The following is a 115343-nucleotide window of genomic DNA, read 5'->3' as shown; positions in this document are numbered from 1 at the left end:
TCTGGACTGGTCGATGATACGGTCAATGCAGACAACCTGTATTCAAAGTATCCGCTTTCCAACTATCAGCTTGATTTCTATGTGGACAATAGCTGGTCTTGGCTACCGTGGAACTGGCTGGACGGCATTGGAAAATCAGTGCAGTACGGGCTTTACTGTATCACAAATTTTGTCTGGACAATCAGCCTGTATCTTAGCAATGCCACAGGATATGTGGTGCAACAGGCGTATAAGCTGGACTTCATCAATGACATGGCAGACAGTATCGGGAAAAGTATCCAGACACTTGCCGGAGTGACCGAAAACGGATTTTCCAGCAGTGGATTCTATGTGGGATTCCTGCTCATTATCATTCTGATTGTAGGTGTTTATACCGCCTATACAGGGCTTCTCAAAAGGGAAACCAGCAAGGCACTTCACGCTGTTATCAACTTTGTGGTGGTGTTCATTGTGTCTGCGTCCTTTATTGCTTATGCTCCCAATTATATCCAGAAAATCAATGATTTCAGTTCGGACATCAGCACCGCTTCTCTGGACTTGGGGACAAAAATCATGCTCCCCGATTCACAAAGCAAAGGCAAGGACAGCGTAGACCTTATCCGTGACAGCCTTTTTGCGATACAGGTAGAAAAACCGTGGCTGTTGTTGCAGTTCGGGAACAGCGATACCGAAGAAATCGGGACTGACCGTGTGGAAGCTCTGGTATCTGCCAGTCCGTCAGACGAAGATGGGGAAACAAGGGAAAAGGTTGTCAAAACAGAGATTGAGGATAACGACAATGACAATCTTACCATTCCACAGGTCGTAAACCGTCTTGGCATGGTGTTCTTCCTGCTCATTTTCAATCTCGGTATCACAATCTTTATCTTCCTGCTTACTGGCATGATGTTGTTTTCCCAGATACTCTTTATCATATATGCCATATTTTTACCTGTCAGTTTTTTACTGTCCATGATACCGACCTATGAGAACATGGCGAAACAGGCAGTTGTCCGTGTGTTCAATGCCATTATGACAAGAGCCGGAATCACACTGATTGTGACCGTGGCATTTTCAATTTCCAGTATGTTTTACAACATTTCCACAGACTATCCGTTCTTCATGGTGGCATTTTTGCAGATAATCTGTTTTGCCGGAATCTACATGAAGCTCGGAGAACTAATGAGTATGTTCAGCCTGAATGCTAATGACAGTCAGCAGATAGGTCGCCGGATTTTCCGTAGACCGATGGTGTTCATGCGACACAGGGCAAGACGTATGGAACGCCGAATTGCAAGGGCTGTCGGTGCTGGAAGTGTTGCAGGTGCGGTGGCTGGTGCAAGTGTTGCCAGAGCCGGAAAGCCAGCAACGAACCAACCGCCAAAGAAACGGGAAAATACTTCTGCCAGCATGGGAAGCCGTGTCGGTTCTGCTGTCGGTGCTGTGATGGATACGAAAAATAAAGTCCGTGACAGTGCTTCTTCTCTGAAAGAAAATGTGAAAGACTTGCCGACACAGGCTGGTTATGCTGTCCACTCTGCCAAACAAAAAGCAAAGGATAACGTATCTGACTTTAAGCGTGGCGTTGTGGAAGAACGGGAAAACCGACAGGAACAGCGTACACAGAAACGTAACCTGCACAGGGAAAATATCTCACAGAAAAAGCAGGAATTACAGAAAGCACAGGAAGCAAGGCAGACAGTTCATGCGAATGGATCAGCGACAGCCGGAGCTACCAGAAGCCATAAACGCCCTGTTGCCACACCTGTTCCAAAAACAGCACAGACCGATACGGTCATAAAGCCGGATATGAAGCGTCCTGCTACTTCCCCTGTGATAAAAAATGCAGAAATCAAGGCTGGAAAAGAAACTGTCCGAACCAACATCAGACAGGAACAGCAGGTCAAATCGGTTGCCAAAACGAACCAGCCAAACGTAGCGGAAACTATCAGTAATCATAAGAAATCTACGGTACAGAAAACACAGGTCAATGGGAAATCTGCCCGTAAAACTGTTACGAAACATTCAGAGAAAGGACGGAAAAAATGAGATTAAAGCGTATCCTTATCATAGGTACGATATTTCCTGTCCTTTTCTCCATCGTTCTCTTTTTCGGGATATTGATTTCCGGCGAAGATGACGACAATTCAAACAGCTATTCGCCTGTTTATTCTGGCATGAACCTGTCAGCCGATGTCCTCAAACATCAGCCGATGGTAGAAAAATACGCCAGAGAAAACGGTATTTCGGAGTATGTAAACGTCCTGCTTGCCATCATACAGGTGGAAAGTGGCGGTACGGCTACCGATGTCATGCAGTCCAGTGAAAGTCTGGGGTTACCGCCGAACTCATTAAGTACAGAGGAATCTATCAAGCAGGGGTGTAAATATTTTGCGTCCCTGCTTTCTTCCTGTAAAGGGAAAGGTATGACAGACATTAACGTGGTCATTCAGTCTTATAACTATGGCGGTGGCTATGCTGACTATGTGGCGAAGAATGGGAAAAAGCACAGTTTCAATCTTGCAGAGAATTTCGCAAGAAACAAATCTGGCGGTACAAAAGTGACCTATACCAATCCGATAGCTGTCAGTAAAAATGGTGGCTGGCGTTATAACTACGGAAATATGTTTTATGTGGAGCTGGTCAACCAATATCTGACCGTGAAGCAGTTCAGCAACGAAACGGTACAGGCGGTTATGAATGAAGCATTGAAATATCAAGGCTGGAAATATGTCTATGGTGGCAGTAATCCGAACACCTCTTTTGACTGTTCTGGTCTTACCCAGTGGTGCTACGGAAAAGCCGGAATCAGCCTGCCACGAACTGCACAGGCACAGTATGACGCAACCCAGCATATCCCATTGTCACAGGCACAGGCTGGCGATTTGGTCTTTTTCCATTCCACTTATAATACCAGTGACTATGTTACCCATGTAGGAATCTATGTGGGAAACAATCAGATGTATCATGCCGGAAATCCAATCGGCTATACCGATTTGACCTCTGCCTACTGGCAACAGCACATCATTTGTGCCGGAAGAATCAAACAATAGAAAGGACTTGAAATATGTTTAAGAAAAAAGAAAAAACAGAGAAAGCACCTAAGAATAAGAAAGTGCGTACCATGAAAGTCGGGACACATAAGAAATCTGTCCTGCTGTTGTGGGCGGTGCTTCTGGCAAGCACCAGCTTTGGTGTGTATAAGAACTTTACCGCCATTGACACCCACACGGTACATGAAAAAGAAATCATTCAGCTAAGATTGAACGATACCAACGGTATTGAGAATTTCGTCAAGAACTTTGCGAAAGCCTACTACTCATGGGATACCAGCAAGGAAGCCATTGAAGCAAGGACAACAGAAATCAGTAAATACCTTACCAAAGAATTACAGGACTTGAACGCTGATACCATCAGAACGGACATACCAACCAGTGTTACGGTTACAAATGTGCTGGTCTGGAATGTGGAACAGTCTGGAATGAACGATTTTACCGTTGCCTACGAAGTAGATCAGCAGGTAAAAGAGGGAGAACAGACACAGGCAGTCACAGAAAACTACACCGTGACCGTTCATGTGGATAAGGACGGTGCAATGGTCATTACCCAGAATCCAACCCTTGCTCCGGCGGTACAGAAATCAAAGTATGAACCGAAAGTACAGGAAGCAGATGTCAGTGTCAGTTCCGACACAGTCAAGGACGCTACCGCTTTCTTGGAAACATTCTTTAAGCTGTATCCGACAGCTACGGAAAAAGAACTTGCCTATTACGTCAAAGACGGTGTGCTTGCTCCTGTTTCCGGCGACTATGTATTTTCGGAACTGGTAAACCCTGTCTTTACCAAAGACGGCGATAACCTCAAGGTCAGTGTGTCTGTGAAGTATCTGGATAACAAGTCGAAAATGACACAAATCTCACAGTATGAGCTTATGCTTCATAAGGACGATAACTGGAAGATTGTAGAATAAATAATCAAGGCTTGCGTCATAAACTGTATAGTATGCTCCGCAAGCCTTATTTCCATTCCGGATTAGTATTTACAAAATTTGCAAAATAAGATGCGAATAGGAGTTAAAAGATATGATAGGGCTAAAAAAGAGAAATATTAAAAAAATGTTGAAACTTGGTGCTAAGGCTGGTGGAGTATCGTTTGCTGATGTTCAGACTGATATAGAAGCTACTATTGATGAAGCAATGACCAGTACAGACCCACAAGTACAGGAAAATTTCAAAAAGTTGTTTGGAAGTAAGCGTCCCACGTCAGAAGAATATATCTATAAAATTGCAAAGAAAACAAAACTTTAATTGGCTAAAGTAAAATTTGGGTATTTTAAATGCTGTTAAGGGTATTTGAACTTAAAGTGCTTGCGATTGTTTTGGAGAAATATTAAACTTCTATTAAAGTACATGGAGGAAAGCATATTGAAACTGCAACTATTGGAAAAAAAAGATTTGGCTGAACCGGAAATAGATATACGATATTCAAGTATGACCCAACCTTTAAATCGGATTGTTCAATATATCCGTCAACAAGAATATCTTATACAAGGAATTTTTGAAAAAAAGCTGTATCAGATACCATTAAATGAAGTCTTGTATTTTGAAACTGTTGATAAAAAAACATTTATGTACACTCAACAAAAAATATTTGAATGTAAAAAGACACTTTCTGCTATTGAACAAGATTTAATAAGGTCAAATGTTGTAAGGATAAGCAAAACAGTCTTATTGAATATTTCTTGTCTGGTCTGTGTTAAACCTTACCCTAACCACAGATTATTGGCAGAACTTAACAATGAAGAAAATCTAATTGTTTCAAGAAAATATATTCCTATTCTAAGAGATAAGATAAGGAGTGGCTATTATGAATAAATTTTTAAGGACATATCTTCCTGCATTTTCTATGGCATTTACATTTATTATTTTGTATGCAACGATAAGCAATATTATAGCAGGATATTCTAAAGACAGATTTTGTTTCTTTATTTTGCAGGTGTTTGTTTATCTTATGGTGTCAGTGATTGTCGATTGGCTTCTATCATTTATAGATTTTAGCAAATATATATATCACTTTATTGCTGAAATGATTATATTATATCCAATAACCATTGGTGTGGCATTTATAGGTAAATGGTTTGCGTTTAGTGCAATTAACATTACATGGTATTCATGTGTCTATATTTTAATTATGATAGCTATTCATTGCTATTTTTATCATATTTCCAAAAGACAAGCTGATGAAATAAACAATTTTTTAAAATTAAGGAATAAGAGGTAATAGTAATGGGCGATATGACAAAATTTAATAGTGCTATTGAATATTATATATTTAATGTGTTGCTAATGTGTTTACTTATTTCCGAAATATTTATTTTCTTTTATACACGTTCAAAGCAAAATAGAACTGAAAAAATTGACACTAGAGATTTAGGAACGAAATGGTTGTTATATTTAAATTTTGTATTTTGTTTGATAATTAGTTTTCTATGTATCAGTCAAAAAGCTCCATTTTGCATAAGAGAATTGACGTTGCCTGCTTACTTTGCAAAAATTGGTATGTTAATTACAGCAGTCGGGATTTGTATTCGTATAAAAGCTGTTTTAACTTTAAAAAAGGCATTTACATTAAATGTTCAGATTAGTAAAGAACAACAGCTAATAACAAATGGTATGTATAAATTTGTCCGCCACCCTGCCTACACTGGAAGTATTCTGTCATTATTGGGCGTGAGTATTGCGTTAAAGAATATCCCTGCTATATTGATAGTTGCTATTTGTAGCTTTGTTTGCTATCAAATAAGAATAAATGTTGAAGAAGCAGTTTTACAAAAATATTTCAAAGAATATAACTTATATAAAGAAAAAACATATAAACTTTTTCCGTATATATATTAAAATTGCTGATGTCTTGGAGATAACTTTAGTAATGGTATTGACTAGTTATTTTTTATGAAAAAATAAAATTTGTAGAATAAATTTGTAAGATTAAGCGAATATGAGAGGAGCTTTTATGAGTAATCAATCATGGGTGTTTTGCCCTATTTGTAACAATAAGACACGAACCAAAATACGGAACGATACAGAACTGATAAATTTTCCGTTATTCTGTCCGAAGTGCAAACAAGAAACTATAATCAATATGAAACGTGGAAATATAATTATCAGAGAGCCAGACGCTAAGACGCAGAGCCGATAATTTGTAAGTTATTGTAACTTATAGATTGTCGGCTCATTTTTTGAAACAAAAAAGTGGAGATTTTATTTTTTCTCCACTTCCTTTGACTTAATAATTCCATCATCAACACTTTCAATAATAATTAAGTCTTCGGTATGATTTGCAAGCTGATTAATATAGTTGTTACATTTCGTTTAAGAGATTATAATAATTAAAATAGCTAAAATCTATCAATTTTTAACAGTAGTATGTGGACATAGTTGATAAAAAATTGCTTTTTCAATGATAAGATATATTTCTAAGGAGGAACGAGATATGGCACAGAGCATTTTGATTGTAGACGACGAAAGAGATATTGTATCAATGCTAAATCAATATTTTTGCAAAATTGGTTATGTAGTATACACAGCAATTAACGGAAAAGAAGCACTGAATGCAATCACAAAACATCCAGATATTATTTTATTAGATATAAATATGCCAGATATGAATGGTTTTACAATTTGTGAAAAAATCAGGAATTTTGTGTCCTGTCCTATTATTTTTTTAACAGCTCGGATTGAGGACTGTGATAAAATCAAAGGATTTGCTGTCGGTGGTGACGACTATGTTGTAAAGCCTTTCTCCGTTGATGAATTAGAAGCCAGAGTTGCTGCACATTTGCGGAGAGAAAAAAGACATGGTTCGTCCGCAATAGTTCAGTTCGATAATAATATAGTAATTGATTATTCATCACGAGTTGTTTTTTATAGAAATGCTGAAATAAATTTTACGAAGAAAGAGTTTGATATTATTGAATTTCTTTCACAAAACAAGGGGATTATTTTTGATCGTGAGACAATTTATGAAAAAGTATGGGGCTTAGATGGTTCTGGCGACAATTCTGTTATTACAGAACATATACGCCGGATAAGAACAAAATTCCTTTCTATAGGCGACAATCCTTATATAGAAACTGTCTGGGGGTGCGGATATAAATGGAAAAAGTAAGGCGAAAAAATTCAAGGCATTATATTGACAACATGAGTATTAAAAATTCGTTTGTTTTTTATGCTCTTATTTCCTTAGTGATTGGTATTGTAATAGGTGTTATATCTATTACTCTTGTAGATGATTACAGAATAAACCTTAACTATAAATATGAGGACATGACAACAAGGTATGATATACCTGAAAATGGTTCATTTACAGCGAAATATAACAAAGACCAAACAGAATACACAATATATAATGCAAGTGAAAAGGAAGTATGTAATTTTGTTGTAGACTATCAAAAGGAACGTCCAGTACAAGAATATATTTATCCTAATCATGTTTCTTACATTGAAGTTTCACCAAAGTTTACTAAACATGATAGAATTGTGGATTCTGCTCTAGGTGTGGTTAATATTGTCACCATTCCTATTGTTCTTTCAATTAGCATGATTCTTTGTGTGACTATCTTTGTAAACCGAAAATTAGTAAGACCCATAAAGTTACTGACGAATGCATACAGAAAAGTCGAAAACAACGAACTGGATTTTACGTTGCCTTACCCTTATAAAGACGAGATGGGGAGGCTGTGTCTTGCATTTGAGAAGATGAAAAATTGTTTATATCAAAACAACCAAAAAATGATACGGCAATTTACTGAACAAAGGAGATTAAATGCTGCTTTTTCACATGATTTACGCACGCCTTTAACAATACTAAAAGGACATACCACAATGTTGTTATCATTTATTCCCAAAGGATTAGTTTCTCAACAGGAGGTACTCGACGAATTATCAACAGTACGCAACAATGTGGAACGGCTTGAAAAATACGTTAGTGCTATGACAAACTTATACCGTTTAGAAGATATAGAAATCGAAAAAGAAAACATAAACTTTGACTTCTTATTAAAAACCTTATCAAATACAACGGAAATGCTCTGTTCTGATATAGAATATACGATTAAAACAAATTGTAATAAACAGCAAACTCTATTTATCAATCTTGAAATTATCATACAAATTTATGAAAACCTGTTGTCTAATAGCATTAGATATGCTAAGTCGATGATAGCTATTGATGTAAATAAACAGGAGGAATTTTTATTGATTACGGTCTCTGACGATGGCTGTGGTTTCAAAAGTACGGATATAGAACGTGTAACATTACCATTTTATAAACCATCGCAAGATACTACGTCTGAACATCTAGGTCTGGGATTAAACATTTGTAAAATATTATGTGAAAGGCATGGAGGTACAATAAAAATTTCAAATAATCATAAGGGGGGAGCCTGTGTTACAGCTTGTATAAAAATTGCATATGTTGATGAAAAATAGACATTTTCCCCATATAATTGCATTAAGCACTTATAAAGGAGGTTTCGATTATGAAAAAAATTATCTGTATTATTTTAATAACTGTCACAAGCATTTTGTCCGGGTGCAATTCAACATCAGATGAAGAAATAATATCATCACAGGATTTCAAAGAGAATTATGAGGTTTCGTCCTATGGAACTGAGGAAAAAATTAATACTTTATCAGATGTTGAGCTTACATCAAGTGAAAAAGAGTATTCTGACTTAGAAAACGCAAAATTTTTTTTAGAAAATAACTCCAACAAAGAGTATCATTATTCTAAAGCCTATTTTGAAATTGAAGCGGAGCAATCAGAAACATGGTATCAATTAACTCAACTTTATGACCCATCAAAAGATAACGAAGATGATGCAGTTATAAATCCCACCGAAAGATTAAGTTTACCATTTGATATTTCCTCGGTTTATGGCGAACTCCCATCAGGGCACTATAGAATAATAGTAAGTATTTCTTATTTCGAATCCCCTAAAGATTGGGATTATGACACTTATTATTTGGCATGTGAATTTACATTAAAATAGTATATCAGAAAGGAAACAAATGGGAACAGCAAAATGGATATACTGTCCTATATGCAAGAATAAAACAAGAACAAAAATCAGAACGGATACTAAGTTGATAAATTTTCCACTGTATTGTCCAAAATGCAAACAGGAAAACCTAATTAATGCCAGCAAATTAAAAATAACAGTAATCAAAGAGCCAGACACTTAGATGCAGAGCCGATAATTCAGAGGATTTCATATCTCATAGATTATCGGCTCATTTTTATTACCTATCACCATATCCCGTATGATTGGCAGGCAAATAAAAATGGAGGAACTAATCTTCCCCCACTTCCTTTGATTTGATGATACCAGCAGCGACGCTCTCCATGACAACCATATCTTTGTCGTCGAAAGTATCAAGCTGTTGTTCCAACTGTCTGCGGCGAGTGCTTTTTACTTTGTCACTGGTCGGCAGGAAAATTTCATCAACAGACACATTAAGTAGAGTTACAAGGTCATAAAACACCTGTAAACTTGGGTGCTGCCCTTTATTCTCAATATTCGTCAGATAGCGTGGGTCAATTTCAATTTTTGCTCCCACCTGTTCACGGGTCAGACCTTGTTTCATCCTTGCCGCTTTGATGGCAAGACCAAAGGCTCTGAAATCGTATTTATCTTCTGTTTTACGCATAATTAATCACCTCACTACATTTTACTGTTCCTAAAGAATTTGTAACAGGTACAGTAAAACGTATTGCAAGGTTTATCAGTTCCTATGAACAGGTAAATAACAATATATGCTGCTTGGCGGTAAAAAAAAAACCGTTGTCAGCAGTAATGCTTTTATACGTCCTTTTAGATAGAACGACGGTTCATACAGCCGCCGTTTTATTTTTGTCCAACGGTGGACAAACTACTGGTTGGTTTTGTTTTAGCGGCTTCAGGAGGTAGCCGCATGGAATGCCTATACATTCAACAACATTCGACCATTGGTAGCTTGTTAAAAAAAACCGTTTAACTTTTGCGGATTATATCGCTCTTGTATATGGTTTTTCACATCACATAGCAGGAACAATTTATAAGGCACAAGAACAGCACGTCAGTATTGCTCTTGTGCTTTTTTGCTACTTTAAAAAATTTTTTGATTTTTTTCTGATTCGGGTTACAAATCACCCCTCCGTGTTGAGTGTTAGTGCGGAAAGAGGTAAAAAGCCTTTTCGCTTTAGCAACTTCAACTTGAAAGGAGGTGAGATTATGAAACCTTCTTCATTTGAGAACGCTATAAGACTTCAATTTGACTGTCTGGCTCGTAAGGTGATTGGCAGAACTGTAAAGAACTACAACAAAGAACTTGCCAGACGTGCAAAGCATGAAATATCTTTCTGTGAAATACCAGAGCTGGAATTAAACCAGTTGGGTGTATCGGACGAATACTCGCTTGAATTTACTTCCTTTGATGTGTTCGGTACAGAAGTTCGTGTCTATGATGAGAAATTATGTGAAGCAATCAAAAAATTAAGTGAAAGACGACGCAATGTTGTGTTGATGTTCTACTTTCTGGAATTACCAGACGCAGAAATCGCAGAGATTTTGGATATTTCCAGAAACTCTGTTTATAGAAACAGAATGTGTTCACTAAAGCTCATTAGAGATATGTACGAGGAGGAATTATAACATGATGAAGTCTACAAAAAAGTGTCCTCTATTCTCCACAATCAGTTTAGCTGCTGATGGCGACGAAGTGGCAATAGAGAAAATTTTAAATCACTATGACGCTTACATATCAAAAGCAAGTTTACGCCCGTTCTATGATGAACACGGAAATATGTATATTGTGGTCGATATGGAACTGAAAGGCAGAATTAGAGCTGCCCTTATTAAAGCAATTCTAGGTTTTGAAGTCAGAGTGAAATAAGCGAATATATACGGAGTGTGATACCACCTCATTCCAGCTCCGTTTTACAAGTGTTCTTTGAAAATTGAATAAAGTAATCAGATACGTTTGATATGCGGTGAGCCGACGGACTGGAACGCCATGACCCATGAAAAGGAGGGATAAAGAAGCGAGCGACCACGCCAGTGATCCGTAAGCGACTGTTGGAAAAGTTGCTGCCATGACCCGTATATCAGAATAATGATACACTCGCATGGTGCGGTTCACCCATCAGAATGGGAATGGTGAAATTCCAGTGGAGCTTTCCAAAGCCATCTGATTACTTCTTACTTTATAGACAAATTCTTTCATAATGTACAAGCATTTTTGCATACTTTGTAAATATATTGTAGTGAGGTGGTTCAATGGCAAATGACGCAAAGGTAGTTTGCAAGAATGTTTTTAAAAATTGTGATAAAGCGGCGTTTACAAAAGCATTTACTCTAAAATGGATAGAGTTGATAAATCAATATGAAAAAAATAAAGGAAGGGCAACTCCTGCCAGATGATAGACAAACTATCCTACAAGATGTTATAATAACATTATGTAGAGATAGTTTGTTTCGTCTTCTCAAAAAGGAGAACGAAGCATGATAGAATCAAAATCAAGAGTTGCTATTTATTGCCGCTTATCAGAGGAAGATAGAAACAAACAATCAGAAACAGACGACAGTAACAGTATTCAGAATCAAAAGTCAATGTTACTTCAATACTCATTAGAGCATGGTTGGGAAGTCTACAACATATACAGTGATGATGATTACACTGGTTCTGACAGACGACGACCAGAATTTAACAGGTTGTTGGAGGACGCAAAGAATCGTAAATTTGATATTGTCCTTTGTAAGACACAATCCAGATTTACCAGAGAACTAGAATTAGTGGAAAAATATATCCACGGTCTTTTTCCTATTTGGGGTATTCGCTTCATCAGCATTGTTGATAATGCAGATACCGCTAATAAAGGAAATAAGAAATCAAGACAGATTAACGGTCTGGTGAATGAGTGGTACTTGGAGGATATGTCAGAGAACATTAAAAGCGTTCTCACTGACAGAAGAAAGAACGGACACCATATCGGTGCTTTTGCTCTGTATGGTTACAAAAAAGACCCTGACGTAAAAGGACATTTGATTATTGATGAAGAAGCTGCGGAAGTTGTCAGAGAAGTTTTTACACTGTTTTCACAGGGATATGGAAAGACCGCCATTGCCCGTATGCTGAATGACAGAGGAATACCAAACCCTACGGAATACAAACGACTTCATGGTTTGCGTTACAAGCAGCCTAAAACGAAAAACAGTACCCTATGGAAATATTTTGCCATATCAGATATGTTGGTGAATGAAATCTATATCGGGAATATGGTTCAAGGGAAATATGGCAGCGTTTCTTATAAGACAAAGCAAAACAAACCCAGACCCAAAGACGAGTGGTACAGAGTTGAGGGTACACATGAGCCGATTATTGACCGTGAGTTATGGGATAGGGTTCAAGCATTGGTAGCTCAAAAGGCAAAACCTTTCACAGTTGGCACAATCGGTTTATTTGCCAGAAAAGCTCGCTGTATGAATTGTGGTTATACAATGCGTTCGTCAAAGAATCATGGTAAGCATTATTTACAATGCTCTAACCGCCATGTAGCAAAGGACGCTTGTATAGGTTCTTTCATTTCAGTAGACAAATTAGAAAAAGCTGTGATTGATGAACTTAATAAGTTATCCGCAGAATATCTTGACAAAGATGAGCTTGAACAAAATGTGCAATTCAACAATGACTTGCGAGGTCAAAAAGAAGCTCTGGAAACGGAGATTGCTGCTTATCAAAAAAAGATTGCGGAATATACAAAAGGAATCCGAGAATTATATTTAGATAAGGTAAAGGGTATTCTTTCCGAACTTGATTACTTGGATTTATCCAAAGACTTCTCAACACAAAAAGAAAGGCTCGAAAAACTGATGATTGATACGCAGAAACAGCTTGATGTTATTGAAAGAAAAATGCTGATTGGCGACAACAGACGACAGTTAATCGAGCAATATACAAATCTTGAACACTTAGACAGGGAAACGGTTGAAAAGCTGATTGATTATGTATTGGTTGGCAAAAAAGACCCTGTAACTAAGGAAGTACCTATTGAAATACATTGGAATTTCTAGGGTTCTCATATCTGGCAGCTAGTATGCCAGATTATCGGGAACTTTCTTTTAAAACCTCAATGTTGTCTTTATACAATCGCACCCTCTGCTGCCAGATCTTCAAACAGATCCGTGATCGGATCACCCTTACTCTGGAATTCGCAGGCATTAAAGGGCACTCCACCTGCAGCCTGCGGCCAGATTCCCACCGTGTGGTCAATATAATACGGCCCAAGTCCGCTGTTCTCGATTTCTTCCATAGAAAGATCCTTTGTCAGCTGATGGACAATGGTGGACACGATTTCCAAATGTGCCAGTTCTTCTGTTCCCACATCATTGAGCACTGCCGCGACCATCCGGTTCGGTGCGGTAAAACGCTGGGAAAGATACCGCATGGAAGCTCCTATTTCTCCGTCCGGCCCGCCATACTGGCTGGATATAAACTGTGCCAGCTTTGCGTTAGACGTCTTGATATTTACAGGATACTGGAGTCTTTTTTCATAATTCCACATACCTTATCTGCACCCTCCTTCCTGTTCCCATGGAAACGGCTGTTCCATCCACTGCCATGACTTAAGATTGCTGTCGTTTCCGGTATCAATGGTCAGCGGTCCATAAAATTTTGCATATTTTTCCAGGAGCTCATTTCTTCTGGCTGAAAGCTCACTGTAATATTCAAGAGCTCTTTTTTCTTTTGGATGCGTATCCAGAAAAAGGAGAAGATCGTCAATGGCAAAGCTTACCTGGTCAATAAACTGCAGCAGTTCTTTTTTGGAAGTACAATTTCCGGACATCATCGACTTCCTCCTCTCCTGCCGCAGAACGGCTTGCAAAGCTCAGGAAAGATAGTTCCGACCTGAAGAGCTTTTTTCAACTCAAAGGTAGGCGCAAATTCCTGGTATGGCACATACGCCATTGCAGGAACCTGTTTTGCCATATCAGAAAATGATCGATCCGTCCGGCCTGCCATCCCGCTATTCATCCCACAGGTATACTGATATGGCCGGCAGCCCGAACGATTCATCTGAAATCGGTCCATAATCGAAATCCTTTCATTCATGATCACGCTATATTTTATGACGGTTTTTTAAACTTGTGAAAACAGGAATGTTCACTTTCCTTCACATATATCTATCTTTCTGCCATTTTTTTCTATATATACAGGAAAATATTACTGTTTAAAAATCAGATATACAGTGCTATAATATCCTTGCCTATCTTTACACGGATGGGCGCTTTTACTTATGATTTGTAGCCCTGACCGGCTATTGAAGGAGGAAATTATGCAGGTAATTATTGTAGGCTGCGGAAAAGTCGGTAGAAATCTTGCAGAGCAGCTTCAGGCAGAGGATATTGATATCACTCTTGTCGACGTTATTGCCGACAAGATCAATGATCTCTGCGAAAATATCGACGCTATGGGAATCGTCGGTAATGGTGCCAGCATCAATACTTTAATGGAGGCAGGTGTTGATACTGCAGATATCCTGATCGCAGTTACCGCTTCTGACGAGCTGAACCTTCTCTGCTGTCTGATCGCGCAGAAGGCCAACCACTGCCAGACTATCGCCCGCGTCCGTAACCCCATTTATGAAAAAGAAATCGGATTCATCAAAGAACGTCTTGGTGTTACCATGATCATTAACCCGGAGTTTGCCGCTGCCCAGGAAATTTCACGGCTTCTCCGTTTTCCATCTGCGATCAAGATTGACACCTTTGCACGTGGTCGTGTAGAACTTCTCAAGTTTAAAGTTCTCCCGGAATTCAAGCTGGACGGAATGAGCGTTTCCCAGATCTCAGATGCTTTCCGAAGTGATATTCTGGTCTGCGCGATCGAGAGCCGTGACAATGTATCCATTCCTGGTGGTGATCACATTATACACGACGGAGATATGGTTTCCATTCTGGCTTCTCCGCTTAATGCAGCGGCATTTTTCCGTAAGATCGGTCTCAAGACCAATCAGGTCAAAAACTGTATCATCGTAGGTGGCGGAACCATTTCCTATTATCTTGCCCATGCACTTCTGGGTATGAAGATCAGTGTCAAGATCATCGAGCAGAACAAAAACCGCTGTGAGCACTTAAGCGAACTGCTTCCAGATGCGACTATCATCAATGGTGACGGAACGAACCGTTCTCTTCTGCTAGAAGAAGGACTTTCCGAGTCCGAATCCTTTGTCACTCTGACAAATCTGGATGAGGAGAATGTATTTCTTGCTCTCTTTGCCAAAAGCATCTCCGATGCCAAGCTGGTTGCCAAGGTCAACCGTCTGGAATTTGATGATGTCATCGACTCCCTGGATATCGGAAGTGTCATCTACCCGAAAAATATCACTGCTGATTATATCCTGCAGTATGTCCGTGCCACTCAGAACAGCATCGGCAGCAATGTAGAAACCCTTTATCATATTCTGGATGGCAATGCAGAAGCACTGGAATTTGCGATCCGTGAGGAATCTGCCGTAACTTATATCCCTCTTGCAGAGCTGAATCTCCGCAAGAATCTTCTGGTGGGATGCCTGAACCGCAACGGCCGCATCCGCATTCCCCGTGGTCAGGATATGATCCAGGTGGGAGATACCGTGATCATCGTAACCACTCACAAGGGGCTTCGCGACATCACAGATATACTTGAAAAATAGAGGTACTGCCAAATGAATTATTCGATTATTATTTATATCCTGGGATGGATCATGAATGTGGAGGCTGTCTGTATGCTGGTTCCCGGCATCACTGCCCTTATCTACCGCGAAAAATCCGGTATTGCCTTCCTGATCACGATTCTGGCATGTCTGGCCATCGGTGTTCCACTGGTCAGCCGCAAACCGTCCAAGAAAGCGTTTTACGCCCGTGAAGGCCTTGTGACTACTGCTTTAAGCTGGATCGTCCTCAGTATTGTCGGTGCTGTGCCGTTTGTGCTCAGCGGGGCTATCCCGAATCCCATTGATGCTTTTTTTGAGATTGTTTCCGGTTTCACTACAACCGGTTCCAGTATTCTCTCCGATCCATCACAGATGCCTTACAGCATCAATATCTGGAGATGTTTTTCCCACTGGATCGGTGGTATGGGTGTTCTGGTATTTATCCTGACACTGCTTCCGCTTGCAGGTGGCTATCATATGAACCTTATGAAGGCAGAAAGCCCCGGTCCTTCCGTAGGAAAGCTTCTTCCAAAAGTCCAGTCAACTGCCAAGATCCTGTACAAGATCTACATTGCACTCACTGTTGCACTGATCATCCTCTTGCTTCTTGGGGGGATGCCTCTTTACGACAGTCTCTGTGCAGCATTTGGAACTGCCGGAACCGGTGGGTTCGGAATCAAATCCGACAGTATGGGAAGCTACAGCTTATATATTCAGATCGTCATCACCATCTTTATGATCCTGTTTGGCGTAAACTTCAATGTCTATTTTCTTCTTCTCACCAGGAAGTTTTCTCAAGCATTGAAATCTGAAGAGGTCCGCTGCTACTTCTTTGTGATCATCGCTTCTGCCCTGATGATCACATTCAATGTCCGACATCTGTTTGACAATGTGTGGGAAGCACTTCAACAGGCATTTTTCCAGGTTGGTTCTATTATCACCACCACCGGTTATGCCACTACGGATTTTAACCAGTGGCCTGCGGTATCCAGAACGATCCTGGTACTGCTTACCTTCTGTGGTGCCTGTGCCGGCAGTACAGGCGGCGGAATCAAGATTTCCCGTCTTCTGCTTCTTGCAAAATCCGTCCGCAAGGAACTGCATCTTTATCTGCATCCCAATGCAGTAAAAAAGATCAAAATGGACGGAAAAGCGGTGTCTCACGAAGTTATGCGTGCCACCAATATTTATATGATCGTTTATCTGATGATCGTGGCTACATCTATCTTTATCATCAGTTTTGATGAATTTGATCTTGTAACAAATTTCACAGCCGTAGTCACCACTTTAAACAATGTGGGTCCCGGTCTTTCCCTGATCGGTCCTACCGGAAACTTCGGGATCTTTTCTCCGCTGTCCAAGCTGGTCCTTTCTTTCGATATGCTGGCCGGCCGACTGGAGCTATTTCCGATCCTGATCCTTTTCCTTCGTGAAACCTGGAAGAAATTCTGATAAATATTCGTCATATTTTGCTATGTTTGTGGCATAAATTGTTCTTTTCACATTTATTTCAAATGTTAGACACACTTTCTTCACATTTTTACTGTATATTATAAACCATAGAAGGTGATGAACTTTCTATAATATTTTTCTTTTTCATACGCGCCGGTACGAAAGTACCGGCCTCCTTCCATTTATGGAGTATTTTTTTCCACTCCCTCATAATCGAAATCCGGAATAAAGCTTTCTGAAGCAGTTTCTCCTTCCTGTATAAATCCATTCTGAATCCCCATATCCACAGCAGCATCCAGAACTTTTTCATACTCTCTTTTTGTAACTTTCCGGTTTAATTCCTTAAATTCCACAAATTTTCTCACCGGCGTATACTGATTCATAATACTGATATAAATATCTTCCCCATAGGTTTCATGAAGATACCTCAGAGCCTTTATGGAATTTCCTGTATGTCCCGGCAGGATCAGATGACGGACAATAGTTCCTTTCCGGATGTATCCATCCTCTCCAAACTCACATTTCCCGGTCTGACGCACCATCTCTCCAATTGCAGCCTTTGCAGCCTGCACATAATCCGGCGCATAAGAAAATTTCTGTGCAAGCTCCGGATCCAGATATTTCAGATCCGGAAGATAAATGTCCACATATCCTTCCAGAAGCTTCAGGGTTTCTGTTTTTTCATACCCGCTGGAATTATACACCACCGGAATATCCAGACCATTCCTTCGGGCCATATCCAGTGCCTCTATGATCTGTGGTACATAGTGTGCACCTGTTACCAGATTGATGTTTGCAGCTCCTTTTTCCTTCAGTTCCAGAAAAATCTCTCCAAGCCGTTCCACACTTACAGCCCGTCCCCTGCTCCCGATGGCAATATCATGATTCTGGCAGAAACAGCAGCGCAGCCCGCACCCGGAAAAGAACACTGCCCCGGAGCCTTTTGTTCCGGAGATACAGGGTTCCTCCCACATATGAAGTGCAGCCCTTGCCAGATAAATTCTCTCATCCATGCCACAGAAGCCTTTTTTCCCTGCACTCCGGTCTGCCAGGCATTCTCTTGGACAAAGAGCACAAGCTGACATAATTTCTTCCGTACAGTGCGCGCTCCCTGCCATACTGCTGATTTTATTTTCATTCTCCACTTTCACTTTTCTCCTGATCTTTCTTCCAATATCGTTATTTTCTGTTATCTAGTACTAGTTTAGCACATCACGTCTGCTGCCAACAAGGCTTTCTCTGTTTACACTATATACTTAATATAGTACAATGGATTTCATGGAATCTTAAGAATTTACCCCTTTCGTCTTAATTTCCGGCTGCTATTCTAATAACATCAGGGAGGTACAAAAAAGTGGCTAACATACTTGTTTGCGATGACGACAAAGACATCGTGGAAGCTATCGAAATCTATCTTACGCAGGAAGGCTATCACATTCTGAAAGCCTATGACGGACAGGAAGCACTGGATATCCTGAACAGCGAAACTGTAGATCTGCTGATCATCGATGTGATGATGCCCCGTCTCGACGGGATCCGGGCAACAGTCAAGATCCGGGAAAGCAATCCTCTGCCCATCATCATCCTGTCCGCAAAATCTGAAGACACGGACAAAATCCTAGGCCTTAACATCGGTGCAGATGACTATATCACCAAACCTTTCAATCCTCTGGAGCTGATCGCCAGGGTAAAATCCCAGCTGCGCCGGTACACACAGCTTGGCTCCGCTGCACCGGTAGCATCAGAACACATCTACACAACCGGAGGTCTTACGGTAAACGATGACAAAAAAGAGGTGCTGGTAGATGGAGAAGCGGTACGGATGACGCCCATCGAATATAATATCCTGCTTCTTCTCATGAAAAATCCCGGACGTGTTTTTTCCACCACACAGATCTACGAGAGCATCTGGAATGAAGATGCTCTGGCCGCGGATAACACGGTAGCCGTCCACGTCCGTCACATTCGCGAAAAGATTGAGATCAACCCCAGGGATCCCCGCTATCTGAAAGTTGTCTGGGGCCTGGGTTATAAAATCGAAAAACTGAGCCGGTGAGCCAGCCGGCCATGAAGTATCTGTACTTCAGAAAGGGGTATTATGAATAAAAATAAACATACGGAAAAAAACCGTTCATTTATGCGCATTCCTGCTCTTGTCCTTGCCCTTATCCTGCCTCTGATCATGGTCTTTTCAGCGGCACTGGTGATCCAGGCAGGTATCCGGATGGACTCTGCCGAGGATCTTAAAACAAAGGATTATTTCCAGACCTCTGCTTTTGCTGACAGCTTTTACTCAAAAGCTTCCGCGATCCTGTCCGGAATCTCAGCCAGAGAAATCCTAGATAAAACAAACGAAGATGCATACATTGATCTCGGAGAGCTTTATAACGGAGATTCTCTCTCCTTCAAAAACACCTCCGGACTAGCCTATTCCTTCAATGATCTTAAGGAATGGAGCTCACAGACGATCCATTCCAATGATGACTGGATCGTCCTGGGCCTTACCACCCCGGAGGGTGAAACAAAATATATGTACTATTCCGATTTCAAAAAAGCTCTGGAAGACGGAACCCTGCAGCTAAATGCCAACTCCGGTGCCCTGAAACACGAGGGAATTTCCCAGAAAGACTGGATTGAGAGGATTCTTTCCGCTCTGAGCGCCGAATATGCAGACGGCGGCATCCAGTCACAGGAACCTTTGAAAAACATCACAGACAAAAACGGAAACGTGGTTTACACAGATGTGGCAGATATGCTCACTCCGATCTTTGAAATCCCCTGTGCACCGGAAGGTTACGACAGTCTCCTGGATTACATGAATTCCACCTCATCCAAAACCAGGAATTTCAAGGGGAACCTGAACGATGCCTTTGAGCAGCTGGATAATACCCGGGATCTTTTTTCCAGCTGGACAGAAGCTGCTCAGACACTGGATGAGTACAGCAATGATAATTCCAATCTCCATTATGCCTATACGGATAACACCTCACAGAAAATCTTCACAAATACAGATGCAGCCTATACTTCCGACCTGACTGATATTTCCGGTTTTTCAGACAAAAAGCCTTACGTGTTCCTAAGTGTCAACGAAGCTGCCACAGATGAGAAAAATGCCCGGAATGGTCTTATGAATCTGAACCTTTCCGCTGCTGCAAACCATTCTGTAGGAAACTGGATCGATCTCCTTCGAAATTCCACATACGATGAAAACTGCAGTTTTCTTGCCTGGATCGATGATACCAACCTTCCTGTACAGGATTCCATTAAAACTGACAGACAGCATTTCCTGACTTACCGTACTTTATTTATCCCGGCTACTGTGATCACCATGATCAGTTTTCTGCTCTTTATCATAGATTTTATCTGGCTTACTGTCCACACCGGAAGAAGAAATTCCGATAGCGGTAATGCAGACACGGCTCAGCCAGAACTGAACTTTTTTGACAGGATCTATACGGAAGCAGCAGCCGGACTCGTGTGTATCCCGGCACTTGGTGTATTGACCGCAGGACTGAGCATGCAAGCTTGCACCTATAACCTTGTCTCCTCCCTGATCATCCTGGGTATCACGATTTTCCTGATCACGTGCCTGTTCTGGATCGGCTATTTAAGCCTGATCCGCAGGATCAAAGCTCGCACCCTGTGGAAAAACAGCCTGCTTCGCAAATGCCTGAAGCTTCCCCGTCTGTGTCTTTGTAAAGCCGGTAAGCTGATCGATTTTTTCTCCAGGAATACCATCAGCAGAATACGTATGGTAGTGGGACTTGGCGTATTTCTATTCCTTGAATTTTTCTTCAGTGCCCTGCTCGCGGCATCTGATGGATGGTTCCTGATGTTTTTGCTTCTATTCCTTCTGGATCTGGGTGCGCTTTTCTGCGTCTACAAAATTGCTCTTGGACGGGAACTCCTCCTTGATGGCCTAAAACGGATCACCGATGGAGAGCTCACTTACAAGATCCCGGAAAAGGAACTCCGTGGTGATCAGAAAGCAATGGCACAGTATATCAACCGCATTGGTGACGGGCTGGACGCTGCCGTGGAAAAAAGCCTCAAAGATGAGCGTATGAAAACCGAATTGATCACTAATGTCTCCCATGATCTGAAAACGCCACTGACTTCCATCATCAATTACATTGATCTGCTGAAAAGGCTGAACCTCAAAGATCCGGAAGCACTGAAATATCTTGAGATCCTGGACTCAAAGGCACATCGTCTGAAAAGTCTGACCGAAGATGTAGTGGAAGCTTCCAAAGCCAGTACCGGAAATCTTTCTCTGGAAATGACGGAACTGAACTTTGTGGAAATGCTTTACCAGGTGATGGGTGAATTCGAAGAACGGATGGAAAACAGACATCTGACCCTAATGACACATCTGCCGGATTCTCCTGCCATGATCTATGCCGATGGCAGACGGATGTGGCGTATCCTTGAAAATCTTTTCGGCAATATTCTGAAATATGCCATGGAGAACACAAGGGTCTATGCAGAAGTTCTTCTGGAAAAAGATCAAGTCATCTTTACCCTGAAAAATATTTCCGCACAGCCTCTGAACATTCCGGCTGAAGAACTGACCGAACGTTTCATCCGCGGCGATGTTGCCAGAAATACAGAAGGCAGCGGACTTGGATTATCCATCGCACAGAGCCTTACCCAGCTTCAAGGTGGCACCTTTAAACTTTATCTGGACGGTGACCTTTTCAAAGTCTGCTTAAGTTTTCCACAGAAGATCTCTCCCACAGCCTTATCCGCACCGGAAGATCCTCATTCCGAAGCACATTCTTAACCATTCATAAAAAACAGCAGCGGAAGCCCTGATGATATGATGGATCAGGAGCCAGGCTGCTGTTTTTCTCTTATTTTTGTTCTCTTTTACACTTTAATGGTGATCTCACGGTCTGTCCGGTTATATTTATAATACCGGACTCCGGCTGCATCCAGCATTTTTTTGGATGCGATCACCGACGGAGTATCTGCATATTTATCACAGTCGTATACGATAGTCCTGATCCCTGCCTGGATAATAGCCTTGGCACATTCGTTGCAGGGAAACAGGGACACATAAAGCTTGGCACCTTCCAGACTTCCTCCTCGGTAGTTCAGGATGGCATTGAGCTCACTGTGTGTCACATAAAGATATTTGGTATCCAGCGGATCTCCTTCTCTTCCCCAGGGAAACTCATCATCGGAGCATCCCTTTGGAAATCCATTGTACCCCATTGACAGGATCTTGTTATCTTCACTTACGATACAGGCACCAACCTGTGAATGCGGGTCCTTGGAACGCATGCCGGAAAGCATGGCAACACCCATAAAATACTCATCCCAGGAAAGATATCCCTGTCGTTTCTGTCCTTTTTTATCCATACAGAATCCTCTTTTTCTATTGGTTTCTTACTGATCGATCAATCCTCGATCATGTTGATTCTTCTGATATGACGCTCATCCCCGGAAAATGGTGTATCCAGGAATGTATCCACGATCTTCAGAGCAAGTCCCGGTCCTACTACACGACCGCCCATGGCCAGAATGTTGGCATCGTTATGAAGTCTTGTTGCTTCTGCAGTAAAGCAATCTGTACAAAGTGCAGCACGGATTCCCTTGAATTTATTAGCAGTGATGGAAATTCCGATACCTGTTCCGCAGATCAGGATTCCTTTCTCACACTCACCGTCCACGATCGCCTGCGCTACTTTCTTTCCATAAACAGGATAGTCTACAGATTCCGGACCATTGCATCCAAAATCTTTGTACTCCAGTCCTCTCTCTTCCAGATGCTTCTTTACCTCCTGCATCAGCTCATAGCCGCCATGATCACATCCCAGTGCTATCATTTTCTTTCTCCTCCTCAACGTTGATAATTTTATGACCAGCCGCTTTCAGTAAGCGGTTCATGATCGCCTGTCCCATTCTTGGTGTAAAAAATGCCTCTGAATAAATGGCACTTACATTACAGCTGTCAAAATCACGCAGGACCTCGTACAGATGATGCGCGATGGTTTCTTCCTGCTCCCGGCTTCCGATACTCTTTACGATTCCATGTGAATATCGGCCTTTTGTTTCATCTGTTGCGATGATCCCCACAGTCAGTCCCTTCTCCTCAGCCTCTCCGGCTCTTTTTTCGATCTCCGCGATCACACCCTCTGTGGACCCCTCCACAATGGCAAGATCTGCCTTTGGTGCATAATGACGGTATTTCATTCCCGGTGCTTTTGGATGGACCTTGCTGTCCGGTTTGATCAGCCCCTTATCCATCCTTACATCTCCAAGTGTTTCCCGGAGCATTTCCAGGGAAATATATCCCGGCCGCAGGACTACCGGTATGTCTTCTGTAAAATCTACGATCGTAGATTCCAGACCGATATTTACCTGGCCTCCATCAATGATCATATCAATGGCTTCTCCCAGATCCTCTGCCACATGTCCCGCTGTCGTAGGACTTGGTCTTCCGGAAGTATTGGCACTTGGCGCTGCCACATATCCGCCAGCCGCAAGGATCAGCTCCTGTGCGATAGGATCACTTGGAAAACGTACTGCCACACTGTCCAATCCTCCGGTTGTTTCCTTTGGCACGATATCTGCCTTGGGAAGGATCATTGTCAGCGGACCCGGCCAGTATTTCTCAGCCAGTACTCTGGCTTTTTCAGGAACCTCTGTAACGATCTTATCCAGGTCACGGATATCTGCGATATGTACGATCAGCGGATTGTCCGAAGGTCTTCCCTTGGCTGCATAGATCTTCATCGATGCTTTCGGATCCAGGGCATTTCCTCCAAGGCCGTATACAGTCTCTGTGGGAAATGCCACAAGCCCGCCGTTTTTCAGGATCTCGCCACCTCTGGCAATTGCCTTTCTGTCTATATTCTCCGCTGTCATAACTGCTATTTCTGCTTTCATTTTACGCTCCATTTACTGTCTGATATAAATCCCCTGCTCTTCAATAAAATCTTCCAGGTCCTGAAGGGCATCCTGTGCCCAGGTTTCGGATTTCTGAAAAATCTCCGGGAAAAACATGTCTTTTACTATTTTTTTACCTGTTTCTGTTTTAAAGATCTTCTCTACACTTTTCTTTATATGTTCTTTATCCAGTCCATCTTCAAAATAATTAACCAGAAAATCAGCTTCCACAAGAATCTGATAATCCAGCCCGTCAATATCCTTATAGGTATGATGATGTCCTACCAGATATTCCACTCTGCGGATCACCCTCTCCTGAAAGCCCAGTGCGGTAAGCATCTCTCTGGCAGCTGCCGGACCTTCTGCTTCCTGCGTCTTTCCATCAGAGCGTCCGTATTTTTCCATACCGACTTTGATCCCGATATCATGAACGAGAGCCGCAGCTTCCAGAACATACATCGTATCTTCGTCCAGACCCTCACCCTGGCCGATCAGCCTTGAAAGATCATGCACCTTCACAAAATGCTGGATATGCTTCGGATCCCCCTGATAATAATGGATCATTTCCATATAAAGTCTGTCGATTCTGTTCATAATATCCTCCTCTCTGCTGCCATCCTGCAACTGTCACTTTTTTCTGTATACTGCCAGCAGAAATCTCCTGCTGAGCATATCCGTTAACAGATAGCTACATAATAGTTACATTATAGCGTTATTATGGAAAAAATGTCAATCCTGCTCCACTTTCACAATGTAGGTTCCTGACATATCATCTTCAAAGACAATGCTTCCCAGACTCTGAAGAACACTGTCATTAAGCTCTGTTCCGTATTTTTCTTTTTCCTGTCCTCCTACAAAGATATAGGAAATATCATAACGGCTGATCAGTTTTTTTACCGTCTCTGCATTTGTAGATGTATAAATAGTCTGGATGTCCGCACTTTTTTCATTGAGGTCAGGTACATTATTTCTCCAGAGCCATTCATGCACATACCATCCCAGTACGGTCGGAAGCCCCGTAGATGCAGAAACTCTCTCATATCCGGTATAGCTGTCCCCGTTAGCCTCGAGCACCACAGGAGAGCCCTTGATATTCTGCTTCAGCCAGCGGATCGCCGACGCATCCTGAGGAAAATCCTGCTCAAGAAATGTAGTTGCATCCAGTCCCTGATACTCCGAAACCTTCCAGACATCCCCAAACCAGGAATGCACGGCATTTCCGAAATAGCCCACGGTCCAGAGCAGTACAAAAAGCCCCACACCTGAAAGGATCCGGATGATCTTCTGTCTGGATATCACCAGCATACGATAAATCCCATATCCCATTGTCATTCCGAAAAGGATATATGCCTGATACGTCAGCTTAAACATAGTATTGGCTCTGGCATTTCCATTTTCATAAATATCCCGCACATATACAAGCTCCGGGATCAAAACCAGTCCGATAGCACATAAGCCCATGATCACTGCAAAAAGATCCGGAACTGTGATCGCCTCCAGCAGCCTGTAAAGACTTTTATGCTTCAGTCCCTTCATTTTTTCTGTGATGACAGACAGGATCAGCAAAACAGTAAGGAGCACCGGAAGTCCCCAGAGGATCAGAAGCTGATACCACAGTGAATGATGCTGTGCCAGTGCCACCCCCTGTACCATCGTATCAAATTTCAATGTAAAGGGCAGGATCACCAGATAAGAGAGACCTATGATCTCCACTGCCTGTACGATCGTCACTGCCAGGATCCTGATTATCTTTCCCTCAAATCGTATGATATTTGCGATCAGGACAACTCCACCGGTCACTACAAAATAGATCACAAAATCCCAGTAATTGGTCCACTGGAACATGCCAAGAAAAACGGACGCCAAAAGGATATGCGGCATCAGAAGCTGTCTCAGCCAGAAAACACTGCGTTCCTGTTTTTCAGGCTCAGGCCCTCTTTTTCGGATCATTTTCAGCCATGCATAGAGCATTCCCACCAGAAATGTCACAAACATCACATTTACCACATGGGCATGAAGATCTCCCAGAACAAAGGAATAGCATGGGAATTCATGTATGGTCTTATCACTGTCATTCACCGGATTATACCCTATGTAACGAGTTGCATCCGGGAACCAGTAGCTGGCTGTTTCTGCCACTCCCTGTATCTTCCGGATCAGCGGCAGTACACAACGGTAGACGATATAATGTACATTTCCCGCGATAGATACTGCAATACCTGCAGTAACTCCTGCTAGTGAAGGAATATATTTCTTCTTTCCATCCAGTCGTCCATACAGCCTGTCCTTCGTCATCTGACGGACCAGGGAAAACGGATACACAAAGGCAAACGCTGCCACAAAGGTACGCATCAGATTATAAGTCACTTCCACTCTGCTTCCTGTAAGCTTCGTAAGAAATACTGCAAAATACTGCCCGCCATAGTAATAATTGATAGTTCCCTGAGAATACCAGAGATCACGTGCAGGAAGAGTTTTGCTCCGCATCATGGCCTCCATGAAGCCATAATCCATAAATTTCTCTGTTCCATATGCCTGTGGCCGGAATCCTGCCAGATAAGTCCACAGCAGAAAGATCCCAAAAAACAGAAGCTCCTCCCGAAAGATCAGCTGCATCTTTCCTGACGGATAACATTCAATGCCATGCTTCAGCTGAACATGAAAAAGTACAGCACATAAAATGCCAACAGCCACAGATACCCCTACACACACTACTGCTGTAAAAGAAAGGATTTCCACCGCTACCAGAAGCCAGGTGAGAAATCCGGTAACTGCAATGGCAAGTACCTTTGAAAAAAGCCATCCCCGGTCTTCAAAACTACCAAAAAGCCTTCCTGTGACCGGCATTGCCACCATTCCCATGAACAGTGCAAGCAGCCACCAGGTCCAGAATGTCCATACATCTCCTCCCAGGAGATACGCAGAAAGTACTGTCAGGAGCACTGCTGCAGTCAGCTCCGGAAATAATTCTCTGATCTTTTTTTTCATCCTTCTGTTCCTCCTGTATCAGATCCTGCCCCGCAGACGGTAAAAGTCCGCAAATGCCTGTCTTCCGATCTTTATGATCCGTTTCATGTTGATAGAATTTTTTCCGGCCTGTCTCGGTCGGAATGTGATGGGGATATATTCCACATAAAGATGATGTTTTTCATAGATCACGGTCATCAGCACATTGGAAAGGAAAAATCCGCCTGGGATACGCTTCAGTACTTTGGCGAGCTGTTTTCCCTCCATCAGCCGATATGGCGTATTTGCATCTTTTACCCAGGTTCCAAAAATAAGGAAAAGCACAAGCCGCAGTATTCTTGTCACAAAAATCCTGGAAAGCCCATCTTCTCTCTTCTGCCGGTAGCCGATAAGAAGCCCGCACTTTTGACGTTTTTCCCAAAACTGCCAGAATTCCTCCGGAAGTGTCTGGCCGTCTGAATCCGTCTGAAAAATATAATCGGCACCTTTTTCTACTGCGTAACGATATCCCCTGAGTATTGTTCCTCCATGTCCTTCATTCGGTTTATCGATTCCGATAAGACGGTCATAATTTTTCTGATAATTCTGTATTTTTTTGTAGGTAGCATCTTTGCTGCCATCATTCAGGATCACCAGGCGGCTGTCCCCGCCGATCCTCTCCACTACCGGATACCATTGCTCGATCACGGTCCCGATATTTTTTTCTTCATTATATGCCGGCATAATGATATATAAGCTGTCATGTTTCATAGATTCTTATTCTCCCATCCTCTGAGGTATACACCAGTGGATATGTCTCCCTGATGATATCCTCACGACATTCCTGCTGTTCAAATTCCATATCCTCCTCAAACAGGATATATGTGATCTTTTCCTGTTTTACGGCAGCTTTCAGTAGCTCCGGATCATCCGTGGTATACATGAGCACTGCCTGGCCGGCACGATAGCCCGTATCGTACCCTGCAGACCATGCATAATAAGGCCATCCGCAATACAGCATGGCACCGGACATAGTGACCTCGTTCATGGTATATTCCGGTGTCAGCAGAAGATCATTTTTCTTAAGATTTGCACTGAGCCAGTCCGTCAGGCTGCTTTCCATATTTACAGTCATCCTGTGTGCGGAATCATTGTCTCTTAAGATGATCACGTAATCATAGATCCCCGTTGCACTAAGGCAGATACAAAGGACCGCTGCCGCTGCGCGACCGGCCCATTTCTTCCAGCTGTTTTTCCCTGCAAGGAAAACACATCTTACGATCCATCCCCAGAAAACTGTCACAAAGGCATAGGAAATCATCACATATTTATGATTGACATTGATGTCCGGAGTCAGAGATACCAGAAATGCAAATGCCATTGGAAGCAAACAGCCCATCAGCACTACCCTCTGACCTCTCTTCAGAAATACTGCTGCCACGATCATTCCCACAAAGAAAAATCCACTGATCTCCACCAGATACCAGAGTACACCGGAAATGCTTTTATTGTCTGCCAGAAAGCCCCAGTAAAAGGATGGACTCATAACACTTCCCGACACAAAGATCTTCGACTGCAGTTCCGAAAAAAGCACTGCCAGTCCGGCACAGATCACATAATCCAGCTTACCGTCAGAAAACACTGCCAGTCCGGCAAGGATCAGAAGGCCGCCGATCAGCGCAGCTCCGTTCCAGAAAGCAGTTAATCCCAGAAACAGTCCCAGAAGGATCGCCGTATCCACATTTCTGCAGATCCAGGCTTCTTTTGTAAAAAAACGATTACGGACCCACAAAAAGCCCTGCTCCTTGTGACTGCATCCGGCTTCCACCCAATCCATAAAGGTCCATACCGCTACAGCTGCCATCAGAAGGCCGAAAGCCAGATGACGCTGGTTCAGATATACATTGAAATTCCATAATCCCCAGTTTTCATTGGTAGTATAACCGATAAACGCCGTATTTTCTTCCAGAGTCCGTACAAGGTCCCCCGCCTGAAGATGTTCCCACAGATAACGCCAGAACGCTGTTCCGCTGCGAAAAAAAAAGAAAACAATGGCAGCTGCCCCTGCCCAGAAGCTTTTGAACATCCGGTAGCTGATCCCGTAAAGCACCATAAGAAATCCCGCCAGAGACAGGATGCTTACCAGATTATATCCCAGATCAAGACGAAGGCCCAGATACTCCAGATTTCCCACAAGGAACTGGAACATAAAATGATATTTCACATCCTGCCCGCCGTAATGCGGATACTGGGTAGGAAAATTATTTCCCCGTGAAAAAGATCGCATCATTGCCGTGTGGGGTGCATAATCTCCGTATACCGAAAAGCCGGAGTACAGAATGCCGTCTTTCATATGAAAAACGTAAAACATCATCCAAGTCACAAAAACCGTCAAAATGCCAAAAAGCAGAAGCTCTTTTTTCAGGATCCATTTTCTGCTGATCATCCGTTCGGATATCACAAACATTTTTTGCTGTTTTTTCTTTTTCCACCGGAAGATTCCCGAAAGCAGCAGGATATCTACCAGAAATACGATCAGATTTCCATAAAAAAGAGGATGCTCTGACCCCGCGCATATGCTGAACATCCAGGAAAGAATATAGACTGCCCAGGTCAGCATCAGGATTCCCATCCCAAACGCTGCCGGCAGGACCACCCATATCCTGTTTCCTCTTTCAGTTGTTTGACGCGGAAACAGACATCCTGCCATTTCCATTCCTGTTAACATACATAATATAAGATAAATGATTCCAAGCATAGGATTCTCCTTAATTCACGTAAAGTATAGCAGAATCACCTTCCTATGAAAAGGCTATTCACATTTTTTTCAATTATTTTCGTTTTCCTTCTGTTTTTTCAGATATGTAACGATTCCATCAGCCACAGCCTCTGCTACCTTTCTCTGATACTTCTCTGTCTGAAGCAGGGCGGCTTCCTCCGGATTTGTAAGAAATCCACATTCTACGATATTGATCACACCCGGACTTCTCTTCAGAAGATAATAGGTTCTGTTTTCTTTTGCCACCCGCGGCCGTGCAATGGAAAGCTTCCGGTTCATGTTTTCCTGGATCGCAAGTGCCAGTTCTTTTCCACCTTCCGAATCCTCATAATAAAATACCTGCGGACCTTTTACTCCGGGATCACTGTAGCTGTTCTGGTGGATACTCACAGAAAGCACCGGTTCATATTTCCGGATCTGTTCAATACGATTCTGCAGATCCTGTGCTTTCATATTTTTTGTACCATTTTCATAAAGACCTTTATCTTCTTCCCGGGTCATTACTACGGCAAGGCCTTTTTTTTCCAGGATCGTTTTTAGCTTCATGGCAATATCCAGATTGATTCCTTTTTCCTTCAGTCCACCGATTCCCACCATTCCGGAATCCACACCCCCATGACCGGCATCCACCAGGATCACCTGATCTGCTTTTATATTTCCGGATACATCTATAAGTCTGCCTGCAGTTTCTGCCGCTTCCCATGACAGAATATAAAAACAGACCAGCATAAGAACTGCCATTGCCAATTCTATGAAATGTTTTTTCAACGCAAAACACCCCCGGCATATTTATTTTAATATATGTTGCCGGGAGTGTTTTTAGCATTGTGAAGATCACAATGTTTTCTTCTGTTTATGACAGGTTTTCTGTGATTACGCTCCAGATCCCGCTGTTCTCGAATCCAAGCTTCCACTCTGCCACACCTGCCAGTTTGTATTTTTTGATCAGTTTAACCTTTTCCGCAATAGACTTAGAGTCCTCCAACCAGATCTGGTATGTGGCACCGTCCCCTTCATAGGTTCCGTAATTCTGACTTGTCTTCTTGTCCCAGTATGTTTCTGCTCCGTTATCACTGATCGTCTGCTGTGCCTGATCCATACCGATGGCCTCACTTGTCAGTGCACCGCCATCTGTAGTCTTCCAGAGCCTTGTGTAGAACGGAATCGCAAGGATCGTCCGTTGAGCCGCTACTTCTGAAAGCGTATCCTTAACCCCCTGTTCTACCCATGGCAGAGATGCCACAGAACCGGCATCGGAGCCTACGTAATGCTCATCATAGCCCATAATGATCACATAATCCACAACCTTGCCCTGCTCCGCACGGTCATAATGACTGGTAAAATCTTCCGGAACCGGATTATCTACAGACAGTACCAAATTATTGGCGTGACACTGGATAGAAAGCTCTCTTAAAAACTGAAGGAAATGGATTCCTACTCCTTCGCTCAAAGATTCAAAATCAACATTGATTCCATCCATTCCTACTTTCAGTGCATAAGTGATCAGCCGATTCTCCAGATTCTGCCTTGAACTGGTTTTTGAAAGAACTTCTTTGGTATTCATGTTCTCATTAAAATTATCCACCAGTCCCCATACCTTCAGTCCTTTTTCATGTGCCTGCATCACATACTCCCCAGATGCAAGACTTGAAATATTTCCGGAGTTATCTGTTACAGAAAACCAGGTTGGAGAGATCACATTCACGCCTGTCATATTCTGTACCGCATCTGCGAAATAGCTGTTTGCATCTGTGCTGGTAACCTGGTGCCATGCCAGGTTCACTGGTTCATCCATGGTAAGATATGTATAGGACTCTGTTTTAAAATCCCTTTCATAATCCGTTGTATCCACAGCACTTACTTTTTTCTTCTGAACATAACCGATGTAACCGTCATCGGTTGCCACCTGATCCCAGTCCTCTCCTTCATTCATCAGCCGGAGAACTGTATTCTTCGCCAGTTTGGAAAGGATCGGCGCCTTGATCCCGCCCCGGTAACGGATCACGGTATCTTTCTTCGTGGTCACGGTCTCCACATTGGTAAATTTGTACTGTATCGCAATCCTTGCAGGATCCTGCTCTATATAAGAATCGATATCTGTATACTTTTTTACATAATCCAGTTTCAGATAAACCGTGTCATCCTTCAGCCACACGTTTCCGTCTGCCTTATCTGAAGCCGGTTCCTCTGTGAGACTGGATGGTGTTGCATACAGTATCTTCTTGTTTTCGCTATCCCAGTAATATCTCTGATTCAAATATCCGTTCACTACATCCAGCGGAAGATATACATCTTCTCCTGAGATAAGTGCCTTCTCTTCCAGTTTCTCAGTTCCAAGTATCAACGCAGCCTCACCGTCTGCATTCTGGCCGTAGTATTCTGTCAGATCCATTTGTTTCCTGCTTGGTATAAGCTTATTGATCCCGTAAACAGTCCCTCCGGCAAGAGCGACCAGAACGATCAGCAGACCTACCACAAGGACCGGTATGTGTTTTTTTATCATGTTTTTTTCCTTTCGGTATAAAATGTCATAATTTGCTTTATTATAACATATCTTGTCTACATTTCGTTATAAAAATCGACTTTTAATAATTTTTCACAATTTCTTTAGAATTTCGGTTCCCCGCATGGTATGCATGAGTGCAGGGGATGATCGTTATCCGGGGAACCGTTTTTTCTTATGTACGGTCATTCTTTGCGAATAAGATCAAAGCTTACACAGGCGATATGGCCGTCTTCATCTTCCGTATAATCCCGCATATAGACCCCGTTTTCCGCAATCTGACAGGCTTTTGCGATTTTTTTCGGAGTGCTTGGTGCTCCATTGAGATAAAGAGAAACTCCGTTCTCACGATAAAGCTCCAGTTCCCTTCGAAGGGGTTTTGCGGATTTCTTTTTTTCCTGTGATATATTTGGCGTATCCCGACCTCCTTTCCTGGTTAGATTTTCAGAAAACACCAGCAATGGTTCTCGAAAAGCTGCACCTTCCCTGTTAGGATGATACTTGTAATAAAATATAAATAATAAAATGGGGGGAAATTTCTCTGTGTACCGACAGACTCGCCGATGAATTTCACACAGAATCCTTATCTTCAGAAAAATATGACTTTAAGTTATCGTTACTGTCTTCTTGCTTCCGGGAGGAGACAGCTTTTCTGCTTTTCATTATACCTGATTTCTCTTCAGATGCAAGTCTTTTATAAAAGAATCAGAAATTTTCTTTTTTCTCCGGTTTCTACATCTTTACATCTTGTGTATAACTGTTATATAATACAGTATGTAAAAGATTAAATTTATTTACCTATAGGATGTGATCATATGAAAATAGAAAAAATCAATGAAAATCAGATCCGCTGTACCCTGACGAAAGAAGATCTGGACAGTCATCAGATCCGTATCAGCGAACTTGCATACGGTACCGAAAAAGCCAAACGTCTCTTTCGTGATATGATGCAGCAGGCACAGATACAATTTGGTTTTGAAGCAGATAATATTCCTCTGATGATCGAGGCTATTCCTGTCAATGCCGAAAGTATTATCCTCATTATCACTAAAGTGGAAGATCCTGAAGAACTGGATACACGTTTTTCCAAATTTGCACCCTTCAAGGGCAACAAACCTTCCGATACCGTAGAGATCGATGGCGCTGACAATATCATCGATATCTTCCAGAAGCTCTGTGAATCCAAGCTTAAGGATCTTTCACAGAAACCGGAAGAAAAAAGGGCGGAAACTTCCGCCTCTCAGGCAACAGAAACTCCGGATGCATCACAGCAGCCGGCTGAGAGTTCTGTAAAGCTTATACGCCTGTACTCTTTCCCGGGGCTGGATGATGTTATTGCCGCATCTCATGGTATGAATGGTTTCTTTACCGGTGATAATACTCTCTATCGTGAAGGAGAAGACGGTGTCTATCAGCTGGTACTTCATCAGTCAGACTGTACACCTGAAGAATTTAACAAGGTCTGCAATATCCTTTCCGAGTATGGCATCGGCCGCGCATTCACACCAGCCGGTGAAGCCTACCTCAGAGAGCACTGTGCACTGATTGCTGATCATGCACTTCAGAAGCTTCTGAATATCTGACAAACCAAATATCCTACAGACAAACAAACCGCTGTCGGAATGCGATCCATATGATCTGCATTTCCCGACAGCGGTCCTTTTGTTTCAGCAAAAAAGCTTCTGTTTATTACTCACCAAGAAAATCATTGATCTGAGCTACGAGGACATCTGCGTCCAGGCCATGGACCATTGCTGCTTCTTCCAGAGATTCCATCTGTGAAGACGGGCAGCCAAGACAATGCATTCCTGCTCTCATCAGGATCGGTGCGATATTCGGGTCTACAGTGAGCAGTTCTCCGATCAGCATGCTCTTTGTAACTTTTGCCATGATTGTATTCTCCTTTACTGTTTTATCGAAATATTTCATTCCGTTCTGCTATTATAATACGAATCCGGAATGGAATCAACGGGTTACGAATTTTCAGTTTTGTTTATAAATTTATACTTGTATTCTTTATGCAGATATATTAGAATGGGAATAGAATCCCTGGTAGGGGATACATACAATACACAATTTAAAAGGAGGATATCAATTATGGCATATGTAATTTCTGACGAGTGCGTTAGCTGTGGAACATGTGAGGGTGAGTGCCCGAACGAGGCTATTTCTCAGGGAGACGAGCATTATGTAATCGACGCAGACGCTTGTGTTGACTGCGGAACATGCGCTGAGGCCTGTCCAGTTGGTGCTATCTCTGCTGAGTAATGCATCATTAGCTTGATAAGCTGCTATAATGAGTGAGGCTGCCGGTTTACCGGCAGCCTTTTCTGTTTTTTTTATTCTTTTTTCCCTCACAGGAAGCTGCCGCTTCTCTTCTTGCCTGCTGCTGCCTGCGGATCGCTTCATCCAGAGAACGACACCGGTACTCTCCTTCTTTCTTTCTCTGCATTTCCTCACGGATCAGGCGTTCCATGATTTCCTGAAACTCCAGTATCTTATCGTTATCTGCCTCGCACTTCTCTGTATTCCCAGATTCCGTTTTTTCCATGAACTCCTTTTCAGATCCCGTTTTTTTCATTGGGATATCTTCAAGCTCAACAGCTTCTCCATCCAGGATCCTGATACCAGATTCTGAAAAATCCGGTGTATCTGCCTTTCTTACCTCCGGTGGAATCAGTGTACGGATTGCTTTCAACTGAAGTCCTTTACTTTTCAGCTCATTTATTTTAAGAAAAAGCTGGATATCAAACGGTGTATAATAGCGATGTCCCAGTTCATTGCGTCCGATCCGAAGCTCCAGTTCTTCCTCCCAGTAACGCAGGACATAAGATTTCACTCCGGTCAGTGTTACGGCCTGTCTGACTGTATATCTTTTTTCCATTGTGAACGCCCCCTTATATAGAGATTCACTGCTGCTGTCTACAGTATAACCCCTGAGATCAGGAAATAGCAAGAATAATCGGTTGACATAATTTTACAAAATATGACTCTTTGCCTATATCCATAGCATCCCGAACTCCACGATCACACAGACAAAAATACAAAAGGCCATCAGGATAACTATAAGCTTTCATCCTGACAGCCTTTCATTTACCGTCTGCACGGCTCTATTTTTTCATATTTACAAACTGGGTATATCTCGGCAGCCATACCAGCTCCACAGTTCCGATAGGACCGTTTCTCTGCTTGGCTATGATAATTTCCGCAATGTCTTTCTTCTCGGTATCTTTGTGATAATAATCATCTCGATAGATAAACATGACCACATCCGCATCCTGCTCAATAGCTCCGGACTCTCGAAGATCCGAAAGCATCGGCCTGTGATCCGGTCTCTGTTCCACTGCACGGCTAAGCTGTGATAACGCAATTACCGGTACATCGATCTCTCTTGCCAACGCTTTCAGCGATCGTGAAATATCTGAAATTTCCTGCTGTCTGGAATCCGATTTTCCACTTCCGCTCATCAGCTGAAGATAATCGATCATGATGATCCCCAGATTATGCTCAAGCTTATATTTTCTGCATTTGGAACGAAGCTCCGCAATGGAGATTCCAGGTGTATCATCAATAATAAGATTGGAGCCACCGATAATATCCGCTCCTTCTACCAGCTTCGTCCAGTCCTCGTCTTTCAGATTTCCGGTACGGAGATTCTGGGAATCCACGTGAGATTCCATAGCAAGAAGACGGTTTACCAGCTGCTCCTTGGACATCTCCAGACTGAAAATAGCCACGGTCACATCTTTACGAAACGCCATATACTGGGCAATATTCAATACAAAGGCAGTTTTTCCCATGGAAGGTCGAGCTGCGATCAGTACAAGATCGGACGCGTGCATACCGGAAGTCTTATAATCCAGATCCACAAATCCGGTCGGAATCCCGGTAACGGAGCCCTTCAGCTTGGAAGCCTTCTCAATATTGCTGACTGCATTCAACACAACCTGCTGGATCGGCACATAATCGCTACCATTTGTTCTCTGCAAAATATTAAACAGCTTTTTCTCGGATTCCTCAAGTATGGTTTCCGTACTGTCCTTTTCCAGATAACAGGCATTGGCAACTTCTTCCGTAGTCCGTATCAGCCGACGGAGAACTGCCTTTTCGCTTACGATATTGGCATAGTATTTCACATTGGCTGATGTAGGAACTGCTGCGATCAGATCACGGACATATTCCATACTGCTGATGTCCGGCGGAAGCTCTTTCTCCTTGAGACGATTCTGCAGAGTGATCAAATCTACCGGCTGTCCTTCATTACAGAGCTCCACCATAGCATCAAAAATGATGCCGTATTGTTTTTGATAAAAATCATCACTGGTCAGGATCTCGGAAGCCACCAGGATCGCATCACGATCCAGGATCATGGATCCGATCACTGACTGCTCTGCCTCAATACTGTGAGGCAGAATCCTCTTGATCAGTGCTTCTTCCATTGATTACGCCTCTTTTACCCAGACTTTGAGACTTCCGGTTACCTTCGGATGAAGTCGTACCGGAACATTGGTAACACCCAGGTTACGGATCGGATTCTCCAGCTGGAGCTTTTTCTTATCGATATCAAGATTCAGCTGTTTTTTGGCTGCCTCTGAGATTTCTTTTGAGGATACAGAACCGAATGTTCTTCCGCCTTCACCTACCTTCAGAGTAAGGATAACCTCCTTTGTGGAAAGCTCCTCTGCAAATGCCTTGGCAGCGTCCAGGTTTTCCTGTGCAACCTTTTCTTCATTTGCCTTACGGAGTTTCAGGTCATTGAGATTCTTGGATGTAGCTTCAACACCAAGCTTTTTTGGCAGGATCATGTTTCTTGCATATCCGTCACTTACATTTACGATCTGTCCCTTTTTACCCAGGGATTTAACATCTTCCAGAAGAATTACTTTCATTTCTATTTGTCCCCTTCCTGATATAACTGGTCTATAATTTCTTTCAGCATTCTTTCGGTCTCATCCATGGTGTCTTTCACCTGTGCACCGGCAATATTCAGATGTCCGCCGCCGCCCATCCGCTCCATCATGACCTGTACATTCACTTCATCAATGGCTCTGGCACTGATGTAAACCTCATTATTATAGCTGGTAAGAACAAAAGATGCCTTGACTCCTGCGATATTGAGCAGCTCATTGGCCGCCTGTGCTCCTACAACGGTAGGACTTTCCAGACCTTCACTCGGACATCTTGCAATGGCAAAATAATCTCTGTAGATCTCCGCAGTACGAACTGCCTCCGCTCTCGCCTTATAGGAATCAATATTATCCCGGAGCATCTTACGTACACGTGTCACATCTGCTCCGCATCTGCGCAGGAATGCTGCTGCCTCAAAGGTACGCACACCCGCTCTTGTTGTAAAGTTGTTGGTATCGATCATGATACCCGCATAAATACAGTCCGCCTCAATACTGCGAAGCTTCAGCCCGTCTGCAAAATACTGCAGGATCTCTGCGATCATCTCGCAGCTTGAGGATGCATATGGCTCCACATAGGACAGAACTGCATTCTGGATCACCTCGCTGCCGCGGCGGTGATGATCCAATACCACAATGGTCTTTGTCATATAGAGAAGATCCTGGCATTCGGTATAGCTTGGCTTGTTAGTATCCACCACAATTACTACCGTATTGTTATCCACCAGCTCTTTGGCCTGATTACTGTCCACAAACATGGACGGCTCATAATCCGGATTCTCCATAAATCCACTCATCAGCGGCCGAATGGATGTGGTCGGATCATTGATTACAATATGCACCGGCTTACCAAGAGTCTTACCGGCACGGTAAATACCGATCCCAGCTCCCAGAGCATCCACATCTGTGATCTTGTGTCCCATAACCACCACTCGATCCTTGGTGCTCATAAATTCCTTCAGAGCCTGAGCCTTCACTCGTGCCTTCACTCGGGTTGATTTCTCCATCTGCTGTGCCTTGCCGCCAATGTAGGTAATATTATTTTCATTTTTGATCACTACCTGATCACCGCCACGGCCCAGTGCCATCTCAATGGCAATTCTGGCATATTCGTAATTCTGGATATACGTAGAAGCATTCAGACCGATTCCGATACTTAATGTCACAGCCATTTCATTTCCGATGTTAACCGTCTTAACCTCATCCAGGATATGAAAACGCTGTTCCTTCAGTGTTTCCAGTGAACTCTGGCGCATGATCAGAAGATATTTATCTTTCTCCAGTTTCTTCACAAGGCCATCAAAGTTGGAAAAATACTTAGTGATCTTTCGGTCGATCAGTGCGATAAGCAGAGATCTTCTCACATCCTCCACGCTCTCCAGTGCTTCTTCATAATTATCCAGATAAGCCAGTGCTACAACAAGCTTGTTATCCTCATTTTTCTGGATGTATTCCTTAAGCTCTGTTTCATCATAAAGATACATGGCGATCAGACTGACATTCTGGGACATATTCTCCAGAATATCCGCATGGCTGACTACTTCACCCATAGTCACCCGCTGCATGGAAACCCGATAGATCCGATCCCCGAAATGTATACTCATCTCGGAAATTTCCGGTTCATCGGCTACAGGAAGCTTGTCCGGAGTAATATCCGGGAAAACTGTGCTGATATTTTTTTTATAAAACTGATCTCTCCCCGTGATCTCTGAAAAAACACGGTTGGACCAGATCATGCGGCCTTCCATATCCATAATGGCATAAGGAAGCGCCAGTTCTTCCAGCATCCGCTTTTCTACCACATCATACTGATTGGCAAATGCGATCATATCATTGATGATCAGCGGTTTGTGATATCGAAAAAGCTGTACTGCGATAAAAATATAGATCACAGTACCTACAGACACCAGAATTCCAGCCTTTACACTTACAATAAACACCAGCAGGTCCAGCAGCACGACCAGGACCGAAAGGTACAACGGCCAGCGCATGAAGTGTTTCATAGGCCCCTTGAATTTAACTTTGTTGTTCATTGCTTTTTCCTGTTCTTAATGTAATTTAACCCATAAGTTATTTAACATTATACCAGATTCCTTATTATAATTCCATAGCAATGATAAAATCTGTTTTGCTCATAAAAAAAACAGGGCCGCTGCCTCCAGATGACTGCTCATCTGTTTCGCAACGACCCCGTATAAGATCAGAATTAGTCCTGAACGTATGGCATCAGGGACATATGACGTGCTCTCTTAACAGCAACTGTCAGTGCTCTCTGATGTTTCGCACAGTTACCTGTAATTCTTCTCGGGAGAATTTTACCTCTCTCGGAAACATACTTTCTTAACTTTGCTACATCCTTGTAATCGATCTCGTTATTCTCTTTACCGCAGAATACACAAACTTTTTTTCTTCTGCGTCCGCCTCTTCTCTTCATCGGAGAATCTGGTCTCTCGCCTCTATTGTAAGCCATGATTGTTTCCTCCTATCTTATTCGTCTCATCTGTCTTGATCAGATGTTCTAATTGAACGGCAGCTCCTCATCAATTCCATCTGGAATGTTCATGAAGCCGTCGGCGCTTGCTGCGCTCGGACTCGGCATAGACGTTGCAGGTGCTGCCTCTGTTCTCGGATGAGCTGCTGCATAGCTGTCGCTTGATGCTTTGCTCTCAGCAAATTCCTGATCCTCAACAACAACCTCTGTCGTATAAACCTTCTGTCCCTCACGGTTCGTATAGCTTCCTGTCTGGATACGTCCCGTAACTGCAATTTTCAGTCCCTGTCTGAAATACTTTTCCGCAAATTCTGCTGTACGTCCGAAAGAAACACAGCTGATAAAATCAGCACTTGCCTCTCCGTCACGACGGAATCTGCGATCAACTGCCAGTGTATATCTGGCGATTGCCAGGGCATTTTCTCCTGCGGAATATCTTACCTCAGGATCTCTTGTCAAGCGTCCCATTAATATTACTTTGTTCATCGTTCTACCTCTCTTATGATTTCACTTAACTGAACAGGTTCTTAATGGTGTTTTCAAAAATCCGCTGCAAAAATTATGCCTCTTTCTTGACAACCAGGTATCTTAATACATTGTCCATGATGCGGACATGTCTCTCGATCTCCGCCGGGCACTGAGAATCTGCTTCAAACTGAATAAAATAGTAGAAGCCTTCATGCATTTTCTGAATCTCGTAAGCTAATTTCTTCTTACCCCATTCTTCAACTTCTGTGATCACGCCGTTGTAACGTGTGATGTAGCCTTTTGCTTTCTCAACTACAGCGTCACGTGCTTCGTCCTCAAGCTTAGCGCTCACAACTAATGCTAACTCGTACTTGTTCATGCTTGTCTTAACCTCCTTATGGTCTTTTGGCCCTTTGCCTGTCAAAGAGCAAGGATATGAAATATATCACGATTGTTGATTCTAGCACATCTCTCCCGTGATGTAAAGCATAAATTTAATTTTTTTCAATTTTTTTCAAATCTCGTGTATTTTTCTCAACCAGCTTACGTGCCACCATGATCTGATGTCCGCAGCCCTTGCATTTCAGGCGGAAATCCGCTCCTACGCGAAGGATCTCCCATTCTTTACTGCCACAGGGATGAGCCTTCTTCAGTGTGACAATATCTCCAACTTCATAATTTAATCCCATTTGATACTCCTCATTTTTATTTTGCAGATCATCCCAAGTTCCCATATTTTCAGACTCTTATCTGAGAAAACACCTGCCCGATCGGTTCTTTAATAAGAAGATCCGCATATTTATCCCTCGGTGTCGGTGCCTTGTTGATCACCACCAGATGATTTCCCCGGAAATAATCGATCAGACCTGCTGCCGGATATACCGCCAGAGAAGTTCCCCCGATGATCAACACCTCCGCCTCTGAGATCACTCTTACTGATTCCTGGATCGTATAGTCATCCAGCCCTTCCTCATAAAGGACCACATCCGGCTTGATCATGCCGCCGCAGCTGCACCGCGGAACATCTTTCGATTCCTTCATATATTTAAAATCATAGAATTTCCCGCATTTCACACAATGATTTCGGTAAACGCTTCCGTGAAGCTCCAGGACCTTTTTACTTCCTGCCATCTGGTGAAGATTATCGATATTCTGAGTGATCACAGCCTTCAGCTTTCCTGTTTGCTCCATCTCCGCCAGCTTAAGATGTGCCGCATTCGGTTTTGCAGTATCACAAAGCATCTTATCTCTGTAAAATTTAAAGAATTCCTCAGGTTTTCGCATAAAAAATGTATGGCTTAAGATCGTCTCCGGCGGGTAATCATATTTCTGGTTATACAGTCCGTCCTGGCTTCGAAAATCCGGGATCCCGCTTTCTGTTGAAACACCTGCGCCGCCGAAAAATACAATATTTCTGCTTTCATCAATGATCTTTTGTAATTTTTCTATCTCATTTCCCATATCATTTCCTCCCAAACTTATCCGCAAAAGCTCTACTGTGGGTTCACCGCATTCACTCTTTTTCCCTGTACCACAAAACGTGTTGCCTGATTGCCGGTACAGGTTGATAATGTAACGATCTTATCCTTCACATTGGCTTCACTTGCAGTGGCATCTGTTCTGATCTCCGAATTCTGGAACATTTTTTTCTCATATTCCAGAAACTCTTTGCCAGGTCCTTTAAATAAGGTATACGTATCGCTGTTTACAGAAGTCGTATACGCTGCAATGATCTCATACCGGTAATCTTTTTCCGGTGTGAGGATCCAGAAATATTTGCTGGTATTATAAAGCGTCTCATCCGCTCTGTACTTTTTCAGCATTCCAAACATGGAACCATTCTTCATGTTGTGTCCGTACACCAGGGTATTACAATCGCTGAAATCTCTTTTGTTCTCATAATCAATAAAGATCGTTCCCGCAAAATTATAATTTTTCTCATATGTCTGGTGCAGATAAAAATTATTATCCTCTCCCTGTACCACCGGATAACTGATCTCAGGCAATGCTTCCATATAGATCCAGCCGATCACATCCTCATTGATACTCCTGAGAGAATCAAAATCAATGCTCACAGGTGCTACAGGCTGTTCATCCGGCTGATCTATCTCTTCCACCTGGTCAGGATCACGTTCTGTCACTGCCATTTCGGAAATGCTGTTATATTCATCGGTTCCTTTTTTATATTCTGTATAAATATGATAAAGGTTAAAAGCTGCATAACAGAAAATACAGATTGCCACGATCAGAACGATCGTCAGAATATGATCTCCAACTGTTTTTTTCTTTTTCACCTTGTTTTTCCTGCTCATAATCACACTCCTTTAAATCTGTCAGGATCATCTGGTTTCTGTATTTATTATAAATATCCCTCCGTTTTCTTGCAACCGTTTTGTTTTTGTCCTGTTTTATACAGAAAGAAGCCGCCTCGGAATGGGCATCCGAAGCGGCTTGTAAGGTATATTCTATTTCAGAGCTGCTGTTATTTTTCAGGCCAGTTCTTTTCCTGTAAGCATTTTGTATGCCTGGAGATATTTCTCAATAGTCTTGTCAACGATCTCCTGCGGAAGTGTCCAGTCGTTGTCCGGATTGGCTTTCAGCCAGTCACGTGCAAACTGTTTGTCAAAGGATGGCTGACCATGTCCTGGTTCATAGCCTTCTGCCGGCCAGAAACGGGAGCTGTCCGGTGTCAGCATCTCATCACCGATAACCATGTTTCCGTCCTCATCAAGACCAAACTCGAATTTTGTATCTGCAATGATGATTCCCTTGCTGAGTGCATACTCTGCACATTTTTTGTAAAGAGCAATGGTGTTGTCACGAAGCTTTTCTGCATACTCGCGTCCTTTTCCTGGGAAGTATTTCTCAAGATGATCGATACTCTGCTCAAAGGAAATATTCTCATCGTGATCACCGATCTCAGCCTTGGTAGATGGTGTGTAGATCGGCTCAGGCAGCTTGTCGGATTCCTTCAGTCCCTCCGGAAGCTTGATGCCGCATACAGTGCCGTTCTCCTTATAGCTTGCCCAGCCGCTTCCTGTGATATATCCACGTACGATACACTCGATCGGAAGCATGTTCAGTTTACGGCACATCATGGATTTTCCTTCGAATTTCTCCTGCTGGAAAAACTCCGGCATATCCTTGGTATCTACAGAGATCATGTGGTTCGGAAGAATGTCCTCAGTCATGTCAAACCAGAATTTGGACATCTGGGTCAGTACAGCACCTTTCTTTGTAACTTCGTTATTCAGAATTACGTCAAAGCAGCTGATACGGTCTGTTGCAACCATGATCAGACTGTCTCCATTGTCATAGATCTCACGTACTTTACCTTCTTTGATTGGTTTTAATTCCTGCATGTTCTCACACCTCATCATTCGGTTATTTGATTTTTGTTTTCGACACCGTTACCGTATCACCTCACAAGCCCTCCTGTCAAGATGTCAGGCCCCTTTCAGTCATAAGTATTCGTTAAGGGATCATTCATATTTCTAATAGTGATGCACATTCCTCCTGAAGCTTTTTCTCCTGTTTCCGGTAAAGAAGCTTCTCACTGCAGGCAAAATAAGGATCACAGCCATACTCTCGGATAAAGGCCGCCGCATGGCTGTTCCGGGTCAGTCCGGTGACAAAAAGCACCGTTTCCTGTCCGTCCCCGAAGCATTCCTTCATAAATGCAAATGCCTGTTCCAGCTCCCCGCTGATCTTTTTCGCACAGGCTTTTCTATTCTCCGCCATTTCCGTAAACAGCTGCCGGATCCGTTCAAAGCCAGCCTCTGTTTCTGTGATATGCTCCTTTCGGATAGTAAGGCTGAATTCCTCCAGAGTGCGGATCACAAGCTCTTCCGTAGTCTGCTGATCTGCGGTAAGAAGCTCCGCCTCCAGACGGACAGCCAGACTTTTCTTCTTCATATCTGTAAATTCATCCAGCGCTGTCATGTCCTTTTTATCCTGAAGAAATGCTTTCAAATGCAGAAGTTCCTGATAAACAGCACCTGTCCCACCATCCATCTTCTCATAGGTCAGAAAACTTCCGTTCAGACCGTCAAGCAGAAGCCCTGTCACAAGGAAGCGTTCCTCAAAGGAAGCTTCCTTCGCCATTTTTACCTTTTTCTGCTGTTCCTCCTCCGGCATCTCTCCGGAAAGCAGGCGTCCCAGGCCATAGTCCTCTCCGTACTTCCGATACAACTGATAGCTGGCAAAAAAGCTTCTTGCGATCTCCTCTCTGCATAAATACTCCCCGACCAGATTCTCTGTGATCTCCACGCCCAGCTCCTCATAAGCCTTCAGGATCTCAGACAGGTCTTCCCAGCCTCTTGCTGTCACGAAGAATTTCCCGTCCACTGTATTCTCCACAGAATAAAAATGATCCTTTTTCATGCCGAGATAAGCCAGGATCGATCCGTGGATCTCCTTTTTCCAGGCATACTCCATCCACACCTCAAGATCTGCCTCGATATCCATCCTCCGCACACGGTCCAGTGTTACAATATCAAACTCCCGGACCGATTTATTATATTCCGGAGGATTTCCTGCTGCCGCGATCAGCCATCCTTCCGGCACACTGTGGCTTCCGAAGGTCTTGTTCTGAAGGAACTGCAGCATGGTAGGCGCAAGTGTCTCGGAGACACAGTTGATCTCATCGATAAACAGGATTCCCTCCTTCTTTCCGGTACATTCCATACAATCATACACAGAAGCAATGATCTCGCTTAAGGTATACTCTGTGATGCTGACCTCTTTTCCGTTGTAGCACCGGGTCACGATCCTTGGCAGTCCTACCGCACTCTGTCTTGTATGGTGGGTGATGGTATAGGCTACCAGACCTACCTCGCATTCCTCTGCTACCTGCTCCATGATCGCTGTTTTCCCGATTCCGGGAGGTCCCATAAGCAGGATGGGACGCTGCCGGAGTTTGGGAAATGTGTAGCGTCCGGCTGCATCCTTCCGGTTGTAAGCCAGTAAGGTATGTTTGATCTCTTCTTTTGCCTCTTTTATGTTCATGTTCTGTAACGCACTCCTTCCTGCTCTGCCACAAGCCGGATCGCCCAGGGCGGAACAAGCTCCATTTTTTCTGTTTTATGTAAAAATACAAAGGCCGTTTCATAATCTGGTTTGCTTCCGGGATATATCCCGTCCCCGTCTGTAAAATAGATCAGAGCCTTAAGACTGCGGATTTCTTTTTTCTCCTGCTGCTCCTTCACATACCGGAACACCGGCCGGAAATCTGTTCCGCCCCGGCCCTGTATGGTGATATTTTTGCTGTATTCCTTCCATTCTTCCTCGGAATGGATCACCTTAACATCCTGGATACAGCAGTCACACTGGATCAGATACACCTTCATTTTATGGAAAAAATTCTCTTTTTCACTGAGAATGGAATACGTTTCTCCAAGGAATCTCCGCACAGTCTCTCCATCACAGGAGCCGGAAGTATCAATGGCGATCACCAGCTCCTCCAGACGGTTCACTTCCTTATATTCCAGCGGCTCGATCAGCGGAAGATTTCCATAATGCTCCATCCCGTAATTATAAAAAATATAATCAAAGCTTTCCGTATCCAACTCCACCTCTTCCCGCAGCACAGAAAACTGACGGAGAAATTTTTTGTAATCGTACCTTCCGGATCTTACCGTTCCTGCCTCTTCCTTCTGGTCCCCTTTCTGGCTTCCCCGCCGTTTCCGGTGATCCTGACGGTTTGCGGCAGTATAGGAAAGAAGCTTGTTCCATTTTTCCTTTGTTCTTTTTCCTTTTTCTCCTGTGCAGATATCCCACAGGGTGTGGTCATCAAAATGAAAGGCTTTCTCCAGTTCTTCCAGGTGAAACGGAAAAGCCTGTTCCTTCAGCTTCCGGCATATCTTTTCTGCAGAATCCGACCTGTCTCCCAGAATATGAAAAACCTTTTCACGGATTTTTTTCGCATCGCCGCCTGTCTCCAGAATCGGGATCTTTTCCCTGGAAATGATCTGTTCCACCGCAATATCACAGGCCAGGTTCCATAAGCGTCTGTCCTCCTGATCCTCCTGAAAAAGGTGCAGATACAGACAGTGCAGCAGCATATGAAGATAACCTCTTCGCACTGCCTCCGGCTTTTTTACATAAAGCTTCAGAAGATATTCCGGGGAAAAAAGAAAAAAAGCTCCATCTGTTCCAATGGTTCCAGTCTGCTCTGAGCCCTTCCCGGAAATGCAGGCAAAAGCACCGTCCAGATATGGAAAATAGTAGTACAGTTCGTTCCTTATATTTTCCAGGATATGTATTCCAAGCTCTTCCTGCCTCCGTTCCACCGAATCCGCCTCCATTCCCGCTTTCCTGAAAAAATCACAGCTCGAATTTCTTCTCTTTAAATCCATAATTTGCTTTTTTCAAATGGAGAAGTCCCATCAGCGCTGCAGGTCTCCTCCACTCTTCAGCCAGTTTCAGGAACACCTCCAGCTCCTGTTCCCCAAACCATTCGTTCTCATAAAGCTTCTCGATCTTTTCCCAGTCATCTTCCAGAATCAGGCGTTCCACAGCCGGACGGATCCTTTTCTTAAGATATGCTCCATAATGCGCGCGTTCCTCTTCCTCCACACCTTCCTCCAGAAAATATCCCCGCAGGGCAACTGCCAGCCGCAGCGGCTCCTGCTTGGTACTTCCGAATTTCCGGTAAAGATGAATGGCCTCTTCTTTGGCATCCTCATTCTCTGCCCGCATTTCAAGAGCAGTGGCAGCAACTTCCACATCTTTTTGAAAACGGCTTAATTCTGTCATAATGATCCCTCCTGTCTGCTGTCTGTTTATAGTGTTCGAGAAAATGCTTTTGTATGACATTATCATATCACGTACCGCTTTGTTTGAACATTATTTTTTGTTAAAAAAGAAACCGCCATTGCCTTTTCACGACAATGACGGTCTGAAGATTTTTCTCAGATTCCCTTTTTATAAAGAATAAATGAATAGATCATTGGCACAAGGATGACCAGCAAAATTACCGCAAAAACAATTTCCGTTTTCAGGAGCAGCGAATTCATAAGAAAAAGCAGCCCTGACAGGATCAGTATCCAGCCTGTCATACGGTTGGTACGGTTCCAGTTCTCCTCGCTGTTCAAGGTCCAGGGAAGCTTCATTCCCACTGTATAATTCTGTTTCACCTTATGAACGTAATTTCCGAGAATGATAAACATGATCCCCACCATGATATTCACGATCACACCTATATCAATGTCCATACCCAGAGCAAGACCATAGATTGACATGCAGGTGATCACAGACACCACCGGAACCAGCCACAGGATCATAGTAAAAATACGCCTGTTGATATTTTTTCGCTTTGGATCATTGGCTGTAAAAAACACGCAAAACAGATGGATCAGCAAAAGCAGAAACGGAATTCCAAAAACTGCCATCGGTTTGCTGCTCCAGCCATTAGCCAGATTGTGCTGATCAAAATGTGTTGCGATCTTCTCCGGCAGACGGTTCCACAGCAGGATCCCTGCCAGTGACGGCGAGACCGTAAGGATACTCCCGGAGATCAGAGACATTTTATATTCCTTCAGAAACTCTTTTCTTTCTTCACCTTTCATCATTCTTTCCCCCTTTCAGATCACTGAGCCACAGAAGCAGCTCCTCTACAACTGTAGTATTCAGTTCGTAATACACGAAATTCTTCACCTTCGTTTCCCACACAAGATCTGCTTTCTTCAAAATTTTCAGATGATAGGATATGGTTGCGCCTGTCATGTCAAAATGTCCTCCGATCTCACCGGCTGACATTTTCCCGTTTTTCAGAAGCTGCAGGATTTCTCTCCGCACAGGATCCGAAAGTGCCTTGAAGGTTTCCGCAAACGCCATCGTGTATGTCTTCCTCCTTTCGGATAGTATTTAGAAATATTTCTAAATAGAATATATCACTTCCGGATTCCCCGGTCAATAAGTATTTAGATTTTTTTCTAAATAGTTACATTTGTCATATATCAAAAAATGAGGATACCGATCATCGCCTCTGCGACCTTACGATATCCTCATTCACCATCGATCAACCATTATTTATTTTTTCCCCTCTTAAACCTACCTCATGCAAAAACCAAGACTGGATGTGATCTCCGGCGCAAGCTCCGGCACATGTGCACAAAAGTCCATCTCTCTGCCAAGGCCAATGGATGCAACTCCAAGAATGGATTTGCCATTTACTGTTCTGCTTCCCCTTTTCAGATCCACTGCAAACGGAAAATGCTCCGTCACATCAAGAAAACGGTTCACTTCATCCATGCTCTCAAACTGTACTTTTTTTACTGTCATCGTTTTTTTCACCTCTTTTCTCTATCTATACTACTATTTTACTATGATATAATTATTTGTATAGAGTAATTTTTTTATAAAAAAGGTGATTTTTTTAGATGTTATCTTCTCCTATTTCTGTTACAATATAAAAAAACAACACCCAGGAGGTATCAGAATGTCAAAAAAGAACCTTATCGCAGGACAGTCCGGCGGACCGACCGCAGCTATCAACAGCAGTCTTTACGGTGTGGTATCTGAAGCACTTAAACATACAGAGGAGATCGACCATGTTTATGGTATGGTCAACGGCATTGAGGGATTTTTAAACGGAACAGTCCTTGATTTCCAGGAAACACTTCCGGGAGAGCAGCTTCTCGCTCTTACCTGGACACCCGGCGCCTATCTCGGCTCCTGCCGTTACAAGCTTCCGGAATCCCTGGAGGATCCGGTTTATCCGAAGCTTTTTCAGAAATTCGAGGAGATGAATATCGGCTGGTTCTTTTATATCGGCGGCAACGATTCCATGGATACCGTCAGCAAGCTTTCCCGCTATGCTGAAAAGATCGGCAGCGACATCCGTATCCTCGGTGAGCCGAAGACCATTGATAACGACCTTGTAAACACCGACCATACTCCCGGATTCGGAAGTGCTGCCCGCTACGTAGCCTCCACCGTCCGTGAGATCACCCTGGACGCCTGTGTCTATGAGAAAAAATCCGTCACTATCATCGAGATCATGGGACGTCACGCAGGCTGGCTCACCGGAGCTGCTGCCCTTGCCCGGAAATATGTTGGAGACAATCCGCTTCTCATTTATCTTCCGGAAACCGATTTCGATGTAGAAGAATTTCTCCAGAAAGTTCATGCTGCCTTCGAGAAAAACTGCAACGTCGTAGTCTGTGTATCTGAGGGAATCCATGATAAAGACGGCACTTTCATCTGCGAATACGACAGCGCTGCCGGAACCGACGCCTTCGGTCACAAGATGCTTGCTGGCTGCGGTAAATATCTTGAGAATCTTGTACGCAGCCGTCTTGGCGTCAAAGCCCGCTCCGTAGAGCTCAATGTAAGCCAGCGCTGCTCTGCAGCTATGCTCGCCGGAACAGACCAGCAAGAAGGCATCCTCGCCGGTGAATTTGGTGTACAGGCTGCCCTGAACGGCGAAACCGGAAAGATGATCGCATTTAAACGTCAGAGTGATTCTCCGTACTCCATGAAATGTACACTGGAGGATGTCAACGTTATCTGCAACGAAGAAAAGACGGTCCCTGTGGAATGGATCACAGAAGACGGCTCCGATGTCACCGAAGACTTTATCCGCTATGCCCGCCCGCTGATCCAGGGAACTGTAAATGTTCCGGTTGGTGAGGATGGACTGCCGGCGTTCGTGTATCGGAAATAAGATTTGTGGTAATGCGGATAAAAATATCCACATTTGCTGCGTAACTCTGTCCTGAGTAACTGTTTATCCGTCATTCGATAAAAAATGCACCGGGAATTTCCTAATAGTTCCCGATGCATTTTCTTTATTTCTCTCTATATATTTTTCTTTTTTATTTCTTACTGCGATATGCTTCTGCTTCCCAGTGTGTGATAAAATATGTGATCTCATCGGTCATCTGCAGCGGGCCGCCAAAGCTCTCTGCATACACTGCAAGCTTGATCGCATCCTTTACCAGAAGCTGTGCCTTTGCAGCCTTTCCTTTGTCATCTTCCATGATAAATGCGCCAACGCCCTGTACCAGGATCAGTCTTGGCTCTTTATCATTCTCTGCCATAAATGCATCCATCGCATTTTTCGCCTCATCAATATTTTCTACAAATAACGGATAAGGTCCGCAATATACAATATGATCCGGAGTAAACGGCTTCAGAAGAGGTGCCGCAGCAGTTTTATCTTTTACAAAATTATCCGCCTCCGCAGCCGGTACGACTTCCACCGCATGTCCAAGCAGACTGGAAAGCTTCTGTGCTGCCTGCTCTTTTTCAGGTGTAACTGCATCACTTACATCCGCAGTTCTCTTTACCTGCTTTTCCAGCTTTCCGATCACACCATCGAATAAAACGCCGATCTCCTCTACAGTATCAGCCGCAACAAAAATTCCGTGATTCTGAAGCAGAAGAACCTGCACGTCTTTTCCTGTTTCTTCTTTATAGGCATTCATTTTCTCGAAGCAGATGCGGGCAAGTGTGTATCCCGGTTTGCAGATATCGATCCAGAGTACATCTTTTCCAAGAAGCTCTTCGCAAAGAGCCTTTGCGCCCTTTCCGCAGGTCAGTCCATTGATAAGTGTCGGATGAACATGCAGGACATACGTATAGGCAAACAGATTGTGGAGCAGTGCTTCCACGCTGGGACGTTTGGTTTTATCCTCATCGGTCACTGCCGCCATTACATCTGCAAGATATGCAGATTCACGCTTCACATCATCCGCCGGATATTCCGTTTTCATGATCTCATTCAGACGGGCTCTGTCCATTTTGACAAATTCCTCTGCCTTAATGGTAGCAAGCTGTGTACCGGATCCCTTTACATACAGTGTTGTATCGTCTTTTACAGAAGTATTACCGCCTCCTGCCAGAACATAGGCCGGATTGCTTCCGTAAGTGTTTGACATTTTTACCAAAGTTGAAAGCTCCATAAGTAAAATTCCTCCCTGTTGTGTCATTATATGATTTTTCCATATATTTATAGTACACGATACAAAGTGAATTATCTATATGAATATTTTTTCCAAAATTAGTACTTTCGTATCCTTTTATTATTTTTCCAAATGTAATATCTATGCATCTACTCTTTCCAAAGGAAATAATCTGTTTCTGCTTTTCATATTTTTTCCAGCTCGCATCATCTCACGTCAGCAGTTCAAAGGTATGATACAGATCCACCTTCCCATACCCCCACTCCGGGTTTGGGTACTGCATGTTTTCTTCTCTTCTTGCGCCCCTCTGCAGATAATATTTCACGCTGCTCCCAGTAAAAAACGGCTGGTTATCCCGTATGATCGCCCATTCAAACAGAAGTGCCGCGATACCGGCGGTCTGTGCGGCGGAGATACTGGTCCCGGAGCGGGTTCCAAAGCCGCCTCGTACCAGCGGCACTTTTACGTTAACGCCAGGAGCTGCCAGATGTGGAGTGATCATGCCATCTGGCGTATAGCCTCTGCCTGCTGCAATGTAGATGCTTCCGTCACGATGCTGGTAGGCAGTTGCCGTAATGCTGTTCCTGGCGTCTCCCGGCGCTGTCACCGTGGTATAGGGGGATGGTTCCAGAAAATAGGTATCCTGGGAGATCAGCCCTTCCACAGGAAGCCATATATGGAACTGTACGTTCTGTTGATTTCTTGCCTGGGTAAAAATTTTCCAGATACCGGACGCCGGATGGAAAAATCGGATATACACCAGGGAATATCCGGTCTGACGCTCGATCAGGATGTAATTCACATACACCTTTGTTTCCACAAAAACAAATGACAGCTCCTGGGTTCTGGAACCTATGGAACTGCTGACTTCCAGTATCTCACCGGTTGGTGACTGGATGGAAAGCTCATAGATTTCCGGCGGTTCTCCCCAGAATTCTATGGTAAAGCCCTGCTCTCTTTCCGCTACACGGAGTTCTGTCACGATCTGTTCCCTTCCCTGAGAAAAAATCCCCGTACTGTGGTTTCTTGTATTTCCTTCGTTTCCTGCTGCCACAGATACGGATACCTGAGAAAAATTTGCCACATAGTCCACATACTGGCTTAACGCATTTGTCCCCAGATGCGCGCCCTGGCTGCTTCCGATCCCCAGGCAGATAGAAAGTGGCATCTTCAGCTTTTTGGCCTGGGAAATCGCAAAAGCAATGGCCATCATCACATCATTTTCCTGAAAAGCTTCTGCCTCCGGAGGATAAAGATAAAAATTCCGGAGATATTGCTTTGCCGGCTTTACCTTGATGATGATCAGGGTTGCCTCCGGCGCTGCTCCGGTAAAATTTTCTCCGGGTACCATATTTCCGGCAGCAATACCCGCCAGTGCCGTGCCATGGCCGTTGGTATCTCTGGATGGCACGATGGCAAACGGCTCCTCGGAAGCCAGTGCCCGGTCGATATCCTTTTTCCGGAATAATTTGCCATATGGAACTTCTGTATCTGCTATATCATCCCCCGGCAAATTATCTGCATCTCCATTTTCAGCTTCCAACTCCCGTCCAGACTGATTTTGTTCTTCCTCTTCTATGGACTGATCCCATAAATAAGCGATTCTGGAGCCGCCTGCATTTCGAAACACTTCATTCTGATAATCAATCCCCGAATCGATCACCGCCACCGCAGTACCTTTTCCACGCAGCTTCAGATAAGGGTGATCGTGCAGCCTGTTGATCCCTGATTCCCCTGCTGCCTCCATATCCATGTAGGTATAACATTTCGGGATCGAATTATAGGAGGTTCCCGTGACCTCAATTTCTCCCATACTTTCCAGCGGAACATAAAGAACCCCGAAAATTTCATTGATCGCCCTAAAAGATGCCCCCGGAAAAAGTTCCATAGTATCCTGGACATTCTGCATATATTTCACGATAAAATCCCCGAAGCGCTGACTCTGTGCCGGATTTTCCGTCTGCGCTCCGGGGATCTTATCCTCTGTTTTCATATTTGGTTCAAAATCTTCTTTTCTGAGCATAACAGGCCTGCTTTCGCCTTTTTCATAGATGTATGCAGCGAAAACCTGTCCTTATACCACTATTGTCCAACTTTTTCCTGATACATGGGACTTCCCTGATCCATTTAAACACTGCTCTTGCTATCTCTTTTTTTCCTGATCCGTATCAGCAGCACGATCCCCGCAATCCCTGTAAAAATACTGATAAACTGGGAAGTCGACAAAATTCCCACACTTCCACGGATAATATCCCCACGGAAAAACTCGATCACAAACCGTCCAATGCTATAAAAGATCAGATAACAGGCAGTAACCTGACCATCTTCTTTTTTGTTCCGTGCGATCAGCAACAACAAAAGAAAATGCAGAAAATCCAGTCCGCTGGAATACAACTGCGTCGGGATCAGCGCCACGTGATTGGGCGCATATTCGGAATTCTGAAATATCACAGAAAAAACACTCTCTGTCTCTTTTCCATAACAGCAGCCCGCCAGGAAACATCCGATCCGTCCAAATCCCTGGGCCAGTGCCACAGATGGCAGGATCACATCCGCGTATTTAAAAAATACAAGCTTTCTGATCCTGCAATACAGAAGCCCCGTCAGTATCCCGCCGATGATACCGCCAAACACCACAAAACCGGAGCTTAAAGTTTCCATTATAAATCCCGGATCCTGAACAATTGATTTCCACTCTGTGATCCAGAAGAGAAGCTTTGCACAGAAAAATCCACCCACCAGGCACCACAGGATCATTGGAAAGATCTGTTCACTGTCAAGCTTCTGTTTTCCGGCTCTGTATTCTGCAGTCAGGCAGCCTGCCAAAATTCCAATGGCGATCATCAGACCATAACCGTATACCGTAAATGGCCCGATGGTAAGAAGTTCATTTTTCATCGGTTTCCTCCTGTTATCTCATTCTTATTTCCGTCATGATCTTCGCTCCCGTATGCGGACAGAAAACACTCCAGCAATGCAGCATTGGCCCGGTCATTCAAGGTGCTGTTTCCAGATTCTGCTACATCACATTCACCACAGATATCCACGCCCAGGATTCCCTCTGCACATATTTCTCTGACTCTCTTCAGACATTCCAGCATCGTATCCAGGCGCATATCCCCCTGGCTCCAGTTCGTGTCCGCATCATCCTTGCAGAGAACATCTTTATCCACAGAAATGTACAGCGGCAGCTTTCCCACATGCTTGCTTACAAACGCACACACCTGCGCCTCTTCCATTTCCAGAAGCTTCTCTCTGCTCAAGAATTCCACCTTTTCCTGAATCTCCGATTCCACTCTGGAAAAAGCTTCCTCATCCGGGCCGATCAGGATCACCCTTTTAAGCAATGGAAGTTCCATAACAGAATCGTAGATCCATCCTCCGCAGGAAAGCAGACCTCCGAATGCCGGCGGCTGCATATCCGTGTGATTGTCAAATACAAGAAGCGAGAAAGGCTCCGATATCTTTTCCAGCCAGATCCTTGTCATATAGTGATAGTTTCCGGAATCAATAAAATGGATTCCTCCGGAAGAATAAGGGGCAATACGGCTGCGAATGGCATTCATCGCATCCTCATCACAGTAGCAGTTGGTTCCGGGAATGTCCCTGGCCTCCACCCGGGATACTTCTTTTCCCCTCCAGAACTGCTGATCCTCATATATTCCGGAAAAATCCATCATCAGTATCTTTATATTTTTATCTGTATTTTTCATGTGCACATCTTACCACGGAATGGCAGATGATGCAAGAGAAGGGTCAGTCCTTCCACTCTTCCAGTTCTTCATCGGAACCGTCCAGAAGATCCTTCAGGCTGCCGGTTTCCGCCTGGTCTTTGCCTACAGCCCAGAGCTTCATCTCCACATTCTCCGGTTCTTTTTCCCATCGGGAATTCTTCTGCTTTTGCTCTTCTTCCGGTTCTGTGGATTCTTCTGTCTCTTTTCTGTCCGCAGAATATCCGTCTGCATCCTGCGCCGGCATAGCCGCTGTAGTCTCTGCTGTAGTTTCTGTTGGATATTCTGTTTCCTTCCCACTCTGCTGCTCACTCGGCGCGTTTTCATCCTGGGTTCTTGTATCATTTGGCACATCCATATCTGCCGTTTCATTTACAGCATCTGCACTGTCTGCACCAGAATCTTCCTTCTCTGTCTCCGCCTTTTTTGCGATCTTTCGAAGCCCCAGCTTCATAATAATATAGAATACGATATCCGCAGCTCCGTCACACACCAGCACCCAGCCGGAAAAGATCAGCAGAGTCATGATCTTCGGAAATCTTCCAAACAGCATCACGATTCCAAGTGCAATGAAAACAAGACTTCCGATCAGAAGCACGCTCCATGCGCCGTTTCCTCCTTTTTTCAGAAGGAAGGCTCCTTTAAACTTCCACAGACTGTCAACCAATACAAATGCGCTGAGCATCCACGGAAGCAATTTGATCACGATAGACGGTGTCATAAAAAGAAACACCCCCAGCACAAAAACAACCACACCACTTAGAAGATCCATGATCGTAGCTTTCGCTTTTCCACGTATGTAAATATAGATATGATAAATGCCAGCTCCGATGAGGATCAGCCCGAATACTACTTTGCAGATCACGTCCACCGTCTGCGTGGGGATCAGGATCAGGCAAAGTCCCAGCAGTATATAAAATACTGAGGAGATGATCTCACCCTTCAGAATGTTATTGATTTTTTCACCCATGTTCATACCTCCTCTGTTATTCCAACAGTATAGCTCTTTTCCACTGGTCAGTCCACCCTGAACCGTCAAAAAAATTTCTTTTTTCCAGAAAAATATTCTTATAATTCAATACAGCCCGAAGGACTTTTCCGGCGTCATTTCGCCTTGTTCCTTCAGGCTGTATTTTACTTTTTATGTTTCTTCTTTTTTGTCATAAGACCACCGATCCGTCCGGTTTCTTTTGCAGAAAGGCTTTTCCACCCGTCTTTGATCACTTTATCCAGAACTCCCATCTCATCGGCAATCTCGTATTTCAGTTTTTCCGCCTGGGAAAGCTTTCCCTCAAGATATGCTTTTACTTCTTTCTCCCTGTTCATCTTCCACACTCCTCATCTTTTTTATGGAGTATGGACAATTTCCGGATAAATTATGCATTCTGAAAAATATGTCCGTCCTTTATGGGTACTGTCATTTTTAATCCGGGATAATGATCGCCGCAATGATATACGCCAGGATTCCGGCTCCGCCCATCAGCGTGATGATCACCCATACCAGCCGGACAAGAGTCGGATCGATATTAAAGTATTCCGCAATTCCGCCGCAGACACCACATAACATACGGTTTACTGATGATTTGTATAGTTTTTTGTTACTCATAATGCTTCCTCCTTTAATCTTCTTCAAATTCAACCTGAACGTTTCCCATTCCGCAATCCAGTTTTATATTTTTCGTGGCACCTTCATTTGTGATCTGTTTATTTCCGGAAGTAATGGATGTTTCCAGAGAATCATCCACCTCCAGATTTCCAAGACCACATTTCAGCTCATAATTATACTCAGTAGCTTTTCCTGTAAGTGTAAGCTCCATATCTCCCATACCACAGCTTCCTTTTAAATTCTCCACCTGAAGTTCACTGATGTCAGCAGTTCCCACTCCGACTGTAAAATCTGCTTCCTTTATATCCAGGCTGCTGGAATTTTCAATGGTTCCGGCCCCCACATTTACTTCCATCTGCTCCGCTTTAAAATCACCATCCAGTTCGATGGTTCCGGCTCCCATCTGAAGTTTTATCTTCTGAAAGCTTAAGTTTTCCGGGCAAAAAATTTCTATGGAACGGTTTCTCACTTTTTGATTGCTTGCAATTCTCAGACTACCGTTGTTATTGCTGATCTGAATGCGATTGTGATCCTTCCCTGAAACTTTCACCTGGACTTTATCCTCATTCCATGTTTTCAAAACCAGTTCTTCGTATCTCAGATCACAGAAAAGGTCTGACACAGCCGAGGCCTCATATACTTTCGTATATGCGGAACTGTCTGCACTGTCTGCCAGAACGCCCTTTTCAGTTACCGCGCTCTCTGCATCTTCCTGAAAATCGTCCTCCTGCTCATCCATATCTTCCTCGGAATCTTCCACTTCCCAGCTGTTTTCATGATCCAGAACACGAAGCACCTGCGTGATTCCATGATCCAGAACACTCACATCTCCCATAGTCGCTCCCATGGCAGCTCCGCCGGCAGTAAGTCCCAGGCCTGCTACACCGAATACCGCTGCAAGGATCAGAATTACCTTCAGAAAACGTTTCATACTTTTTCCGCCTTTCTTCCATTCAGGAGACTGCTGCAGAATCCCGTAAATTTCCGCAGGATCGCCGGCAGTATCTTACCTGTAAACCACACCGTCAGTAACAGTAACAAAAGTCCAAGTGCCATCATCAGGCATCCGATACCGATAGTCAGTATTCCGGCCGGCGGAAGAGACACCGTCATGGCAATCCCAACAACAATGCACGCAACTGCACCGATCACAAGGATGATCGATCCCGCTCCTGCAAAAAATGTCAGCAGGAAAGGCAGCAATGCCAGTGTCACCAAAATCCCCAGTACTCCGCCAAATAATCCTTTTATCAGAGGAGCCGCAAAAACAAGAACGATCAGCGCAAGAATGATTCCTGCCTTATTCTGCTTTTTCTCTGCGTGATAGCCGCGCTGGGCACGTCTTTTCCTGCGGTCTTCGAAATTTTCTGTATTTCCCGTATCACGATGGGCCTCTCCCTGTTCATTTCCGTATACGGTTACTTCTGTATAATGGTCCGGCATTTCCCCGTTCTCTTTCACACGGGTATCCTGATATCCGTTCTCTGTGTATTCCCCGTAATCTTCACTGTTCTCCTGAAGATCTGCCTTAATGATCGCAGCAACCTTCCCCGGATTTCCCAGTTCCCGGATCACTTCTCCTTCATTCTCAGGACCTGCATCATCAAAATATCCTTCATAATATTCCAGTGCTTCCTGTCTCTCTGCCTCTGAAATATCGGAAAGCAGCCGTTCAAGCTGTTCCATAAACTGCTTTCTGTTCATAATCAAACTCCCTCCTCAAACATCCTGGTGATCTTGGATGAATAGATCTCCCATTCACTTCTGTAAAGATTCAGCTGCGCTGCGCCCTTATCTGTCAGCTTATAATATTTCCGGTTTCTGCCTGCATATTCCATATTGTAGGCTTCCAGACATTCATCCTTCTGAAGCCTGCGAAGGACCGGATACAGCGTAGATTCTGAAACCTCCAGAACACTTCGCACATCCTGGGTGATCTTGTACCCGTAGGTACCGTCCTTCTCTCTGGAAATAACAGCCAGGACGATCGCATCCAGGAGGGCTGCTCCTGTATTAAATACCATCTGCTCACCTCTCTATGACCTGTAAAACGGACCTTCACATTCCGTCTTACTACATGCTGATGAACGCGATCACTTCACGATCCAACGCTCACATGATAAGTCATGTAATATTGTTCTGTGAATAATACTATATATCGTATAATATAGTTTTGTCAATAGTATTTAGAAAAATCCCTCTATACTTTATAATATTTTTCGGAAACCACTCTTTTCACACAATATCCGAGAGAGTCAAGTTTATATTATGGAGGAAATTATGACAGATTCAGATAAAATACAGACATTACCGCTTCCTTTTCTGGAGCGTATGAAAGAAATGCTGGGAGATGATTATGATGCTTTCCTTGAAAGCTACGAAAATCCCCGCACCTACGGTCTACGTGTAAACACCGCCAAGCTCTCCTGCCAGGATTTTCAGGCGCTTTCCCCTTTCCCTATCCGGCCGATCCCGTGGATCAATACCGGATACTTCTACGAGGAGGAAAGCCGCCCTGCACGATGTCCTTACTACCAGGCGGGCCTTTATTATCTCCAGGAACCAAGTGCCATGACACCGGCTTCCAGGCTTCCCATCGAACCTGGAGATTTTGTCCTGGACCTCTGCGCAGCTCCCGGAGGAAAAGCCACTGCCCTGGGTGCAGCCTTAAATGACACCGGATTTCTCCTTGCCAACGATATCAGTACTTCCAGAGCCAGAGCCCTTCTTAGGAATCTGGAGCTTTTTGGCATGAAAAATATGCTCGTCACCGACGAAAAGCCCGCCAAACTTGCCCAGCGTTTTCCTGCTTTCTTCAATAAGATCCTTCTGGACGCTCCATGCTCCGGGGAAGGCATGTTCCGAAAAGAGGAAGCCCTTGCCCGCGACTGGACACTGGAAAAATCTGCTGAGCTTTCTGATATCCAGAAAGACCTGGTCTTAAAAGCTGCCGATATGCTCCGTCCGGGCGGAATGCTGCTTTATTCCACCTGCACTTTTTCCCCATGTGAAGACGAAGAAGTGGTAGCCTATCTTCTCAGACAACGCCCGGATATGGAACTTATGGAAATGCCAGGATATGAAGGCTTCTCCAGCGGCCGCCCGGAATATGCCGGCACAGCAGACACTTCCGATTCCGAAATCGCGTTAAGTTTAAATGCATTTAATCCGGAAGAACTTCAAAAATGCGTCCGAATCTTTCCACACAAAATGGATGGCGAAGGTCATTTTCTCGCCCTGTTCCGCAAAAAAGGTGACTCTCTTCCACCCGTTTTCCGCTTTTCCGCAAAAGGACCGGACAAAAATACCCGGAAATGGCTGGAGGAATTTTTCTCTGAGATCGGCCTGAAAACCATTGGCGGTCAGGAATTTGACTGGAACCGTGTGGAAGTCCGCAAAGATAAAGTATACTATCAGCTGCCCTTCCCTCTGGATCTCCGCGGAATCTCCTTTCTTCGAAACGGCCTCTACCTGGGTGATCTGAAGAAAAACCGTTTTGAGCCGTCTCAGCCTCTGGCGCTGGCGCTTCACAAAGGAGATGTGGAAGCAGTTATCTCCCTGCCGGTTTCTGATGAGCGGCTTACCCGTTATCTGAAAGGCGAAACTCTTATGATCGAGCCGGAAGAGGCCGCTCACAAAAAAGGCTGGCACCTTCTCTGTGTGGACGGTTATCCTCTCGGCTTCGGAAAGCTTGTAAACGGGATCCTGAAAAACAAATATCCTGCTGGCTGGAGAGTGTAATCTCTCCGCCGCAGGATATCTGCCCACATTAACATATCATTTCATTTTCAGATCAGAGACTGAACGCTTCTCCAAGAGTAAACGAATAAATATACCGTTCCTTCACCTTCCGACCTGTCATCCGTTCCAGCGCCTGGGCGTAATCCTCCAGCTGTACATGATAACGGTCGATCAGCTTCTGTTCTTCTCCACGTCTCACAAAGTCCGTTTTATAATCCACCAGAACGATTTCTTCATCCTCTATAAAATACGCATCAATGATTCCCTGTACCAGAACATTTTCCTCACACTGCCACTGCGGATCGAGCTCCGAAGCTTTTCTTGCGATCACAAAAGGCTGCTCCCGGAACAGAAGTCTCTTCTCTGAAGCTGCTTTCATCCGCTGTCCGAGAGGTGTTTCCACAAAATTCCAGATATCCTTTACCCGGACCGACTCAGCCTCTTTTCTTTCCATCTTCCTGGCGTCAACCCATTCTCTCAGCTGTCTGCGGATCTCATCCCTGTTTGCTGTATTCTGATAGTCCAGGCATTCCATTACACGATGATAAGCCGTTCCACGAAGTGCCCCTGTATCCCCTTCCTCTTTCTTCTCCTCGATAAATCGGGGAACCAGCGGCTGGATCTCTTCTTCCGTCTCATAATCCACCGTTTCTTCCAGATCCTGCTCACTGTGGTAGCTTCGCTTTTTCAGTTCTGATACACTCACCTTCACAGGAAGATCTTCCAGATAGTGATAGGGATATACAAAGGAAAAACGTCTCTGGATCTCCTCCCGGATCTCACTGTCAAAAACTCTGCCCGGATTCCAGTTCTCCAGTGTTTCCTTCTTCATTTCCCGCTCTGCCTGTTCCATAACCTCACTTTCTGTCAGTTCCCGTGCTGTGACCCGTGTAACTTTGAATTCTGCCGGATCTTTGTACAGAGGATTTGCGGTATTCATAAAAATGCCATATTCATGAAATAATGGTGCCATGCAGCGATGTCTTGCCAGTGCCGGAAGCACATAATCCCAGTAAGTCTTCCCGCCAAGCCTCCTGCCCAGAGAAAGCAATGGTTCCTCACTGTCCCTTAATGCGGACAATTCCCCCAATTCCGGATGCAGGGCTCCAATAGTTCCACTGAGGATCAGTTTTTCCTTTGCACGTGTAAGCGCTACATAAAGTACTCTCAGCTCTTCACCGAGACTTTCCATCAGAAGCGCTCTCCGTATGATCTGCTTACACAGGGATGGAGCAATGATCCTCTTCTCCGGCAGGATCGCATCCGCACCGATCCCCAGCTCCGGATGGATCAGGATACTTGTGTTCATATCCCGGAAATTAAAGCGTTTTCCCATTCCTGCTGCAAACACTACCGGAAACTCCAGTCCCTTGCTCTTATGGATCGTCATGATCTGTACTGCACTTTCCCCGGTTCCGGAAAGATTTACCTCCCCGTAATCCACCTGATACTGCTGAAGCTTCTGGATATATCTTACAAAATTAAAAAGGCCTCGATAGCTTGTCTTCTCATATTCCATTGCCTTTTCCACAAGCATGTTCAGGTTTGCATTCCTCTGTTCACCATTTGGCATTGCCTTTGCATGGTCTCCATATCCGGTACGTGCAAGTACCTCCAGGATCAGCTGATGGACCGGCGTATAAGCCGCCTTATCACGAAGTGTATTCATGGTGTCCATAAAACAGGACAGCTTCTCTCCGAGGATTTTTTTGTTTTCCTCAAAGCTCCCATGCTTTCTGTAGTCCTCCACAAACCTGCACACACATTCATAGATCATTCCTTCCGGATATGCGATCCGAAGCTCAGCCAGCTCTTCTGTGGTACATCCAACGATCGGTGAACGCAGTACGCCGGTCATGGGAATATCCTGCAGCGGATTATCCAGGATCCGGAGATAATTCAGCAGTGTCACAACCTCTGTTGCAGAAAAATATCCGGTTCTGGAGGCCGTATATACCGGTATCCCTCTTGCACTCAAAACCTCCCCGAAGGTTTCAGCCCAGCCTGAAGCAGATCGGAGCAGGATCACGATATCTCCATATTGAAGAGGTCGATACTCTCCCGTTTCCTTATCCAGCACCCGTTCATGCCCTACCATAGATTGGATCCTTCCTGCAATGGCAAGGGCCTCCAGCTCTCTCTCATTCTCCGTTACTTCTTCATCCTCCTCTTCCAGCAGCGGACTGTATTTATCCACAAGAAGGATCTCTGTTTTTACAAATTCCGGATCCTGGCCTTCCAGAAAAGAAGCTCCGGGATACAGAGCTGCCGCCTCGTCGTAAGCAATTCCTCCCAAATCTTCCCCCATGATCTGCCGGAAAATAAAGTTGACACTTTCAAGGACTTCCGGTCTGCTTCGGAAATTTTTGTGCAGGTCGATCCGCTGTTCCGGACTGTCTTCCAGTGAATAGCTCTTATATTTTTCCATGAACAGTTCCGGACGGGCCAGACGAAAACGGTAGATGCTCTGCTTTACATCTCCTACCATAAAGATATTTTTGCGTTCATTGACCCAGCCGGAAACTGTCTGCATCAGGATCTCCTGAACCAGATTACTGTCCTGATACTCATCCAACAGGACCTCATCATATTTTTCAGAAAGCTCTCTTGCCGCCTGGCTGGGCACATAGGTTTCTCCTTCCTTTTTCAGAAGGATGTCCAGGGCAAAATGTTCCATATCTGAAAAATCCAGAACATTTTTTTCACGCTTCTTTGCCTGGAAACGTTCTGCAAAATCCTTTGTCAGCTTTACCAGCATCTCCAGCGGTGGTGCAGATGCTTCTGTCAGTTCCGTCAGCTCAGCCAGATTTCCGTAAAAATATCGGATCCCCAGTTCCTTCAGATTATCTTTTGCATCTTCGCGAAGAGCTTTTACCAGATTTTTCAGCTGCTCCGATACTCCCTCCATTTTTTTTGAGGAAAGTCTTGCAAACTTCAGATTCCGGAGATTCTGCGCTATCTCATCATAATCCCTTTTAACGGACAGTTGTTTTAACTGCCGGATCAGTATCATATCTTTTTCCAGAGCCTCCAGATAAAGCTCCGGTCCATCCTGGAGCTGACAGGTCTTCATTGCGGTTTCTGTAAGCTCTTCCGCTTCTTTCAGTGCGCAGTCTGCAGCCTCCCACAGATATCGGAACCATCGCGTTCCCTCAAGACCTTTTTCCGGATCCAGATGATAATTCTCCACACAGCTGTCCAGCCATTTTTCGGGCCATGGATTACTCATCGCAGCATTATAAAGCTCCAGCACATGTTCCTTCAGTCCTTCATCCGTTTTTCCTGGCGCATAGCATTCCACAAATGCAGTAAAATCTGCCTTTCTTTCTGCATAATGATCTTCAAAAAGCTCCTTCAGCACATCTTCCTGCAAAAGCTTCAGTTCACCCTCATCTGCAGTCCGGTAACCCGGATCCAGTCCGATCAGATGAAAATAATTTCGGATCACATAGGCGCAAAAGCCGTCAATGGTAGTGATCTGTGCCGTATGGATCAACGTCATCTGTCTCTGCAGATGCTCATTATCCGGATCTTCAGCCAGTGCCTGATCCAGTCCACGTTCGATACGTTCCAGCATCTCTCCCGCTGCCGCCCTTGTAAATGTCATGATCAGAAGACGGTCAATGTCCACCGGTTTCAAAGGATCCATGATCTTACTTAAGATCCTCTGCACCAGCACTGCAGTTTTACCGGAACCGGCTGCTGCGCTGACCAGAATATTCCGGTCCCGGAGCGTGATGACCTTTTTCTGCTCTTCAGTCCATTTCACTGCCATTCTCTTCCTCTCCCTTCATGATCTTTTTCCACAGTGCATCTTCTTCTATGGACGACAGCCTGTGAAACTCATATCCCGGTATCTTCCTGTCGAAGCCGCACACAGTAAGATACGGACAATATGTGCAGGCATTCTTTTTTCCAAGTTCATAGGGTTCCACTGCCGCATTTCCATCCAGGATCGATTCCCTGATGTCACAGATCTTTTTCCGCACATACGCTCCCAGAGCATCAAACTGCTTCCTTGAGGCAACAGAAGATCTTTTGCTGAAGCTTCCGTCCCGGTTCAGGGATACCGGTATGGAGGCCATAGTGCTGTCGATTTTGGTACTCATATTATCATCTGCCTGTACAAGCCCGTTCATTTTCATTTTCTTCAGCATCTGCTCATTGATGCTTTCCATATCCGCATGGATCTTCTCCTGTATCATAGGATCCTTCACATTATAATAAAACACACCGGCCGGAACGATCTCGCGATCCGGATACTTCCGTTTTTCCACCTGTAATGCTCCATCCAGATAGACCATCAGCTGAAGCTGAAGGCCATGATACAACGCCAGCAGATCAAACGAAGTATTTCCGGTTTTATAATCGATCACCTTCACATAGACCCGGTTGTTCTCCGGTTCTTCCATGATATCCACACGGTCGATCCTTCCGCCCTGAAACCTCACCTCAAATCCTTCCGGCCGGAATGCTCCATGCTTCAGCTGTTCCTGCAAAGCCCACACGGTACGCCGCAAAATACGTCTGGTCCGTTCGATCATATATTCATTTCTCGCACTGCTTTTAAGGATCGTATTTCCGTAATCTGCGGAAACCTGATCCAGACAGCTGTCTATGATACGGTTTCGCTCTTCCTCCGTAAGCTCTGCCCAGTCCAGTCCCTCTTTTCGGACTTCCGCCGCAAATTTTTCCAGTGCCATATGCATGACATTTCCCATATCCATAGCCCGGAACTCATACTCTGCACGTTCTGTAACCTTCAGGCCATACTGCAGAAAATGTGCAAATGCACAGGCCGCAAAACGCTCCAGCCGGGTAGCACTGTACGGGGAAATTTCTCCATAGAGGATCTTTGCCACTGTTTTTCCGATCTTGTCTGACGGTCGTTCTGAAAAAGATGCCTCTGTAAGTTTTTTTACAAGGATCCGGTATTCCGGGCTCTGAAGATACCAGCTGTACAGTTCCTGGAAGACCGCATTATCCTGGTAAGCTTCTCCTGCAAGCCCTCTCAGGAAATAATCCAGGCTGATTCCCGGAAGCTCCAGTAATTCCATAGGTTCCTGCATATCTCCGCACTGCCGGATCTCCATTTCCGGAAACATCTCCCGGATATTACTGACAAGAAAGGCCGGACTCAGGGCTTTTCCCTGGCTGTCAGACTGACAGAAGGACAGACAGAGCAGTTCTCTTGGCTTGGTCATGTTCAGATACAGATAAAATCGCTGCATGTTCATCAGTTCCTTTGGCCCCGGTGCAAGCTGGATCCCCTGATCTTTAAAAAATTCTCTGTCAATCTCCGTAAGCATTCCTCCACCGGATGTATTCTTCGGAATATTCCCTTCATTTACTCCCACAAAAAACAGTGCACGGATATCCTTCAGCCTGGTTCTCTCCATATCTCCCACAAGTACCTGGTCCATACTTGGCGGGATCAGCGCCACCTTGGCCTGGTTCAGTCCTGTTTCCAGAAGCTGACGGAAATCCTGGCGGTTCACGGTTTCCTCTCCAAGGATCTCCACCATATTATCCAGAAGTTCCATAACAATTCCGTAGATCTGGGCATATTCCTTTTCCATGGCCTTGTCGCCCTGTTCCTTGAATTTCAGTTCCTGCTGCTTCAGTTTCTGCTGCACCTGGCTCCGCACTGCAAACTCGTAGAGAAAAGTACAGTATTCCCGCACCGTCTTTTTCCCACCTTTAAAGCTTAGCGCAAGCTCTCTGGTCTCATCTGCGAACCGCTGCCGGATCTCATTAAGCCTCTGAATGCTTTCCGGCGGCATTCCCCGGTAAATACGCACCCACACTTCATCCCATTTCTTAAATCCACGGATACCAAGAGCCAGCACATAATTCTCCAGAAGGTCTGCTTCCTCCCTGGTCACACAGGACATTCCGCACCGGAGATACCGGAATACACTCTCATAGGAAAAATCCTGCACTGCCATCTCAAGTGCTGCCCGGAAATATTCTACAAACGGATTCATCAGGACCGTATGCTTCTCATCAATGAAATACGGGATCCCTGCTGCTGTAAATACCTGCTTTGCAAGATTTCCATACTCCTCCAGGTTACCTGTGATCACGGCGATCTCACCGTAACGGCAGCCCTTTTCCCTTACAAGTCTGGCGATCCGGCGGGCAGCTTCTTCCATTTCCTTCTGCGGGTTCACTGCCGAAAACATGCAGATCTCATCCTGCGCTTTTTTATATATATTTTTTCGGTAACGGAAGATATTTTTTTCAAGGAAATGAAGGGCAGGTGCCTGGGAAAAGCGGGATTTTCCCACATCCTTCAAAAGAACCGGTGTCTCGATCTCCCTGGTCAGCTCCGAAAGCCCGTGGATCATCTGACGGCTCATATAAAAAAGCTGATAAGGTTTTCCTCTCATGTTCAGATTCTCATCCGCATCCATGGTCACCGTTACCATCACCTTCTCACAGACAGCAAGAAGTTCTCCCACAACACGCATCTGAATAGGCGTAAAACCGGTGTAACCATCCAGAAGGAGTACACTGTTTTTCATTTTTTCAGAAAACGGAAGAGCTTTTTCCAGCGCATCCATTACTTCTTCTCCTGTCATATAATGATCCTTCAGATATCCGGTAAATGCCTGGTAAAGAACAGCTACGTCTTTCAGCTTCATCTGAAGTAACGCTCTGTCACCGGAATCCTCGATCATCTCCTGGATCTCACTGTCCCGGATATCGTACTGCATAAACTCCGACAGGATAGACTTCACTTCATCCAGGTATCCCGCTTTACGCATCTGACCTCCCAGATAGGAAAGCTCCTTTCCATGCTGCTGTACCATCTTCTGCAGCACCATACTCTTACCAGTTTCTTCCAGAAGGATGCGGCTGTCTCCTCCAACTTCCTCCAGAACACGGTATGCAAGACGCTCAAAGCTCAGGATATCAATATTCAAGATTCCCCTGCCCGGACTCATCTCCACCAGTGTCTTCTGGGTCTGCATGGTAAACTGCTCCGGCACGATCACATAAAAAAGCTTCTCAGGATGCAGCCCCGCCTGTTCTATGATATTCTGATAAGCATAACAGGATTTTCCGCTTCCGGAACTTCCTATGATAAACTGTAATGACATCTTCATCCTCCCGATCACTTGCAGATTTTCAGTCATTCCGGCGCCATCCTGCGCCTGAAGTATTCCTATCATACCACAAATTCTACTCCTATAGAACGGTCGTTCTCTATATTCTGAAATATCTGCCTGCTCTTTTCCTTATTTTTCCAGGCACAGTATCGAATAACCTGCGCACAGCTGTGGCATAAATCCTCCCTCCCGATAATAAACTATATAAAAAGCTTTGGGAGGCGTGCGCCATGAGTTCCAAAACCAGGATCATCGTCCTACATATGAAAGAGATCATTTACACAGCTGTCTTTCTGGCTCTCGCTGTTGTTCTGGCTGTCGTTCTTTTCTTCATGTTCGGTCCCGGAAAAAATGCCAGTCATACAGCCAGCGAAAAATCCCGCTACAAGCCGGGCGTCTATACCTCTTCCATCACCCTGAACGAGAATACCTTCGATGTGGAAGTTACTGTAAATGCTGACAGGATCAAGGCCATCCGTCTGGTGAATTTAAATGAAACCACAAAAGCTTCCTATCCTCTTATGGAACCGGTTCTGGATTCTTTGGCAAGTCAGATCTATTCCAGTCAGTCCCTGGAAGACATTCAGTACGCAGGAGACCGGAAATATACCTCCCAGGTACTCCTTTCAGCTATCACGGATGCAGTAAAAAAAGCGGAGAACACTTAAGCTCTCCGCTTTGCGATCTACGTTCAGATTTCAATCTTCTCCAGCACATCCTGCCAGATCCTTGCACTTGCATCACTTGGCATTCTGAGATCTCCTCTTGGAGAAAGTGCCACACTACCTACCTTCGGGCCATCCGGCAGACAGGAACGCTTGAACTGCTGGGCAAAAAATCTCCGGTAGAAGGTTTTCAGCCATTTCAGGATCGTCTCTTTATCATAAATCCCATCAAAGGTCAGGCAGGCAAGCCTGTAGATCTTATCCGGTGTAAATCCTGCACGCAGCATGTAATACAGATAAAAATCATGAAGCTCATAAGGTCCTACCAGATCCTCCGTCTTCTGGGCGATCTTGCCATCCTTAGGAGGAAGAAGCTCCGGGCTTACCGGAGTATCCAGGATATCCAGAAGAACCTCCTTCAGTTCCTCATCTCCGCAGGTATCCGCATAATAACGTACCAGATGACGTACCAGTGTCTTCGGGACAGAAGCATTCACACCATACATGGACATGTGATCGCCATTATAGGTTGCCCAGCCAAGAGCCAGCTCGGAAAGGTCTCCGGTTCCCACAAGAACGCCGCCTTCCTTGTTTGCCGTATCCATCAGGATCTGCGTACGCTCACGTGCCTGGCTGTTCTCATACGTCACATCGTGGATCTCCGGATCATGTCCGATATCCCGGAAATGGATATTTACCGCCTCTTTGATATTTACCTCGGTAAGCCTTGCACCAAGGCAGCGGCTTAACTTGCAGGCATTCTGATAGGTTCTGTCTGTGGTTCCAAAGCATGGCATGGTCACACAGTGGATCTGTTCTCTCGGCATTCCCATCCGGTCAAAGGCACGTGCCATTACAAGAAGCGCCAGGGTAGAATCTAGTCCTCCGGAAAGTCCTACCACCGCACTCCTGCTGTGGATATGCTCCATACGTTTCTTAAGTCCCATAGCCTGGATGTTCAAGATCTCCTCGCAGCGCTCATCACGCTCTTCCTTCACAGACGGAACGAAGGGATACTGTGGATATTTTCTGGTAAGTCTTGTTTCCTCCTCTGCTACGGAAAAATCAACTCTTGTATGACTGCAGGTAGAAACTGCCGGATACGTGGACATTCTTCTTCTCTCATCAGCCAGTCTCTGCACATCGATCTCACTGTAAATGATGCCGTTCTCAAAGCGTCTGCTTTCCGCAAGCATGGAACCGTTCTCTGCGATCATATTCTGTCCGCCAAACACGAGATCCTGGGTAGACTCCCCTTCCCCTGCACTGGCATAAATATATCCGCAGATCAGTCGTGCTGACTGCCCGCTTATCAGAGTTCTCCGGTAGGAATCCTTACCTACCATCTCATCACTGGCAGAAAGATTAACGATGATATGCGCACCGTTGACGGCATGACGGATACTTGGCGGCGCAGGGACCCAGAGATCCTCACAAAGCTCTGCTGCAACGGTGAATTCCGGAAATTCCTTACATTCAAAGATCAGCTCTGTTCCAAAAGGAATTTCATCCCAGAACTCATCCTCCTCATTTTTCTCGCACTTCAGGAAGTCCACAAATTCCACATCTTCTTCCTCTGCACCTGCAAACTGTCTCTGCTCATAAAACTCATTATAATTCGGAATATGTGTCTTCGGCACAAATCCCACGATACGGCCATGATTCAGAGCTGCTGCCACATTATAGAGCTTGCCTCTGTGACGCAGCGGGAGTCCCACAAAGATCAGGGCGTCCGTCTCCCTTGTCTCCTCTGCAATATGCAGAAGCTCATCCCACGCACTGTCCAGAAGACATCTCTGGAGAAAAAGATCGTGACAGGTATATCCTGTGATACAAAATTCCGGAAATACCATCAGCTTGACATGTTCCTTTTCCATTTCATGAATGGCCTTCAGGATTTCCTCTCCGTTTGCCTTGCAGTCTGCAACGGTAACTCTCGGCGTTGCCGCTGCCACCTTGATAAAACCATGCTTCATTTTTTCTTCCTCCCGAGTTTTATCGCTTGCACTCTCTTATGATCCTCTTAAGATCTTCCACGGTAAAATTATAATTCTTATTGCAGAAATGGCAGTTCATCTCAATGTCCTTGCCTTCCTGGATCATCTCGTTAAGTTCTTTTCTTCCGATGCTGATCAGCGCTTTTTCCACACGCTCTCTGCAGCAGTTGCAATGGAACTGTGTGGGCAGTGTATCATTGATCTCTATGTCAAAGCCTTCCAGTACTTTTTCAAGAAGACTTTCCGGTGTGTGTCCCTGCTCCAGAAGATTGGTAACAGAATCGATCTTTGATACGTTTTCCTCAAGCTTTGCGATCACCTCTTCCTCTGCAAAAGGCATCAGCTGTACAATAAAGCCTCCCGCCTGACGGACTGTATTATCCTTATTCATCAGCACACCCAGTCCTACCGCAGACGGAACCTGCTCGCTGGTTGCAAAATAATAGGTGAGATCTTCTGCGATCTCGCTGGTCTGAAGAGCAACCTGTCCCACATATGGCTCTTTCAGTCCCATATCCTTGATCACATCCATAAAGCCTACACCGACAGCTCCCGCAACATCCAGCTTGCCTTTGCTGTTTGCCGGGATACATACATCCGGATTCCCCACATAGCCCTTTACATTTCCGTGAGAATCTGCAGTTACTGTGATTCCCTGCAGTGGTCCGCCTGCATGGATCCGAAGTGTAAGGAGATCCTTTTCTCCTTTCATCATAGCTCCCATCATGGCACCGCCGGTAAGGAGACGTCCCAGTGCCGCTGTTGCCACCGGACTGGTGTTATGATTCTTTCTCGCTGTCTCCACCATATCGGTTGTAACAGCCGCAAATGCACGGATCTGGCTGTTTGCCGCTGTTGCTCTTACAATATAATCACTCATATAAAAAATTTCCTCCTTTATTTCTCGTCTGACGGAATTTCCTTTCCATGTTCTCTGGCCACAAAAGTCAGTCTTCCGCTGTCCGGCTTCGGTGCATCCTTGGTGTATGCGTCATAAACCGCCAGCGGGATCAGGCCTGCCTTTTCAAGAAGTTCCCTTACTTTCTCCGGATCATAGGCCTTCTGGTAATGAATTTCCTCGTCTCTCTCATAAAGACCATCTTCTCTCGGAAGAAACAGAGTCAGATCATACACATTGATCCCGGTCTCCTCATCAAATTCATTTTCCCAGATAAAGCTTCCCTCTTCCCGATTCTCTGCAATAGTCGTATTTCCAAGCATTTCCCGGTATTTATACGGGGTGTTCATATCAAATATGAAAATTCCATCCGGATCAAGATAATTGTTCACCAGTTTAAATACAGTAAGCAGATCATCCTCCTCTGTGATGTAATTCATACAGTCACAGACGCTGACGACAGCACGTACCGTTCCATAAAGTTCAAACTCCCGCATATCCTGTTCCAGATAAAGGATCTCATGACCGGATTCTGCACGTTTTTCCATGGCTTCGCCAAGCATTTCCTCAGAGTTATCCACACCGATCATATCATAACCGGACTCAGCCAGAAGTTCTGTCATCACTCCGGTCCCACAGCCAAGTTCCAGCACGATCCCGTCTTCAATTCCGTATTCTTTAAGACTTCCTATAAGATATTCCGCCCATTTTTCATATTCCACATTGTCCATGAAAATGTCATAAACTCTGGCGAAATCACTGTATGCTTCCATAAAAACCTCCAAATATTTTCCGGGCGTTCCATCGCCCGCAGCGTTCACATTATACCATGTCTTCCTGTATAAGTATACGCCTCTGACATAATATGACACAAAAAATCCGGGACCGCAGCCACAAAAGCTGTAATCCCGGAATTCTTATCTAACCGAATCTCCTGCTGCTCCAGGCTTTACTGTACAGGCATATAGTATACGTCTGCAGCCTCACCGTGCCAGTAGAAGCTTGTTCCATCCTCTTCATATACATCACAGTCATACTGAGAAGAGAAGGTGAAACGGTTTCCTTCGTTATCCATCCATGCACCGTTTCCGTCCGGAACGATAACACGTGGTTTACCATCGGAGTTTCTGTAAATAGTTCTTGTCTCATCTGTGTTGCCAAGCTGCTCATCTGTAAATCCGCCATTTACGATAGCACCGGAGGAGCTGCTGTCAGTAGATGCAGTTCCATTGGAAGAACCATCAGATGTACTGCTTCCGTCTGTAGATGTTCCGTCAGATGCTGCACTTCCGTCTGTAGATGTGCTTCCGTCGGCAGCTGTAGTTCCATCTGCTGCTCCGTCAGAAGAAGCTGCTGCATTACCATCTGCAGATGCACTTCCGTCAGAGGAAGCTGCTGCATTACCTTTACCGGCAGTCTTGGCTGCGGAACCATTTGCCGCACTCTTCAGAGTGGAATCACCAAGGATTGCAAAGCTGTCGACAGACTCCTGAACCTTTTTCAGAGCATCCTCTTTTTTAACAGATGCCACAAGGCTGTAATACTCACTGTCATTTACAAAGTATTTATTGATAGCATATACATAACCGTCACTCTTGGTCGTATCCTTATATTTCACAGTATAGGAATAAATGTTGATTCCGTCTTTCTGATCTGCCTTGTAATCCTGGATCTCAAAATCGGTTCCATTTACCATGTTCTCTGCCTGTGTCATGGAAACTGCCATATCCTGGGAGTTCGGGATCACTGCAGATTCCAGATCTGCACCGGAGCCGTGAAGGATCAGGATCCTGCCCTGGTCCGGAGACTCGAAGCTTACCATATCTGTCTCATCGGACTTGTTGGCCCAGGTTGCATCTGGAAGCTTGATCGCTACGGATTTATCCTTGGATGTATAGGTTGTATTCTGTGCGTCTGCTGCAACAGTCGGTGTAACCTTCGCTTTTTTCGCCGGTGTCGGAGTAGGAGTAGACTCCACAACCACGCTGTCCTCTTTTCCTTCTCCGAAACTACATGCCGTCATGACACCAGAAAGAGCAACAGTCATAGCTAAAAGTGCAATAAATTTTTTATTCTTCATAGTATCCTCCTCATAATCATCATCAGTCACAAAGTGTGTCCGGAATATTCACTCCTGAACACACTCTTTGCTATAGTTTACGATTTTATTACAGCTTTGTCAATTGATTTCTCCCTGTACTTTATGAATATCCTGTAAGCAGATATCCTGCTCCGTACAGGATTTTTCTAACATTATAATTTTCCCAGATATACCTATCTTATTCTCTTCTTATGCTGATCCTGTATTTCCCGTTTTACGCCTTCATTACGAAAGTTCTGATTTATTCCCCACCAAGTAAGCCTCCTGTTTTAATGACAAATATCTCCCTGAATCTGTCCCCTCTTTTTTTTCTATAATTGTGTCTTTATTCATGTACACTCATGTTGTAAAGTATACCCAACCAAAAATATATGAAAAGAGGACATCCATACATCGATGTTTTCGGGAAAGGATCTATCATTATGGAAAAAGCAGTTCAGACATCTCAGAGAACTGACCAGGAGCTTTCATCTGTTCAGTTTCTCACCATTACAGCCGCATTTGTTGCACTGACTTATATCTTCACCGCATTTATTAATGTTAAGCTTCCGATCGCTGCCAACGGCGGACTGATCCACCTTGGAAATGTACCGTTATTCATCGGTGCCATTTTATTCGGAAAGAAAACCGGAGCCATTGCCGGTGGGATCGGAATGGGGCTCTTTGACCTTCTCTCCGGCTGGACCCTGTGGGCACCATTTACTCTTATTATTGTAGGGATCATGGGCTTCACAGTAGGTAAGCTCACAGAGAATCCCCGGCACCAGAACATGAAATGGTATGTGATTGCCATTGCCGCAGCCTGCGTGATCAAGGTTGTGGGATACTACATTGCAGAGGTTATCATCTATGGAAATCCACTGGCACCGGTATCTTCCATCCCGGGAAACCTGGTCCAGATCGGTGTTGCAGCTGTCATCGTTCTCGTAGTGATCACACCATTAAACCTTGCAGCAAGAAAAACCGGATTAAAAAAATAGCTGTAACAGCTGCCGTAATTTGCGGAAATAATATAAAGATCAAGAGGTGAGCTTATGTATAAGATCATGACACCGGGACCTACACAGGTCGCAGAGAATGTCCGTCTGGCAAGAAGCATGGAATGCACAAATCCGGATCTGGACGAAGATTTTGTCGAATTTTATAAAGAAACCTGCGAGAAGATCAGCTCTCTTCTCCATACCTCCAACGAAACTCTCATCTTAAGCGGTGAGGGTATCCTTGGACTGGAGGCTGCCATTGCTTCCATGACTGAGCCCGGAGATAAGGTTCTTGTTCTGGACAATGGTATCTACGGAAAAGGCTTTGCCGATTTTGTTTCCATGTACGGAGGCAGACCGGAGCTTTATACCAGAGATTATCAGAACACTCTCGATGTAAAGGAACTGGAAGCCTTCCTTGCGGATAACCATGACTACAAATATGCAACCGTAGTACACGGCGATACTCCAAGTGGCATGCTCAACGATGTATCTGCCATCTGCCCGCTTCTTAAAAAATACGGGATCCTTACCGTTGTAGATTCTGTCTCCGCTTCCTTCGGCGAGCCTCTGAACATTGATGCATGCCAGATCGATATCATGTGCGGCGGATCGCAGAAGGTGGTATCTGCACCTCCGGGACTTACCTTTGTTGTAGTCAGCAGCGATGCAAAGAAGGCAATGACTGAAAGAAAGACACCCATTGCTTCTTTCTACGCAAATCTCACAACCTTTGCACATTATTATGAAGAAAAATGGTTTCCATATACCATGCCGATCAGCGATATCTATGGCCTGCGGGCTGCTATTGACAACATTGCCGATGATCCCGGGATCCTTACACGCCACGCCAAAATCGCCGCAGCCTCCCGAAAGGCCATTACAGGAGCAGGCCTGAACCTTTACCTGCACAGCGGATATTCCAGTACAGTTACTGTTTTTGAAGTACCGGAGGGCACAACAGCCGAAGCGATCCTTGAGGGAGTAAAAAAAGACTACAACATTATGCTGGCAGGTTCCTTCGATGTCCTGGCTGGCAAAGTGATCCGCATCGGACATATGGGAAACAACGCTACATTCTATAATGTAAGAGAAGTTTTCGCAGCCCTAGACGGGACTTTACGCAGGCTTGGCGTTCCGCTTAAGGCTTCCATGGAGGATATCTTCTGCAAAAACATGCAGTAATTTCTGAGATTTCAATAGTAAAAAGCACTGTAAGATGAATCCAACTTTTCATCTCGCAGTGCTTTTTTATAATTCTTATAATATTTTTCTTTATTCTTTTACCGCACCGGATGTCATACCACCTACGATGTATTTCTGGCCGATCATGTAAACAATAATAACCGGGATACAGGTAAGTACGATATCAGCAAAAATATAGTTCCAGTAACTCTTGTTCTTTCCGAAGAACTGATATACAGCCATTGTCATCGGGAAGAGACGGCTCTTGCTTGACAGATACAAAGGTGTGAGGAAATCACTCCATACTGTCATGAACTGAAGGATAAAACATGTTACCATAGTTGGTTTCAGAAGCGGCATGATGATCTTGAAGAACAGGCTTAACGGGCCTGCGCCGTCGATAACAGCAGCCTCGTCCAGCTCAACCGGGACAGAGATTACGAAGTTACGGATGGTAAATACACAGAACGGAATCATTGCACTGGTAAATACCATGATAATGCCAACTCTTGTATCGTTCAGGTGCAGTGTACTGAGTACACGTACCAATGTTACATAGTTGACAGGGAAGAACAGTCCGCAAAGTACAAAGTAGTACAGGAATACATTCAATTTTGTTCTCTTACGGCACATAACAAATGCAGCCATGGAGCAAAGTACAACGCCAAGTGTTGTAGCGATCAGCGCATATGCAAAACTGTTCAGGAATCCCTGGATCAGGCTTCCTTTTTCAATAACCTCAGAGTAGTTGGAAAATACCCACTCTGTAGGAAGTGCCAGACTCATTCTGGCTGCCTCTGCTTTTGTCTTAAAAGAGTTGATCAATACCATATAAAATGGAAGCACGACACATAAGCAAAGCAGGATACATACAACATGTTTTAATAAATTCTGAATTCTTTTTTTTGCCATTACTGCTGTACCTCCTGTTTACTCAATGTCTTAACAATAAATACACCTATGATCGCTGTAATTACAAGAAGAACAGTATTCAATGCAGAAGACATTCCATACTGGCCTCTGGAATAGAGCTGGAATGCATAAGTTGTAAGAACCTCTGTTGCATGTCCAGGGCCACCGTTTGTAAGTACATAAACAATATCGAATACTTTCAGACCATATGTAATACCAAATACAAGGTTGATCATGATAGCACCACTCAGCATCGGAAGTGTTACATACCGAAGTCTCTGCCAGAAGTTTGCACCGTCAATCTGTGCAGCCTCATAATAAGATTTCGGAATCGTATTCAGACCTGCAAGAAAGATAGTCATAACATAACCAATACCTCGCCATGCATCTACACCATAGATGGATTTCCATACAATAGCCAGATCAGACAGCCATTTCTGTTTGAAAATTCCAAGATGGAATGCATCAAGAAGTGTGTTTAAAAGTCCGTTATTATAATTCAGGATGGATTTAAATACAAGACCAATGATTACAAAAGGCAGAATAGACGGCAGGTAGAGCAATGTTCTGTAAAGCCCTTTGCCTTTAAGTCCCTCCTGAAGCATAATCGCGATCAGAAGAGCCGGGATCAGCTTAACGATGTTGGAAATGATAGTAAACTTCAATGTATTGCCAATACCGCTCAGATAAGACTTATCTGATGTAAAAATCTCAGCAAAATTCTGCAGTCCCACAAAATGAGTACCATTAAGAACACTTCTGGAGTTCCAGTCTGTAAAGGAGTAACCAACACCCATTACACTGGGAAGCAGGAAAAAAATGATATATAATGCCAACGGCAGTATCAGAAACCACTGTGGATAGATTCTCTTCTTATTCACAGAAAGCACCTCCTGTTTTAAGTTAAAACAGAGCCGGCAAATACCGGCTCTGCCTTCGGGTCAACTAGTTTTAAGTTCTGTTATTTATTTCCAGTTCTCGTCGCCTACAGTTTTTGCTGCCTCAGCACGGTTGGTATCCATGTTCTTAAGAACATCGTTTGCTTCCATCTCGCCCTGGCAGAATGCAACCATATCCTGACCAAACTGTGTCCAGTAATCGTTTGTATATTTTGTACCTGTCTGAAGTGTTACAACAGCCTTCTTGTCATCCGGAACTGTTTTAAGGAACTCCTGCTCCTCCGGCAGCCAGTGCTGCTCAAGCTTGTCATCGTTAACGTCAAGGTTTGTGTATGCCGGAGAGTTGTCAAGAATTTCCTGAAGGCTCTCTGTTGTTGTAACGAAGTTGAAAAACTCTTTTACAAGATCCTCATGCTCTGTTCCCTTGTAACCAAACATTGTCGGGCCGGAGTTGCTGCTTGGATACCAGGTATTGTCGCCAAGTGGCTCAAGGAACATTCCAAACTCATCAGATGTGCCTGTGTCTTCCTGGATCTGTTTGATGAAACTGGAATTTGCAAGTGCCATTGCACAGTTTCTGTCACCAAATTCGTTGGACATGTTTGTACTGTCTGTTCCGATCCAGTCTTCTCCGAAGTATCCTGCATCAGAGAGTTCTTTGAACTCATTCAGAACTTCAAGCATCTTCTCGTTATCTGCAAATGTTGCTTTGTTTTCATTTAATTCGTCATATAGACCAGGTGTTGCTTCTTCATAAACGCCGCCGATCTGGAAAAATGCCAGCTGATGCTGCCATCCATCTGCACCAGGCATGAACCAAGGTGTGATTCCTGCATCCTGGATCTTACCGCAGAGTTCTTTCAGCTCATCATATGTTGTCGGTACTTCCCAGCCGTTCTCTTCGAACAGTGTCTTGTTGTAAACCATTACATACTCCGGAGATGCGTTCCAAATCTGAAGTCCGTACAGTTTGTCATTGTATACGCAGGACTCTTTTCTTGTCTCCGGCATAACATTCTCCCAGGAAGCTCCTGTAAAGTCGATGCAGTATTTCTCAGGATCAACGATGGTAGATTCAATTGCAAACGGGTTGGACTGGATCCAGAAGATATCTGCACAGGAATCTGTAGCAAGTTTGGACTGAAGAAGATCTGAATACTGATCAGCCGGAATCGTCTGAAGGTCTACGGTAACATCGTAGGTATCCTCAAAACGTTTAATTGTCTCATCGTAACGATTGTCCATCCATCCTGCTGAAACCAGGATGCTGAGCTCCTCGCCTGCGAAATCGCTCTTCTCATCCGCTGCAGATACGTTCACTGCAAGTCCTGTCGTCATGGAAGCGATCATTGCTGCTGCACAGGCTACTGCCAGAAATCTCTTTCTTTTCATTAATGTTTCCTCCTTTTTTTGAACTGATTTTTCGTTCTCTCTTGATGATATTAGTTTATCATCTGATCATTTTAAAAGCCATGGATATTCCTGCCCTGTATTTGTACTTTTTTCACAGTTTATTATACTTTTTTCATATTTTCCGTAACTATACACAAGTTTCTATTGACATTTTCAAGCACTATTTCAGAATTACATTTTTACGGTTTGTACTTTTTTTACAAATGTGCTATACTTTTAGCCAATGTTTTGCACGACCATTTCACACACAGGGGGCTTACCAATATGAAAACACGCAGTCTGCAGTCCAAACTTTTTATCGCCTATCTTGGCATGGCCTGCCTGATCCTTTTTTCTTTTGCCATATTCTTTTATGTTTTTGCATCCGGGCAGCTGAAGAAAAGCCAGATCAGTGCCATGAGCACCTTAAATTCCACATTTCAGTCCCAGGTAGACTCTGCAATCCAGAATCTTGACACTGTATCTGTAAACATCAATTACAGCAACATGTCGAAATCCGTTCTCGACCAGAAATTTGACCTTAATATTTCCGATGAAATGCTTTCTGCCATGTCCGATCTTTTTATCTCCTTAAGCGGCACCGAATTGAAAGCTGATCAGGTAAATCTTTATGATTTCTCCGGATATGTGCTCCAGGCCGGCCTTTCCACCATGGTCAAAAAAAGCGACGACTCTCATAATGAATGGATCCAGAAAGCCCGTGAAGCCAACGGAAAAAAAGTCCTGACAGCTCCTTACAGCACTTACGTCTATTCCAAATCTGCCCGCTATCCCCAGTGGTTCATCTCCCTGTACCGCTCCTTCACCAACCAGTACGGCCGTGGTGTCGGCGTGATTGAAACCGCCAAACAATGTAAATCCATCTTTAAGAGCATCATTTCCTATGAGAAAAAAAATCACGGAAATGCTGCCAGTGTCTATGTTTTCAATGAGTCCGGCGATCTTATCTATCCTTATGATATCACAGCCGACGATACCAATGATATTTCAAAATATTACAAACTTACTGATTCTGACCAGGATACCCTTACCGTACAGAGTCCCGTCACAGATCAGAAAGAATACGTCTCCAGACTGAATTCCGCATATACAGGCTACACTTATCTGACTATCCAGCCGGAATCTGTGATCCTTGCCCCTGTATACAAAATGCTGAAGATCCTTCTGGCTGTTGTTGCTGCTTTTCTTGCCGCAGCAGTAATCGTTTCCTACAGGCTTTCCCGCTCTGTAGTAAAACCGGTGAAACACCTGAAGCACATTATCCAACGTATGGAACTGGACACTCTCGGCCAGGAAAAAGTCACTTCCTATCCGGTTTCCGTCAATGAACTGGAAGAACTGTATCAGGCATTCCAGCTGATGAGCGATAACCTAAAAGATTCCATGACTCAGCTTAACGAAGCCAAGGAGCAGGAAATGAAAGCACGCAGCATGGCTTTGCAGAGTCAGATTAATCCTCATTTTTATTACAACTCTCTTTCCAGCATTATGGTGCTTGCAGAAAACGGAGATACGGATACCGTGGAAAAAATGTGCCGCAATCTTTCCAGGATCATGCGTTATATTACCAATACTGCTGAAACAACTGTAACACTCCGCGAAGAGCTTGATTATGTCCAGAAATATCTCTACTGCATGAAGGTCCGCTACCAGTCCAGTCTGAATTATTCCATTGATGTGGATGAATCTCTTCTGGATCAGCCGGTTCCGAAGCTGATCATCCAGCCTATTGTGGAAAACGCTATCAAATATGGTTCTGACTGCGAACCGCCATGGACTATCACAATCAGCAGTACAATAAACCAAAACAGCTGGCAGATCGATGTTACAGACACCGGACCGGGATTCACTGAAAAAGCCAAGAAAAAAATAAATTCAGATATCATGAATGCCATTCGAAATCCCGGCATGCCTGCTTTGAAGATCAACGGTCTTGGCACTGTCAATGTATTTCTCCGCTGGAAACTCTTCTGCAAAGATGACATCATTTTCAGGTATGGAAATACAGCGGACGGCCACGGAATTGTTTCTATTGGACGGTATTTTCAGACAGATGCGGAGGAATAATACTATGAACTATACTGTTATTGTGGCAGAAGATGAAGAACTTCTTCTGAATAATCTGGTACATAAGATTGAAAAAGCAGATCCTGATTTTCAGGTGATCGGCACAGCACAGACAGGTGCACAGGCCCTCTCGCTGGTGGAACAGATGAGCCCGGATGTGGTATTTACGGATATCAAGATGCCCGTCATGGACGGAATCACCCTGCTCACCAGGATCCGTGATCAGTTTCCCTTTACGAAATTTGTGATCACCAGCGGATTTTCTGATTTTGAATACGCAAAAAAAGCCATCACGCTGAAGGTTTCTGATTACCTTCTGAAGCCTGTAGATCCGGACGAACTCCAAAATGTTCTCCTTAAGATCAAACAGGAACTTCAGATTAAACGTGATGACTACGAAACCGTATTCGCCCCAGGTGCTTCCTGCATGTCACCGGGACAGATTGCAGAGCTTCTCAAGAACTTCATGGTACAGAATTATGCAGAGGATATCAACCTGAACCTGATTGCAGGAACCATGAACTACAGTCCCAGCTACCTGACCAAAATCTTCTGTCAGGTCTATGACTGCACCCCTACCAAATATCTGATCAATCTCCGGATGAGCCATGCACAGAAGCTGCTGATCCATGAGCCTTCCCTTTCTGTAAAACAGATCGGTGAAATGTGCGGCTATCACGACCAGGGATATTTCAGCAGGATCTTTAAGAAACATACAGGGAAAAGCCCTCTGGAATATAAAGATGAGGGAGAGAGCCAGCAGATCAGTTAATAAATTTTCCAGGTATATATAAACAAAAAAGTCATTTCATGACGTCCGGTTATGCTCTGTTCCCAAAGCATCCGGCTTCTGAAATGACTTTTTATATTTTATTTCACAACTTCATACATATACAATTCATGAAGAGCTCTCGTCGCCGCAATATATCTCGCCCGCTCCACGATCGGACTTCGGTCTTCCCCAGGAAATACAGAAAATACCTGATCAAACTCCAGACCCTTTGCCATGTAGAATGTTGTGACAGTCAGGCCTTTTTGGAAGTTTGTGCTGTCTCTGTGAAGAAGGGACAAACGCTCCTTGGTATCAAAGCCTTCTGCTTCCAGCTTCTCCTTCAGAATGTAGTAAGTTTCCCTTGCTTCATCTGCAGTTCTTGCGATCACTGCTGCTGTTTCATATGAAATAATATCTTCAACACCTTCATCTGCATTCTCAGCTATGACTGCCTGCTTCTCAAGCCGCAGCTCTCTCACTACGCTCTCCAGTGCCTCCTCAAGCCCCGGAAATTCTTTTTCCACAACAGGTTTTCCATGACGTTCAAAAAGCTCCACTTCCGTAATTCCCGCCAGTTTATTGGCATAAGACGCAATCTCAACAGTATTACGGTAGCTCTTGTTCATCACGATCCTGCGTATATCTTTTCCAAAGATCTTAGGCAGAAATGTCAGCACATCCTGTTGCTCGCCGTCCATAGTCTGTTCTCTGTCCCCAAGAATAGTCATCCTGCATTTAAAGAGTCTCTGAATGATCAGATACTGGATCATGGAATAATCCTGCATCTCATCCACGATCAGATGGCGCACACCGGAATCCTCCTGCTGAGTTTCCAGCCGATATTTCAGATACAAAACCGGATACACATCCTCATAGCGCAGCTTTCTTTTTTCATACTGAACCTGTGGAAGAGAAGGAAAACCTTCCTGTCTCAGGAAACGGTTGTACAGCACATAGAGATCTCTTGTCTCATACATCCTGTAGAAACGGCTCTTCACAGCCTCCCTTTCCTCATCCGGAAGATCGAATCCCTTAAGAGTCTCCACCTCATCAATGAAATATTCTGCTACTGCATCCATTCTGGAAAGCAGCGGGATATCCATGAATTTAAAGTAAAAAAGCTCTATGATCTCCTGCTCTTTTTTGACCACGCCTCTGTGTTCCACATCACGGAAGTTCATAAGGCTGTCCTCAAGCTCCACCAGATATCCTTCCATACGATCCAGAAAATCCCGTGACAGTTTCTCTTTCAGAAGCTTTTCATCGCATAATCCTGCAATCTGACGCTCGATCAGATCATATCTGTCTTCACAGTCAGAAACAACATTTTTCAGTCTCTTGTATGCAAAAAGGTCAAAGCTCATCTCCCGGATATTCTCCTCGCCAAGCTCCGGCAGGATATGGGAAATATAGTCCGAGAACACCCCATTCGGTGAAAGCACCAGCACAGAAGAAGATTTCAGATTTTTCCTGTCATGATACAGGAGATAAGCGATCCTGTGCAGGGCAATGGAAGTCTTTCCGCTTCCTGCTGCTCCCTGGATCACCATGATACGATCCGAAGTGTTTCGGATGATCGCATTCTGCTCCTTCTGGATCGTGCGGATAATATTCTTCAGCTGTACATCACCGTTGCTTCCAAGCTCTGCCTTCAGGATCTCATCGTCGATCTTCACATCACTCTCAAACTCATAGATCATTTTTCCACCGCGGATCTTGTACTGCCACTTGGCAGCAATATCCCCGTGGATCTCGCCAAGCGGAGCCTGGTAGGAAGCCGGTCCCTTGTCAAAATCATAGAACAGTCCGGACACAGGTGCTCTCCAGTCATAGATCAACGGAAGTCCGCCGTTCTCCTCAGCCAGGTTCGCAATTCCGATATAAAATATCTCCGGCTCATCTTCTCCTTCATAGCAGAAATCCACCCTTCCGAAAAACGGTGAATCCATCATCTTCCTGAATCTCCGACGCAGTTCGATCTTCTCATTGCTGGCATTGATCTCATGGAGAAGTGCCTGCTGGTTATCAAAATTCTCATAACCGTACTGGTCCATCTCTGTATAGTTTTCCCAGTAGTACTCATGCATACCTTCGATTTCTTTCTGTCCGGCCTCTATGGATTCATCCAGCTGTGCGATCCTGTGCTTTAATGACTCTGTCACATGTGAAAGGTATTCACGTCCGTTTTTTACCGCTGCCATAAGCCTTAATCCACCACTACAGCAGTTCCGCTTGCTGTTACCATCAGCATTCCATTATCTGCACCAAGCACTTCGTAGTCAATATCCACACCGATCACTGCATTAGCTCCCATTGCACCTGCACGCTGCTCCAGCTCTGCCAGGGCTTCTCCTCTGGCTTTCTGAAGTTCTTCCTCATAACCGGCGCTTCTGCCGCCAAAGAAATTCCGAAGACCTGCTCCAAGATCTTTCATAAAATTTACTCCTGTGATCACTTCTCCGAATGCGATTCCTTTATATTCACGGATTGCTCTTCCCTCTACAGATGGCGTTGTTGTTATGATCATGGTAAAATCCTCCCGTTTCTGTTGTTTTTTCTCAGGCATAAAAATGCCTTATTACAGAATTATACCCGAAAGCCGTCACGATGTATAGAGTTAAAAAAGGCTGCCCAAAGAGATGCCAGGCACCTTTTCAGACAGTCTTTCCTTATTATCGCTTATTTATTTTACAACTTCAGTCACATAGGAAACTTCTTCCATTCCCGGATAACTTCCCTGACGCCCGCCAACAGTCAGAGTTCCTGTTTTATCATCCCAGGTAAGCTCTGTTGTTGCATAAGCACCGTTTTCAAAATTGTAGTTATTTCCCTCATCCTCATAAATAGTGAACTTGCAGTCTTCACCTGGATATACCATAAGTTTCACCGACTCCTCAGGTTTCTGGGAAGCATATACAAGTCCCTCTGCAACAGGAAGGATACTTCCTGCTTTTACAAAGATCGGCATCCGGTCGATCGGAGCATCTACGGTTACGTACTGGCCGCCTTCATACTCCTTGTTTGTCCAGTAATCGTACCATTTCGTACCTGCCGGGAGATAGCATTTCCATGTTTTCTCTCTATGGAGCTCAGTACTCTCCGGTCCGTAATACATCGGCTCTGTAACAGCACAGATCAGAAGGGACGGTCCGAACATAAACTCATTCTCAACCTTGCGTGCTTCTTTATCCTCCGGGAAGTCAAAGAGAAGGCTTCTCATAATCGTATAATCATTAAAATGTACAGCACCTGCAAGGGAATAAATATACGGCATCAGATGATAACGGAGCTTGATAAACTTCTCGATGGCATCATAGAACATGGTTCCTTTTTCACCAAAGTTCCAGATTTCTCTTGGTGTATCAGTTCCATGGGAACGGAACATCGGAAGGAAGGTTCCCATCTCCAGCCATCTTGTATACAGCTCACAGTATCCTTTATCCTTCACACCTTCGTTATATTTGCCCTGCCAGAACCATTTCGGCTCCGGATCTGTGTTGCAGCCGCATCCACGGTTCTGCCACTTATCAGCAACTGTAAAGAAAGCGCCGATATCCAGTGTCCAGTATGGATATCCACTCAGTCCCATATTCAGGCCTTCCACGATCTGTGTCTTAAGATTATCCCAGGATGCACAGGTATCGCCTGACCACAGCATTGCAGAATATTTCTGGCCGGAAGCATAGCCGGAACGTGTCAGGTTAAGAACTCGTTTCTCTTCTGTAGTTTTTCTCTGATTCTCATAAATTCCCTTTGCATGCATCAGTGCAAAAGCATTGGCAACAGCAGGATCCAGATATTTCTTGTGCTCACCGCCGACAAGCTCATATCTTTCCCATGGCTCTCTCTTTGCTGCACCACTCCAGTCAGGACCGGAAAACGGTTCTGTGGAATCGCACCACCAGGAATCAAAGCCCTGGTCAAAAAGTCCTTCCTGTGCCTGTTTCCAGTACATTTCTCTCGCTTCTTCATTAAAAGCATCATAAGTCGCATAATCATAAAGAAGATGACCAGTCTTAAAAAACTCTGTATGGTTCTTGCCGCCTGCATTCATATTCGGCCATACGGAAACCATGGTATGGGCATTCAGTTTGTGGATTTCCTCCGCACATTCTTTCATATCTCCGTAACGCTTCTGATCCAGGATCTTCTCGCCCCAGTTTCCAGGATCCCAGGTATTCCAGTCCTGTACCACACAGTCAAGCGGAACCCCGATCTTACGGTAGTGGCGAACAATCTCAAGAAGCTCTTTTGCCGTGTAATACTGCTCTCTGGACTGTACATAGCCATAAGCCCATTTCGGCAGCATCTGCGCCTTGCCTGTAAGATAACGGTAATCATGGATGATCTCATCCATAGTATGACCGCCCATAAAATAATAATCGATCTGATCTACAGTATCCAGAAACAGATAGGAATCTTTCAGATCATCATTAAAAGTCATAAGTGAACAGCAGTCAACAAGAATTCCATATCCTTCTGTGGAAACCAAAACCGGCATCGGGATACGCATGTTATGCTGATATAAGTACTGGCAGTGACCTCTGTAATTGTAAATACCTTCCTCTGCCTGGCCAAGCCCATGGATTTCCTCATCCTCTTTCCATGTGAAGAACAGTTTTCCACGATATGCTGTTCTTACTTTCTCAGCTTTCAGATTCTGGATAAAATTCCTCTCACCGTCAACTGTCTTTACACGGTTGATGATCGGCTCCTCATCGCCTGTATTATAGTGGATCACATCTGTTTCAGTCAGTTCCGGTTTCTTCTGGGAAAGCCACTTGCTTCCGTCTGCATGCTTCCAGATGATATCACCGGATGCAGTGTTGATCTCTGCACAAACTTTCACAGTTTTCACAATGATACTTCCTGCATTTTCCTCTGCTGAAAAATCAACCTCAGGATATTCTTTTTTCTCAATGATCAGGGAGTCCTGTGCCTCTTTGATCTCTTTTCCGGAAACGATCATGCGGATGATCTCCTCTGTCACCGGAACCACCCGGTATGTCAGCTTTCCTGCTTCAAACTGTACATAGCTATCTGTTTTAACCATAATTTCCCTTCTCCTTATCTGTCCGGTAAATCAGACATTAATATTCCGTTTCTGATATCGGAGCCTTTCTAATAAAAAAGCTCCGATATCAGGACAAAATTTCTTACTTTTATCCTAACATCGAAGCCTGATTTCCGTCTATGACTTATCCGCTCATGAATTTTAACTATTTTTACTGTTTCTTCTGCTTCTCATCTTTCGGCGGTTTCCCCACGTGTTTTTTGTAAAGTCTGTAAAAATTGGAAATATTATTAAATCCGCATTCCATGGCGATTTCCGTAACATTTTTATCTGTTTCCCGAAGAAACTCACGCGCATGGTTGATCCTCATCCTTGTGACATAATCGCTGAAACTGATATTTGTCACCTTACGGAAATAAGAAGAAAAATAGTTGGAACTCATATATACGGAAGAAGCAACTTCTTCCAGAGTGATCTTCTCACAGTAATGATCATCTATGTAATTAAAAGCCTGCTCAAGACGCTTCATTGCATTTTTCTTCTCACGGAGCATTTCCCCTGACTTGCTCTCATCCTGATAAGCCCGGATCAGCATGGTAAGGATGCGAAGTACATTCGCCTTGATCATCAGCGGATAGCCTTCTTTTTTCTGCTGCCATTCGTGATAAATCTCCCAGATACTGGAACGGATCTCTCCGCTTACCTCTTCTTCCCTGCCGATACGGTTCTTAAAATTACTTCCTCTCTCAACAAAAGGCTTCAGATATTCCGTATCAAAAATACTCAGCTTTTCGGCCACGAATTCCGGTGAAAAGATCATCACAAGAAGCTTCATGTCTCCACCGATCAGCTTCCATCCATGAGGCTCCACATTATTGAAGATGATGATGTCATCTTCTTCCATTGTATATTCCTGCCCGTTTACAAAATAATTTCCCTTGCCCCCCAACACACAGGTGATCTCGAAATAGCTGTGCCAGTGATAACTTCCAGGCCGACTGTTCTCCGGTGTCAGTTCCACCTCTGAAATCTGAAAAGGAAATTCTTTGTCAAGGGGTATGTTGTCTCTCTCTAATCGCAAATTCTGCCTCCTGTAAACGCAGACACTGTCATCGCATCAGCTGTTTCCGGCAGGACCGGCAGCCTTTCCAGTGTCTTCTTACGCTCACAATATTATAGCAGATATTATTTTTCCATGCAATCTGTGATAGTTCGTTCTAACTCTTCCAGCTGATCTTCGTGCTTCCCATGGACAGCAATGCGGAAATAATCATTACCCTGAATTCCTTTTATCATATAGTAATCGCTGTCAATCTTAAAAAACGGCTGTTTCAGCATATCAAGATATGTGAATCCACCCAATGGTCTCAGCTTCAGAATGAATTCCCGCTCTACCGGTTCATCCAGAAGATAATCCCAGGCAAACCAGCCGGATTCTGCACATTTTTCCCTGGAAGGCTGTTTTCCTATTATTTTCATAATCGTGTATTCCCCTTTCCTTTACAGGCAGATTTCCCGTGGATCTGCTGTCTGCCCTATATGACTGATTCCTGTGATCGTTCTTCGTAATACATCCGTATAAATTTGCTCTGTAACTTGCCTGCTAAATATTCCGTGCCACAGATGCTGCTATTTCCTTCGCAGCTCCTAAAAATTCCTTTATATCCTTCTCCTCCGTAAACCACGAAACACTTACTCTCACAGTTCCGCCCTCTTCTGTTCCCATTGCCTTATGGATCAATGGCGAACAGTGAAGCCCTGAACGGACAATGATCCCATATCCGCTTTCCAGAATATACGCGGCATCCGAAGCTTTCAGTCCCTGAAAATTCAGGCTCATCACAGGTCCTCTGCATACGTCATGGTTTCCGTAGATCCTTACACCCTCTATCTGTTCCAGACCACAATAAAGCATTTCCATCAGACGAGCTTCTTTTTCCATAATTGCCGCAAGTCCTGTCTGCTCAATAAACTCCGCCCCAGCCAGAAGTCCTGTGATTCCCGGCATGTTCTGAGTTCCTACCTCATACTCATAATCTTTGTTCTCGTAGGTAAGCTGTGCGCTGTTTCTTCCGGTTCCCCCATATTTCAGAGGCTTCAGCTCAATTCCGCTCCTGACATAAAATCCGCCGGTTCCCTGAATTCCCATCAGACTTTTGTGGCCTGTAAAAATAAGCGCATCTGCTTCCCATTTATCTGCATCAACAGGGATACAGCCAGCACTCTGCGACACATCCACAATCAGGATCAGTCCATGTCTCTTTACAAATTCCCGGATCATCTCCATATCCTGCACACAGCCTGTCACGTTGGAACAGTGGTTCACGATCAGCACACGGCTGTCCGGTCGTACTGCTGTTTCCAGGGCTTCTTCCGTCACTGTCCCGTTTATCGTACACTTCACTACCAGCACCGGATGTTCTCTCAGCTGTTCCAGATTATATACCGGACGTAGCACACTGTTATGCTCTGTCTGCGTTACCAGGATGCTACTGCCTTTTTCACCATAGTCCAGCCCCCCAAGGACTGTATTCATGCTTTCTGTTGCCCCTGATGTAAAAAATATTCTCTCTGTTTCCCTGATTCCAAGGAGCTGTCCCAGTTTTTCCCGGCAAAGTACTTCCACATCTTTTTTCATGATCGAGCTGCCGCCCCGGAACTGCGAAGCAGGCGTGCCGCTAAGGCACGCCTGCACAGCTTCCAAAACAGCAGGGGGCTTCGGCCAGGAAGTTGCCCCGTTGTTCAGATATATCATCCAATCATCCTTCCAGAATATTGAAGTTCATAATTTTTGCAATCTTCTTGATCATCTTTGTGTAATCACCGAAGATCAGCACCTGATGATGTCCGAATCCTGCAAGATTGTGCATGAATTCTCTTGCATCGTCCATCTGGATGTAGTAGAACGGACTGCAGTATGTATCTGCATATTCAGAACGGATAACCTTGCCTTTCTTGATGCACATGGTATCGCCTGCCGGATTGAAACGTCCAAGTGTGATATAATCATCATCGTTCTCTGTGAAGTCAACCTGCAGTTTTCCACCGAATCCCTGGCCTGTGAATGCCCAGAGTTTGTATGCCAGCGGTTTTGTTCCATAACCGTTCATCTGAAGAGCCGGTACTGCATGGTGGATGCGGAGAAGCTCGTCTGTCTCGTGGTTCGGGTTACCCATGAATGCCGGACGTTTTCCGGCATACTGCATGATTAGCATGGCCATCAGTGCATTAAGATCTTCCTCACATCCGCTTGGAATTCCCTCGTCTTTCATGATGGAATGGCACATACATGGTGTGAATTTACGGTTCTGCGGGATTTCTGTTGTACAGAGCTCATGACATGCGGTTGAGAAAGCGTTGCAGTCATAAATATCCATCATCTTTTTGGCAGCCAGATAATATTTCACGTCATTGATAAACCAGTCTGTGTTTACCTGTGTATCGGTAGATCCTGCAATGATCTTATCTGCAATCGGTTTTGCTTCCTCATCTGTGATCTCATCCATATATTTGAAAATGGATGTAAATGGAAGCTTCACCACTTCAACTCCGTAACGCTGACGAAGGATCTCCGGATCGCGGATCAGACTCTGAATTCCGAATGTAGGCTGAGATCCTGCTGTCAGTACAAGCGCCCTTGTATTGCGAACTGCTTTTCTTACCCAGAGAATATGCATGATCTCATTCACATCCTGAAGATCCATACATACATATGCCTCTACTCCGATGGAACGGCAGTATGCTGCAAAATCAATTCCTTCGTTTCCGTTCTGCCAGATAACGACCGGCTTTCCGAAACGCTCAAGCTTAGGAATTCTCCATCCCATGCAGAGGAAGCAATCGATCTCATCAACATCCTCTCCGATTTTTGCAAAAAGGTCTTTATCTACAACAAAAGACTCATTATAGCGGACATCCACAGGCTCCGTGAATTCTACCTCATCAATAACCCCTTGTAATCCCTTAACTGAATTTTTGAACGCCTCATCAGCTGCTTTTGTCTCAGCTTCAACAGTCATATCCTCTTTATGTCCGGCACGACATGGTCCCTCCCAGAAATGTGTATGTGTCAGACATCCAACCAACGGTTTTACTACAAGTTTCATATCCATTGCTTTCTGTTTCATAATAAAAATACCTCTCTTCTCTTTAACATTCCGCATTTTCCAGTTTGTAGTTTTTCCACACACTCGATATATCCTATTATACTGTATGAATCATGGAATTCCTCTTTATTCTTCCGAACAGACTGTACTTTCTTACGATTTTGTGCTATTTTCATATAATTTATATTATTATTCCCATCATTTTTATATGAATTATACAATATTTATTCACCACATTAACCTGAAAAAAATCCGCAAAAAAAAGCACCGGAAACGTGGCCGATCCGTTTTTCGGATGGAAGTACATTTCCGGTGCTGTAATCCTGCCCAATACTCAGGTTATCTTATGCCTGTGCCTCTTTCAGCAAAGCAGACATTCGGAATCCGCTTCGCTACTTCCTCATGAACAAAAACAGGATTATGCCTGTTTTTGTTCAAACTGACTGTTATACAGATCCGCATAGAAGCCCTTCCGTGCCAGCAGCTCTTCATGATCTCCCTGCTCAATGATATCTCCGTCCTTCATCACCAGGATCAGATCTGCATCCTTAATGGTAGAAAGTCTGTGGGCGATAACAAAGCTGGTTCTGCCCTTCATCAGGTTATCCATAGCCTTCTGGATCTGCATTTCTGTTCTTGTATCAACGGAAGATGTGGCCTCATCCAGAATCAGGATCTTATTGTCTGCCAGGATCGCTCTTGCAATGGTAAGCAACTGCTTCTGCCCCTGAGAAACATTACTGGTCTCCTCATCCAGGACCATCTGATAGCCGCCGGGCTGCTGCATGATAAAGTTGTGGATATGGGCCGCTTTTGCTGCTGCGATCACCTCTTCATCCGTTGCGTCCAGTCTTCCATAGCGGATATTTTCCATAATGGTTCCGGAAAACAGCCAAGTGTCCTGCAACACCATTCCGAACATCTCACGGAGATTGCTGCGGTTGAAGTTCCGGATATCATGTCCGTCAACCTTGATGCTTCCGCCATTTACATCATAAAAACGCATCAGCAGCTTTACGATCGTCGTTTTTCCTGCACCTGTAGGTCCTACAATGGCGATCTTCTGACCGTCATGCACATCTGCGGAAAAATCATTTACAATGATCTTATCCGGATTATAACCGAATTTCACATGCTCAAACTGTACATTTCCTTCCAGTCCCTCAATGGAATCCGGGTTCTCCGGCTGAAGTTCTTCCTCCGGCTCCTCAAGAAATTCAAATACCCGCTCAGAAGCTGCCGCCGAGGACTGCAGAAGGTTTGTAACCTGGGCGATCTGCTGGATCGGCTGTGTAAAGTTACGGATATACTGGAAGAAGGACTGGATATCTCCAACCTCGATAGTTCCTTTGATGGCAAAAATCCCTCCGAGAAGTGCCACCATCACATATCCCAGATTTCCCACAAACTGCATGATCGGCATCATCATTCCGGAAAAGAACTGTGACTTCCATGCAGACTCATAAAGCTTCTGGTTGTCATGCTCAAATTCCTTCAGCGCATCCTGCTCTTTGTTGAATACTCTTACCACATCATGGCCGCCGAAATTTTCCTCAACCTGACCATTTACTTTTCCCAGATACTCCTGCTGTGCCTGGAAATATTTCTGGGAGTGTTTCATTACTTTATTAATGATAAGCATGGAAACCGGCAGGATCAGCACTGCTGCCAGTGTCATCCACACGTTGATGGAAAGCATCATGATAAATACACCGATCAGTGTTGTTACGGATGTGATCAGCTGTGTCATGCTCTGGTTGATGCTCATCTGCAGGGTATCCACATCATTTGTCACCCTGGAAAGGATCTCACCGTTTGTTCTGCTCTCGAAATAATTCATTGGCAGACGGTTGATCTTCTTTGAAATATCCTTTCGGAGATTGTATGTAACATCATTGGAGATCCCCGTCATGACAAATCCCTGGATCAGGGAAAAGCATGCACTTGCCACATACAGTCCCAAAGTCCACAGAAGGATCATTCCGATCTTACCGAAATCAATACCGCCTGTACCGTTTACCTTAGCAACCAGACCATTGAACAGCTCTGTGGTAGCTTTTCCAAGTATCTTCGGGCCTGCAATATTAAACGCTGTACCTGCCACTGCAAAGATAAACATCAGGATAAAACGAAATTTATATCTGCCCATATAGCCAAAGAGCTTTTTCATGGAGTCTTTGAAGTCCTTGGCCTTCTCTGTTGGCTGCATTCCGTGTCCGCCCATCGGACCTCTTCTTCTCTGCTGACTCATGCCAATTCCTCCTCTGATAACTGACTCATGGCAATCTGGCGATATACCTCGCAGGACTTCATCAGCTCCTTATGGCTTCCGATCCCTGCCATATGTCCATCGTCCAGTACAAGGATCTTATCTGCATTTAAGATCGTACTGATACGCTGTGCCACGATAATGGTTGTTGCTTCTTTTGTATGTTCTTTCAGCGCTTTTCGAAGTGTGCTGTCTGTTTTGAAATCCAGTGCGGAAAAGCTGTCATCAAAGATAAAGATCTCCGGATCTTTTGCGATAGCTCTGGCAATGGAAAGCCTCTGCTTCTGTCCACCGGAAACATTGCTTCCTCCCTGTGCGATCGGAGTCTTATATCGCTCCGGCTTGGTGTCGATAAACTCCGTAGCCTGTGCAACCTCTGCTGCTTTTTTCACTGCATCTTCCGAAATCTCTGTCTTTCCGTAACGGATATTGGAATCAATGGTTCCTGAGAAAAGTACACCCTTCTGCGGAACATAACCGATCCTGTCACGGACATCCTTCTGTGTCATTTTCCGGACATCCACGCCATCCACTTTCACAGATCCTTCTGTTGCATCATAGAAACGCGGGATCAGATTGATCAGTGTACTCTTACCGCTTCCTGTACTTCCGATGATCGCTACTGTCTCACCTTTTTCTGCCTTGAAGGAAATGTCTGTGATAACATTCTCTCCTGCCTCCGGATATGCGAAGCTTACATGATCAAATTCTACAGTCCCCTTCACATCCTGGGAAGGCTGTACCGGATCCTCCGGATCCTGGACACTGACTTCTGTCTCAAGCACCTCGTTGATACGGCGTGCAGATACATTTGCTCTCGGCAGCATGATAGACATTGCTGTGATCATCAAAAATGACATGATGATCTGCATTGCATACTGGATAAACGCCATAACATCACCAACCTGCATGCTTCCGCTGTCTACTGCATAAGAACCGCTGTAGATGGTCAGTACGGAAACTGCGTTCATGATCAGCATCATCACCGGCATCATAAATGTCATACAACGGTTTACAAAGAGGTTTGTCTTCGTCAGAGTGATATTTGCATCCTCAAAACGCTCCTCCTCGTGTTTCTCCCGGCTGAATGCACGGATAACCGGAATACCGGTAAGGATTTCTCTTGTTACCAGGTTCAGCTTATCTACCATGGTCTGCAGGGCTGTAAATTTCGGCATTGCGATCCTGAACAGCATTGCCATAAATGCCATGATCAGTACAATGGCCACCCCAAGGATCCATGTCATGGAGGAATCTCTCTGAAGCACGCGGATCACACCACCGATTCCAAGGATCGGCGCGTAAAGCACGATACGGAACATCATAGCCATTACCTGCTGGATCTGCTGGATATCGTTCGTGCATCGTGTAATCAGGGATGCTGTTGAAAACTTATGGTACTCTCTGCTGGAAAAACCTATGACTTTGTTATAAACCAGCCCACGGAGATCATGTCCCATAGATGCAGCAACTCTGGATGAAAGAAATACCACACATACTGCAGCCATCATGGTGACCAGTGCCATCAGCACCATGCGGATACCTGTTGCTTTCATGTAATCCATCTGTATGGCATCCACATCTTCACCCATAGCTTCATATTCTACACGAACATAGGAAACACCTGCCTGTGTGATGATGGATTCCTGCATCTTGTCGATCTTTTCTCCGACCTGGTCCTTCATAGCAGCCAAAGCCTCTGCCGGCATCTGAGAAAGAGCCGCCAGTGGATCCGTCCCTTCCGGGATTCCCATTTTTGCAAGAGCTGCCTTTGATTCCTCACTGTCGGACGTCAGAGTAGAAACGATCACCATCGGTTTGCCGAAGATATCGTTGAGTTCTTCTCTGTCTTCTTTGGAGATTTTATCCTTTAATACCAGATCATCTCCCTCTTCCTCATAAAATCCATCCACAGTTTTCGCATCATCCTCTTCCATAAACAGCTTCAGACTGTCCATAGACGTCTTTCTGATCTTCTCAGGAACACTGTCTTCAATACCGTTCTGCTGAATTCCCACATTAATGATATTTGATGTGTAATTCGGCAGAGACAGATCACAGTATGCTTGAAGAAAAAGAAGCGCAATGATGAGTACGATGTAACCTGCAGATCGTTTCAGATATTTCATCAGTTTAATCACGTTTCTGTTCCTTCCTTTCTGTCATTTCATCCGGATGAAGCTTTTCTATGGCTTCCTCCGGCTGGATCTTTTCGATATTTACAAGGATCTGCTCCAGAAATCTCCGAAGCAGGCACTGTTCCGCCTCACTGAAGCCTTCCATCATCACAGCCTCATTTTTATGGATCCGTTCCAGTGCTTTTGCCTTGATTTCCTTTCCCTTTTCTGTCATGTAGATCCTGGTCACACGCTGGTCCTTTTCATCCGGTTTCTTATAAAGAAAGCCTGCTTTCTCCAGTCTCTGTATCGATACATTTACCGTAGGCGGCTTGATATGCAGGATCTTTGCACTTTCCCGCTGACTCAGGCCATCCCTTCCGGACACAAGCCCCAGAACCGGTATCTGTCCCGGATAAATCCCAAGCTCCTGCATCTGACCAAAGCATTTCGTCATAAAATAACGGTCTACCTTCATAAACAGAGATAAAAAGCTGCTCTGCCTTTCTTTCTCATCTTCCTCCTTACAAAACACGCTGTCACTCCTCTCTCATCCGATCAGACACCTGCTCTTTGTTAATGATATACGAAGCAGTGATCTTCTTTTTTAATTAGTCGGCTAACTATATATAATATACATCTGCACAAAAAATGCAACTGGTTTTTGTAAATTTTACACTTTTTTAAGATTTACAGCTTCTTTAATTTCCACCTGAAATCTATTAATTAATTTGTCAAGCTAATTTATTTTCTGCTGTTTTTCCTATTTTTTTCGCAAAAAAAATACCCGCTTCGTTTTTTTATTCGAAACGGGTACTTCTTTCTGTTCCTGATTTTCTTATACAAACTGATTCACAGCCGGATCATAAGCATAATCGATCATGTCAAGCTTATCCTCCAGTTCTTTCCGGTTAAGTCCTCTGTCCTCACAGAAGGCATCCAGGGATCTGTAAAAATCCCGCAGCTGTGTATTTACGTAACTTAAAAGCATTACCGGGTCCTTTGGTATCATAATCTGTTTCCATCCTTTTATCTGATATTTATCCAATATCCCAGATGCTGCTGGATAGCTGTCTGATCTGAAATATCAGATTTACTATCTTACCAATTTTATTTTTTGTCAAGAGCCAGTAAAAAAATTTTTCAGGATTTTTTATTTCTTCAGTATTTGATAAAAATATTCCATTCCTTGTCCCAAAAAAGAACTGCCTGGTTCCGATCTTCATCCTGAAATGGATTTCTATCAGAACCGACAGTTCTTTTCCTTGTCAATCTATCATAACTTTATGGAGTTATTTTTTACTTCGTGCTGACGGTAAACGCTCCGTCCTTCACATCCAGCACAATGGTATCTCCGGCATGCACATCACCGGAAAGGATCTTCTTGGCTGTCAGTGTCTCCACATAATTCTGGAGATAACGCTTCAGAGGACGTGCTCCATAAACCGGATCATAACCGTTATCCACTACCATCTGTTTGGCAGCATCTGTAAGCTCCAGAGAAAGCTCCTGGTCAGCCAGACGGTCGCTGAGCTCTTTGACCATAAGATCTACGATCTTACCTACATTATCCTTGGTCAGCGGCTTGAACATGATGATTTCATCCAGACGGTTCAGAAATTCCGGACGGAAATGACCACGAAGATCATTCATAACCTGTTCCTGTGCCTCCGGTTTGATATCTCCCTTCTCGTCGATACCGTCAAGAAGGTACGGAGAACCAATGTTGGAAGTCATGATCAGGATCGTATTCTTAAAATCAACCGTACGTCCCTGTGAATCCGTGATACGTCCATCGTCCAGTACCTGCAGAAGTACATTGAATACATCCGGGTGAGCCTTCTCGATCTCATCAAAAAGAACAACACTGTACGGTTTTCTTCGAACGGCCTCTGTCAGCTGTCCGCCTTCCTCATATCCGACATATCCTGGAGGCGCTCCGATCAGACGGGACACGGAATATTTCTCCATGTATTCGCTCATATCGATACGGACCATATTCTGCTCATCGTCAAACAGTGTGGCAGCCAGAGTCTTGGCAAGCTCTGTTTTACCAACACCGGTTGGTCCAAGGAACAAGAAGGAACCGATCGGCTTTGTGGGGTCCTTGATTCCGGCTTTGGAACGAAGGATCGCATCTGTTACAAGACGAACACCCTCATCCTGTCCTACTACACGTTTGTGCAGCTCATCCTCAAGGCCCAGCAGCTTGGTTCTCTCACCTTCTGTCAGCTTGGTTACCGGAATACCGGTCCATCTGGAAATGATACGAGCAATCTCATCATCTGTGACAGCCTCATGTACCAGGCTTCTGTCACTCTCCTTAACCTGCTTCTCCTCAACCTCCAGCTGCTGCTGAAGCTTCGGCAGCTCGCCATACTGCAGCTCTGCTGCTTTCTCCAGATCGTAATTCTGTTTTGCTTTCTGGATCTGTTTATTGATATCCTCGATCTGCTCACGCAATTTCTGAAGCTTCTCTACGGAATGCTTCTCATTATCCCACTGAGCTTTCTGGGTATTAAAAGTATCTCTCAGCTCTGCAAGTTCTTTCTGCAGATCAGCCAGACGCTCTTTACTTAAGTTATCAGTTTCTTTTTTCAGGGCAGACTCTTCAATCTCCAGCTGCATGATCTTACGTCTCTGCTCATCCAGCTCTGTCGGCATGGAATCCAGCTCCGTCTTGATCAGCGCACAGGCTTCATCAACAAGGTCGATGGCCTTATCCGGGAGAAAACGGTCTGTAATGTATCTGTGTGAAAGTGTGGCAGCTGCAACCAATGCACTGTCTGTAATCTTAACACCGTGGAATACCTCATATCTTTCCTTCAGGCCACGGAGAATGGAAATGGTATCTTCCACTGTCGGCTCATTTACCATAACCGGCTGGAAACGACGGGCAAGTGCAGCATCCTTCTCAATATACTGGCGGTATTCATCCAGAGTTGTTGCACCGATACAGTGCAGCTCACCTCTGGCAAGCATAGGCTTCAGCATGTTTCCTGCATCCATGGCGCCATCTGTCTTACCTGCACCCACGATCAGATGAAGCTCATCGATAAACAGAATGATCTGTCCTTCGCTCTTCTTCACTTCCTCAAGTACCGCTTTCAGACGTTCCTCAAACTCACCACGATACTTGGCACCTGCAACCAGCGCACCCATATCCAGGGCAAAAATCTTCTTATTCTTAAGACCTTCCGGTACATCTCCTGCCACAATACGCTGTGCCAGTCCCTCGATGGCTGCTGTTTTACCAACGCCAGGCTCACCGATGAGAACCGGGTTGTTCTTGGTCTTACGGGAAAGAATACGGATAATATTCCGGATCTCCGCATCACGGCCGATCACCGGATCAAGCTTCTGGTTCTTCGCCTTCTCCACAAGATCCTCGCCATATTTATTCAGGGTGTCATAAGTTGCCTCCGGGTTGTCACTGACAACTCTCTGATTTCCTCTGACTGTAGAAAGTGCCTGAAGAAAACGCTCTCTGGTGATTCCAAACTCATTGAAGATCTTCTTCATGCTCGGGCTTGGATTCTTCAGCATGGAAAGAAAGAGATGTTCAACCGATACATACTCATCTCCCATAGCCTTCGCTTCGTCCTCTGCACTGACCAGTGCCTTGTTCAGATACTGGCCAAAGTGAAGCTGTCCACCGGAAACCTTAACTTTGGCATCCAATGCTTTCTTTACTGTGTCAATAAAATATTCCTTCTGGATTTCCATCTTCTCGATCAGCTTGAGGATCAGGCTGTCCTCCTGTGTCAGCAAGGCATACAGAAGGTGTTCCTCTTCGATCTCCTGATTGCCATATTCATAAGCAATCTTTTCAAGATCCTGGACAGCCTGTACGGATTTCTGTGTAAATTTACTGATATTCATAGGCTTTCCTCCTATTCTATGAAAAGCATTTCCAATATTCGCATACTGGAAATGCTGTGCTTTTTTCTTGTTCTAGGAGAACTATAACACCGTTTGTTAGCACTGTCAAGAGGTGAGTGCTAATATTTTGAGATTTTTTTTGCAAACCTTGATTTTACGAGGTTTGCAACACTTTTTCTTCCTTATAATCATCACTTTTTCTTGATTTGACACCATTTTGACACCAATTTTTTTATTTTTGGTGTCAACTAATTGCTACGCTTTCCAGCCTTGTGATTTCACTCTCAATTCTGGACATCTCACTTACATGGTTATATACGTCCATTGTTACATCTATGTGGGCGTGTCCCATAATATATTGAAGAACTTTTATGTCTATCCTCTTTTCTGCCATTCTGGTACAAGCCGTATATCGCATAATGTGAGCGGATACCGTTGGTAACAATTCAGCATTTCTATGTTCAGTCTTTGCAATTTGAACTTCTTTTTTGTTATATGCGTCTACAATATTATATAAGATATTGTTTATTGCACTAGGCATGAGCGGTCTGCCGGACTTTGCCATGAAAATGAATCCTTTATAACCGTCTATCTCAACATCTTTTCCTTTTTGAAGCATAAAGTTTAATTTCTTTTGTTCTTCAAATGCTCTTTGTACATCTGATGTCATAGGGATATTTCGGATTCCAGAATCCGTCTTTGGCGTGGAAATATGGAATTTATAGCCATCTCCTAAATCTTTATAAATCAACTGATGGTCAATACTTACCGCTTTTGTTCTGACATCTACATCTTCCCAAGTCAATCCAATCAGTTCTCCGCACCTTACACCAGTTCCTAACATGATTCTGAGCATTGGATAGTAGGTGTTGTATACTTGATTATTTTTCACAAATTCCAGCATTTTTTCCTGTTGTAAAACTGTTAAGGCAATACGTTCTTCTGCCTGTCTACCATAATCACTGATAGAAAACTTTGCCGGATTCTTGCGGATAATATCATCATCAACAGACATTTCCAGTGCCGGATAAATCATATTGTTAATAAATTTTATTGTAGAATATGCGTATCCCGCTTTAGAAAGTTTTGAGTAAAACGATTTGATGTGTGATGGTAAAATCTGAACAACCTTGATGTTTCCAATTTCGTCTTTGACACGATTCTCCCATGTTTTCAGATAATTTGCTCTAGTAGATTCTTTCAGCTCCCCAGTGGACATATATCTTTCAAACAATTTATTAAGAGTAAGTTTTTTGATTGCTCCATCAGTTAAAATGTTATCTTCCAAGTCTTTTGCAATCTGCTTTTCCTTTTCCCTTAATTCCGGTAAATCCTTTGCATATACTGTCAGACGTTTTCCGCTTCTTATATCTGTATAACGGTAACTGTATCTACCATCTTTACGCCAGCTTTCGCCCTCTCTTAATTTTCTTCCTTTATGGTCTTTTCTGCTATTTGCCATGAGAAACATTCCTTTCTGTAATAGCCCCCTTTTTTGTTCTCATGACGTGGTTATGTCTATAAATATTATACCATATATCACAAGAAACATAAACGAAAAAGGGTGTTATTCTTCCAGATATGAGAGGTAATTTTTGACTTTTTCTACCGAATAAAGAACCCTACGTCCAATCACAATTTTTGCTCCTGCCTGTTCTCCAATCTTTCTTGCAGTAGCATGACCACAAGATAACATTGCAGATAATTTATCTATATTTACCGTTATCGGCTGTGAAGTTGGTCTTTCTTTTGTTTTGTTCATCTGTCAGTCCTCCTTTTACCGACCTGTATTATCGTCATTTTCTGCACACCAGTAAAAGTATCACTCTCCTTTACCATGTGCTTTTTATAAGCAGTCAGACGGCTTCGGCAAGCTCCGCTGGTATCTCAACCATTCCCATTCCTGTGGGCTGAACCGTGTCATACGGGTGTATCATTATCCTGTGTTGCAGGTCATGGCAGAACGACTTTTCCAACGGTCGCTCCCAGATCATTGCATGAATCGCTATCTCCCGATTTGAAAAGTCACGGCGTACAATCTCTGACGGCTCACTGCAAGCACAAACGTATCTGACTACTTTATTCACTTGTCAAAGAACTGTTAGGCTCTTGTCAGCCTGTATCAATTCATTTTTACAAATGGACTGATACAGAATGATAAGAAAAAGCGGAACAGGAAAGAGGGGAGTTTGTTAAATCATGCTCCGCTCAAATATTACTTAATGTTCGTCTATTTCAAATTCACATATCATTTTCAAAAGGGCTTCTCTGATACGTCCCTTTAATTCCATATCAACCACAATGTATACGTTGCCGTATTCATCGTAGAATGGGCGTAAACAGCATTTTGATATGTACGCTTCATAGAACAGCAACAGCTTCTCTATGGCGTTTTCGTTACCGTCTACGGCTGATGATATGAGGTAGAAAGATGGAAGTGTATGTTGCTTATTCTTCATCTTGTTTTTTCTCCTTTAATTGTTTTCTGATTTCTTCAAGTGAATTTCTTCTGTGCCTGTATGATGTACTTCGGTTGATGTTCAGCTTTTCGCCTATCTCCGAATCACTCATATCCAAGAAGAAAAACATCAATACAATGTTCCGGCTCTGCTCCGGCAACTGTTTCAGTGCTTCTGCAAGTTCTTCATCAAGTACACGGATTTCTATACCGCACACATCGAACGTTGTATATTCACTTTCGTAATCGTCCCATACAATCAATTTTTCAACAACAATCTCTGGAAGCTCACAAAAGGATACTTCCTTTGCCTGTCGTCTGGCTAATTCCTTGCGGTAATTACGGACAATTCCTTTCACAACTTTTTTGAGCTTACAGTCGAACTGACACTGTATCGTCTTTTGGAAGTCTGACGGTTTCACAATCACACCCCCTTTCCGCTATGAAGTGAAAAGTATGTATCCCTCTTTCCGCACCATATCTGTACAGCAGGGTGTGATTTGTTGCAGAATCAAAAAAATTCTTTATGTTATAAAAAAGACAAAATGCGTCTGCTCGCAGAACGCAAGTAAACGCATAGGAAATAAAAAAGCCAGTATATTGAATTGTCAGTTCGTATTTATAGTCGAAATTACCCGGAGAGGGAGCTACGCTTTTTTTAATTGATGTAACTCATGTACACTATGAATAACCAAAACAGACACGGTAAATCAACCTCCAATCGGCTACCGTGTCCCTGCAAGTCGTCATAGGTTTGTGTAAACGCAAAGAAACGGCGGCTCTGAAAATCAAAGTCGCCGTTTCATACGCGCATGAAAATATGTCTGCTCCACGACGGCTTTTTTTCTTTTGCCGTCGTCCGGCAGATTGCATTTTTATTCTTTACTTATATGCTATATGTTAATTTTGTGGATTTCATAAAGATTTGAAAAATAATGAGCGATACCGCAGTACCGCTCACCAAATTTCTAATATGGAATTTTGATAATAACCTGTGCGCCGCCAGTCTTTTTAGAATTGCTTAAAACAAGCTGCCCGCCATGTTGCTTGATAATGCTGCTTGTGATATAAAGTCCCATACCAAAGTGCATATTAGAAGTACGGCTTTTGTCGCCCATGAAAAACTGTTCCTGTGCATGATGTAGGGCCTCCGGTGTGAAGCCGCCTCCCTCGTCCGTTATAGATATATGTAAAAAGCAGTCCGTTTTTTGCACCGTTACATAAATTGTCCCCTGTGGTGGAGAATAGTCTAACGCATTGCTTATCACATTCATAATTGCCCGTTCCAACAGCAGCTTATCCGCCTTGAGTGTGCCCAGGTTAGCCCCCGTTTCCAGTTGCAGACAAATTCCTTTGGTAAGGCATAAAGAGCTTGCCTGCGCTTTAATCTGGCCCATGTAATCAGCTATATCAAATTTCTCCAAATGAAGCTGATACCCGGCGATTGTCCGGGAAATGTCAATTAACGCTTTAATATAAATGCCTATCTGTTCGGAGCTTTCAGTAATGTAACCCGCATATAGACGTTGTTCGTCGTCAAGCTCCGTTTCATTTATCAAATCAATATTTCCTTGAATGACGGTCAAAGGTGTTTTCAAATCGTGAGCGAGTGCTGCAATCTGTTCTCTCTGTAACTGTTCCGCGTTCCATTGCTTCTCTAAAGATATTTTCAGATTATCTTTCATATTTGCAAAAGAACAAAGTACGTCCTCAAATTCTTTGATTTTTGAATGTTCCACTTCAAAATCAAGATTTTGTTCTGCTACCTGCCTTGTCGCTTCAAAAAGCGGAGAGAGCTGCGTCCGCATATTTTTTGCAAACTTCGCTGTCAATATCACGCATACTGCAATACAGTTGATTGCTATAAAAATATAAAGCAGAATTTCCGGTGAGGGCAAATGCTCATAAAGCCATTCATTTGTAAACTGTGAACCTATGTAATATTGCAGCACTACATATTCATTTTTGCGGGTCACAAACAAATACTGTTTGTTGAGGTTTGAATTTATCTTCCCGGATATTGCGTATTCCATAGCCCGGTCCAAATCGTCGCCCTCTAAGGTCGTTTCCGTCACTTGATAGTTTTTATCCAGCACCAAATATTTACAGCCCATAGGAAGCTGCACATCTGCCAAATCCGGCGTTGCGGCAATAACAGGAGCAAGATCTTTTGTGCAGCGTTCTGAATAATCCGCATAGGTAATAAGCCCTGTACTGGTTCCAGCTAAAATAAGACTAAATGGTATTGCCACCGCACCTATTAGTCCAATCAACAGCATACATAAGAATTTCCAAAAAGACGCTTTCAGTGATGTTGTTTTTTTCATTCCCATTTATACCCAATCCCCCAGACTGTCGCTATCGGCTGAATATCCAGTTTGTTCAATTTTGACCGGATATTCTTGATATGAGTAGAAATCGTAGAATTATCACTGTCGCCCTCTAAGCTGAAAACAGCTTCGTAAATCTGTTCTTTTGAAAATACCTGTCCTTTATTCCTTGCAAGATATTCACAAATCAGATATTCGCTTTTCGTTAAGGCAACAGGCGTGTTATCTACCCGTAATTCTTTTGCAGATAAATCAATTTTTATGCGGTCAAAGGTAATTGCGGTATGTCGTTCCCTACGTTCACGCCGTAAGTGGGCGTTTACTCTCGCCCGCAATTCTGCAATACGAAATGGTTTTGTCAGATAGTCGTCTGCTCCCAGACCAAGCCCAAATGTGATGTCATGCTCCATTGTCTTTGCTGTCAGAAAAAGAATAGGACAGTCTACAAGGGAACGAATTTTATCACAATAGGAAAAGCCGTCTACATCTGGCATCATAATATCCAGTATAATCAAGTCATATCTGTTCAGCTTATCAAGCGGTACCTGCGCGGCAGAGGTATAAGCGGTCACGAAATGCCCATCCTTTCGCAGCCCGTTTTTGACAAGCTCTAAAATAGCCCGTTCATCATCAATCATAAGGATCGCCGCCATATTGTTGCCTCCTTTCGTTGTCCTTTTTAGTATAGCACAAGCTCCAAGGGCAGGAAAGTTGTCATTGTCGCTTTGCAATATAGTAGTTATCATTTACATTGACCGCAACCGCTTCCGCTTTATCGGTTCCGTAAATCTCATAGACATCTGTGTAAAACCAAGACTCTCGCCCCTGTCCGCCATTTTTCCCGTACCAGTCAATCTTGCTTAAATCTTCTTTTGACAAAGGGATTTTCGTTTCTGTATCGAATGTAACACTTTCAGCGAGAATATCAATGTAGCTGCCTAATTCATCATCTGATACCATATCAGACGTTACTTGATAAACCGTCCCGCCCCAAAGAAGCTGTGTCGCATTTTCTGGATTGACTTCAAAGCTGTCATTTATAGATTCTTCTGTTTTCTTAAAATCAAAAACAGTATCGCTATCTTTGACATTTTCACTGATAACAGCTTTATGATACCCTCCGTTTACATCTACAATAAGATAATCGTCTGCGTTAGGAGCCGCATATACATTGAGAAAAGGAATAATGTAAGCGGCTTCTGGTGCTTTCTCCGCCAAATCCGCTAAGGATTGAAAAGTTGCCGATTCAACATTTTCTTGCAGCAATATTTTTCCGTTCTCGTCTATGGCGGCAAGCTGCCGGATATATCCAATCCATTCTCCAAGCCCGCCATTTGATACGGTATCTGCCAAAATGGTGTAATTGTTACCTTTATAGGAAAAACGTGTTACATTTTCCGTATTCAAATAGCATTGTTCCTTGCCACTGGAATATTCTTCGATTCTGTCCTGTAAAGTACAGCCTGCAAGAGAAAAGCATAAAACAAAAGCAAACAGAAAGACGATAACCATTTTTCTATTTTTATTCATAATTTTTCCGTCCTTCCCAATGAGAAAACCACAATAAGGTCAGCAACAAGCCACCTGTCGTTAATGCTGCAATCCATATTTTTTCCGTTCCATAGTTGAAAATTTGTCGGCTCAAAATATCCTGTACCCAATTCATAGACCATGCAAAGGGGATATACCGGGCTAGACCTTTCAGCTCAATATTGCTATATAAGATACATTGCAGACTTTCAAACACGCCCCAAAACAGGGATAACCCTAATCCAAATTTGAAGCTAAGGAACAGGTGCAAGATGTATATTATAAAATTACAAAAGGCCATCCCGGCGGCGGCTCCAATGAGCATTCCGAGCTGCACTGTATCAGCCATTCCCAAAAGATGTATGCCAATCACAAATAACAGGAACAGAAAGAACAATGCAAATACCCCCGAACCATAAAGATAAGTTAATTTTGCAAGCATATTTTTGTGTCTGTTTGGTACAGCAAGCAGCGTTTGGAAGTGTGAAGCCTTTTCTTCCAGTGCAACGTTCAGACCAACAATAACGCTTATCAACAACGGAAAAAACGTTGTAGTAATTTCCAATATCATTTTGAGCTTTTTACTGTCTGCGGTGCTGGCATACAGGGAATAGTAAGCAAGAAATAACAATGCCCCCATAACGGGTACACAAAAATGAATAGCCCAAAACGATGTATGCTTCGTTTTTTCCTGTTCAGAACGAAGCGCATAAATAAAACCCATTTCTGTCTACCTCCCTTTGGAAAAATCCTTTGCGTCGGCATAGGATAAAATAAGAAACAAGAGTATTGACAACAAAATGGAAATCATAATGGCTATAGAAAATCCACAATTCCCCGCATAAGTTCCGTTCATTTCAATTCCCATAAGTGGCTCTGCCAGTTTTGCTGCCCAACAATACGGTACAAACCACCATGCTATTGTATTTCCTAATGCGGTAGCAGTAGATAGGACAATCCCAAGTATTGTATTTAACACAATCGGCACAAACATTCCCGTTTTGCGTGCTAAGTACAGACACAAAGGGATTTGCCAGACAGACGCAAGGATAATTCCGATACTTCCTGTAATGCTGTGTAAAAGAGAATATACTGCCGTTACCGGAGCAATGATATTACTGATAGAAATAAGCAATGCTAAAAATATCGCTGAAACAAGCAGTTTTTCGACTAAGATAATGCACTTAGCAAATTCAAATCTCGAAAGGTTTACAGGCATAGAAAATACCGAATAGTATTTTCCGGCGTTTTCTTCTTTTCCGTGTGACAAAGAACACAAAATTGCGATTGCTCCCGGAAGCAAGAACGCATACCACCAGTAAAGCGTCATGTACTGATACCCCATATATCCACCCATAATCCATGCAAAAATAGCCGTAATTAGCGGAACAATGAAAATCAGTTTGTTCGATATTGTCCTCTTGAATTTCAAATGTTCTGATTTTAGATAGTCCATGCCTTAACCCTCCCTGTGATTGCTTTTTACAACGTCCATAAAAAGCTGTTCCAAATTTTCGTTTGCATTAAGTTTCCCCTCATAGCCTAAGACACCGCCCGCAATAATGCCGATGTGGTCAGCGGTCTGTTGTACCTCGGAGAGAATATGACTTGATAAAATAACGGTAATACCCTTTGCAGGAAAGGAACGGATAAGCTCTCTAAGTTCTTCAATCCCAATCGGGTCAAGCCCGTTGGTTGGTTCATCAAGTATGAGCAGCTTCGGGTTGTTTAGTAATGCAACTGCAATTCCAAGACGCTGTTTCATACCAAGAGAAAACTGTCCTGCTCTTTTCTTGCCTGTTTCCGTCAGCCGGACGATTTGCAGCACTTCGTCAATCCGCTTATCTGTCAGTCCTAAAATAGTAGTCCTTACTTTCAGATTTTCATAGGCGGTCAAATTTTCATAAAGCGGCGGCATTTCAATTAACGCTCCAATATGGTTTAAGTCGCTGCGTTTCCATGCGTGGCCGTCAAACTCAATACTCCCAGATGTGGGTCTCAAAATACCTGTTATCATTTTGAGTGTTGTAGATTTTCCGGCTCCATTTGGTCCTAACAATCCATAGACGGAATTTCTTTCAATGTTCAGCGATATGTTATTTACGGCTGTCTGCCCGTTGAACGATTTGCAGAGATTTGTTGTTTTCAAGATTATACTCATATTTTGTACTGTCCTTTCTTTTGATTATGCTAAAAGGATAGCTACAAATTTTGAAGATTTAATAAAGAAAATAGAATTTCCCTGAATACATAATGAGAAATATTGGGGTCAATGATAGGAAATATATAGACACATCCAAGAAGAGAGGGGAACAGTAAAATGTAACTGGGTGAATGAATATGGCAAAAAGACCAAGACATAAAATAGACTTTAGCCCTTATGGGGCAGCAATCAAAACAGCGAGGACAGGACAGAAAGAGTCCCGCAATAAGGTAGGTAACGAAATTATCTTTCTCCCCGTTATCTCGCTAATATCGAGAATAACGGGCAACATCCGAGCCTTCAAATCTTTTTTGAACTTATGCTTCGTTACAATATATCCGTAGACCAGTTTCTTTTAGATACGCCCACCGGAAAAGATACAAAGTGGCGGCAGCTTGACGCTCTCCTTGATGATATACATTTCTGGAAAAACTGCTTTTTCACATCTGCTCCAAACAGCATACCGTACCCCAATTCGCTGATACGCCCAAGTCCCACACGGAAATTGAAGTTATTGCAACTATATGTCGCCAAACGAATTCGAACGAGTGTATGAAAGAACGCACACTGAGGCTGAGCTTCTGGCAGGTTAAAATGGGGAGAAATTTCTCATTTTAACTTGTACTAAATCTTGACATAGGACCATAATATATCCCCAGATCCAGAAATATTGATTTTCTTGCATATCATCAATTTCTCTTTTTGCTTTACTTCAGGCTTTTTGAATTTCCAGCTCAGCACGTTTCTTTTCGTTACAGGCTTTGGATTCTGCCTGTTCCATCTTTTTCTCTGTTTCTTTTTGTTTCTTCTGTGCTTTGTCTACTGCCTCAACAGATGATTTATTTACCTGTATCTGTAATTTAGAGTTCTGGTCCCGAACGTCTTTTATTTCTTCTTCGAGCAGCTCTTGCTCGCTTCTGCTCTTCAAACCGTTTCTGTTCCTCAAAGCCACATAATGATAGGCACACTAGCAACTTCCAGTAAACTGAATAGCTCTCATTTCTTCTATAAAGGAATCTACACTGAAATAATATCCGTCATCTTCCTGCACCAGACAAAGTGCCTGATAACCTGATATCACAATATTCAACGCAATATCCTGATTGTCCACCAGAAAAATATAGGTCTGTGCTGTCCCTTCTGGATTGGTTTCCATATAATGCTTCAAAAACTTCCTGTTCAAACTTATCACTTCCTTTCAGGCAAAGAAAAAGACGCAAGCCATATTTCTATGACTCACGCCTTTCTCTGCACTTATTTACTTTACAATGCCTATTAGTTCCAATTCGCTACGCACTGCGTATCCTTTTAGAACTTACATTTATACATAAATCAATTCCTTGAGAATAATCTCTTCCGCAATCGCTTTGTGTTGATTAGCAGCTCTTACCCATGCCATTTAATCTGCTTTTTTATCCGGCAGTGGTTCTTTTTCTTCCAACTGTTTCAGAATCATTTCTTCCCGTTCTCTGGCTGCCTTGTCCACTTCCAGAAGATGCTTTCCAATCGTATCCTGCAGAAGCATCACCTGATACGTTGAATTTCGATGGTTCTTCAGATAATCTCTGCGAAGAAAACCATACTTGCCAAGTTGCTCCATCTGCTCACCGGATTTATAGGTGAGATTCGGGATCAGATATCCATTTACATTTGTATACGTTATATAAATAGGACATTCGCAATCCGCTTTCGCTACTTGCTCATGAACGCAGTTGCTTCGCTTCCTGCATTCATTTTATTAGCACTCTCCATTTCTCATCATTTTTTGACCACAAATTTACGACATTTACGACAAATCTGACACTGCTTTACAATACCAGACAAAATGACTAATGCCCCGGAAATCCTGTAAAACAGGCACTTCCGGGATACACAAGACAGGACAAAAATCGACTTCCATTATCAAGAGGTGAGTGCTAATTTTTTTACAAAGAATTTCGCCCGTAAAATGAAAAACTAATTTTCATCTTTAGCCCTTTATGTTCTTTTGTTGGAAGGTGTTTCTTTACGAGCTCAAGTTTCAACTCCTTACTATACTGTTTCCTAGACATAAAAATATGCTCCTCATATGATAGATTTTTGGATATTTCCATTGTCTACCATATGGGGAGTATATCAATCCAACGGTTTTCAGTGCTTTTTTCATATTACTTTATTGAATATCCCTCATTCTGCCTATATAAGTGAAACTTAGCGAAACTTAAATTAAATCTCTTTCAGACAATTCAATTTGGATATTCACCAACTGTGGATTATTTCTCAGTGCACCAGTTTCCAACTTACCGCCTGCTGCCTTGCATCCACAAATCTCTTATAAATACCTTCCTGTTTCATTAATTGCTCATGTGTTCCCTGCTGTGCAATTCTTCCTTTTTCAACAACCACAATCTGGTCTGCATGTCTGACTGTTTTTAATCTGTGGGCAATCATAATAATCGTTTTTTCCTTTGTAAGTGCATCTACTGCATCCATCAGCTCCTTTTCATTCTCCGGATCAACATTGGCTGTTGCCTCATCTAATATAACGATTGGTGCGTCCTTCATGATCGCTCTGGCTATGGAAATACGCTGCTTCTCACCACCGGAAAGTGTGGCTCCTCCTTCTCCGATCACTGTGTCATATCCATTCGGAAGTTTGCTGATGAAATCATGACAACATGCTTTCTTCGCCGCTTCCACCACTTCCTCATGACTTGCATCCTGGCGTCCGAATTTAATATTATTCTCAATGGTGTCTGCAAACAAATACACCGACTGAAACACAAATGAGAAATTACGCATCAGACTGTTCATGCTGTAGTCTTTTACATTCACACCTCCAAGTGTCACTTCCCCGGAATCCACATCCCAGAACCTGGCAATCAGATTGCAAAGTGTTGATTTTCCTCCACCAGATGGTCCAACGATTGCTGTCGTCGTTTTCTGCGGAATAGAGAGCGATATATCATCAATGATCTTCCGTTTGTCATAAGAAAACGAAACATTAGAAAGTCTGATATCGTAATTTTCCGGCTGTATTTCTTTACCGTCGATATCCATGGTATCCAGCTCCAATATTGCATTTGCTTTATCTACACATACGCTTACCACATGTAAAAGAGATGAATAATTCCCTGCACATTCCAGACTGGCATAAAGCATAAATGCTGAGATTGTCATACCAATTGCATAGACCGCACTCATAGTTCCATTAATATAAAAATATGCACTGCATGCTACGATCACAGCACCTGTAATTTTAGTTATCACACTTTGCAGAAAATGATAGGGCACAAACAGCATTTCCATCTTTGTATTGATCTTTTCACATGCTTCATTTGCATCATTTAATCTTTTCGCCTGTTTCCCAAGCAAGTTATATGATTTAACTTCTGATATTCCCTGCAGATACTCCATGATCTGGTTTACAAGCTCCGTATCGCATACCACTTTTTGCTCTGAATCTTTTTTACCCGCATTCTGCATCACAGAATTGACCCCAAAGAAAATAAGTACTCCTGCTGCAGCTATCAGTCCGATTCTCCAGTCAAAAAGAAACAGCATAAGAATGATCATGGATGTTTCCAGAATTCCCTGCATGGTCAGCATAACCACTCTCGCAGCTACATCGCCAAGTGTTTCCATTGTATTCGTCGTAATAGAAGAAATTTCCCCGATGCTGTTGGCATTAAAATATCCCATCGGCAAATAACGCAGATGTTCTGCAATCTTGATTCTCATAAAAGCACTTGCATTATATCCTCCCTCTGTCTGAAGCACTGTAGAGTATCTCTTGCAGATTACGTCGACTACAATTGCAAGAACCATAATCGCAACGGAGCCTCCAATATATTTTCCTGTCGGTTTCCCACTCAGCAGACCAATCAGTATGTACATAATAGCCGGAATCTTCATTGCTGAGGCAAGAGCCTCTATGAGTCCGATCACTATCGACAGTTTAAATTTATTGCCATTTTCCCTGCCTGAAAAACGAAAGAATTTTGCCAGAATCCCAAACATATCATTCTCCCTCCTTCACCGTATCTTTTACAGAAATATGGGCATTCCACATTTCCTTATAAAGCGGGCATGACACCAGAAGTTCCTCATGTGTGCCATGTGCTGTTACATTTCCATCATTTACAACAAAAATCTGATCACTGTCCTTAATGGTAGATAGCCTGTGTGCAATTACGATCAGTGTCTTCCCTGCTACCAGTTTTGCGATAGAATTCTGCAGAATCGCCTCGTTTTCCGGATCCGTGTAAGCAGTTGCCTCATCAAGGATCACGATCGGAGCATCCTTCAGCATCGCTCTTGCAATGGAGATACGCTGTCTCTCGCCTCCTGACAGATGTCCTCCTGCACCCCCTACAACCGTATCAAATCCGTTCTCAAGCTGCATGATAAATTCATAGCATCCGCTTTTCTTTGTCACCTCGATGATCTGTTCATCTGTAGCCTCCGGATTTCCCTGCCGGATATTTTCACGGACCGTTTCATTGAACAGATAATTATCCTGTGCAACATATGCAATTTTCCGATTAAAATCTGCAAGCGACATTTCTTTGACATCAACTCCACCGATTTTAATACTTCCGGAATCCACATCCCACAAGGACGCAATCAGCTTTGCGATGGTCGACTTGCCGCTTCCGGAAGGTCCTACGATTGCATTTACCGTTCCTGCTTTCAGCTCCATAGTTACTCCATGCAGAATCTCTTTGTCGTGATAACCAAATCTGACTTTTTCAAGCGTAACGGAATTATCTTTGGGAGCTCTTTCACTTTTCTCCGGACGTTCAAGCTCCGGCTGTTCCAGAATTCCCGCCACTTCACCGACGATTACTCCAATTTTTCCAAGATCATCTGTGTAAGATCCCACTGTAATCAACGGTCCAACGATTCCAAGTGATAAAATAATACAGATGACAAAATCTGAAATCGCAAGTGTTCCATTGGCTACATAATGTGCCCCAAACGGCAATACCGTAAGAAGCGTATAAGGTGTGACCACCATCATCAGTCCATGAAAAATCGAGCACCGTTTCATCCAGGAAATAAAGGAATCCGCATATTCAAAAGCCGCCTTTGTAAATTTGGCATAAGAACTTTCTGTCTTTCCAAATGCCTTGATTACTTCAATTCCGTCAATATATTCCACTGCCGCATCATTCAGATCTTTTGTTGTCTGAACTGTTCTTTCAAAACTTGGCTTATAATCCAGCATCATTCCAAAATAAGAGAAAAGTCCAACGATAACTGGAACCAAAGACCAGAGTGCCAGTCTCCAGTCTGTCAGAAAGAAATAAATTAAAATCACAACCGGCGCCAGCAGATTTGACGTGAATTCCGGGACAATATGCGCCAGTGTTGTCTCGATACTGTCGATTCTTTCCACCATGATATTCTTAAATGTGCCGGAGGATGTATCCTTTACATAACCAAGAGGTACCCGTGCCAGTTTGTCACAGCAGAATTTTCTTATATTTGCGAGTACTGCAAACGTCGCTTTATGCGACAATGCTGTCGAGAGTGAATGAAGCAATTCTGCAATGATAAACGACAATGCGATCAGAACCGCTTTTGCAAGATATGTTTTAAACTCCTTTTCACCATTTAAAAACAGCTTTACTACATCTGCAATAATAAAATACGGCAAAATCTTAAAAATCACATTTCCTATTGCAAGTAACACACTCCATACATAGGCAATTCTTTTTTGTCCGGCCCATGTCAGGATCCAGCTGACTGCCGACTTCTTTTTTTCTTTCACATCCATTCACTCCTTACTTTCGTTTTATTGTTATTTTTGTTAGTTTAGTCTAACCTATGTATAATAAAATAGGCGGCCTATTGGCATCAGCCACCTGATATTATTATCCTGTCGGATTCTTATTCAGAAATCCAGAACCTGTAACACACATAACCTGTTCAGGATTCTTGCATCCGTTATACCGGAAACTCAATATTCCACAATCGTTCCCAGCCACCTGTATTGAATTCTTTCAGCTGATGCACATTTTTCTTTGCAGTCTCTCTATCTATATCATGCTCAATGATCTGAAATACTGATGAAAAAAATCCCGTATAGATCATATGCATAAGGCTTTCCTCTACAATCGGTATTTTCACACCGTTCTCTTTCATCTTTTCCATATAATTCAGGCTGGACTTCATTTCCCGCTCTACCATATTGTGTATGAATAGTTCAAATTTTCCACTGTCTCCGCATTTCAACAATAATCTGAAATTATCATAATGATCATAGATATAATCAACCATCTGTTCCATCCCATCACTGGATGTATCCGACATATTCCTTGTCTGATCACTGGCAGAAAGCTTTTCAAACTCCTCAACGATCTGGTCATAAATCTGATAAATATGTTCCATATAAGGATCCGTCAGTGCATCAAAAAGTGCCTCTTTCGTCGGATAATATTTGTAAAATGCGCCAGTAGTAAGCCCTGCATCTTTTACAATATTTCTTAAAGATGCTCCTGTCAAACCATCTTTCAGAAAATGTTTTCTGGCTGTATCTAATATGTTTTTCTGTGTATCTTCTGCTTTCGTCGACATTCTTTTCGTATCCTCTAAACTTCTTCCCAAAATATAGCAGTGCTATATAACACTGTTATATTTTAACTCATTACAGGAATTTGTCAAGTCTTGGTGTTTCAATTTTTTATTTTTCTCGTGTATTCAGTTTCCACTCCGCAGATGCTTTCTGCAGTTTTACAAGTCTGTTCTATTCAGACAGATTTTCTTTGCAGAAAAGTTCTATACAGTTCTCAACCATTGTCTGATCATAGTCTGTTGAAATACCTGAGCCAAGCCAGTATGCATAGTCTCCTTCATCATATTTTCCAAGTGCCTCCAAATCACTGCCGTAGCGCAATTCAATATGATAGGTTGTATCATTTGTATCTGGTGCTATGCAGAAACATGCTCAGAATTATTTTTCTTTAAATCAAATCCAGTTAATACTAATAATAGTTCCAGAATTTTCACACGAATATAACCATATCTGATTTCTTCAGGAATTTTATACAATTCCAAAAAGATATGTTCTATTGACTGATTTGCCCGTATAATAGTAAAACTATGTGTTTTTGAAATGTTACTAATCTTTTCCAGATTTACAGACAATAATTGCAGTATCCTTTTCATTTCGTCTGTAATCATGGAAAAATCAAGCGTAATGGTAATTCCATGATAACGCGATGTTGGAAACTCTGACACATGCCCAGTTTTTTTCAAAGAACAAAATGACAAGTCTCCTGCCGCTATATAACCATATTCATTTTGTTCAAACACGCATTCGCAACGGCCTTCCATGCAATAGTTTATTTCCATCACACTGGAAGCCGGCTTTTGCTCCTTGTTGCAATACTCCATATGTATATCATTATAAACCAGATCAATTCCTGGAAACACATGATACAATGTAATCATTCCTGTACCGCTCTCATTTTCCAAATGAAAACATTCACAGAATTCCGTATCCTGTACCTTTTTGCAAGCTGATGTACCATATAACTCAATACTGGCAAAAGAATCTGATGATTTTAATTCTATATTCTTATCGGGTTTGGACTTCAATATATTTTCAGCAAGCTCATAAGCATTTTTCATAACTATTTTCCTCTGTACCACATCGCAAATGCCAATTCCGGTAATCGGTCAGTCTCAATAATTGTTTCGAGCATTCTGGCAAATCCCTCCGGATTTTGAATTTGATACTGCATATGGTTGAATCCCTCAAAAACCGGAAAGTTACCGTATATATAAGTCTGCATCACTGCATTTCTGTATTTAAAATGTTCTTCTATACTTCCAAATTCCCAGAATGTATGTTTCTGCAATTCTTCTGACAATTCTGAAAATGGCTTATCTTCCAAACTGTCTGTCAGCTGTCTTCTCAGATTTCCATACGTCAAGTTCTTTCCTGCCTCTATAAAATAAGGTTTAATTTTATCATCGTCACACCACATGATTCTCTTTAGTGTCTTTCCTTTTGACCAATATAAACTTTTCATTGCTATATATAAGAACGGAACCATGATTCTGCGTGTTGCCTTTCCAATCTGTGCAAACTGCTCGCCATCAAAAAAACATGCTTTACCGGTATTTTTATCTCTGTCAGGAATGCCATGGCGAGATCTGCTCCAATCGAAGATGCAACTATAAGTTCTATTTCTTTGATTCCATGGTTCCCCAAAAATCGTACAATCTGTTGTATCTCATCTCTTTTGCTTTGATACCTCTGTCCGGAGCAATACACAGTCGATGTTGGCATAATGCAATAATAT

At 43.7% G+C, this 115343-nt stretch carries 109 protein-coding genes and 4 pseudogenes (1 of these 113 running past the window's edge); 30 read left to right on the top strand and 83 right to left on the bottom strand.

All coding sequences use genetic code 11. The annotated features are described in order from the left end of the window. The 12 genes from ABCM67_RS04780 to ABCM67_RS04725 all read left to right on the top strand — a co-directional run. Positions 1 to 2028, top strand: partial view of a hypothetical protein gene (locus tag ABCM67_RS04780; protein WP_006859645.1) — the 3' portion only. The gene continues 111 nt to the left of window position 1, outside the view; the window shows 2028 of its 2139 coding nt (coding positions 112-2139); the start codon falls outside the window, past its left edge; the stop codon is at positions 2026 to 2028. Further along, a complete protein-coding gene (locus ABCM67_RS04775) occupies positions 2025 to 3032 on the top strand; it encodes a bifunctional lysozyme/C40 family peptidase (RefSeq protein ID WP_055158653.1) in 1008 nt (335 codons plus the stop codon). The genes ABCM67_RS04780 and ABCM67_RS04775 overlap by 4 nt, the downstream gene beginning before the upstream one ends. Positions 3033 to 3046: 14 nt before the next feature. Continuing rightward, complete coding sequence (locus ABCM67_RS04770; RefSeq protein ID WP_006857581.1) at positions 3047 to 3949, top strand: conjugal transfer protein; 903 nt, start codon at positions 3047 to 3049, stop codon at positions 3947 to 3949. Positions 3950 to 4061: 112 nt separating this feature from the next. Continuing rightward, complete coding sequence (locus ABCM67_RS04765; protein WP_006857580.1) at positions 4062 to 4286, top strand: hypothetical protein; 225 nt, start codon at positions 4062 to 4064, stop codon at positions 4284 to 4286. A gap of 117 nt (positions 4287 to 4403) precedes the next feature. Beyond that, on the top strand, positions 4404 to 4853 hold the full coding sequence (locus ABCM67_RS04760; protein ID WP_044999138.1) for a LytTR family DNA-binding domain-containing protein: 450 nt from the start codon (positions 4404 to 4406) through the stop codon (positions 4851 to 4853). Beyond that, entirely contained in the window at positions 4846 to 5259 is a 414-nt protein-coding gene (locus ABCM67_RS04755) for a hypothetical protein (RefSeq protein WP_006857579.1), read from the top strand. Before ABCM67_RS04760 ends, ABCM67_RS04755 begins: the two co-directional genes overlap by 8 nt. A gap of 5 nt (positions 5260 to 5264) precedes the next feature. Beyond that, the gene (locus ABCM67_RS04750) at positions 5265 to 5876 is read left to right on the top strand and encodes an isoprenylcysteine carboxylmethyltransferase family protein (RefSeq protein WP_006857578.1); all 612 of its coding nucleotides are present in this window, start codon (positions 5265 to 5267) and stop codon (positions 5874 to 5876) included. A gap of 115 nt (positions 5877 to 5991) precedes the next feature. After that, positions 5992 to 6177 carry a cysteine-rich KTR domain-containing protein gene (locus tag ABCM67_RS04745; protein WP_081021270.1) on the top strand — a complete coding sequence of 62 codons (186 nt, stop codon included), beginning with the start codon at positions 5992 to 5994 and terminating at the stop codon, positions 6175 to 6177. A gap of 294 nt (positions 6178 to 6471) precedes the next feature. Next, positions 6472 to 7146, top strand: a complete 675-nt coding sequence (locus tag ABCM67_RS04740; RefSeq protein WP_020994080.1) for a response regulator transcription factor — start codon at positions 6472 to 6474, stop codon at positions 7144 to 7146. After that, entirely contained in the window at positions 7134 to 8468 is a 1335-nt protein-coding gene (locus tag ABCM67_RS04735) for a HAMP domain-containing sensor histidine kinase (RefSeq protein WP_006857577.1), read from the top strand. Before ABCM67_RS04740 ends, ABCM67_RS04735 begins: the two co-directional genes overlap by 13 nt. A gap of 50 nt (positions 8469 to 8518) precedes the next feature. Continuing rightward, entirely contained in the window at positions 8519 to 9031 is a 513-nt protein-coding gene (locus ABCM67_RS04730) for a membrane lipoprotein lipid attachment site-containing protein (RefSeq protein ID WP_006857576.1), read from the top strand. 19 nt (positions 9032 to 9050) lie between these two features. Continuing rightward, positions 9051 to 9224 carry a cysteine-rich KTR domain-containing protein gene (locus ABCM67_RS04725; protein ID WP_008704154.1) on the top strand — a complete coding sequence of 58 codons (174 nt, stop codon included), beginning with the start codon at positions 9051 to 9053 and terminating at the stop codon, positions 9222 to 9224. Between the two features lie 108 nt (positions 9225 to 9332). Here ABCM67_RS04725 and ABCM67_RS04720 read toward each other — a convergent pair whose 3' ends face one another. Beyond that, a complete protein-coding gene (locus ABCM67_RS04720; protein WP_006857575.1) occupies positions 9333 to 9689 on the bottom strand; it encodes a helix-turn-helix domain-containing protein in 357 nt (118 codons plus the stop codon). Positions 9690 to 10252: 563 nt separating this feature from the next. On the opposite strand from ABCM67_RS04720, the gene ABCM67_RS04715 reads away from it, so the two are divergent. The 4 genes from ABCM67_RS04715 (at position 10253) to ABCM67_RS04700 (ending at position 13090) form a co-directional block, all read left to right on the top strand. Continuing rightward, complete coding sequence (locus tag ABCM67_RS04715) at positions 10253 to 10672, top strand: sigma factor-like helix-turn-helix DNA-binding protein (RefSeq protein WP_008704153.1); 420 nt, start codon at positions 10253 to 10255, stop codon at positions 10670 to 10672. A gap of 1 nt (position 10673) precedes the next feature. Then, entirely contained in the window at positions 10674 to 10913 is a 240-nt protein-coding gene (locus ABCM67_RS04710) for a helix-turn-helix domain-containing protein (protein ID WP_006857574.1), read from the top strand. Positions 10914 to 11296: 383 nt separating this feature from the next. Continuing rightward, positions 11297 to 11440: a hypothetical protein gene (locus tag ABCM67_RS04705; RefSeq protein WP_006857573.1), complete on the top strand. Its 144-nt coding sequence runs from the start codon at positions 11297 to 11299 to the stop codon at positions 11438 to 11440. An 81-nt stretch (positions 11441 to 11521) separates the two neighbouring features. After that, positions 11522 to 13090 (top strand): recombinase family protein, encoded by a 1569-nt coding sequence (locus ABCM67_RS04700; RefSeq protein WP_006857572.1) that lies wholly within the window; start codon positions 11522 to 11524, stop codon positions 13088 to 13090. 83 nt (positions 13091 to 13173) lie between these two features. Here the strand turns inward: ABCM67_RS04700 and ABCM67_RS04695 are convergent. From ABCM67_RS04695 to ABCM67_RS04685, 3 genes and pseudogenes are all read right to left on the bottom strand, one after another. After that, a pseudogene (locus ABCM67_RS04695) lies at positions 13174 to 13581 on the bottom strand (manganese catalase family protein); the annotation flags it as partial. A 3-nt stretch (positions 13582 to 13584) separates the two neighbouring features. Beyond that, a complete protein-coding gene (locus ABCM67_RS04690) occupies positions 13585 to 13863 on the bottom strand; it encodes a spore coat protein CotJB (protein WP_110103245.1) in 279 nt (92 codons plus the stop codon). Beyond that, entirely contained in the window at positions 13863 to 14108 is a 246-nt protein-coding gene (locus ABCM67_RS04685; RefSeq protein ID WP_015527159.1) for a spore coat associated protein CotJA, read from the bottom strand. The genes ABCM67_RS04690 and ABCM67_RS04685 overlap by 1 nt, the downstream gene beginning before the upstream one ends. Positions 14109 to 14352: 244 nt before the next feature. On the opposite strand from ABCM67_RS04685, the gene trkA reads away from it, so the two are divergent. Together trkA and ABCM67_RS04675 are read left to right on the top strand one after the other, a co-directional pair. Next, a complete protein-coding gene (trkA, locus tag ABCM67_RS04680; RefSeq protein WP_015527160.1) occupies positions 14353 to 15711 on the top strand; it encodes a Trk system potassium transporter TrkA in 1359 nt (452 codons plus the stop codon). Positions 15712 to 15723: 12 nt separating this feature from the next. After that, positions 15724 to 17163, top strand: coding sequence for a TrkH family potassium uptake protein (locus tag ABCM67_RS04675; RefSeq protein ID WP_021651380.1), 1440 nt, complete (start codon positions 15724 to 15726; stop codon positions 17161 to 17163). Between the two features lie 182 nt (positions 17164 to 17345). Here ABCM67_RS04675 and ABCM67_RS04670 read toward each other — a convergent pair whose 3' ends face one another. Continuing rightward, the gene (locus tag ABCM67_RS04670) at positions 17346 to 18248 is read right to left on the bottom strand and encodes a radical SAM protein (protein ID WP_084449155.1); all 903 of its coding nucleotides are present in this window, start codon (positions 18246 to 18248) and stop codon (positions 17346 to 17348) included. Positions 18249 to 18517: 269 nt separating this feature from the next. Between ABCM67_RS04670 and ABCM67_RS04665 the strand changes: the two genes are divergently transcribed. Beyond that, complete coding sequence (locus ABCM67_RS04665) at positions 18518 to 19219, top strand: response regulator transcription factor (RefSeq protein WP_021651384.1); 702 nt, start codon at positions 18518 to 18520, stop codon at positions 19217 to 19219. Between the two features lie 42 nt (positions 19220 to 19261). After that, the gene (locus ABCM67_RS04660) at positions 19262 to 21946 is read left to right on the top strand and encodes a sensor histidine kinase (RefSeq protein WP_342992551.1); all 2685 of its coding nucleotides are present in this window, start codon (positions 19262 to 19264) and stop codon (positions 21944 to 21946) included. A gap of 86 nt (positions 21947 to 22032) precedes the next feature. Here ABCM67_RS04660 and ABCM67_RS04655 read toward each other — a convergent pair whose 3' ends face one another. The 10 genes from ABCM67_RS04655 to ABCM67_RS04610 all read right to left on the bottom strand — a co-directional run bounded on the left by ABCM67_RS04655 (position 22033) and on the right by ABCM67_RS04610 (position 32740). Next, positions 22033 to 22527, bottom strand: coding sequence for a dCMP deaminase family protein (locus ABCM67_RS04655; protein WP_015527165.1), 495 nt, complete (start codon positions 22525 to 22527; stop codon positions 22033 to 22035). A gap of 38 nt (positions 22528 to 22565) precedes the next feature. After that, complete coding sequence (rpiB, locus tag ABCM67_RS04650; RefSeq protein WP_015527166.1) at positions 22566 to 22994, bottom strand: ribose 5-phosphate isomerase B; 429 nt, start codon at positions 22992 to 22994, stop codon at positions 22566 to 22568. Beyond that, positions 22975 to 24057: an L-threonylcarbamoyladenylate synthase gene (locus tag ABCM67_RS04645; RefSeq protein WP_022426059.1), complete on the bottom strand. Its 1083-nt coding sequence runs from the start codon at positions 24055 to 24057 to the stop codon at positions 22975 to 22977. The genes rpiB and ABCM67_RS04645 overlap by 20 nt, the downstream gene beginning before the upstream one ends. 12 nt (positions 24058 to 24069) lie before the next feature. Further along, complete coding sequence (locus ABCM67_RS04640) at positions 24070 to 24651, bottom strand: HD domain-containing protein (RefSeq protein ID WP_022426060.1); 582 nt, start codon at positions 24649 to 24651, stop codon at positions 24070 to 24072. A gap of 135 nt (positions 24652 to 24786) precedes the next feature. Next, positions 24787 to 27045 carry a DUF2298 domain-containing protein gene (locus ABCM67_RS04635; protein WP_342992548.1) on the bottom strand — a complete coding sequence of 753 codons (2259 nt, stop codon included), beginning with the start codon at positions 27043 to 27045 and terminating at the stop codon, positions 24787 to 24789. Between the two features lie 18 nt (positions 27046 to 27063). Beyond that, a complete protein-coding gene (locus tag ABCM67_RS04630) occupies positions 27064 to 27774 on the bottom strand; it encodes a glycosyltransferase family 2 protein (RefSeq protein ID WP_147602960.1) in 711 nt (236 codons plus the stop codon). Next, positions 27764 to 29761: a hypothetical protein gene (locus ABCM67_RS04625; RefSeq protein WP_147602959.1), complete on the bottom strand. Its 1998-nt coding sequence runs from the start codon at positions 29759 to 29761 to the stop codon at positions 27764 to 27766. The genes ABCM67_RS04630 and ABCM67_RS04625 overlap by 11 nt, the downstream gene beginning before the upstream one ends. Before the next feature lie 69 nt (positions 29762 to 29830). After that, positions 29831 to 30550, bottom strand: a complete 720-nt coding sequence (locus ABCM67_RS04620) for an N-acetylmuramoyl-L-alanine amidase (protein ID WP_059085996.1) — start codon at positions 30548 to 30550, stop codon at positions 29831 to 29833. An 85-nt stretch (positions 30551 to 30635) separates the two neighbouring features. Further along, complete coding sequence (locus ABCM67_RS04615; protein WP_147602958.1) at positions 30636 to 32285, bottom strand: glycosyl hydrolase family 18 protein; 1650 nt, start codon at positions 32283 to 32285, stop codon at positions 30636 to 30638. A gap of 185 nt (positions 32286 to 32470) precedes the next feature. Continuing rightward, positions 32471 to 32740 (bottom strand): hypothetical protein, encoded by a 270-nt coding sequence (locus ABCM67_RS04610; protein ID WP_021651392.1) that lies wholly within the window; start codon positions 32738 to 32740, stop codon positions 32471 to 32473. 360 nt (positions 32741 to 33100) lie between these two features. On the opposite strand from ABCM67_RS04610, the gene ABCM67_RS04605 reads away from it, so the two are divergent. Beyond that, on the top strand, positions 33101 to 33868 hold the full coding sequence (locus tag ABCM67_RS04605) for an adaptor protein MecA (protein ID WP_021651393.1): 768 nt from the start codon (positions 33101 to 33103) through the stop codon (positions 33866 to 33868). 106 nt (positions 33869 to 33974) lie between these two features. Here the strand turns inward: ABCM67_RS04605 and ABCM67_RS04600 are convergent, their stop codons facing one another. Next, positions 33975 to 34175: a DUF1858 domain-containing protein gene (locus tag ABCM67_RS04600; RefSeq protein ID WP_015527179.1), complete on the bottom strand. Its 201-nt coding sequence runs from the start codon at positions 34173 to 34175 to the stop codon at positions 33975 to 33977. A 207-nt stretch (positions 34176 to 34382) separates the two neighbouring features. Here ABCM67_RS04600 and ABCM67_RS04595 point away from each other — a divergent pair, with 207 nt between their 5' ends. Next, the gene (locus tag ABCM67_RS04595) at positions 34383 to 34553 is read left to right on the top strand and encodes a 4Fe-4S binding protein (protein ID WP_015527180.1); all 171 of its coding nucleotides are present in this window, start codon (positions 34383 to 34385) and stop codon (positions 34551 to 34553) included. Between the two features lie 46 nt (positions 34554 to 34599). On the opposite strand, the gene ABCM67_RS04590 is transcribed toward ABCM67_RS04595, so the two are convergent. From ABCM67_RS04590 to ABCM67_RS04510, 17 genes are all read right to left on the bottom strand, one after another. Beyond that, entirely contained in the window at positions 34600 to 35169 is a 570-nt protein-coding gene (locus tag ABCM67_RS04590) for a MerR family transcriptional regulator (protein ID WP_147602957.1), read from the bottom strand. 226 nt (positions 35170 to 35395) lie between these two features. After that, positions 35396 to 36724 (bottom strand): replicative DNA helicase, encoded by a 1329-nt coding sequence (dnaB, locus tag ABCM67_RS04585; protein ID WP_015527183.1) that lies wholly within the window; start codon positions 36722 to 36724, stop codon positions 35396 to 35398. A gap of 3 nt (positions 36725 to 36727) precedes the next feature. Next, the gene (rplI, locus tag ABCM67_RS04580; protein WP_015527184.1) at positions 36728 to 37174 is read right to left on the bottom strand and encodes a 50S ribosomal protein L9; all 447 of its coding nucleotides are present in this window, start codon (positions 37172 to 37174) and stop codon (positions 36728 to 36730) included. 2 nt (positions 37175 to 37176) lie between these two features. After that, entirely contained in the window at positions 37177 to 39225 is a 2049-nt protein-coding gene (locus ABCM67_RS04575) for a DHH family phosphoesterase (RefSeq protein WP_092068347.1), read from the bottom strand. 173 nt (positions 39226 to 39398) lie between these two features. Then, a complete protein-coding gene (rpsR, locus tag ABCM67_RS04570) occupies positions 39399 to 39662 on the bottom strand; it encodes a 30S ribosomal protein S18 (RefSeq protein WP_021651398.1) in 264 nt (87 codons plus the stop codon). A gap of 48 nt (positions 39663 to 39710) precedes the next feature. Then, entirely contained in the window at positions 39711 to 40169 is a 459-nt protein-coding gene (locus ABCM67_RS04565; protein WP_015527188.1) for a single-stranded DNA-binding protein, read from the bottom strand. A 73-nt stretch (positions 40170 to 40242) separates the two neighbouring features. Further along, positions 40243 to 40530, bottom strand: coding sequence for a 30S ribosomal protein S6 (gene rpsF / locus ABCM67_RS04560; protein ID WP_015527189.1), 288 nt, complete (start codon positions 40528 to 40530; stop codon positions 40243 to 40245). A gap of 115 nt (positions 40531 to 40645) precedes the next feature. Further along, positions 40646 to 40840, bottom strand: coding sequence for a DUF951 domain-containing protein (locus tag ABCM67_RS04555; RefSeq protein WP_022426426.1), 195 nt, complete (start codon positions 40838 to 40840; stop codon positions 40646 to 40648). Positions 40841 to 40889: 49 nt separating this feature from the next. Further along, a complete protein-coding gene (locus ABCM67_RS04550) occupies positions 40890 to 41612 on the bottom strand; it encodes an NAD-dependent protein deacylase (RefSeq protein WP_147602956.1) in 723 nt (240 codons plus the stop codon). A gap of 32 nt (positions 41613 to 41644) precedes the next feature. Then, a complete protein-coding gene (gene srtB, locus ABCM67_RS04545) occupies positions 41645 to 42463 on the bottom strand; it encodes a class B sortase (protein WP_021651401.1) in 819 nt (272 codons plus the stop codon). A 177-nt stretch (positions 42464 to 42640) separates the two neighbouring features. Next, positions 42641 to 43513, bottom strand: coding sequence for a phosphoribosylaminoimidazolesuccinocarboxamide synthase (locus ABCM67_RS04540; RefSeq protein ID WP_015527192.1), 873 nt, complete (start codon positions 43511 to 43513; stop codon positions 42641 to 42643). Between the two features lie 124 nt (positions 43514 to 43637). Then, complete coding sequence (locus ABCM67_RS04535) at positions 43638 to 45158, bottom strand: AAA family ATPase (RefSeq protein WP_342992547.1); 1521 nt, start codon at positions 45156 to 45158, stop codon at positions 43638 to 43640. Then, positions 45155 to 46441 carry a VWA-like domain-containing protein gene (locus tag ABCM67_RS04530; protein ID WP_342992546.1) on the bottom strand — a complete coding sequence of 429 codons (1287 nt, stop codon included), beginning with the start codon at positions 46439 to 46441 and terminating at the stop codon, positions 45155 to 45157. The genes ABCM67_RS04535 and ABCM67_RS04530 overlap by 4 nt, the downstream gene beginning before the upstream one ends. Before the next feature lie 34 nt (positions 46442 to 46475). After that, positions 46476 to 46907, bottom strand: a complete 432-nt coding sequence (locus ABCM67_RS04525) for a hypothetical protein (RefSeq protein WP_092068357.1) — start codon at positions 46905 to 46907, stop codon at positions 46476 to 46478. A gap of 155 nt (positions 46908 to 47062) precedes the next feature. Further along, positions 47063 to 47722: an SdpI family protein gene (locus ABCM67_RS04520; RefSeq protein WP_330604070.1), complete on the bottom strand. Its 660-nt coding sequence runs from the start codon at positions 47720 to 47722 to the stop codon at positions 47063 to 47065. After that, positions 47709 to 47987: an autorepressor SdpR family transcription factor gene (locus tag ABCM67_RS04515; protein ID WP_015527197.1), complete on the bottom strand. Its 279-nt coding sequence runs from the start codon at positions 47985 to 47987 to the stop codon at positions 47709 to 47711. Before ABCM67_RS04515 ends, ABCM67_RS04520 begins: the two co-directional genes overlap by 14 nt. A gap of 216 nt (positions 47988 to 48203) precedes the next feature. Next, positions 48204 to 48434: an HPr family phosphocarrier protein gene (locus ABCM67_RS04510; protein WP_015527198.1), complete on the bottom strand. Its 231-nt coding sequence runs from the start codon at positions 48432 to 48434 to the stop codon at positions 48204 to 48206. A gap of 157 nt (positions 48435 to 48591) precedes the next feature. On the opposite strand from ABCM67_RS04510, the gene ABCM67_RS04505 reads away from it, so the two are divergent. Then, entirely contained in the window at positions 48592 to 49818 is a 1227-nt protein-coding gene (locus ABCM67_RS04505) for a 6-phosphofructokinase (protein WP_342992544.1), read from the top strand. A 151-nt stretch (positions 49819 to 49969) separates the two neighbouring features. On the opposite strand, the gene ABCM67_RS04500 is transcribed toward ABCM67_RS04505, so the two are convergent. The 10 genes from ABCM67_RS04500 to ABCM67_RS04455 all read right to left on the bottom strand — a co-directional run bounded on the left by ABCM67_RS04500 (position 49970) and on the right by ABCM67_RS04455 (position 58419). After that, positions 49970 to 51058, bottom strand: a complete 1089-nt coding sequence (locus ABCM67_RS04500; RefSeq protein ID WP_215638215.1) for a class II aldolase/adducin family protein — start codon at positions 51056 to 51058, stop codon at positions 49970 to 49972. A 211-nt stretch (positions 51059 to 51269) separates the two neighbouring features. Next, positions 51270 to 53081, bottom strand: coding sequence for a S8 family peptidase (locus tag ABCM67_RS04495; protein WP_118752997.1), 1812 nt, complete (start codon positions 53079 to 53081; stop codon positions 51270 to 51272). A gap of 104 nt (positions 53082 to 53185) precedes the next feature. Then, positions 53186 to 53956 carry a prolipoprotein diacylglyceryl transferase gene (locus ABCM67_RS04490; protein WP_015527202.1) on the bottom strand — a complete coding sequence of 257 codons (771 nt, stop codon included), beginning with the start codon at positions 53954 to 53956 and terminating at the stop codon, positions 53186 to 53188. Further along, complete coding sequence (locus tag ABCM67_RS04485) at positions 53953 to 54771, bottom strand: arginase family protein (RefSeq protein WP_195635057.1); 819 nt, start codon at positions 54769 to 54771, stop codon at positions 53953 to 53955. Before ABCM67_RS04485 ends, ABCM67_RS04490 begins: the two co-directional genes overlap by 4 nt. Positions 54772 to 54814: 43 nt before the next feature. Next, complete coding sequence (locus ABCM67_RS04480) at positions 54815 to 55759, bottom strand: DUF308 domain-containing protein (protein ID WP_059086005.1); 945 nt, start codon at positions 55757 to 55759, stop codon at positions 54815 to 54817. A gap of 164 nt (positions 55760 to 55923) precedes the next feature. Further along, entirely contained in the window at positions 55924 to 56115 is a 192-nt protein-coding gene (locus ABCM67_RS04475; protein ID WP_015527205.1) for a small, acid-soluble spore protein, alpha/beta type, read from the bottom strand. A 97-nt stretch (positions 56116 to 56212) separates the two neighbouring features. Beyond that, a complete protein-coding gene (locus ABCM67_RS04470) occupies positions 56213 to 56395 on the bottom strand; it encodes a PspC domain-containing protein (RefSeq protein WP_015527206.1) in 183 nt (60 codons plus the stop codon). Between the two features lie 13 nt (positions 56396 to 56408). Further along, on the bottom strand, positions 56409 to 57326 hold the full coding sequence (locus ABCM67_RS04465) for a DUF4097 family beta strand repeat-containing protein (RefSeq protein WP_342992542.1): 918 nt from the start codon (positions 57324 to 57326) through the stop codon (positions 56409 to 56411). Then, on the bottom strand, positions 57323 to 58099 hold the full coding sequence (locus tag ABCM67_RS04460) for a DUF1700 domain-containing protein (RefSeq protein ID WP_021651339.1): 777 nt from the start codon (positions 58097 to 58099) through the stop codon (positions 57323 to 57325). Before ABCM67_RS04460 ends, ABCM67_RS04465 begins: the two co-directional genes overlap by 4 nt. Positions 58100 to 58101: 2 nt before the next feature. After that, positions 58102 to 58419: a PadR family transcriptional regulator gene (locus ABCM67_RS04455; RefSeq protein WP_015527209.1), complete on the bottom strand. Its 318-nt coding sequence runs from the start codon at positions 58417 to 58419 to the stop codon at positions 58102 to 58104. 256 nt (positions 58420 to 58675) lie between these two features. Between ABCM67_RS04455 and ABCM67_RS04450 the strand changes: the two genes are divergently transcribed. After that, entirely contained in the window at positions 58676 to 60136 is a 1461-nt protein-coding gene (locus ABCM67_RS04450; protein ID WP_342992541.1) for an RsmB/NOP family class I SAM-dependent RNA methyltransferase, read from the top strand. Between the two features lie 52 nt (positions 60137 to 60188). Here the strand turns inward: ABCM67_RS04450 and addA are convergent, their stop codons facing one another. Continuing rightward, positions 60189 to 63911: a helicase-exonuclease AddAB subunit AddA gene (addA, locus tag ABCM67_RS04445; protein ID WP_342992539.1), complete on the bottom strand. Its 3723-nt coding sequence runs from the start codon at positions 63909 to 63911 to the stop codon at positions 60189 to 60191. Then, positions 63892 to 67314 carry a helicase-exonuclease AddAB subunit AddB gene (gene addB / locus ABCM67_RS04440; protein WP_342992538.1) on the bottom strand — a complete coding sequence of 1141 codons (3423 nt, stop codon included), beginning with the start codon at positions 67312 to 67314 and terminating at the stop codon, positions 63892 to 63894. Before addB ends, addA begins: the two co-directional genes overlap by 20 nt. Before the next feature lie 167 nt (positions 67315 to 67481). Here addB and ABCM67_RS04435 point away from each other — a divergent pair, with 167 nt between their 5' ends. Beyond that, positions 67482 to 67919 (top strand): hypothetical protein, encoded by a 438-nt coding sequence (locus ABCM67_RS04435; protein ID WP_015527216.1) that lies wholly within the window; start codon positions 67482 to 67484, stop codon positions 67917 to 67919. A 23-nt stretch (positions 67920 to 67942) separates the two neighbouring features. Here ABCM67_RS04435 and ABCM67_RS04430 read toward each other — a convergent pair whose 3' ends face one another. The 4 genes from ABCM67_RS04430 to ABCM67_RS04415 all read right to left on the bottom strand — a co-directional run bounded on the left by ABCM67_RS04430 (position 67943) and on the right by ABCM67_RS04415 (position 72891). Next, positions 67943 to 69892, bottom strand: a complete 1950-nt coding sequence (locus ABCM67_RS04430) for an NAD(+) synthase (protein ID WP_059086009.1) — start codon at positions 69890 to 69892, stop codon at positions 67943 to 67945. 19 nt (positions 69893 to 69911) lie between these two features. Then, on the bottom strand, positions 69912 to 70793 hold the full coding sequence (gene hslO, locus ABCM67_RS04425) for an Hsp33 family molecular chaperone HslO (protein ID WP_015527218.1): 882 nt from the start codon (positions 70791 to 70793) through the stop codon (positions 69912 to 69914). A 17-nt stretch (positions 70794 to 70810) separates the two neighbouring features. After that, the gene (locus tag ABCM67_RS04420) at positions 70811 to 71584 is read right to left on the bottom strand and encodes a class I SAM-dependent methyltransferase (protein ID WP_022426586.1); all 774 of its coding nucleotides are present in this window, start codon (positions 71582 to 71584) and stop codon (positions 70811 to 70813) included. Positions 71585 to 71760: 176 nt separating this feature from the next. Next, positions 71761 to 72891, bottom strand: a complete 1131-nt coding sequence (locus tag ABCM67_RS04415) for a hypothetical protein (protein ID WP_342992536.1) — start codon at positions 72889 to 72891, stop codon at positions 71761 to 71763. A 443-nt stretch (positions 72892 to 73334) separates the two neighbouring features. Between ABCM67_RS04415 and ABCM67_RS04410 the strand changes: the two genes are divergently transcribed. After that, complete coding sequence (locus ABCM67_RS04410) at positions 73335 to 73892, top strand: ECF transporter S component (protein WP_270438184.1); 558 nt, start codon at positions 73335 to 73337, stop codon at positions 73890 to 73892. A 54-nt stretch (positions 73893 to 73946) separates the two neighbouring features. Further along, complete coding sequence (locus ABCM67_RS04405; protein WP_342992535.1) at positions 73947 to 75077, top strand: alanine--glyoxylate aminotransferase family protein; 1131 nt, start codon at positions 73947 to 73949, stop codon at positions 75075 to 75077. Between the two features lie 90 nt (positions 75078 to 75167). Here ABCM67_RS04405 and ABCM67_RS04400 read toward each other — a convergent pair whose 3' ends face one another. The 3 genes from ABCM67_RS04400 to ABCM67_RS04390 all read right to left on the bottom strand — a co-directional run bounded on the left by ABCM67_RS04400 (position 75168) and on the right by ABCM67_RS04390 (position 78280). After that, complete coding sequence (locus tag ABCM67_RS04400) at positions 75168 to 75989, bottom strand: carbohydrate ABC transporter permease (RefSeq protein ID WP_092068387.1); 822 nt, start codon at positions 75987 to 75989, stop codon at positions 75168 to 75170. Continuing rightward, on the bottom strand, positions 75989 to 76870 hold the full coding sequence (locus tag ABCM67_RS04395; RefSeq protein ID WP_226843038.1) for a sugar ABC transporter permease: 882 nt from the start codon (positions 76868 to 76870) through the stop codon (positions 75989 to 75991). Before ABCM67_RS04395 ends, ABCM67_RS04400 begins: the two co-directional genes overlap by 1 nt. Positions 76871 to 76954: 84 nt before the next feature. Further along, positions 76955 to 78280 carry an ABC transporter substrate-binding protein gene (locus tag ABCM67_RS04390; protein ID WP_015527223.1) on the bottom strand — a complete coding sequence of 442 codons (1326 nt, stop codon included), beginning with the start codon at positions 78278 to 78280 and terminating at the stop codon, positions 76955 to 76957. A gap of 285 nt (positions 78281 to 78565) precedes the next feature. Between ABCM67_RS04390 and ABCM67_RS04385 the strand changes: the two genes are divergently transcribed. Then, positions 78566 to 80368: a histidine kinase gene (locus ABCM67_RS04385; protein ID WP_118753005.1), complete on the top strand. Its 1803-nt coding sequence runs from the start codon at positions 78566 to 78568 to the stop codon at positions 80366 to 80368. Positions 80369 to 80372: 4 nt separating this feature from the next. After that, positions 80373 to 81140, top strand: coding sequence for a response regulator (locus tag ABCM67_RS04380; RefSeq protein ID WP_256163851.1), 768 nt, complete (start codon positions 80373 to 80375; stop codon positions 81138 to 81140). Positions 81141 to 81238: 98 nt separating this feature from the next. On the opposite strand, the gene ABCM67_RS04375 is transcribed toward ABCM67_RS04380, so the two are convergent. The 22 genes from ABCM67_RS04375 to ABCM67_RS04270 all read right to left on the bottom strand — a co-directional run bounded on the left by ABCM67_RS04375 (position 81239) and on the right by ABCM67_RS04270 (position 107007). Next, positions 81239 to 83341 (bottom strand): UvrD-helicase domain-containing protein, encoded by a 2103-nt coding sequence (locus ABCM67_RS04375; protein WP_092068398.1) that lies wholly within the window; start codon positions 83339 to 83341, stop codon positions 81239 to 81241. Between the two features lie 5 nt (positions 83342 to 83346). Then, positions 83347 to 83667, bottom strand: coding sequence for a putative heavy metal-binding protein (locus ABCM67_RS04370; protein ID WP_015527228.1), 321 nt, complete (start codon positions 83665 to 83667; stop codon positions 83347 to 83349). A 156-nt stretch (positions 83668 to 83823) separates the two neighbouring features. Next, a complete protein-coding gene (locus ABCM67_RS04365; RefSeq protein WP_118753006.1) occupies positions 83824 to 86193 on the bottom strand; it encodes a TIM-barrel domain-containing protein in 2370 nt (789 codons plus the stop codon). Between the two features lie 172 nt (positions 86194 to 86365). Next, positions 86366 to 87235 carry an AraC family transcriptional regulator gene (locus ABCM67_RS04360; protein WP_342992534.1) on the bottom strand — a complete coding sequence of 290 codons (870 nt, stop codon included), beginning with the start codon at positions 87233 to 87235 and terminating at the stop codon, positions 86366 to 86368. A 104-nt stretch (positions 87236 to 87339) separates the two neighbouring features. After that, positions 87340 to 87633 carry a hypothetical protein gene (locus ABCM67_RS04355; RefSeq protein ID WP_110103239.1) on the bottom strand — a complete coding sequence of 98 codons (294 nt, stop codon included), beginning with the start codon at positions 87631 to 87633 and terminating at the stop codon, positions 87340 to 87342. Positions 87634 to 87757: 124 nt separating this feature from the next. Continuing rightward, complete coding sequence (locus ABCM67_RS04350; protein WP_110103240.1) at positions 87758 to 88909, bottom strand: aminotransferase class V-fold PLP-dependent enzyme; 1152 nt, start codon at positions 88907 to 88909, stop codon at positions 87758 to 87760. Between the two features lie 4 nt (positions 88910 to 88913). Continuing rightward, positions 88914 to 90281 (bottom strand): hypothetical protein, encoded by a 1368-nt coding sequence (locus tag ABCM67_RS04345; RefSeq protein ID WP_092068733.1) that lies wholly within the window; start codon positions 90279 to 90281, stop codon positions 88914 to 88916. Positions 90282 to 90678: 397 nt separating this feature from the next. Next, the gene (locus ABCM67_RS04340; RefSeq protein ID WP_015527233.1) at positions 90679 to 92511 is read right to left on the bottom strand and encodes an ABC transporter ATP-binding protein; all 1833 of its coding nucleotides are present in this window, start codon (positions 92509 to 92511) and stop codon (positions 90679 to 90681) included. Beyond that, on the bottom strand, positions 92508 to 94670 hold the full coding sequence (locus tag ABCM67_RS04335) for an ABC transporter ATP-binding protein (protein WP_092068410.1): 2163 nt from the start codon (positions 94668 to 94670) through the stop codon (positions 92508 to 92510). Before ABCM67_RS04335 ends, ABCM67_RS04340 begins: the two co-directional genes overlap by 4 nt. Further along, complete coding sequence (locus tag ABCM67_RS04330; RefSeq protein ID WP_342992533.1) at positions 94663 to 95181, bottom strand: MarR family transcriptional regulator; 519 nt, start codon at positions 95179 to 95181, stop codon at positions 94663 to 94665. Before ABCM67_RS04330 ends, ABCM67_RS04335 begins: the two co-directional genes overlap by 8 nt. A gap of 303 nt (positions 95182 to 95484) precedes the next feature. Then, on the bottom strand, positions 95485 to 95658 hold the full coding sequence (locus ABCM67_RS04325) for a DUF4250 domain-containing protein (protein ID WP_044961487.1): 174 nt from the start codon (positions 95656 to 95658) through the stop codon (positions 95485 to 95487). A gap of 287 nt (positions 95659 to 95945) precedes the next feature. Beyond that, positions 95946 to 98528 (bottom strand): ATP-dependent chaperone ClpB, encoded by a 2583-nt coding sequence (gene clpB, locus ABCM67_RS04320; RefSeq protein WP_342992531.1) that lies wholly within the window; start codon positions 98526 to 98528, stop codon positions 95946 to 95948. A 244-nt stretch (positions 98529 to 98772) separates the two neighbouring features. Continuing rightward, entirely contained in the window at positions 98773 to 99990 is a 1218-nt protein-coding gene (locus ABCM67_RS04315; RefSeq protein ID WP_342992530.1) for a tyrosine-type recombinase/integrase, read from the bottom strand. A 105-nt stretch (positions 99991 to 100095) separates the two neighbouring features. Next, positions 100096 to 100290 carry a hypothetical protein gene (locus ABCM67_RS04310; protein ID WP_005423220.1) on the bottom strand — a complete coding sequence of 65 codons (195 nt, stop codon included), beginning with the start codon at positions 100288 to 100290 and terminating at the stop codon, positions 100096 to 100098. 457 nt (positions 100291 to 100747) lie between these two features. Further along, positions 100748 to 100987, bottom strand: a complete 240-nt coding sequence (locus ABCM67_RS04305) for a helix-turn-helix domain-containing protein (protein ID WP_059086019.1) — start codon at positions 100985 to 100987, stop codon at positions 100748 to 100750. Next, positions 100977 to 101408, bottom strand: coding sequence for a sigma-70 family RNA polymerase sigma factor (locus ABCM67_RS04300; RefSeq protein WP_059086020.1), 432 nt, complete (start codon positions 101406 to 101408; stop codon positions 100977 to 100979). Before ABCM67_RS04300 ends, ABCM67_RS04305 begins: the two co-directional genes overlap by 11 nt. A 546-nt stretch (positions 101409 to 101954) precedes the next feature. Further along, positions 101955 to 103319: a HAMP domain-containing sensor histidine kinase gene (locus ABCM67_RS04295; protein ID WP_059086021.1), complete on the bottom strand. Its 1365-nt coding sequence runs from the start codon at positions 103317 to 103319 to the stop codon at positions 101955 to 101957. After that, on the bottom strand, positions 103310 to 103969 hold the full coding sequence (locus ABCM67_RS04290) for a response regulator transcription factor (protein WP_059086022.1): 660 nt from the start codon (positions 103967 to 103969) through the stop codon (positions 103310 to 103312). The genes ABCM67_RS04295 and ABCM67_RS04290 overlap by 10 nt, the downstream gene beginning before the upstream one ends. A gap of 61 nt (positions 103970 to 104030) precedes the next feature. Continuing rightward, positions 104031 to 104846 (bottom strand): NisI/SpaI family lantibiotic immunity lipoprotein, encoded by an 816-nt coding sequence (locus ABCM67_RS04285; RefSeq protein ID WP_059086023.1) that lies wholly within the window; start codon positions 104844 to 104846, stop codon positions 104031 to 104033. Continuing rightward, the gene (locus ABCM67_RS04280) at positions 104839 to 105570 is read right to left on the bottom strand and encodes a lantibiotic immunity ABC transporter MutG family permease subunit (protein WP_059086024.1); all 732 of its coding nucleotides are present in this window, start codon (positions 105568 to 105570) and stop codon (positions 104839 to 104841) included. Before ABCM67_RS04280 ends, ABCM67_RS04285 begins: the two co-directional genes overlap by 8 nt. 6 nt (positions 105571 to 105576) lie before the next feature. Next, a complete protein-coding gene (locus ABCM67_RS04275) occupies positions 105577 to 106302 on the bottom strand; it encodes a lantibiotic immunity ABC transporter MutE/EpiE family permease subunit (RefSeq protein WP_059086025.1) in 726 nt (241 codons plus the stop codon). A 3-nt stretch (positions 106303 to 106305) separates the two neighbouring features. Continuing rightward, a complete protein-coding gene (locus ABCM67_RS04270) occupies positions 106306 to 107007 on the bottom strand; it encodes a lantibiotic protection ABC transporter ATP-binding protein (RefSeq protein WP_026649306.1) in 702 nt (233 codons plus the stop codon). 179 nt (positions 107008 to 107186) lie between these two features. Here ABCM67_RS04270 and ABCM67_RS04265 point away from each other — a divergent pair. Next, positions 107187 to 107461: pseudogene (locus ABCM67_RS04265) on the top strand (helix-turn-helix transcriptional regulator); the annotation flags it as partial. A gap of 2 nt (positions 107462 to 107463) precedes the next feature. Here the strand turns inward: ABCM67_RS04265 and ABCM67_RS04260 are convergent. From ABCM67_RS04260 to ABCM67_RS04220, 9 genes and pseudogenes are all read right to left on the bottom strand, one after another. Then, positions 107464 to 107565, bottom strand: a pseudogene (locus ABCM67_RS04260) (cell division protein FtsK); the annotation flags it as partial. Positions 107566 to 107761: 196 nt separating this feature from the next. Beyond that, a complete protein-coding gene (locus ABCM67_RS04255; RefSeq protein ID WP_059086026.1) occupies positions 107762 to 107977 on the bottom strand; it encodes a hypothetical protein in 216 nt (71 codons plus the stop codon). A gap of 39 nt (positions 107978 to 108016) precedes the next feature. After that, positions 108017 to 108232 (bottom strand): hypothetical protein, encoded by a 216-nt coding sequence (locus ABCM67_RS04250; protein WP_059086027.1) that lies wholly within the window; start codon positions 108230 to 108232, stop codon positions 108017 to 108019. A gap of 138 nt (positions 108233 to 108370) precedes the next feature. After that, positions 108371 to 108718 (bottom strand): annotated as a pseudogene (locus ABCM67_RS04245) (TnpV protein). Positions 108719 to 109308: 590 nt separating this feature from the next. Further along, positions 109309 to 111048 (bottom strand): ABC transporter ATP-binding protein, encoded by a 1740-nt coding sequence (locus ABCM67_RS04240; RefSeq protein ID WP_147602941.1) that lies wholly within the window; start codon positions 111046 to 111048, stop codon positions 109309 to 109311. Between the two features lies 1 nt (position 111049). Continuing rightward, on the bottom strand, positions 111050 to 112804 hold the full coding sequence (locus ABCM67_RS04235; protein WP_147602940.1) for an ABC transporter ATP-binding protein: 1755 nt from the start codon (positions 112802 to 112804) through the stop codon (positions 111050 to 111052). A gap of 176 nt (positions 112805 to 112980) precedes the next feature. Beyond that, a complete protein-coding gene (locus ABCM67_RS04230) occupies positions 112981 to 113610 on the bottom strand; it encodes a TetR/AcrR family transcriptional regulator (protein WP_021739680.1) in 630 nt (209 codons plus the stop codon). A gap of 354 nt (positions 113611 to 113964) precedes the next feature. Beyond that, positions 113965 to 114666: a hypothetical protein gene (locus tag ABCM67_RS04225; RefSeq protein WP_059086030.1), complete on the bottom strand. Its 702-nt coding sequence runs from the start codon at positions 114664 to 114666 to the stop codon at positions 113965 to 113967. A 2-nt stretch (positions 114667 to 114668) separates the two neighbouring features. Continuing rightward, on the bottom strand, positions 114669 to 114971 hold the full coding sequence (locus ABCM67_RS04220) for a hypothetical protein (RefSeq protein WP_227588604.1): 303 nt from the start codon (positions 114969 to 114971) through the stop codon (positions 114669 to 114671). Between the last annotated feature and the right edge of the window lie 372 nt (positions 114972 to 115343).

Source organism: Blautia sp. 2227st1_G12_2227SCRN_220401, assembly GCF_039062885.1.
Taxonomy (GTDB): domain Bacteria; phylum Bacillota; class Clostridia; order Lachnospirales; family Lachnospiraceae; genus Blautia_A; species Blautia_A fusiformis.
The sequence above is the reverse complement of the archived record's forward strand: the minus strand, read 5'-3'. Positions and strand labels throughout refer to the sequence as shown.

Bases quoted from the DNA above. Each gene is read 5' to 3' on its own strand.
- ABCM67_RS04775 (WP_055158653.1), top strand. From the start codon at position 2,025: ATGAGATTAAAGCGTATCCTTATCATAGGTACGATATTTCCTGTCCTT.
- ABCM67_RS04770 (WP_006857581.1), top strand. From the start codon at position 3,047: ATGTTTAAGAAAAAAGAAAAAACAGAGAAAGCACCTAAGAATAAGAAA.
- ABCM67_RS04765 (WP_006857580.1), top strand. From the start codon at position 4,062: ATGATAGGGCTAAAAAAGAGAAATATTAAAAAAATGTTGAAACTTGGT.
- ABCM67_RS04755 (WP_006857579.1), top strand. From the start codon at position 4,846: ATGAATAAATTTTTAAGGACATATCTTCCTGCATTTTCTATGGCATTT.
- ABCM67_RS04750 (WP_006857578.1), top strand. From the start codon at position 5,265: ATGGGCGATATGACAAAATTTAATAGTGCTATTGAATATTATATATTT.
- ABCM67_RS04745 (WP_081021270.1), top strand. From the start codon at position 5,992: ATGAGTAATCAATCATGGGTGTTTTGCCCTATTTGTAACAATAAGACA.
- ABCM67_RS04740 (WP_020994080.1), top strand. From the start codon at position 6,472: ATGGCACAGAGCATTTTGATTGTAGACGACGAAAGAGATATTGTATCA.
- ABCM67_RS04735 (WP_006857577.1), top strand. From the start codon at position 7,134: ATGGAAAAAGTAAGGCGAAAAAATTCAAGGCATTATATTGACAACATG.
- ABCM67_RS04730 (WP_006857576.1), top strand. From the start codon at position 8,519: ATGAAAAAAATTATCTGTATTATTTTAATAACTGTCACAAGCATTTTG.
- ABCM67_RS04725 (WP_008704154.1), top strand. From the start codon at position 9,051: ATGGGAACAGCAAAATGGATATACTGTCCTATATGCAAGAATAAAACA.
- ABCM67_RS04720 (WP_006857575.1), bottom strand. From the start codon at position 9,689: ATGCGTAAAACAGAAGATAAATACGATTTCAGAGCCTTTGGTCTTGCC.
- ABCM67_RS04715 (WP_008704153.1), top strand. From the start codon at position 10,253: ATGAAACCTTCTTCATTTGAGAACGCTATAAGACTTCAATTTGACTGT.
- ABCM67_RS04710 (WP_006857574.1), top strand. From the start codon at position 10,674: ATGATGAAGTCTACAAAAAAGTGTCCTCTATTCTCCACAATCAGTTTA.
- ABCM67_RS04705 (WP_006857573.1), top strand. From the start codon at position 11,297: ATGGCAAATGACGCAAAGGTAGTTTGCAAGAATGTTTTTAAAAATTGT.
- ABCM67_RS04700 (WP_006857572.1), top strand. From the start codon at position 11,522: ATGATAGAATCAAAATCAAGAGTTGCTATTTATTGCCGCTTATCAGAG.
- ABCM67_RS04690 (WP_110103245.1), bottom strand. From the start codon at position 13,863: ATGTCCGGAAATTGTACTTCCAAAAAAGAACTGCTGCAGTTTATTGAC.
- ABCM67_RS04685 (WP_015527159.1), bottom strand. From the start codon at position 14,108: ATGGACCGATTTCAGATGAATCGTTCGGGCTGCCGGCCATATCAGTAT.
- trkA (WP_015527160.1), top strand. From the start codon at position 14,353: ATGCAGGTAATTATTGTAGGCTGCGGAAAAGTCGGTAGAAATCTTGCA.
- ABCM67_RS04675 (WP_021651380.1), top strand. From the start codon at position 15,724: ATGAATTATTCGATTATTATTTATATCCTGGGATGGATCATGAATGTG.
- ABCM67_RS04670 (WP_084449155.1), bottom strand. From the start codon at position 18,248: ATGTCAGCTTGTGCTCTTTGTCCAAGAGAATGCCTGGCAGACCGGAGT.
- ABCM67_RS04660 (WP_342992551.1), top strand. From the start codon at position 19,262: ATGAATAAAAATAAACATACGGAAAAAAACCGTTCATTTATGCGCATT.
- ABCM67_RS04655 (WP_015527165.1), bottom strand. From the start codon at position 22,527: ATGGATAAAAAAGGACAGAAACGACAGGGATATCTTTCCTGGGATGAG.
- rpiB (WP_015527166.1), bottom strand. From the start codon at position 22,994: ATGATAGCACTGGGATGTGATCATGGCGGCTATGAGCTGATGCAGGAG.
- ABCM67_RS04645 (WP_022426059.1), bottom strand. From the start codon at position 24,057: ATGAAAGCAGAAATAGCAGTTATGACAGCGGAGAATATAGACAGAAAG.
- ABCM67_RS04640 (WP_022426060.1), bottom strand. From the start codon at position 24,651: ATGAACAGAATCGACAGACTTTATATGGAAATGATCCATTATTATCAG.
- ABCM67_RS04635 (WP_342992548.1), bottom strand. From the start codon at position 27,045: ATGAAAAAAAAGATCAGAGAATTATTTCCGGAGCTGACTGCAGCAGTG.
- ABCM67_RS04630 (WP_147602960.1), bottom strand. From the start codon at position 27,774: ATGAAACATGACAGCTTATATATCATTATGCCGGCATATAATGAAGAA.
- ABCM67_RS04625 (WP_147602959.1), bottom strand. From the start codon at position 29,761: ATGCTTGGAATCATTTATCTTATATTATGTATGTTAACAGGAATGGAA.
- ABCM67_RS04615 (WP_147602958.1), bottom strand. From the start codon at position 32,285: ATGATAAAAAAACACATACCGGTCCTTGTGGTAGGTCTGCTGATCGTT.
- ABCM67_RS04605 (WP_021651393.1), top strand. From the start codon at position 33,101: ATGAAAATAGAAAAAATCAATGAAAATCAGATCCGCTGTACCCTGACG.
- ABCM67_RS04600 (WP_015527179.1), bottom strand. From the start codon at position 34,175: ATGGCAAAAGTTACAAAGAGCATGCTGATCGGAGAACTGCTCACTGTA.
- ABCM67_RS04595 (WP_015527180.1), top strand. From the start codon at position 34,383: ATGGCATATGTAATTTCTGACGAGTGCGTTAGCTGTGGAACATGTGAG.
- ABCM67_RS04590 (WP_147602957.1), bottom strand. From the start codon at position 35,169: ATGGAAAAAAGATATACAGTCAGACAGGCCGTAACACTGACCGGAGTG.
- dnaB (WP_015527183.1), bottom strand. From the start codon at position 36,724: ATGGAAGAAGCACTGATCAAGAGGATTCTGCCTCACAGTATTGAGGCA.
- rplI (WP_015527184.1), bottom strand. From the start codon at position 37,174: ATGAAAGTAATTCTTCTGGAAGATGTTAAATCCCTGGGTAAAAAGGGA.
- ABCM67_RS04575 (WP_092068347.1), bottom strand. From the start codon at position 39,225: ATGAACAACAAAGTTAAATTCAAGGGGCCTATGAAACACTTCATGCGC.
- rpsR (WP_021651398.1), bottom strand. From the start codon at position 39,662: ATGGCTTACAATAGAGGCGAGAGACCAGATTCTCCGATGAAGAGAAGA.
- ABCM67_RS04565 (WP_015527188.1), bottom strand. From the start codon at position 40,169: ATGAACAAAGTAATATTAATGGGACGCTTGACAAGAGATCCTGAGGTA.
- rpsF (WP_015527189.1), bottom strand. From the start codon at position 40,530: ATGAACAAGTACGAGTTAGCATTAGTTGTGAGCGCTAAGCTTGAGGAC.
- ABCM67_RS04555 (WP_022426426.1), bottom strand. From the start codon at position 40,840: ATGGGATTAAATTATGAAGTTGGAGATATTGTCACACTGAAGAAGGCT.
- ABCM67_RS04550 (WP_147602956.1), bottom strand. From the start codon at position 41,612: ATGGGAAATGAGATAGAAAAATTACAAAAGATCATTGATGAAAGCAGA.
- srtB (WP_021651401.1), bottom strand. From the start codon at position 42,463: ATGAGCAGGAAAAACAAGGTGAAAAAGAAAAAAACAGTTGGAGATCAT.
- ABCM67_RS04540 (WP_015527192.1), bottom strand. From the start codon at position 43,513: ATGCAGGAATTAAAACCAATCAAAGAAGGTAAAGTACGTGAGATCTAT.
- ABCM67_RS04535 (WP_342992547.1), bottom strand. From the start codon at position 45,158: ATGAACATAAAAGAGGCAAAAGAAGAGATCAAACATACCTTACTGGCT.
- ABCM67_RS04525 (WP_092068357.1), bottom strand. From the start codon at position 46,907: ATGACAGAATTAAGCCGTTTTCAAAAAGATGTGGAAGTTGCTGCCACT.
- ABCM67_RS04520 (WP_330604070.1), bottom strand. From the start codon at position 47,722: ATGATGAAAGGTGAAGAAAGAAAAGAGTTTCTGAAGGAATATAAAATG.
- ABCM67_RS04515 (WP_015527197.1), bottom strand. From the start codon at position 47,987: ATGGCGTTTGCGGAAACCTTCAAGGCACTTTCGGATCCTGTGCGGAGA.
- ABCM67_RS04510 (WP_015527198.1), bottom strand. From the start codon at position 48,434: ATGACAGTAAAAAAAGTACAGTTTGAGAGCATGGATGAAGTGAACCGT.
- ABCM67_RS04505 (WP_342992544.1), top strand. From the start codon at position 48,592: ATGTCAAAAAAGAACCTTATCGCAGGACAGTCCGGCGGACCGACCGCA.
- ABCM67_RS04500 (WP_215638215.1), bottom strand. From the start codon at position 51,058: ATGGAGCTTTCAACTTTGGTAAAAATGTCAAACACTTACGGAAGCAAT.
- ABCM67_RS04495 (WP_118752997.1), bottom strand. From the start codon at position 53,081: ATGCTCAGAAAAGAAGATTTTGAACCAAATATGAAAACAGAGGATAAG.
- ABCM67_RS04490 (WP_015527202.1), bottom strand. From the start codon at position 53,956: ATGAAAAATGAACTTCTTACCATCGGGCCATTTACGGTATACGGTTAT.
- ABCM67_RS04485 (WP_195635057.1), bottom strand. From the start codon at position 54,771: ATGAAAAATACAGATAAAAATATAAAGATACTGATGATGGATTTTTCC.
- ABCM67_RS04480 (WP_059086005.1), bottom strand. From the start codon at position 55,759: ATGGGTGAAAAAATCAATAACATTCTGAAGGGTGAGATCATCTCCTCA.
- ABCM67_RS04475 (WP_015527205.1), bottom strand. From the start codon at position 56,115: ATGAACAGGGAGAAAGAAGTAAAAGCATATCTTGAGGGAAAGCTTTCC.
- ABCM67_RS04470 (WP_015527206.1), bottom strand. From the start codon at position 56,395: ATGAGTAACAAAAAACTATACAAATCATCAGTAAACCGTATGTTATGT.
- ABCM67_RS04465 (WP_342992542.1), bottom strand. From the start codon at position 57,326: ATGAAACGTTTTCTGAAGGTAATTCTGATCCTTGCAGCGGTATTCGGT.
- ABCM67_RS04460 (WP_021651339.1), bottom strand. From the start codon at position 58,099: ATGAACAGAAAGCAGTTTATGGAACAGCTTGAACGGCTGCTTTCCGAT.
- ABCM67_RS04455 (WP_015527209.1), bottom strand. From the start codon at position 58,419: ATGGTATTTAATACAGGAGCAGCCCTCCTGGATGCGATCGTCCTGGCT.
- ABCM67_RS04450 (WP_342992541.1), top strand. From the start codon at position 58,676: ATGACAGATTCAGATAAAATACAGACATTACCGCTTCCTTTTCTGGAG.
- addA (WP_342992539.1), bottom strand. From the start codon at position 63,911: ATGGCAGTGAAATGGACTGAAGAGCAGAAAAAGGTCATCACGCTCCGG.
- addB (WP_342992538.1), bottom strand. From the start codon at position 67,314: ATGATAGGAATACTTCAGGCGCAGGATGGCGCCGGAATGACTGAAAAT.
- ABCM67_RS04435 (WP_015527216.1), top strand. From the start codon at position 67,482: ATGAGTTCCAAAACCAGGATCATCGTCCTACATATGAAAGAGATCATT.
- ABCM67_RS04430 (WP_059086009.1), bottom strand. From the start codon at position 69,892: ATGAAGCATGGTTTTATCAAGGTGGCAGCGGCAACGCCGAGAGTTACC.
- hslO (WP_015527218.1), bottom strand. From the start codon at position 70,793: ATGAGTGATTATATTGTAAGAGCAACAGCGGCAAACAGCCAGATCCGT.
- ABCM67_RS04420 (WP_022426586.1), bottom strand. From the start codon at position 71,584: ATGGAAGCATACAGTGATTTCGCCAGAGTTTATGACATTTTCATGGAC.
- ABCM67_RS04415 (WP_342992536.1), bottom strand. From the start codon at position 72,891: ATGAAGAATAAAAAATTTATTGCACTTTTAGCTATGACTGTTGCTCTT.
- ABCM67_RS04410 (WP_270438184.1), top strand. From the start codon at position 73,335: ATGGAAAAAGCAGTTCAGACATCTCAGAGAACTGACCAGGAGCTTTCA.
- ABCM67_RS04405 (WP_342992535.1), top strand. From the start codon at position 73,947: ATGTATAAGATCATGACACCGGGACCTACACAGGTCGCAGAGAATGTC.
- ABCM67_RS04400 (WP_092068387.1), bottom strand. From the start codon at position 75,989: ATGGCAAAAAAAAGAATTCAGAATTTATTAAAACATGTTGTATGTATC.
- ABCM67_RS04390 (WP_015527223.1), bottom strand. From the start codon at position 78,280: ATGAAAAGAAAGAGATTTCTGGCAGTAGCCTGTGCAGCAGCAATGATC.
- ABCM67_RS04385 (WP_118753005.1), top strand. From the start codon at position 78,566: ATGAAAACACGCAGTCTGCAGTCCAAACTTTTTATCGCCTATCTTGGC.
- ABCM67_RS04380 (WP_256163851.1), top strand. From the start codon at position 80,373: ATGAACTATACTGTTATTGTGGCAGAAGATGAAGAACTTCTTCTGAAT.
- ABCM67_RS04375 (WP_092068398.1), bottom strand. From the start codon at position 83,341: ATGGCAGCGGTAAAAAACGGACGTGAATACCTTTCACATGTGACAGAG.
- ABCM67_RS04370 (WP_015527228.1), bottom strand. From the start codon at position 83,667: ATGATCATAACAACAACGCCATCTGTAGAGGGAAGAGCAATCCGTGAA.
- ABCM67_RS04365 (WP_118753006.1), bottom strand. From the start codon at position 86,193: ATGGTTAAAACAGATAGCTATGTACAGTTTGAAGCAGGAAAGCTGACA.
- ABCM67_RS04355 (WP_110103239.1), bottom strand. From the start codon at position 87,633: ATGAAAATAATAGGAAAACAGCCTTCCAGGGAAAAATGTGCAGAATCC.
- ABCM67_RS04350 (WP_110103240.1), bottom strand. From the start codon at position 88,909: ATGATATATCTGAACAACGGGGCAACTTCCTGGCCGAAGCCCCCTGCT.
- ABCM67_RS04345 (WP_092068733.1), bottom strand. From the start codon at position 90,281: ATGAAACAGAAAGCAATGGATATGAAACTTGTAGTAAAACCGTTGGTT.
- ABCM67_RS04340 (WP_015527233.1), bottom strand. From the start codon at position 92,511: ATGAGTCAGCAGAGAAGAAGAGGTCCGATGGGCGGACACGGAATGCAG.
- ABCM67_RS04325 (WP_044961487.1), bottom strand. From the start codon at position 95,658: ATGATACCAAAGGACCCGGTAATGCTTTTAAGTTACGTAAATACACAG.
- clpB (WP_342992531.1), bottom strand. From the start codon at position 98,528: ATGAATATCAGTAAATTTACACAGAAATCCGTACAGGCTGTCCAGGAT.
- ABCM67_RS04315 (WP_342992530.1), bottom strand. From the start codon at position 99,990: ATGGCAAATAGCAGAAAAGACCATAAAGGAAGAAAATTAAGAGAGGGC.
- ABCM67_RS04310 (WP_005423220.1), bottom strand. From the start codon at position 100,290: ATGAACAAAACAAAAGAAAGACCAACTTCACAGCCGATAACGGTAAAT.
- ABCM67_RS04305 (WP_059086019.1), bottom strand. From the start codon at position 100,987: ATGAAGAATAAGCAACATACACTTCCATCTTTCTACCTCATATCATCA.
- ABCM67_RS04295 (WP_059086021.1), bottom strand. From the start codon at position 103,319: ATGGGAATGAAAAAAACAACATCACTGAAAGCGTCTTTTTGGAAATTC.
- ABCM67_RS04290 (WP_059086022.1), bottom strand. From the start codon at position 103,969: ATGGCGGCGATCCTTATGATTGATGATGAACGGGCTATTTTAGAGCTT.
- ABCM67_RS04285 (WP_059086023.1), bottom strand. From the start codon at position 104,846: ATGAATAAAAATAGAAAAATGGTTATCGTCTTTCTGTTTGCTTTTGTT.
- ABCM67_RS04280 (WP_059086024.1), bottom strand. From the start codon at position 105,570: ATGGGTTTTATTTATGCGCTTCGTTCTGAACAGGAAAAAACGAAGCAT.
- ABCM67_RS04275 (WP_059086025.1), bottom strand. From the start codon at position 106,302: ATGGACTATCTAAAATCAGAACATTTGAAATTCAAGAGGACAATATCG.
- ABCM67_RS04270 (WP_026649306.1), bottom strand. From the start codon at position 107,007: ATGAGTATAATCTTGAAAACAACAAATCTCTGCAAATCGTTCAACGGG.
- ABCM67_RS04240 (WP_147602941.1), bottom strand. From the start codon at position 111,048: ATGTTTGGGATTCTGGCAAAATTCTTTCGTTTTTCAGGCAGGGAAAAT.
- ABCM67_RS04230 (WP_021739680.1), bottom strand. From the start codon at position 113,610: ATGTCGACGAAAGCAGAAGATACACAGAAAAACATATTAGATACAGCC.
- ABCM67_RS04225 (WP_059086030.1), bottom strand. From the start codon at position 114,666: ATGAAAAATGCTTATGAGCTTGCTGAAAATATATTGAAGTCCAAACCC.